Source organism: Acinetobacter sp. XS-4, from assembly GCF_023920705.1.
GTDB lineage: Bacteria > Pseudomonadota > Gammaproteobacteria > Pseudomonadales > Moraxellaceae > Acinetobacter.
In genome coordinates this window covers 3,805,022-3,920,364 of sequence record NZ_CP094657.1, presented here as the reverse complement: position 1 = coordinate 3,920,364, position 115,343 = coordinate 3,805,022, and the positions used below count along the sequence as shown (strand labels likewise).

The window sequence follows — 115,343 nt, the reverse complement described above, 5'->3', positions numbered from 1 at the left end:
CTTTGTTATGCTGAGTGCGAGTAATTGTAAAATCACGTTTTTCGGACTCGCGTGTCAGTAATATAGATAAAGAGTTAAAGTCGTTATGACTCATATAAAATTCTTGTGCTGAAAACGTCCATTGCTCACCCTGATTTAGCTGTTCAACTTGCTTTGAAATCTGATGCAGAATGTCCATCTCTTATCCTCATTAATTATCTTAAAATTGCAGCTTTTCATTCTTATAATCAATTGATCTATAAGAATAATCTATATGTCTATTTTGTGACATATAGGTGTCATTTTTATGACAAGAAAAAGATTTAAAGGTTTACTTTTCTATTTTTTCATCAGAAAAGTTAGAATTTTTCAAAATATAATCTATTTCTTCTTGAGCTGCCGAATGTAGCTTGGCTCGGAAAGCTGTTACAGACTGCTCAATTAAGCTTTCAGCTTCAAGTTCTAAACGAATGCGTAAACTTTCAAGCTCAGATAAGATTTGATCATCGGTAATACTAAGTTTTACGCCAGCAGAGTAATTGACTGTTGGTGTTTCAGGGTTTTTCTGATAACGCGCAGTTTGTTCTGCAACCTCTTGTTCTAAATGACCACGTAATGTGTGTAATGTTTCAGTCTGTTCATTAAACTTGCGAATTTCGTCTGCTTGCAACTCCGCAGCATACGCAGCTTCTGATGCTCGTTTGTCAGCAAGCGCTTTTTCTAAAGCAAGTTGACGGCGAATACGTGCTTGCTCAATAAGCTCTGCTTTAAGATCTGCGTAGGCTTGTTCAATTTTTTGCTGTGATTCTAACTGCGCTTTTTCGTCATTTAAAACCCAAAGCTGAATAGGTGCTTGGGGTTCAAGTAAGTCGCAAATACGTGCCAGATCCTGTTGATAGGCATGACGGACAGCTTCAGGCGCATTTAACCATCTTTTTTTAAAATCTTGCCCGACATTTAATGCCACCATGTTTCTCCTTGATCAACAGTATTTACATTTTAGCGCGTTATAATTTAAAGGTCCGCGGTTCTATACCCAAACGGCGATACATTTTAAATTTTTCTCGACCAATTTGCTTGGCTGTTTCATTATTTTCAACAATTTCTATAATGTGACTAAAATGATCAACTTGTTCAAGTGCATGATTGTTAAAATTAAATACTAACAGGCCTTGTTCAAGCGGTTGTTTAGCCGAAATACATACAGCAGCATCAGTCTGGTCAACGCCATGCGCAATGAAACTGACAGGGTCGAAGTCCCATAATCTTTCATCAAGAATCTGTTGTAGTTGCACATCTGAGCAATACCACCAGATTTTAGGATGCTTCTGTAATATTTTTCGACATAAACGGCAAGCACTATCGACTTGCCGTTCTTCACTGGTTTCAAACAGATAAAAACTAACTTTAGCCATTCGTATTTACACGATTCGCTAAAAATTGCATGAGGAGTGGTACTGGACGACCAGTTGCACCTTTAGCTGCGCCTGAAAGCCATGCTGTTCCTGCTACATCTAAATGAGCCCAACGATATTCACGTGTAAAGCGCTCAAGGAAACATGCTGCCGTAATCGCACCGCCATATGGACCACCGATGTTTGCAATATCTGCAAATGGTGAATCAAGTAATTCTTGATAATCATCAATCACTGGCATACGCCATACACGGTCAAACGATTGCTCGCCAGCTTGTTGGAGTTCGGCTGCCAACGCATCATCTGGTGAGAATAAACCGCTGAGTACTTTGCCTAAAGCGACTACACACGCACCTGTTAAGGTCGCAATATCAACCACTACTGCTGGATTGAAGCGTTTAATATAGGTCAATGTGTCACACAGTACTAAACGGCCTTCAGCATCTGTATTTAAAATTTCAACAGTCTGACCGCTCATGGTGGTCACAATGTCACCTGGACGAGTTGCTTTACCAGAAGGCATATTTTCTGCTGCTGCAATTGCACCAACTACATGAATAGGCAGTTTCGCTTCGCATAGGGCACGGATTGTACCAAGTACAGAGGCTGCACCGCACATATCGAATTTCATTTCATCCATGCCAAGGCCTGGTTTTAAAGAAATACCGCCTGTATCAAAAGTTACGCCTTTACCAACGAGAACAACTGGAGCTTGATCAATCTGTGCTTGATATTCGAGCGTTACAATACGGCCCGGACGTTCAGATCCTTTGCTGACTGCAAGAAAAGCATACATGCCTAAATCAGCCATTTGTTGCTCATTTAAAACAGTTACTTTAAGTAAGTCTGGGAATTCAGCTGCTAAAGCTAGAGCTTGTTCTGCCAAATATTCTGGGAAACAAATATTCCCAGGACGGTTGCCAAGGTCTCGTGCATAAGACTGTCCAGACTGGACTGCATGTACTAAAGCCAGTTGCTTTTCATCTAGGCTAGTTGTTGAACTAATTAAATCAACCTGTTGTAACACAAATTCATTTTTTTTCGATTTAAACTCATCATAACCATAAGCTGCTTGAGTTAAGCTTAAAGCAAATAAATAATGGTGCTCGACAGGTAACGCAGCAATATCAATTGCGATATGCTTAAATTTATTTTGTGTCGATTTGATAATAGTTTGAGCAAGTTTAGCTAATTTAACTGTCTGAAGTTCGGCTGTTTTTCCTAAGCCAAGTAATTGGCTGTGAGGCTGATTTGAAATCTGGCCAAATAAAGGCAGAGTTTCATTGAAGTTGCCTTTAAATTGGGTAGCGTTCAGAACGCTTTCTAGGTTATTGATTTGATATGTGTTGACGTTGCTTTGTAGCTGTTCAGAATCAACTAAAATCCACAAAGATTCATTAGATGTCTGTTCGGGAAAAGTTTTATAAGTTGTAAATTTCATGGCTGCCGTGATTGCCTATAGAAAGTTATGATGAATTAAAACATTGAAACACTTTCAAGCATAGCGTTGCAATGTGCGGTTTTATATTTTTAACATTCGGGTAAACTAGCAGTCGTCCCGATTAGCCTTTTGGAAGTATTACTTTGATTATTCGGCGTTATCTCGTCAAGCAAGTTGTCTCTACCTCATTGGTGGTCATTTCCTTATTGACCCTAATCATGATGGGTGGTCGTCTGATCAAATACTTTGGTGTGGCGGCACAGGGGCGTTTAGATGCCAGTATCTTGTTTAGCATCATTGGATATCGGTTACCTGAATTTCTAACTCTTATTTTACCATTGGGGTTTTTCATTGGTTTAATGTTGGTGTTTGGTCGCTTATATGTTGACCATGAAATGGCAGTCTTGAATGGTAGTGGTGTGAGTCGTCATCAATTGGCGCGACTACTGATTCCAATGACAATTGTTTATATGGTGTGTCAGTCTGTGCTTATGCTCTGGATGACGCCGTGGGGACTACGTGAGTTTGAAAAGTTAACCACCACCCAAGCGGTTCGGACAGGCTTCGATTTGGTTCGCCCAAGAGAATTTATTTCTTCTGGACCTTATACGATTTATGCAGGTTCACTATCTGAAGATCGGAAAAACCTAAAAGACATTTTCTTTTATCAACGCGCGACCAAAGAAGATAAGCCAGATGTCATGATCTTGGCAAAAGAAGCAACTCGTGTAGAAGTTGCAAATGACACAGCCAATGTCGTTGATCTGGTGCAAGGCCGCCGTTATGAAATATTTCCGGGACAACCAAAATATACACAAGCAGAGTTTCAGTCTTATCGTCTACGTTTAGAAAATGACAAAGATGTTAAGTTTGAAAGTGGTGATGTAGAAGCATTATCAACGACTAAACTTTTTGCAAAAACGAATGATCCAGTCATAAGAAGTGAGTTGGGATGGCGTTTGTTTGGACCATTCACCATTCTTATCGCTTTAATGCTTTCTGTGGCATTGTCTGAGGTGAGCCCAAGACAAGGTCGCTATTATCGTCTTATTCCGGCGGTTTTTATTTTTTCCAGTCTGATCGTATTAATGATTGCAATCAAGACTCGTATTAGTAAAGAAGAACTCGATATTTGGGCTTATCCTGCTGTGTTGGTTGTTTATGGCGTTGCAGCTGCCTTATTTTCACGTAAACAGAAGTTGGCACCAAAAATCAAGAAACAGATCAAGCGAGTGAAATTATAATGTTAGCACGTCGAATAGTCGCCAAATATGTGACGAAAACCACTGCGCTTGCAATGTTTGGCACCACAGTTGTTTTGTCGATTTTACAGATATTATTTACGTACCTTGGTGAGTTGGGTGAGCTCAAACCAGACTATAACGCATGGCAAGCTCTCATCTATGTGTTCTGGGGAGCGCCTCGTTATCTATATGAAATTTTGCCTATTTCTGCCTTGATTGGTGCTGTAATTGGTTTAGGGTCACTGGCAACCAGCAGTGAACTTATTGTCATGCGCTCCGCTGGTATTAGCTTATGGCGTATTGTCGGTTGGGTGATGCGCTCATCTTTGTTGCTTATTATTTTGTCTTTTGCTTTAAGTGAATGGGTTATTCCATATACGAATGAAAAAGCGGAAAGTGTTAAAAGTCACCGCTCTGTAGCTGCTTTAGGCGAAGTGAAAGGTTATTGGTCACGTGAAGGGCAGCGATTTATCTATATCGACTATGCTAACTCTCAGGGCAACTTAAAAGATATTCAAGTGGTCGATTTTGACCAGAACTATTACTTGCAGTCATTAATTAATGCACAGCAAGGGCAGTTCGTAAAAGATGGTCAATGGGCTTTGAAGAAAGCAGAACAAATGGATATTTTGGCGGCAGGAAATGCCATCAAAACTGACCATGAAGAACAATCGCTTTCTTTAGCATTACAGCCTAAATATGTGCACATGGTGACGTTAGATCCTGAAGATTTATCGCCAAGCCAGCTGATTAGCTTCATGCGCTATATGGATGAATATAGTCAGGTTCCAAAGACCTATCAATTGGCTTTCTGGCAAAAAGTTGCCTCACCATTTTCATTGATTGCTCTGGTTCTCGTGGCGTGTTCATTTATTTTTGGGCCATTACGCCAACAATCGATGGGTTTCCGTTTGGTAATCGCATTGTTTATTGGTTTGAGTTTCTATTATTTGCAGGATTTCTTGGGTTACGCCAGCTTGGTTTATGCCCCATCTCCAGCGTGGTTTGTGCTTATACCTATCTTATTAATGTTTGGTGCCGGAAGTTATTTGCTTTACCGCGCTCGCTAGTAATAACTGATATTTATGGTTTTCATCAATCGCAGATATTGGTGAAAGTCATAGGAAAAAATAGAGTATTGACCGAAAATTCGGTAAGATATTGTGACGAAATTGTAGACAAAAGAGAAATAGATTATGACGGATGCAACTGCTGGCAAGATTCCTCACGTTCTGGTCATTATGGATGGTGTTGGACACCGTGAAGCGACTGAAGATAATGCCTTTCTTGCAGCAAAAACACCGAATTTGGCGGCAATGACAGCAAAGCATCCAAATAGTCTAATTTCTGGTTCTGGTGAAGATGTTGGCTTACCTGATGGACAAATGGGTAACTCTGAAGTTGGCCATATGAACCTTGGTGCTGGTCGTGTCTTGTATCAAGACTTTACCCGTATTACTAAAGATATTCGTACTGGCGACTTTTTTAAACATGAAGTGTTGATCGACGCTGTTGAAAAAGCTAAAGCTGCTGGTGGTGCTGTTCATATTATGGGATTGCTCTCAGACGGAGGTGTTCATTCCCATGACGACCATATTGTGGCGATGTGTGAGCTTGCATTAAAACGTGGAGCAAAAGTTTATTTACATGCTTTCCTTGATGGTCGTGATACACCTCCACGTAGCGCTCAGTCGTCTTTAGAAAAATTAGATGCATTATTTGCTCAATACCAAGGTCAAGGTCGTATCGCAACCATGATTGGTCGCTACTTTGCAATGGATCGTGACAACCGTTGGGATCGTGTTGAGCAAGCTTATCGCTTGTTAACTGAAGGTGAGGCGCTTCGTACTGCACAAACAGCAGTGGAAGGGCTAGAGTTAGCTTATGCAGCCAATGAAAACGATGAGTTTGTAAAAGCGACTCGAATTGGTGATGTTGCTAAAGTGCAAGATGGCGATAGCGTTGTATTTATGAATTTCCGTGCTGACCGAGCTCGTGAAATTACTCGCGCATTTGTAGAAAAAGACTTTGCAGGCTTCGAGCGTAAAGTTGTACCAAATCTTTCTAAATTTGTGATGCTTACACGTTATCAGGCTAGCATTGATGCACCAGTTGCATACATGCCAGAAGCATTGAAAAATTCATTGGGTGAATATTTATCTTCTCTTGGCAAGACTCAGTTACGTATTGCCGAAACTGAAAAATATGCGCATGTAACGTTCTTCTTTAGTGGTGGACGCGAAGATGAATATCCGGGTGAGAAGCGTATTTTAATTCCATCTCCAAACGTTGCGACATATGATCTTAAGCCTGAAATGAGTGCTTATGAAGTAACTGATGAATTGGTTAAAGCCATTAATTCTGGTGAATACGATTTATTGGTTGTGAACTATGCTAATGGTGATATGGTAGGCCATACAGGTATTTTTGATGCGGCAGTTAAAGCAGTTGAAGCTGTCGACCTTTGCCTAGGACGTGTCTATGAAGCGGTTATGGCAAAGAAAGGCCATATGTTGATTACTGCTGACCATGGTAACGTTGAACAAATGCAAGACTACGAGAGTGGTCAAGTTCATACTCAACATACAACGGAACTTGTACCGTTTATCTATGTTGGCCCAACACAAGCAACAATTGCAGAAGGTGGTGTGCTTGCCGATGTAGCACCAACGATTCTCAATTTAATGCAGATTCCTGTTCCTGCCGAAATGCAAGGACGTAACCTGATTACATTATCTGCATAAACCAAAGGTGATTGGATGCTGCAACACATTAAATATAAAAAACTTATTGTAAGTATGTTGCTGTGTTGCAGCCAATTTGCTTTTGCGGCGCCAGTTGTAAAAGAGAAATTGTCACCTTTGCATTCTGATTCGGAAGAACCGGAACATAGTTATGCAGAGGTGCCGATCGAGTCGATTCAACAGTTTGTTCAAATCTATGGAATCGTTCGAGATAACTATGTCGACGTGAAGTCTGACGACGCCTTATTTCAACAAGCCATTAAAGGGCTAGTGAGTGGGCTAGATCGTTATTCACGTTATTTGTCGGCAGAAGAATATCGTCAATTGATTCAATATACCGAAGGTGACCTTGCATCGGTTGATTTTGCGTTAAGCCCTGAATTGCATCTCCATAAGTGGATGATTCGTGATCTTAAAACGGGTTCAGACTCGTACAAGTTAGGTTTGAGAAATGGTCAGACTATTCTCAAGATTGATAACCAAGATTTAAAAAATTTAAACCAAGATCAGGTGCTCGGGCTACTTTATGGCTCTATTGGAAGTACGCTTCAAGTACAAGCAGAAGAGTTAAGTGGAAACATTAACTTAGTTCGTAATAAAAAAATAGAAACTGATATAGAACCTGTAATGCTACATAATCAGGTTTTAGTACTCAAAATTAGAGTATTCCAGCAAGACACTGCTAATGAAATTAAACGGTTAATTGAAGAAAATAGTTCACCACGTTTAAAAGCCGTTTTAATCGATTTGCGAAATAATCCAGGTGGATTGTTATCAGCAGCAGTCGAGTCAGCAGATTTATTTTTAAATAATGGAATTATTGTTTCAACTAAAAGCCGGTCGGAAGGTAATCAACAATTTCAGGCTTTGCCCGGCAATGAATTTCAAAATATAAAATTAGGTATATTAATTAATCATCGCTCTGCATCGGCCGCTGAAGTATTTACTGCAGCCATGAAAGAACACCAGCGTGCATGGGTCATGGGTGAAAAAAGTTATGGAAAAGGGGTAGTGCAAAAACTATTTCCTTTGCCAAGTGGCGCGGCACTACAAATGACTGTCTCACACTATTACACACCAAACGGTAATATGATTGAAGGGCAAGGTATTCAGCCTAATCAGAGCTATCCTTTGCCCCCAGAAATGAAAGAAGACGTCTATTTAGATCGCGTTGCAGACTTATTTCTAAAGAAAAAGTAATTCTTATACTTCTTCTCCCAATTCTGTATCTAAGCCAAACTTTTTCAGTCGATAGCGTAAAGAACGAAAAGTCATTCCTAGCTTTTTAGCTGCTAAGGTTCGGTTCCAATGAGTCATATCTAGTGCGTTTAGCAGAATATCTTTTTCGATATTTTCTAAGTAGCGTTCTAGGCCTTCCAGTGGTAATTTTGGTCGGGCCTGAGTAATCGCAGTCGATGTGTCATTCACTGGTTGAGTGGTGATTTGAGAGTTAACGCTACTGCCTCTGAGAAGAGGTGCTAGGTGTGTTAAATCAATAAATTCATCATCACTTAAGGTAATAGCTCGTTCAATCATATTTCTTAATTCACGAACATTACCCGGAAAATCTTGCTGTAATAAATAAGTTTCACCAGTTGTAGTTAATTGTTTGCTTGGAATTTCCCATTCCATACAAACCTTTTGAATAAAGTGATTGGCTAATAGCAAAATATCGCCACCGCGTTCACGCAGTGGTGGCAACATGATATCCATCACATGAATACGGAAAAATAAGTCCTGACGGAATTTACCTTGTCGAACTAATAAATCTAAATCTTGGTGGCTGGCGCTAATCACTCGAAAATCAACATCAATTTCCTGATCTGAACCTACTGGACGAATTTTCTTTTCTTGCACTGCCCGAAGCAATTTAACCTGCATACTTAATGGTAATTCGGCAATTTCATCTAAAAATAAACTGCCGCCATGAGCAGACAAAATAAGGCCTTGTTTGTCTTGGGTCGCTCCAGTGAAACTGCCTTTTTTATGCCCGAAAAGTTCACTTTCCATGAGCTCGGTTGGAATCGCGCCACAGTTAATCGCAATAAACGGACCTTCGCTACGGTTACTCAAGCGGTGAATAAGATTAGCAACAACTTCTTTACCTGTACCAGACTCGCCTGTAACAAACACAGGAGCTTGAGAGCGGGCTATCTTTTTAATAGCAATACGTAAGTTTTGTATTGGCGGAGAACGTCCAATTAATAGATCATTTTCCAAAGTGGTTTCACCAAACTCATGCTCTGGTTTTGGCTGATTTAGCGCTTTTTTTAATAACTGATCTAAATGAATTTGGTTAATAGGTTTACTTACAAAGTCAAAAGCTCCCGCCTTTAACGCTGCAATTGCAATATCCATATTGCCGTATGCAGTTAAAACTGCAATTGGTGTGTGTGGGTAAGTTTGAGAAACGTGTTTAACCAATTCTAAACCGCTACCATCGGGTAGGTTTAAATCGGTTAAGCATGCATCATAATGAAACTGAGTAAAGAGTTGTTTGGCCTGTTCAACCCGATAAGCAAGATGTGTCTTAATCCCCATTCGTGCAAGAGTCATTTGCATTAAAAGGCACAAATCTTCTTCATCGTCTACAAGCAAAACTAGTGGTTGCTGTTCTGCCATTTCCCCAAAAACCTAATAAAAAATCAATATATTATTGAGCATTCCATTCGGAAACATGCCCCTTGTTTTTGCTCTACATAAGTGAGCTTTGCATGGTTTGCCTCACAAAAACTATGAGACAAATATAATCCTAAACCAGTTCCATTAATTTCGGTACTAAAAAATGGTTTAAATAATTGAGATATATCACGTTTTGAAACCCCTTCGCCGTAATCGATCACATCAATATAGAGTTTATTTGTTTGTGAGTGAATGTTGATCAGAACATGAGGTGAATCGGGCGCATTATGGCGTAAAGCATTTCTGACAAGGTTAATGAGCACCTGTCTGAGTTGTTTCTCGTCAAATAATAATTTTAAGGATGAATCAGGAATTTTAAGCTGTATAGAATGTCTAGCATCTAATAGATCTTCATCTAATAGTGTCTTTATGAAGTCGTTTAGTCCAATCTGGATTGGATAAGTTCTTTCGCTGCTAGCAAGCCCTAAGGTATCTTGAACAATACTATCGATGCGTTTTGTTTGCTTACCAATCATATGGCGTAAAGTATTTTGCTGTTCTAAATCACTATCTTTAAATAATTCGTTTGCCTGAACAATTGCTGCTAGGGGATTACGGATTTCATGTGCAATACTTGCTGAGAGTTGCCCTAAGGCAGCAAGTTTGAGTTGTTGAGCTTGCTGATTAATGTGTTGCGCATCTTGTAAAATGAGTAGCGTCAATGCCTGTTGCGGTACTACAAGATGTTGGACTTTAATATTAATAGAATAAGCCGATAGCTGAGACTCAAAAATAAATCGATCACCTTCTTGTAAGTTATCAAACTTAAGAATTTCAAATAAATCGGGGTGCCATTTTGCTAAAGGGTATTTTTCACTGGCAAATTGAGGAGGAATCCCTAACAGAGAGCAGGCAGCTGGATTACTTAAAACAATGTCATAGTTTTCATCTAGAACTAGATAGCCTTCTTCAATTTGTTCCAAGATATAGCGGTTGATATTTTGTAGTTGATAGAGTTCTATAGATTGGTGGAAAGTCAGCGCTTCAAGTAATTTAAAACGTTGAACCGCAATTTGTCCGATGCCATGCACCACAAAAAATAAGAAGGCCAATAAGGCACTATTACCAATCGTATTTAGATTATTGTAGTCAAATAAACTACCAACAAAACGTTGGTAAATAATCGCAATGACCGCAAGTAATGTAATGAGTAAAGACATTCTTGCGCTGAGTAAAATTGCCGAGGTAAATATAGCAATCACATACAGCAAACTGAGTTGCAGATTTGGTTCGCCTACAGAAAATGTAAGTAAACTCAAACAGATAACATCAACTACAAAAAATAAAATAAGCTGCTTTGTGGCTTGAGTTGCAACAAACTTAAAACACAAAAGCTGAAGAAGGCTTAATATGGAATAGCCAAGTAGTGTGTAAGAATATAAAGCGGGTTGTTGTAGACTATTGTCGATTTGAGCATCGGTTAAAACCAAAATAATATTGAGGCTAACCGCAATAATAAGACGATATAAACCATACCACGTGCCCAAACGAAAAATCGTATTGGACAACGATGAGTTTAAGGGAAATTGCATATAAGTTTGATTACGGTTTGATCAGACCATAACGGATCGCAAGATGAGTCAGTTTAACGTCACTATCGATGGCGAGTTTTTCAAAAATACGGTAGCGGTAAGTATTGACCGTTTTAACACTTACAAAAAGTTTGTCCGCAATTTCCTGAGCGCTAATACAATTTACAACCATCATTGCAACTTGCATTTCTCGTTCGGATAGAGCGTCAAAAGGTGATTGCTGGGTGTCAGATAGATAGGAACTCGCCAACTGCTCAGCAATATCGGCACTGAAGTATTTACCGCCTTGCATGACTTTGTTGATTGCCCGAACCATTTCTGTAATTGGAGCACCTTTAGTGATATAGCCTTTAGCTCCTGCTTTCAGCAGAAGAGAAGGGTACGGTTCTTCTGATAAACCACTTACAGCAATAACTTTTGTATCTGGTGCGGTTTGTAGTAAACGACGTGTCGTTTCTACGCCCCCGATGCCTGGCATGTTGACATCAAGCAGCACAACTTGAGGATGTTTCTGACGAACAATAGCAATTGCTTCTTCACCCGATTCGGCTTGTCCAATGACCTCTACATCGGCATGATCTTCTAACATACGGCAAATGCCTGTACGTACAAGTTCATGGTCATCCACAACTAAAACTGTAATCAAGAAGACCTCCTTTCTTTCAAAAAACAAGTTTTTTGTTACATAAAGCAAAATTAGCTTGCAATGGAATGACAAAATTAGCAATCCTATTCTTATATAGTGAGCGAATAGTTGTGCACAATTGTGTCGGTAAAAGCGTTATACCTTATCCCTCAAATGTAAGGCATAATTATAGTAAGCGCAAATGTGTATCACCCTGAGTCGAGTATTGTGCCGTGAAAAATTCTAAAAAGTCTTTAATACATGTGCTAAGCATGTCTATTTTGCTTAGTTTGAGTTCAACAAGCTTTGCAGAACTCGTCAATAACCCGTCCTCAGGGAGTAGTGGTACTGCAAGCTTAAATTGGTCTTCAGCTGATGCTAGCCAATTTTTGAATGAGGAAGATGATGAACCAACTCCACAAGGTTCAACGTCTGTAACTACGACATTGCGTGGTGGTAATGCACCGAAAGTTATAGCATCTGCTCCTAATCTTGCACCGATTCGTGATACGAGTGGTTACAATGCTCAGCCGAGCGTAAGTGCTCGAGCTGCGTTAGTGATGGATGCACAAACGGGTGAAGTACTGTTTAGTAAAAATACCAATGCTTCTGTGCCAATTGCGTCTATTACCAAGTTAATGACAGCAGTGGTAACAGCAGATGCTCGTTTAAACATGTCAGAAGAAATTATGCTTGAGCAAATTGATTTTGCTGGGGCAAACGGTAAAAATTCAAGTTCAACACTGCGTGTTGGCGACAAGATGAACCGTGCAGAAGTGTTGTTATTTGCTTTAATGAAGTCTGAAAATCCGGCAGCGGCGGCTTTAGCGCGTACTTATCCAGGTGGTCGTCCTGCATTCGTAGCAGCGATGAACTCTAAAGCACGTGCTTTAGGTATGAATGCAACTCATTATTATGAGTCAACTGGTTTAGATCCACGCAATGTATCTTCTGCGCGTGACTTAGGAATTTTAGCGAGTACAGCTTCTCAATATGGTTTGATTCGTCAATTCTCGACTACACCGACCTATGACTTTAACTTGGGTTATCGTGTTTTGAAATCTAACAATACCAATGCTCTAGTGCGTAATGGTGGTTGGAATATTAACTTGTCTAAAACAGGTTATATCAATGAAGCAGGTCGCTGTGTTGTCATGCATACGACTGTAAACTCGCGTCCAGCAGTGATTGTATTACTTGGCGAGCCAAGTACGCAGGCACGTAATAACGATGCAACTAACCTATTAGGTTGGTTAAGTAATTTACCAAAACGTATTTAATTTAAATATTTTAAAAACGCTTCTATCAAGAAGCGTTTTTTTATGGCTATAAAAAAGACATAAAAAAACGGCTGTGTTGAACAGCCGTTTTTTTGAAAACTCAGATTTTACATATTAGATAAAATTGAATCTTTTACTTGGCTCATTGTTGCGTCAATTGACAACATAACTGCATCAGCACATTGTTTGATTGCAGTGTCAGGATCTTTCAAGCCATTACCAGTTACTGTACATACAATGACAGAACCTTCAGCAATCTTACCTGCTTTAATGTCGCGAATCGCACCGCCAATAGAAGCGGCAGACGCTGGCTCAACAAATACACCTTCATACATAGAAAGTAAGCGTTGAGCTTCTAAAATTTCGCTGTCTTGAAGTTCATCGAACCAGCCTTTAGAGTCGCGTACTACAGCTTTTGCATGGTTCCAGCTTTGTGGATTACCAATACGAATTGCAGTTGCAACTGTTTCTGGGTTCTCAACTGGAGCACCACGTAAGAATGGAGCTGCGCCAGAAGCTTGGTAACCAACCATTGTTGGTAAACCTTCAGGTTTTGGACCAGTGAATTGATCAGTAGCTGCATCATAAATCACTTGTTCAAACTGATCAGCAGGTTGATTTGCTACAGCTTCGGTATAACCCATCCAGTGAGCTGTGATGTTACCCGCGTTACCTACAGGTAAGCAGTGATAATCAGGTGCACGGCCTAAAGCTTCAACGATTTCATAAGCAATAGTTTTTTGACCTTGCAAACGGTAAGGGTTGATTGAGTTTACAATCGTTACAGGAGCTTGATCAGCAACTTCTTTTACAAGACGCATACCATCATCGAAGTTACCACGGATTTGCATAGTGATCGCACCATACATCATCGCTTGTGCCATTTTACCCATTGCAATTTTGCCTTCTGGAATCAAAACAAATGCTTTGATACCTGCACGTGCAGCATAAGCAGCAGCAGCAGCAGAAGTGTTACCAGTAGATGCACAGATAATCGCTTTAGAGCCTTCTTCAACCGCTTTGGTTACAGCCATGGTCATACCACGGTCTTTAAATGAACCAGTTGGGTTTAAGCCCTCATATTTCACATAAATTTCAACATCTTTGCCAATAATACGTGGAATATTCTCAAGTTTAATGAGTGGGGTGTTGCCTTCACCCAAAGAGATAGCACGAGTAGTTGCCGAAACTGGCAAACGGTCACGATAACGATCTACAAGACCAGTATAACGATTGGCATTAGACATGATGGTGTTCCAATTAGAGGTGAAGCGGGAGAGGGAATCTTTCCCTCAACCTGATTAACTATCGAGCGATTCTAAACGAATTCTTACGATTTCGCCACGAATTGCAGGTAAGGCTTGGATTTGTGCAAGAGCCTCATCCATTTTAGATTCAACGATTGGATCGGTCAGAATCACGATTGGAATAAGGTCTTTTAAACGAGATTGTTGCATGATGGCATCAATACTAATTCCAGCGCGGCTTAAGATGGTAGTAACATCTGCAAGTACGCCAGTTTGATCTTCTGCATTTAAGCGGATGTAATAACCTGTGGTCATTTCTTCACGACTTAAAATTGGCACATTGGTTAATGCTTCAAAAGCCAACTGAGGAATTGTTCCTGCACCGTCTTCGGTATAAGAGATGTCACGAACAATATCAATTACATCGGCAACAACAGCAGAAGCTGTTGGACCAGCACCAGCACCAGCGCCGTAATAAAGTGTAGGGCCTACAGCATGTGCTTGAACTAAAACAGCATTTTTAACACCGTTTACATTTGCAATAAGCTGTTCATCTGGAATGAGCGTTGGGTGAACACGTAGTTCAATACCCTTTTCAGCGCGACGTGCAATTCCGAGGTGTTTAATGCGGAAACCAAGTTCTTCGGCATATTTCACATCTTGTGCGGTAATTTTACTAATACCTTCGGTATAAACCTTATCAAACTGAAGAGGAATACCAAAAGCACAAGACGCTAAAATTGTAAGCTTGTGCGCAGCATCAATACCTTCAACATCAAAAGTTGGATCTGCTTCTGCATAACCAAGTTCTTGAGCTTCTTTTAATACATCATCAAATGCACGACCTTTTTCACGCATTTCAGTCAGAATAAAGTTGCCTGTACCGTTGATGATGCCTGCCAACCATTCAATATGGTTTGCAGCAAGGCCTTCGCGGATGACTTTAATAATTGGAATACCGCCAGCAACTGCTGCTTCATAAGCAATTTGTACAGCATTATCTTCGGCTGCTTTAAATAGTTCATTGCCATGTTCAGCAAGTAAAGCTTTATTTGCAGTCACGACTTGTTTGCCGTGTTTGATTGCTTCCATGATAATTTCGTAAGCAGGATGGATACCACCCATGACTTCTACAACCACATCAACATCTGGTTGGCGAACGATATCAAGTAAATCTGCGCTTTGTTTAATCCCTTCCAGCTCGAGATCTGGACGAGGACGACGTGTTCCAACGTGGGTAATTTGAATTTCTCGACCGGTGCGACGTTTAATTTCAGCGGCATTTTCTTGTAGTAGTTTAAGGGCTCCTCCACCTACGGTTCCTAGACCGAGTATTGCCAGGCGAACTGGTTTCACGTCACACTCCATTCATCATTTAATCATTTAGTTGAAGCTAGATCATAGCTAAAAAAAACGCCAGACTCTAGCGCTTTTAGTACCTGTTCAATGAATTAGAGTGCGATGTTTAGAAAAGAAGAGTAGATCAGTCTTTAAACACGGGTAGGTAAAGCATTATTTATTGAAAAAACAAAGCGCTGCAATGAGAGCAGCGCTTTTTATAAGAGATAGATGATTAATCATTCATCAACTTTGAGTGGATTATTTATCCAGACGTTTAATTAATTCATCTGGTGTTAGATATCCACCTAAGTACTCACCATCAACACTATAAATAGCAGGTGTACCATTTACACCCATGTTTAAGCCAAGTTGATATTGTTCTCGAACAGGGTTTTTACATTGAGCAGGTGGAATATTAACCCCTTGTACTGCTTGGCTAAAGGCAGCTTTACGATCTGCGCTACACCATACAGCTTCCATGGTCGGCATAAATTGCTCGCCACGTGGCCAAGCAATATAGCGTACCTCAATACCCTTTTCATTAATTTCAGGTATGTGCTCATGTAGCTTATGGCAATAAGGACAACTTGCATCGGTAAACACATAAATCACGTGTTTAGCCTTACCTTTTGCAGGGTAGACAATAAGATCTTCATTTTTTAACGCAGCAAGATGCTTTTTATTTTCTGAAGCTTGAAGATTATCTCCAATATTATGAAGCTCTTTGCCTCCTAATCGGATTACATCACCCTGAATTAAATATTTTCCATCACTGGTTGTATAAATCGATGTCATCCCTTCGAGATTTACCCAGTACAAATTAGGAACTTCTGTCGGCTTGATATCTAAAATTTTGGCGTTGATATTTGCATTCTTAAATTGTTTCTGCAAAGTTTCGATCAAGCGCTGCTTATCATTACGTTCGATAATGGTTGAAGCTTCCCCTGTAGCAGGTGCAGTCGCTGTGAGCGCATCTTCTTTTTGTGGTTTGTTTTCTTTAGAGCAAGCACTGAACAAAAGGCTAGATGCCAGCGTGCAGGCAAGAAAAATTTGAGAGCGGGTAAAAGACATAGATAACCCTTATTTCATCAGTATTTATAGTCAGAAGCTGCTAAGCATAACAAAAAATCTAATGTGTATTGTTAAAACTTTCTTAACCTTTGTGAACGAAATCAAATGATTGATATGAAATAATGGTCTGGAGCTTTAAGGCTTTATCATCCTCTAGGGTGATGTTTTTCATGTAATTGTTGCATTCGTACTTGTGCAACATGCGTATAGATTTGTGTTGTAGATAAATCGCTATGACCCAGTAACATTTGTACTACACGTAAGTCAGCGCCATGATTGAGCAGATGCGTTGCAAAGGCGTGACGTAAAGTGTGAGGTGAGAGTTCAGCTTGAATATTGGCTTGAAGCGCATAGCGTTTAATAGCATACCAAAAGTTCTGACGACTCATAATTCCGCCATGTTGAGTCAAAAAAAGATAGTCAGTTGAGCTTTTGTAGAGTTGAGGTCGAGCATTACTTAAATAGCGTTCTACCCATTCACAGGCGAATTGTCCTAACGGAACCAAACGTTCTTTATTGCCTTTACCTGTAACACGTAAATAGCCTTGTTTTAAATTAATGAGTTCTAGTCGCAAGTTAAGTAACTCTGAAACGCGTAAACCGCAGGCGTAAAGCACTTCAAACATTGCTCGATCACGTAAGCCAAGTGCTGTATTAATGTCGGGTGCTTGGATTAGCGCTTCTACATCTTCTTCAGATAGATCTTTGGGTAATGCTCGTCCAATTTTTGGAGAGTGATGGGTTGCAACCGGATTGTCACTACGTAACTTTTGTTCACGTAAAAATTTGTAAAACTGACGTAGGGCAGATAAGCAGCGGGCAATCGAGCGCGGACTTTTCCCTGCTTTTGTCAGTTCAATAAGAACATCTGCAATATCATCACTTGTCCACTCTGGAAGAGCAATTTTTTTATGGAGTTCGCTGCATTGAATAAGGTCTGATAAATAAGCATTTCGTGTATGGGGACTTACTGTCTGAGCGACTAAATAGTCGCGAAAACCTTGTAAAAAGCTTAAATATTCAGGAATTTGAACTGGGCTTGGAATACGCGGTTTTTTATTCAACATACACTACATCCTATAAACCTCTGTACTGTAAAAGAAACTTTAAGGTTTGTCGATTAAACTGAATAAGAAGTGAAATCTAACCTTATTTGGTAATTATTCTCATTTATATGTATACTAGAAAAAAAGGTTTAGGATCGGATGCGGTGCGTTTATCAGCTTTAAAAGTGAAGCAAGCGGCGACCATCACCAAAGTGAATCGGATAGAAGTAGAGTCCGATCAGCAAGATTTGGTCGCAATTCGTTTGGAAAGTCTGGGTTTTGTACCAGGCACACGAGTGGAAGTGATTACCAAGGGTATTTTTGGTGGTGATCCGATCTTGATCCAAATTGGCTTTACTCGTTTCGCTTTGCGTAAAGCAGAAGCGGAAAAAATTGAAATTCTAATAGAAGAAGGAGTACCCGCATGAGTGATGCGTTACGTATTGCCCTTGTGGGAAACCCGAACTGTGGTAAAACCTCTCTTTTCAACCATTTAACTGGAACTCGACAAAAAGTTGCAAACTATGCGGGTGTAACTGTTGAGCGTAAAGTAGGTCATTTTCAGTTACCTTCGGGCCGAGCAGTGCGTGTACTCGATTTACCGGGTACATATAGTTTAAATGCAACTAGTCCTGATGAAGTTATTACTCGTGACGTTTGTTTGGGTAAGATTGCAGAAGAAGGGCAGCAAGATGCCTTTTTGTGTGTGGTTGATGCCACTAACTTAAAATTGCATTTAGGGCTGGTGCTGGAAATGATTGGACTAGGTCGTCCGATTTTACTTGTACTGAATATGATGGATGAAGCACGTCGTCGCGGCATCCAAATTAATACTCAAAAGTTATCTCAACGTTTGGGTGTGCCAGTTGTTGAAACAGTTGCTGTTCGTAATGCGGGTATTGAAAATTTACTACATGCCCTTGATCAAGAAAAATACAGTGTGCCACAAACTGAATTGAGTGGCTTAACAGGGACTCATCATCAAAAAATCGATATGATTTTTAAAGATGTTGTTCATTATGTTGAGCAGGGCGATAAGCGTACTGATTTTCTAGATCGAATTTTCTTGCATCCAATTTTAGGTTTACTAAGCCTTGCGCTCATGATGTTTATTGTGTTCCAAGCAGTTTTTGCGTGGGCAGCTCCATTCATGGATGGCATTGAAGGTTTCTTTGGCTGGTTGGGTGAGGTAATAGGAAGTGTGATTACACAGCCACTACTGCATAGCTTGGTTGTTGATGGAATTATTGCTGGTGCAGGTGGCGTAGTTGTGTTCTTGCCACAAATTCTGATCTTATTCTTCTTCATTTTAGTATTAGAAGAATCAGGTTATTTACCGCGTGCAGCATTCTTGCTTGATAAATTAATGTTTCAAGCTGGTTTAAGCGGGCGAGCTTTTATTCCGTTACTTTCAAGCTTTGCCTGTGCAGTACCAGGAATTATGGCTACGCGTAGTATTAGTGACCCTCGTGACCGCTTTACGACCATTATGGTTGCGCCATTAATGACCTGTTCGGCACGTTTGCCAGTATATGCCTTGCTGATTGCTGCATTTATTCCAGAGAAAATGGTCTGGGGTATTTTCAACTTACAAGGTCTGGTGCTATTCGGTCTGTATATGGCTGGTATTGTGAGTGCGCTTTGTGTTTCATTTTTAATGAAATTCTTCCAAAAAGATAAATCTCAACATGCCTTATTGCTAGAGCTACCGAGTTATCGCTTTCCTGATTTAAAAAGTGTGGGAATCGGTTTGCTGGACCGTGCAAAGATCTTCTTGAAACGCGTCGGCGGAATCATTTTTGCGCTCTCTATTTTGCTATGGTTTTTGTGTACTTTCCCACAACCACCAGAAGGGGCGACATTACCTGCCATAGATTATAGTTTTGCCGGTATGCTCGGACACCTTATTCAACCTTTATTTGCTCCAATTGGTTTTAACTGGCAAATCTGTATTGCTTTAATTCCAGCTATGGCTGCGCGTGAAGTTGTGGTTGCAGCATTAGGTACAGTTTATGCCTTGTCTGCAACGAGTGACGATGCAGTAGCTCAAGGTTTGTCGCATTTGATTAGTGCGGATGGTTCGGGCTGGTCTTTGGCCACAGGTTTGTCGCTTTTAGTGTGGTTCATTTATGCTCCACATTGTTTGGCTACATTGGCAACAGTACGCCGTGAAACAGGTTCATGGAAACATGTTTCTGTTATGACTGCCTATCTGTTCGGTTTGGCTTATTTGGCATCGTTTGTTACCTATCAAATTGCTTCCCACTATTGGGGTTAAGGCAAGAAAGGAGGTTGTATATGATTCAATATCTGATTATTGCAGTTTTAGTGATTTGGAGTACTGTAGTTGTTTTTAAAAAGGTATTTCCAAAAACAGCAAATTCAGTCTTTTCTACACTATCTGTATTTTGTGAAAAGCAGGGTTGGATAACCTTGGCAAAATGGCTTAAACCAAAAATGACCTTTGGTTGTGCTGGTGGCTGTGGTTGTTCAAGCGAAGATAAACCTACGAATACAGTTCAAGAAATTAAGCCGATTAAATGGCAATAAATTTAGTATTTCTTGTTTCGTCTAAAAAGCCATCATATTGATGGCTTTTTTACGCACTGACACAAAAAAAGATGAATAAAGTTCAAACTGAAAAAGCATTCAAAACAGCAAAGTGCTAACATTTTTGCCATTCTGTCGATTGATAAATTGTGGGGCAAAAATGTTAATACAACGTGGTGGATTAAAAGTTGTCGCAGGCTTGGGAATATCAGGCGTTTCTGCTGTTAATTTCCTGCATGAACAAGGCTACCAAGTTGCAGTAACAGATTCTCGTCCCACACCGCCTGGTTCTGACCAGATTCCAGCTGGCGTTAAAACCAGTTTCGGTCAACTTGACCAAGAATTATTATTACAAGCAGAAGAAATTATTTTAAGCCCAGGCCTTGCACCGCAATTACCAGAAATTCAGGCAGCTATTGCTCAAGGGATTTCAGTAGTAGGTGACATTCAATTATTACGCCGTGCGACTGAAGTGCCTATTGTGGCTATTACGGGTTCTAATGCGAAAAGTACAGTAACGACTTTAATTGGTTTAATGGCTAAAGATGCAGGTAAAAAAGTTGCTGTGGGTGGAAACCTAGGACGCCCAGCTCTAGACTTGCTAAAAGATCAACCAGAGTTACTTGTACTTGAGCTATCCAGTTTTCAGCTAGAAACTACATCTCATTTAAATGCTGAGGTTGCTGTAGTTCTTAACATGAGTGAAGACCATCTAGATCGTCATGGTGATATGTGGGGTTATCACCAAGCAAAACACCGTATTTTCCAAGGCGTTAAAAAAGTTATATTTAACCGCGATGATGCTTTAAGTCGCCCTCTTGTTCCAGATACAACACCGATGCAAAGCTTTGGTCTAAATGCACCAGACTTAAATCAATATGGTGTTTTAAGAGATGGAGATGGCGCGCTTTGGCTTGCACGTGGTTTGCAGCGTTTAATTAAAAGCTCAGATTTATATATTCAAGGCATGCACAATGTAGCCAATGCTTTAGCTTGTTTAGCATTAGGTGAAGCAATTGGCTTGCCTATGGAATCTATGCTTGAAACGTTAAAACAATTTAAAGGATTAGAGCACCGCTGTGAGTATGTGAGAACTGTACATGATGTGCGTTATTACAATGACTCTAAAGGAACCAACGTTGGTGCTACACTTGCAGCAATTGATGGTTTAGGCGCTGCAATTGAGGTTAAGAAAGGGAAGGTTGCCTTGATTTTAGGTGGGCAGGGTAAAGGTCAAGATTTTGGTCCATTACGTTCTTCTATCGAAAAATATGCCAAAGTTGTGGTATTGATTGGTGAAGATGCTCCAGTTATTGAACAAGCAATTCAGGGCGCAACCAAAACTTTGCATGCAGCAACACTCAAAGAAGCTGTAGAGCTGTGTCAACGTGAAACACAAGCTGAAGATGTGGTGTTGTTATCACCAGCCTGTGCAAGTTTTGATATGTTTAAAAGTTATAATGACCGTGGTCAGCAGTTTGTTGCCTGTGTCAATTCGTTGGTTTAAAGAAAACATGATTAGGAATGTAGTATGGCAGGCTTAGCTCAGACCACAATCCAGAAAATCAATCATTGGTATGAACGGATATTGCCTAAATGGCCAGCGGAAGTGACGCCACGTAATGTCCTGATTTTCTGTGTCGTTGCATTATTGTGTATCGGTTCAGTGATGGTGGCATCTGCTTCGATGCCCTATGCTGAATATATGCATGAAAACCCGTTTCACTATGTGATTCGTCATGGTATTTCGATTGTCGCTGCGGCTGTGGTGGCATATTTGACCTATCGTATATCACTCAATACTTGGTTTAAAAACACTTTCCCGCTGTGGCTGTTGACCATGGTTCTGTTGCTTGCTGCTTTGGTGGTAGGTTCAGAAGTGAACGGTTCTACACGTTGGATTAAGATCGGTGGCTTTACTTTACAGCCAACCGAGGTTGCCAAAGTCATGATGGCAATCTTTACCGCAGACTACGTTGTGCGCCGTGCCAAAGAGGTTCGTACTCACTGGAAAGGCTTATTACGTTTAAGTGGGGTTATGGCAATTACGGTTGGTTTGATTATTGCTGAGCCTGACTTGGGTGCTACGATCGTAATTGTATTGATGATGGTCGGGGTATTCTTTTTAGCTGGTGCACCGCCAACACAGTTCTTAATTATGTTAGGCGCTATTGTAACCGGTATCGTATTTTTGATCTTATTTGAGCCGTATCGTTTCCAGCGTTTGATTTCGTTTACCGACCCATGGGCAGATCCATTAGGCGTGGGGTATCAGTTATCAAATGCATTAATGGCCTTTGGTCGTGGTGAGTGGTTTGGTACAGGCTTAGGGCACAGTGTACAAAAGTTATCTTATTTGCCAGAAGCACATACTGACTTTATGTTGGCGGTGTTAGGCGAAGAATTTGGTTTCTTTGGTATTTCGATTGTCATTGGTTTGTCTTTCTTGATGTTAGCATGCTGTATCAAAATTGGTCATCGTGCATTGAAACATCATTACCTTCGTGCAGGCTATTTAGCTTACGGTATCAGTATTATTTTCTTGCTCCAGATCTTGGTAAACGCGGGCATGAATATGGGTTTGATGCCGACTAAAGGTTTAACTCTGCCATTTATTAGTTATGGTGGTACATCTTTAATGATGTGTGCTGCGATGATTAGCTTGATCTTAAAGATTGATGCTTCAACCCAAGAAGTAAATCCAGAAAGGGAAGAATCAAACTTCTAGTTAGGTATTTAGGCATGAGAAAACCCGATTTGATATCGGGTTTTTTTATTTATAGGTATGTTCCGCTGAGCTCTTGTCCATGTGGAATTAAATCTATATTCCACTGTGCTACAGCCTGCTTTAGCATCATTTTAGGCTGGTCTAAACCAACCTTGGGTTGTCCCAATGCTTGGATGGCTTGTTGCAGCAATTGAGGAGCTTTAGATAAATCGAGTGCTTGAGCAAGGTTTTGCTTAGAGAGCTTTTGCCCTTGATCATTCATGGCGAGAGGGAGGTGTAGATAGCTCAGTTTAGGGTATCCTAAGAGTTTGCTAAGCCAAATCTGACGTTCGGTGTTATCTAATAGGTCTGAGCCTCGAACGACATGGGTGATGCCTTGTAAATAATCATCCACAACGACAGCAAGTTGATAGTTAATAATCCCATCACGACGTTTAAGAACAAAGTCTCCAAGGTCGTGTTGTAGATTAGAGCAATGAAGTCCTTGTAGTCGGTCATCAAAACAGATTTGTTGATCTTGAACTTTTACCCGAATTGCTTGGTCTTTAAAATCAAGATTGAGATTGCGGCATGTGCCCGCATAGATTGCATTTGAACCCAGCATTTTGCGTGTACATTGACAAGCATAGATTAGACCCTCTTTTTTAAGTTGATCTAGTACACTTTCATAAATGTCTAAACGGTTTTTTTGAAAGATGATTTCTGCATCGGGTTCGAACTGGAAGGCTTCCAGTGAGGTGAGGATATGCTCTTCACTGCCCGGATAAATACGAGGGATATCTGTGTCTTCGACACGAACCAGCCATTTGCCTTGGTGAGCTTTAGCATCACAATAACTGGCGACGGCGGTAATGAGTGATCCAAAATGCAAAGGGCCGGTTGGCGAGGGCGCAAACCGACCTGAGTATGAAAAGCTAGGCTTTTCTTGAGTAGCTACAGCGGTCATATTAACCGTTATTTTGCTTCTCTTTAATTTCTGCCAAAGTTTTGCAATCAATACATAGAGTTGCAGTTGGACGTGCTTCTAAACGACGTACACCGATTTCGATACCACATGTTTCACAGAAACCGTAGTCTTCGTTTTTAATTGCTTCCATAGATTGTTCGATTTTACGAATCAACTTACGTTCACGGTCACGTGTACGCAATTCAATTGCAAACTCTTCTTCTTGGGTAGCACGGTCATTCACATCGGGCAATGCAGTTGATTCGTCTTGCATCGTATTCAACGTACGATCAACTTCAGACATTAATTCAGCTTTCCATGCCTGCAGAATTTGTCGGAAATGCTCGAGCTGTCCTTCAGACATGTACTCTTCATTTTTCTTAGGTTGATAAGGTGCAATACCAAATAAACTTGCAGTTGTGCCTATGTCAGAAGTTTTAGGTTTCACTTTACGTGCACGTTTTGCAGAAGCTTTGTCACCTTCCACTACAACTTCTGTATGTTCATCCAAAACTTGGTTGTGGTTGTCATTCGCCATAATAGGGCATTCCTCATCATACACGTATTATCTATACGCAAAAAATATGGTGATATGCAAGTGTTTTTATAGAAAACCATCGATGGATTTTCCCATCGGGTCGTCATCATATAGATTTTTCCTGCAAGATGATAGTCATTCTGCCCCGTAAATATTTTCAAAACGTGTTTAGCCTAGTCATAATTACATATAAGCATATAAAAAGTAGAGCTAATAGCCTGAAATATCAGTATTTATAAGGCCCTGAAAATTTTCAAGACGGAAGACTTTTGTTTCAAAACTACCATCGTTTTTTAGACGAATGTAGCGGTAGCCAGGAGCATTTTGGTCTAGGGCAAACTCATTACTAAACGGTTTGAACTGAACGCTTGTCGAGGGTGTCGAGAAAAATTCGATCCCTTGCCAAGTGTTTAGTGAGTCTTGGTGAACGTGCCCGCAGATTAAAGCTTTTACATTTTTAAATGGAGCTAATGTTGTAAGCAACGCATTAGAATTTTGTAACTTGTGATGATCAATCCATTTAGATTTCATGGCAAAAGGATGATGATGACAGGCCAGCAAAACAGGGTTATCAGAAAACTCTTCGAGTAATGTCTCTAAATTTTGTAGTTGTTCTGGTGACAGGTGTCCATCAATGTGACCTTTTACAGCACTATTTAATAAAATAACGCGCCAGTTTCCTAAACAAATGACCACAGGTTCCTGATGGTTTTCTTTATGCAATGGAAAATGGTCAACGTTATCATGATTACCCAGTGTCTGAAAAAATGGCAGACCTAACGTTTGCATATATTGGATATAACGTTTGTAGGTAATAGGCGTTGGTGCTTGAGCCAGATCTCCAGTATGGATAATGGCATCAGTTTCAGGATGTCTTTTCAGGATCTGTTGAATAATGGCATGAAAACTTTCTTCAGGATTCATCCCCACAAATTCTAAGTGCGGATACTCCAATAAATGGGTATCGGTAATTTGTATAATGACATGGTCTTTTTGTGAAAGTGTTGAGACTTGAAAAGTCACCGTCCTACCTCGTCGGATTTTATTATCGTTGTGATGTGTTGAGATAGCCATTGTAACGCCATAATGACAGGAGCATTTCTCAAACGTCCTTGACTCAATAATGTTGATATTTCGCTGTAATCAAACAAGTGTAAAAGAATATTTTCACCTTCATCAGGCATGCCGAAAACTCCGCCTTTTGTTGGTAAATCTGTTTCAGCAGCATATAAGTGAAATAGTTCTGAACACGCCCCAGCAGATGGATAAAAGCTGAATAGATGTTGTACATGATTAATCGTACATCCTGATTCTTCAAGCGTTTCACGATGAATGCAGCTTTCAGGAGTCTCGTCTCCATCTAATACACCTGCAATTATTTCCAGTTGCCATGGTGAATAGGCATCATTAATTGCGCCAACCCGAAATTGTTCAATCAGCGCAAATTGTTGTCTTTGATCGTTGTAGAGTAGAACGCCAGCCGCTTCAGGACGATGAACAAGTTCACGCTGTAATACATGAGTATATTCAGGCTGATTAAATAGACGATGTCGAAGGCTGACTTTTTCAACTTGAATAAAACCACGGAATAGAGATTCACGTGATGTTACTTCGACATCTTTAGATGTATAACTTGGACGTTCAACAATACTCATGATTCGATCAGGACGAAATCTATTTATTTCATCCTAACCGAGAATCATAGCTAGGCAAGTGTTTTTTTTGAATATTTACACTTTATGATACAGTTTTTGACCTTGTTCCTGATAAACCTCTTTCATGGCTTTGAGGCCTTCTTCAACCTCTGAATTGCTATTAGTGAGGTTGTTGGCATAGTCACGAACATTCTGGGTGATTTTCATCGAGCAGAACTTCGGTCCACACATTGAACAGAAGTGAGCAGATTTATGAGCCTCTTTTGGTAAGGTTTCATCATGCATGCTACGCGCTGTATCTGGGTCTAGACTTAAGTTGAACTGATCATCCCAACGGAATTCAAAACGAGCTTTTGACAAGGCATTATCGCGAACTTGCGCACCCGGATGACCTTTCGCAAGATCAGCAGCATGTGCTGCAAGCTTGTAGGTAATAATTCCGTCTTTAACATCTTTTTTGTTTGGTAGACCCAAATGTTCTTTCGGTGTGACATAACAAAGCATTGCTGTGCCATACCAACCAATCATGGCTGCGCCAATTGCAGATGTAATGTGGTCATAACCCGGAGCGATATCAGTCGTTAAAGGCCCAAGTGTATAGAATGGTGCTTCTTTACACACTTCTAGCTGAAGGTCCATGTTTTCTTTAATCATGTGCATTGGTACGTGACCAGGGCCTTCAATCATGACTTGAACATCATGTTCCCATGCGCGGTGTGTAAGTTCACCTAGAGTTTTAAGTTCGCTGAACTGTGCTTCGTCATTTGCATCTTGAATACAGCCCGGACGTAAGCCATCACCTAAGCTAAATGAAACATCGTAGGCTTTCATGATTTCACAGATTTCATCAAAATGAGTGTATAAGAAGTTTTCTTCATGATGTGCTAGGCACCACTGCGCCATGATTGAACCACCACGCGACACAATACCCGTTAAACGGTTTGCTGTAAGCGGCACATAGCGAAGCAATACACCTGCGTGAATCGTGAAATAGTCAACGCCTTGCTCAGCTTGTTCAATAAGTGTGTCTTTGAAGATTTCCCATGTTAAATCTTCTGCAACACCATCAACTTTTTCAAGTGCTTGATAAATTGGTACTGTCCCGATTGGAACAGGTGAGTTACGAATAATCCATTCACGTGTTTCATGAATGTTTTTACCTGTCGATAAATCCATAATGGTGTCGGCACCCCAACGGGTTGCCCACGTCATTTTTGCAACTTCTTCATCAATTGAAGAGCCAAGCGCTGAGTTACCAATGTTGGCATTAATTTTAACCAAGAAGTTACGACCAATAATCATTGGTTCAAGTTCTGGGTGGTTAATGTTGGCAGGAATGATCGCACGACCTTCAGCAACTTCTTGGCGAACAAATTCAGGTGTAATTTCTTTTAAGTTTTTTGCACCAAAATTTTGCCCAGGATGCTGGCGCATATCAACACCTTCACGCTGGCGCTGATTCTCACGAATTGCAATATATTCCATTTCAGGTGTGATAATACCTTGCTTGGCATAGTGCATTTGAGAGACATTTTTGCCAGCTTTAGCACGGCGTGGGTTTTGAATATGAGCAAAACGAATGTCAGCGGTGCGAATGTCTTTTAAACGTTCTTGACCAAAAGTTGAAGTTAAACCAGAAAGTACGTCAGTATCGTTACGTTCTTCAATCCAGTTCTGGCGAACTGAAGGTAAACCTTTGTCTAAATCAATTTGAACATTTGGATCTGTATAAACACCTGAAGTGTCATAGACCATAACAGGGGGATTATGTTCACCACCTAGACCAGTTGGAGTATCTGTTAAAGAAATTTCTCGCATTGGAACCTGAATATCAGGACGAGAGCCTTCAAGATAAACTTTTTTAGAAGCGGGTAAGATGCGGGTTAAATCTTTTGCATCTTGTTCATGTTGTGCTGAAATTTCAGCTGAAGAGAGATTCGTTAACTGGTTCATTACATGATCCTTATGAATAACATCAACGAATCAAGCACGACCAAAAACGATGGCGGATTTATCTTTACGAGATAAATTTAAGGCTTAAGTTTTCAGATGGCTTGATTCCTACGCAGGTCTTAACCTGATCAGGTTCAACGGTACTCATGTTCAAACTTGTGTTGCGATAACACAAAATTTACACAATCTCAGCGAGTTATTACTCGCGCTCCGTCAAGCGATTTACAGACTAACATGTTTTAGGTTGGGTGGCATTGTCAATTTGTATCTATACAAACAGCATCTATATGGCAGTCACGATAGACTTCAGTGTTCCATGGGGAGTCTAATTTTAATAGCTGCTCAAGTTGTTCATGAGTCATCTGATAATTTGATTTTTTATCGCCATTCTTATCAGTTAAATCTATTTTAAATTGCTTATTACGCTCTTCTACAGGCGTGGCAATAAATTTAAGAAATTGCTCGGCAGGTTTCGTTAAACTCGACTGATTTTGTGTAGACAGAAATTGAATTTGTTGAAGTGCATCTTTATCAAACCATGTGTTCGGTGCATATTCATCTGAAACAGGGGTGTTATCTAGACCAAAGAAAATAAAATAGCGATATTCGTTAAAGAGCAGTTTTGCATCACCAATAAAGTGGCTTTTTGGATATTTTTGAATAAATTTTTCCCAAAATAATGCACGTTCAGTGAGCTCTTTCCAAGAAATAGCCAACGCACCATCGTTATAAAAAATATTTTGATTGTCTTTCGCCATACGAGTTAAGAACTCTTTTTGGTCAGCAGGTAAGGCTTTAGAAAAAACATCAACTAAATAGTTTGGCTGACGTCGATAGGTGAACATGCCTTCGCCTTGATAGAGAAGTTCAATATAGGCTTGGCCTTCATGTTGAAGTAAATATTGATCACGTGAGCTCAGTTGGTCGAAGAGCTTTTTCTGACTTTGAATTACCTTTTTAAGGTTTTGCTGTTTATGTTCTAAAACAGCATAGCCAAAAGCTTCAAACGCTCTACCTGTTTTTTCAGTGTAGTCTTGTTTAATAAAACGTTGATACATGGCTGTTGATGCATCAATTAGCTTAAGCTGTTCATCATTTTTTAACGAAGGAACACAGGTTTTAAGCTTTTCATTAATTTGATTTAAGTCTTCTATTTTACTGTTTTGATTAATCGTGTGCATAGCTACCATAATTTGTAAGCAACTACTGTCTTGTTTTTGAGTGGCCTTTTGCTCTGTTGATTTTTGCTCTTTAGATACAGCCTGATTTTGCTCTGATGTTTTATTACATCCAGCTAAAAGTAGTGCGCTGCACATACTCATCATTAGAACTTTTTTCATGATTATATTTTTATCGAAGTGAACATTGCTCAAATTATAACTCGGAAAAAGATTGCATCATTGTTAGAAATCTTTATTATTAGGTAGATCGGTCTACTTAATAGTAAAGCTATGAATGATAAATCTGCAAGACAGAAAATTCTCGATGCTGCTGCAACTTTGTTTTATAACGATGGCATTACTGCAACAGGAATTAACTCTGTTACGGCTAAAGCAGATGTTGCTAAGATGTCGCTTTATAATAATTTTTCTTCAAAAGGCGAGCTTGTCGATGCCTACATTGCTGCGCGTCATCAAGAATGGCTTGATCTCTACCAAAAGCGTCTAGAAAAAATAAAAACAGCTAAAGACGCTATCTTGGCCGTGTTTGATGCCTATCAAGACCATGCAGAATTTGCCTATGAAAAAGGCTTTCGAGGTTGCGGGTTGTTGAATGCTGCGGCTGAGTTTCCTGCGAATAGTGCAGGGCGAAGTTCGGTAAGACAACATAAAGAAGAAGTCGAGGCTATTGTTGCTGAGCATTTAAAAAAATTGATACCAGACTCACAGCGGATTAACTATGTGGCGACGCAGCTTTCTTTTCTTTTAGAGGGTTCTATGGCAAGAGCAGGGTTAGAAGGTAACAGTCGTCAACTTCTATTAGCAAAGCAAATGGCAGAAGATATTTTAAGTAGAGAATGCCCACATGATTAGCCTCATTAAAAATAGTAGTTATGGGGGCACAATTGCGATTTTAGTTGCTTCCGTTTTGTGGGGAACAACAGGTACAGCGGCCGCATTTGCACCGACACTTGGCCCACTCGCTATTGGTGCCGTAGCGATGGGCGGAGGTGGTCTTTTACAAGCTTTGGTTGCATCAAGAGCGATACGTGAAAACCGACAATTTATAAGGGAAAATCTTTTAATACTGCTTTTGGGTGTGGCGGCTGTTGGTATTTATCCTTTGGCTTTTTATTCTTCAATGCATTATGCAGGTATTACGATTGGCACCGTGGTTTCAATTGGTTCTGCTCCACTGATCGCAGCAATTTTAGAGCGATTTTTTGATCGCAAAGCTTTGTCCGCCATCTGGTTTCTAAGTTTTCTTTGCGGTGTGCTTGGCGTAACAATGTTGTCGATGGGTGAAAGTCATGCGGTTCTAGATAGTGCAAATCAATGGAATAAATACTTCGGTATTTTTCTTGGGCTTGTCGCAGCTACAACTTATTCGCTTTATTCATGGGCTGCAAAAAGATTAATAGATCGGGGTGTTGCCTCTAAAGCTGCAATGGGCATGATTATGGGGGGAGGGGCAGTTATTTTGCTTCCTACTTTGCTGGTTACAGGTGGTGGGTTATTACAAAGCTCAACCAATTTACTTGTTGCTGGTTATATGATGCTGATTCCTATGTTTTTGGGCTATTTACTTTTTGGTTTTGGACTAAAAACAGTAAATGCCAGTAAAGCAACGACCTTAACTTTATTTGAACCTTTAGTTGCTGCGATTTTTGCCATTGTGTTGGTAGGTGAGCATGTTTCATGGTTGGGTTGGATAGGCATGTTTTTGATTTTTATTTGTATTTTAATATTGTCAAAAACCGAGAACGCTTAAAAACTAAAACTTTTAATGGCTTGAGTTTGATTCGAATTTTTCTTAGTCTTAAAGGCAAGTTTTATCGTTGATTTGAACAATGAAAATAAAATTAATGGTCGCTGTTGGCCTTTGGAGCTTTGCATCTTCGAGTTTTGCTCTAGATTTGGTTGAGACTTATGAGCGCGCAAAACAAAATGATCCGACATGGCAAGCCAATCAACAACAATTTGAAGCAGATCAACTTAATTTAGGCTTGGCAACAGGAGCGTTATTACCCACCGTTACACTGTCTGGAAACATTACCCGTAATCGACAAACTGTAAAGCGTTCAAACTTTCCGGGTGTTGACCAGGAAGGTCTTTCAGATGCTTTGGTGAGTAACACGTCAACGACTCGGCAAGCGACCTTAACTGCACGTCAGCCATTATTTCGAATGGACGCTTGGGAAGGTTATAAACAAGTTAAAACTTCAGTTGCCTTAAGTGAAATCACCTTAAGACTGCAAAAACAAGATCATGTTTTAAATGTAGCAGAAGCCTATTTTAATGTGTTGCGTCAGCAGGCTCTGAGTGTTGCATACCTACAAGAAGAAAAGGCTTTGCTTGAGCAGCTGAATATGATGAATGCCAAACTCAAAGAAGGTTTGGTTGCACGGAGTGATGTGAGTGAAGCAAATGCTCAATACCAAAATGCTAGAGCCAATCGTATTTCAACCAATGTTCAATTACTTTTAGCCCAAGAACAGCTTTCTGAATATATAGGTTCTTATCAAGATAAACTTGCTGTATTGCGAAGTGACTTTAGTTTTCAAAAGCCTTATCCAGCAGAACTTAATGATTGGACTTCTTTGGCCCAGCAAAAAAATCTAAAGATCCAGCAAGCCCGTTTACAGCAACAATATAGTGAAGATCAGCGCCGTGTAGAAAAAGCCGCGCTTTATCCTCAAATAGATGCTGTGGCGAGCTATGGTTATACCAAACAGACCCCAGAGACTCTTATTTCCACTGACGGAAAATTTGATCAGGTTGGGGTAGAAATGAACTGGAATTTATTTAATGGCGGGCGTACTCGAACATCAATTAAAAAAGCGACTGTCGAAGCCAGTAAAGCTCAGGCTCAACTTGATGCAGCCATCCGCCGTGCCAATGTCGATGTGAAAAGTGCATTTATGCAGGTCGATACAGACCAAGCCAAACTCGAAGCAAGAAAAGCTGCAATGGATTCATCTTCTTTAGTTTCTCAAGCCTCGAAAGCGAGCTATAACGAAGGCTTAAAAAGTATGGTTGATGTTTTATTGGCGCAGCGTAATGCTTTTTCGGCAAAACAGGATTATCTTAATGCTCAATATGACTATTTATTGAATGTACTTCGTTTAAAAGCTGCGGTAGGTCAGTTAGGTGAAAAAGATCTGGTTGAGCTTAATAGCTGGTTAACTTATCAGTAATAAAAATGCTTTTATCTGAAATTTAATTTTGTCATAAAAACTTAATGATTGCTGTGTTCTAATGCTCAATCATTTTATTCCTGCGCCATCATATTGGAGGCTTCCCTTGAGTCCAAGTAATCCGGTGTTAACCCATCATATTTCTTCTCAATTTAATGAAGATTTGCAAGATGTAAACACAAAGTTTATGACCATGGGTGGCTTGGTCGAACAACAGGTCGCTAATGCAATTCATTCTTTACTTGATACCGACGCTAATTTAGCGATTGATGTTCAATTTAAAGATAATGCAGTCAATCAATATGAACGTGATATTGATGAAGGCTTGACGCTAATTTTGGCGCGTCGTCATCCAGCAGCGATTGACTTGCGTATGGTTATTGCCATGAGCAAAGCCAATACTGACCTTGAGCGTATTGGTGACGAAGCTGCAAAAATTGCCCGTATTGCGCAGAACCTTTGTGAAGAGGGTGGTTCGCCTCGTGGCTACATGGAAACACGTCATATTGGTAATCAGGTTCGTGTCATGATTCATGATGCACTTGATGCTTTTGCACGTTTAGATGCAGACCAAGCTTTGCGTGTGCTTTTAGCTGATGCTGACATTGACCGTGAATATCAGTCAGCAACGCGTACATTAATGACCTATATGATTGAAGATCCACGCCATATTGCACGTGTTATTAATGTTATGTGGGTTCTACGTTCTTTAGAGCGTATTGGGGATCATGCACGTAACATTGCTGAGCAAGTCATTTATATGGCAAAAGGCTTTGATGCTCGTCATACTAAAATTGAAGAAATTGAAGCTAAAGTTCACGAAAAGTAATTTTGAGCTGAAATATTTAAAAGCCTTGTTTAAAACAAGGCTTTTTTATTTTTAAAAATAATAAATAAAAAAATGTCCCGAACTTTGGGGGGAAGTTCAGGACAGAAAATCAAATGCATAAACACGACAGGGATCGTGCTCTTCTTGCTATAAATTGATATTAAGTTCTTGGCTTTTTGATGTCATGTAGAGTCCTGTTCGCTCTATGTAAGGCTTTTTATGCTTGTGTAAGTTTCACGTAAAAAAAGGCAGGTCTATGTATATAGACCTGCCTTTTTAATGATAAATGAGCTAGAACAAACGGATTATTCTGGTTTCCAGCCTTCAGCTTTTTCTACGCTTTCATCATTATTAAAGAACTTCTCACGTTGTTCTTCAAGGAACTTCTTCGCATCTGGTTCAAACACGTTTAAGCGTTTTTCATTAATCAGCGTAGTTTGGTGTTGTAACCATTCTTGCCATGCTTGCTTAGAAACATTTTCAAAAAAATCTTGGCCTTTAGCACCCGGAAAAGGAGCAAAGTCTAGACCTTCCATTTCCTTTTGATATTTGCGGCAAAATACTTGTCGACTCATGATTTATCCTTAAGCGTATAACTGTTCTAAACGTGTATGGGCACGGGCAATCGCAGCTTCAACCTGTTTTGGTGAAGTTCCGCCAATATGATCACGTGCATTTACAGAAGCTTCTAGTGTTAAGGCTTTATCAAATACATCTGCTGTAATTAAGTCAGAGAATTGTTGTAATTGCTCAAGTGTTAACTCAGATAAATCTTTTTCTTCAGCAACACCTAATGCAACAGCTTTACCTACAATTTCATGAGCATCACGGAACGCAACGCCTTTTTTCACTAGGTAGTCAGCAAGATCGGTTGCTGTTGAGAATCCGCGAAGTGCAGCTTCACGCATGATTTCAATATTTGGAACCAATGCAGGAATCATATCTGCGAAAGCCATGAGTGAACCACGAACCGTATCGATTGCATCAAATAAAGGTTCTTTATCTTCTTGGTTATCTTTGTTGTACGCCAATGGTTGACCTTTCATGAGCGTAAGTAAGCTAATTAAGTCACCAAATACACGGCCTGATTTACCACGAATAAGTTCAGGAACATCCGGATTTTTCTTCTGTGGCATGATTGAAGAACCAGTACAGAAGCGGTCGGGAATATTCACAAATTTGAACTGTGCAGAAGCCCAAAGGATTAGCTCTTCAGACATACGTGATAAATGCATCATGATCAGTGCAGCAGCTGCGTTAAACTCAATTGCAAAGTCACGGTCAGATACTGCATCAAGTGAGTTTTCAGATACAGCTTCAAAACCTAACAGTTCCGCTGTGTAAGGGCGGTCAATCGGGTAGGTTGTACCAGCAAGTGCAGCTGAACCAAGCGGCATACGGTTAACGCGCTTACGACAATCTTGAAGACGTTCAGTGTCACGAATTAACATTTCAAACCAAGCCAGTAAGTGGTGGCCGAAAGTCACAGGCTGAGCAGTTTGTAAGTGTGTGAAGCCCGGCATAATTGCATTTACATTTTTGGCAGCCAAGCCTAACAAGCCTTTTTGTAAGCGTTCTAATAATTTTAAAATATCATCAATTTCGTCGCGTAGGTAAAGACGAATATCGGTTGCAACCTGATCGTTACGGCTACGACCTGTATGTAGTTTTTTACCTGTAATGCCAATACGTTGAGTCAAACGTGATTCAATGTTCATGTGAACATCTTCAAGATCGATGCGCCACTCAAAGGTACCAGCCTCAATTTCTGAGCGAATGGTGTTTAAACCTTCAATAATGTCATCGCGTTCTGCTTCTGTGAGTACGCCAACTTTCGCAAGCATGGTAGCATGCGCAATGGAACCCGCGATGTCTTGTTTATAAAAACGCTGGTCAAACTGAACAGAGGCGGTAAATTCGGCTACAAAAGCATCCGTCGCTTCAGAAAAACGACCACCCCACATACCTGAGGTTTGGTCTGGGGTTACTGAATTAGGGGGATTTGAAGATGTGGTCATGGTGGCTCAGTAAAATAAAAAAGAGTATATCACTTGCCGAAGCTCAACAAACAAAGTTGTTTCCTACAGCATACCGAAATCAAAATTCTTCCTATTTTTTTACGAAAAACGGGCGTTGGCAACACTTATTCGAATTAATTATCGCAAGTAATGTTTTGGCACTGGTCTTGGCATTGGCTGAAGCGCAGTCTTGGCAAGCATTAAGCGGTGGACGCCTTTTGCAATACATCGTTTTTATTAATTGGGTTATATTGTCATTTTTTGCCTTGGTTGAACGCTTTCAAGGTTTTTTTAGCAGTTTACGTCAAGAATTTGCCTTGGTTATTGGCTTTGTCATGTTGCAAGGTATTGTTGTTTTAACCACATTCATGAGTAATTTTTTTCAGTTTGGTCTTTTAAATAAACATGCTTCTTTGACACAGAACTGGGGCATTTATTTTACCAATGTACCTTTATATTTAAGCTATGGAATATTGCTCGGGGCTTTCTGTTTACGGTATTTATATGTCAGAGAACAATGGTTACATCAGCAATATGCAGAATTAAATGCCCGTATTCAGGCTATGCAAGCGCGAATTCATCCTCATTTTTTATTTAATAGTTTAAATAATGTAGTCAGTTTAATTGCGATAGATCCAGATAAAGCAGAAAGCATGCTCATTAGTCTGTCACGTTTATTTCGTGCCAGCTTCCAAGAATTGAAATTGGTGAGTCTGCATGAAGAAATTGAGCTGAGTAAACAATATTTAATGATTGAGCAGGTGCGTTTGGGGGAGCGTTTAAAAGTAGATTGGAAAATCGAGCTTTCACCTGTGCAACTGAAACAGGTCACCATTCCTTTATTGACATTACAACCTTTGTTAGAGAATAGTATTTTTCATGGGGTAGAACCAATGATGGGTAAGGCAACCATAGGGGTATTGGTTGAAATATTGCAAAATCAGGTCAGTATAGTCATTACCAACCCATATACAGACGATACAATAAATTCAAGGAAAGGGCATGGAATCGCGCTTGAAAATGTAAAACAGCGCCTGAAAGCATATTATGGGAGTTCCGTAAGATTTCAGGTTTATAAAGGTGAAACCTTATATACCACCATTATGAGCTATCAATATCAAACAAAATAATAAGTTAGTCAGAGTTAACCATAAAAACATGGATCAAGTTAACGGTGACAAGGAGGATGAATGAAGGTGCTGATTTGTGATGACGAACCACTTGCAGTGGAGCGATTATCACGTTTAGTTTCAAAGATGGGACATGAAGTTGTATCAACGGCTCAGCATGGACAAGAAGCCTTGGAACAGGCGCGGCTTCATCAACCGGATGTAATTTTACTTGATATTCAAATGCCAGGTATGAATGGTCTTGTCTGTGCGGAACAGATAAGTCAGCTACATCCTCGACCTGCGATTGTATTCTGTACGGCCTATGATCAACATGCATTGGAAGCATTTAAGTCTCAAGCTCAAGCTTATCTTCTTAAACCAATTGATCCTCAAGAACTTGAACAAGTTTTTAGTCAATTGACTCAGCTTACTCAAGCACAGCTTAATGCCTTGCCACAACATGATTTTTTGCATGATCTAAAAACACAGCGACATCAAATTGCTGCAAAAACCTATCGTGGGGTTGAGCTGATTCCTGTTGAAAATATTTATTATTTTTTAGCCGATCAAAAATATGTCACGGTGCGTCATCAAAATGGCAGTGTATTAATTGATGAAACTTTAAAAGAGCTTGAAACCGAATTTGCAGATCAATTCATTCGTATTCATCGAAATGCATTGGTTGCAGTTGCATATTTAGATGGACTGGAGCTCGTTAGCTCTGGGCAATATCAGGTTCGTTTACGTGGACTAGATGAACGACTTTCAGTGAGCCGTCGACATTTATCTATGCTTAGAGAGCGGATTCACCAGCTCTAAACTTAAAAAGAGTTATCTTGGACGTGCGAGATTTTACTTGCAATTTTAAGGGATCAAGTTAAGTTTAGGGTGTATTGTTTGACCAGCCCATGCTTGAATTTATGAAAACCTTGAAAATTGCTACACGACAAAGCCCACTTGCTCTCTGGCAGGCAGAATATATTCGTGCCCGATTACAGGAGCTTCACCCAGATTTAACGGTGGAGTTGGTTAAATTTGTCACGCAGGGCGATAAAATCTTAGATACTCCTTTAGCAAAAATTGGTGGGAAAGGGCTGTTTGTTAAAGAGTTAGAAGCAGCACTTCTAGATGGGCGTGCAGATTTAGCTGTACATTCAATGAAAGATGTCCCGATGGCTTTGCCAGATGGTTTAACCTTGGCAGTAATTTGTGAACGTGAAGATCCATTAGATGCTTTCGTTTCAAATCAATTTGAAAAATTTGCTGACTTACCTCAAGGTGCAAAAGTTGGTACCTCAAGTTTACGTCGTAAATCTCAAATTTTAAAACAACGTCCTGATTTGCAAATTATTGACTTGCGTGGAAATGTTGGCACACGTTTAGCAAAGCTAGATGATGGTCAATATGATGCTATTATTTTAGCTAGCGCTGGTTTGAAGCGCTTAGGGTTGTCAGAACGTATTCGTCATTGTTTAGCACCAGATATTAGTTTGCCTGCGGTGGGTCAAGGTGCATTGGGCTTGGAATGCCGTGCAGCTGACCAAGATGTATTAGCTTTAATTCAACCATTATTACACGAAGAAACTGATGTTTGTGTACGTGCTGAGCGTGCTTTTAATGCCTATCTTGAAGGTGGTTGTCAGGTTCCAATTGCAGGTTATGCCACACTACAAAATGGACAAATCCATATTGAAGGGCGTGTTGGAAGTCCTGATGGCCAAACGTTACTACGTGCTGAACTGACAGATGAAGCCAGCAATGCTCATCAATTGGGTGAAAACCTTGCTCGAAATTTACTTGACCAAGGCGCGGGCGAGCTATTAAAGGCTCTCTACTAAACCATGTTGTTTATTAATACTCGACCTGATTCTCGTGCAACTGAACTAACAGAAGTTTTGCAAAATAAGGGATTTCAGGTTGAGTCTTTACCTCTTTTAGAACTCGTTGCCAAACCTTTTTCTGAACATTTACTTCAGCTTTACCAACACTTGGTTAAGGCTCAAGTTATTGTTGTCGTTAGTCCAACCGCTGTTGATGTGGGGATGAAGTATTTGGCACAAAGCGGCTTAAAACTAGCTGCCTTAAAACATATTCAGTGGATTGCCGTTGGACAGTCAACGGCCAATTGTCTAAATGAATATGGAATAGAAGCACATATTCCAGATGTTGAAACCTCAGAAGGGATGTTGAATCTACCTATTCTTCATAACATGAAGCAAGCTGGTAGCATCGCTTTTTGGCGAGGAGAGGGTGGACGTCAATTTATGATGGAAACTTTGCAGCAGCAAGGCATTCAGATTTTAAATTTCGTTTTATATCATCGGCAATGCCCAGAAGCCTCATATTCTACATTCAAACATCTGACACAGAATTCAAATTATAATTTAAACAAATGGCTAGTCTTAATTACCAGTGAGGCCAGCTGGAAATATTGGTTAGAGCTTTGTTCAAAAAATAATGTGCAACCTGATTGTGTATATTTGGTTTTAGGACCACGACTTTTTCAAATTGTTAAAGAATATCGCGATCAACAACAGGCTTATTTTCACATTATTCAACTTGAAAATTTATCGCCTTCGGGGATGATTCATCACATTCAGGCATTATAAGGATTTATATGAGAAAACTTGTTTCTATCATCATTTTACTGGGCATGGCTTGGTTGGCTAAGCTCAGTTACGATATGTGGCAAATTTCTCGTACTGTTCCCGAGCTTAAGCAAAGTCTGCTTCAATCAGAACAGCACTATGCCAATCTAAATGATCAATTGGTTGCTTTACAGCGACAACTACAGAATCAACCTGTAAATACAGGCGATAAACTGAGTTCAGTGGCTCATCCAGATGCTCCACCAGCAGGTATTGCTCCTACAGTTTTAATTAAACAAAAGTTAGATTTAATTCAATTTGCAATTGATCAACAACAATTGATTTATGCGGTTGATCAATTAAGTCAGTTACAGCAATCCCTTGCACACTATGAAATTGCACCTGCATTGCAACATAGCTTGAACCAATCGCTTGAGCAGGATAAACAAGCAGTTCAACAATTCAGTTTGGCCCAAAATCAACGTCATCAATTGATTGATGATTTATTACAGACGATTGATAAAAATATTCAGCAAGCCTTAGCTCAGCCTAAACTTGAGATGGATCAATCCGAGTCTGTATCTTGGTGGAAAAGATGGTTCCGTATAGAAAAAGTAGAAACGCCGTCTATTAATTTAATGAATCGAAGCGTGGTGCTCAAAGAAGTGCAATTACGATTATTAATTGCTGAACAGGCACTCAATCAAGGCAAAATGACAGAGTACCAAAACGAGTTGCAATCTGTGATGCAAAAGCTAGATGAAATGCCCGATGCAACGAGTCAGCAGTTAAAAAAACGTATTGCTAAAGTGGCACATTTATCTGTCGTGCCTGTTCCTAAATTATCTACACTTGGTCTAATTGGCTCATAAGGAGGAGATATGAAACACCTCCTGTCGGTTTATTTCGTAATTAGTTTAATACTCTTTGCCGCTTTAGCTTTATTGAGCTACGGCTATGGAATGGGGTATGTCTATATCTACTGGCGACAATTGCAGTTGCAATCAAATGTCTGGGGTTTAACCCTAGCTTTTGTGGTCATGAGTTTTATTGCACAACTTTTATGGCTTTGGATTAAACGTTATTCCTCTCGAGAACAGAGGAAAAGTGAAAACATTTTCCAGTTTAAAAACCTTCACCCCTATGAACAATTAGGTATCGTCTGGTTATTAGAGGCCGCTGAAGACCAACGTGTATTTATTGAACGTGTTTTTACTCAGTCAGCGCTTTTAAAAAATATCATTGATGCCAAGTTTTTAGTTGCAAGTGGGGATTATCCAAAAGCATTAGCTGCTTTAGATCAATCACCGCCTATGGCATTTGAACTGGCAGAGTTAGAGCGAATCGAAATCTTTTTAGCCCAAAATGAAGCTGAACGTGCATTAACTCATCTTGAGTTTTTATATCAGCATCAGTTATCGCCTTGGCTTGAGGAAATTGAAACTGCCTACCAGCAACGATTAACTGCATTATGGGGGCAATTGGCGCTGCAACACCCATGGGTATATTTACGTTCAATGAAGTATGGTTTGCTAGATGCTGAGCACCGTGATTTATGGTTGCAGCAACTTCTTCAGCAGTTTGATGAAGCTTCTATTGACGACCTACATGCCTTGCAACAACGTTATTTAGATTTAGAGTCTGAGATTCAAACTCGACCTTATAGTAGTAAGTTGTTATGGCTCAAGCTATTGGCGCGTATTCCTGATATGAGCATGCAGCATGCAGCCTTAACACTACACTTATTAAAAGAACAGTTCGATCCAGAAGTGTTTTACCTGTGGTTTCAGCAACAACTGCTGAAACAAGTCCCAGACTATGCAGATGTCGAAGAAAAAATTATTGAATTTGAAAATCAATATATGAATTTGCCAGTTTTAACCTTTGCAAAATGGCATGTCTATATGGCAACTGGACGTCAAGTAGAGGCTGAAACATTATTATCATTATATCCAGATAATATTTTAATGAGCTATTTACGTATTAAGTCTACGCTTAAAGAAGATGAAGTGTTAATCAAACAGTTAAACCTAATCTTTGAAAATGATGCGAATTTTTTAAAATTTAAAATATGAGGCAAAAATGAAAGAACTGTCTGTCTACCCGATAATATATGAACAGAAAGTAGCGTGGGGAGATATGGACGCTTTCGGTCATGTCAATAATGTACAATATTATCGATATATTGAAAGCTCACGTATTTTATATATGGAAGCTATAAATATATTAACGCCGCAATTATATACCGTTGTAGCTTCAAGTCAGTGTAAATATTTAAAGCCAGTTTTTTATCCAGATGAATTGAAAGTCGGTGTTCGCGTGGAAGAGCTCCGTAATAGTGCATTCCGTATGGCTTATATATTATGGAGTGAGGCACAACAACAAATCGTGGCTACTGGTGAAGCTGTTATGGTCTGCGTAGATAAATTAACAGAACGAAAATGTGAAATACCTCAGGAAATAAAACAAAAAATTATTGAGCTAGAAAAAACAGTTGGCCATGACTTAATACATTTATCTTAAATAAATATTAATAAAATATATTTCATTTATAATTGGTAATGTAATTAAAAGGTAATTTTTTTAGTTATTCTGATGAACATGGCTTTCAAACTATTGCTTATTGAATAGATTATAAATAATATTGGTCTTGATTTTATCTTTTTAAATTTTGTCTGTATTATTTTGAATTGTCTGTAAGACTGGAGTATTTATTAATGAAACCGGATATCAGTGAATTATCTGTTGAAGAGTTAAAACGCTTACAAGAAGAAGCGGAAGCTTTAATTGCAAGTAAAAAAGATCAAGCAATCGAAGATGCTTATAATCAAATTATCGAGATCGCTGAAAATGTAGGTTTTAGTGTTGAACAACTTCTTGAGTTTGGCGCTCAAAAGCGTAAGAAAACAACACGTAAATCTGTTGAGCCACGTTACCGCAACAAAAACAATTCTGAAGAGACTTGGACTGGCCGTGGTAAACAACCACGCTGGTTAGTTGCTGAAATTGAAAAAGGCGCAAAACTTGAAGATTTCTTAATCTAATCGTATTGCCGATTTAAAAAACCAGGCAGATTTGCCTGGTTTTTTTATGCATGAAAATATCTAAAGCGTGCTGTAAATATTATTTAAGAAATTGAGTGTTTAAATTCATCTTTAAATACATTGTTGAGATCAAATTTGCATTTAGTTCTTTTAGCACTCAGTTTTCATGATTTTGTCATACGTTCAACTTATAGTCTTAATACCGAAGCCAAGCCCGATTGCTTGGTTTTTTTATATGAAGTGAATTGGCGATGTTGAAAAAGTATGCATAATGTCAGACTAGGGAGCTACTCTCAAAATAAGGACGATAATTTGCATGTTGGTAAGGCTGAATGAAGAAAAAGTCTAAGCAATGGAAGTGGTGGTTATTTGCACTCATTGCATTTTTAATTTTTATTATTTTACAGATCCCAGCGACTTGGCTTATTTCTAAATTTTCAAAGAATAATCAAACTCTACACAATGTAAGTGGAAATATCTGGCAAGGCCAAGCAGATTGGCGGCGCGGTACTTTGAGAGGTTCTATTCATTGGAAAACTAGACCTCTAGACCTATTTTTATTAAGGTTCGCTGCTGATGTAGATATCCATAGTGGAAATACCCAGTTATCTGGGGTAATGGCCTATGGTGTTGGTAAAAAAGTACTTGTAAGGGCAATGAATGGTCAAATTGCGCCAGAAACATTAAAACAAATTGTGAACTGGCAATGGCCTGTGAACAGCATCCAGTTAAAAGATATTGATTTTAATTATAAAAAAGAGCAAGGTTTTGCTGCAGTTGATGGTCAATTGCATTGGGGTGGCGGTGCTTTAATTTATAATATGGGTGACCGTCAAGACCGGATGAATATGCCTTCTTTAAATGGGCAATTAACGGATCAAAATGGACAATTACAAGTTGATATACGTGATCAACGCAGTCAAAAAATGGCAAACCTTTTATTAGATGCCAATATGATGCTTGATGTGCAGCTTACGCAAAGATTATTACTGAATATCCCGTCTTATGATGGAAAAGCTGGTTTAGATACATTTGTCATTAGTTCTCGCCAACCTTTAGTACAAGGGGGTAGCTAATGAAAGTATGGATTGAAAAATTACAGCACCTACAATGGCAAAAACTAGATCGGTTAAGTGTAGTTGTATTTGCCGTTTTAGTTTTATGGCTGTGTTGGAAATTGGCTTCATTGTTTTGGTGGGTGATTGCGCCTCCTCAAATGATGCAGTTTGATCGGGTGGAGTTAGGATCACAGCAACCGCAAATTCCTAACATTAGTACTTTTTCACTTTTTAATGAACCTTCAGCCAATGCAGCTCAGGAAAATGTCAACCTAGAATTACAAGGCGTGATGCTGGGTTATCCGAACCGTTTTTCTTCGGCTGTTATTAAGCTTGATAATACTGCTGACCGGTATCGGGTGGGAGAAACAATAGGGTCTACATCTTACCAACTAGCAGAAGTTTATTGGGATCACGTGATATTGCGTCAAGGTAATGGAAGTACGCGTGAACTTCAGTTTAAAGGTTTGCCAAACGGTTTATATCAACCTATGACGCCAGATGCCTCACAACCAGCTGCGACTACGCCTCAGTCATCGGCACCTGTTAATACGACTCAAGAGGCGTTAGGACAGGCTATTCAGCAAATGCAGGGGAATCGAGAGCAGTACCTCAAAGATATGGGGGTAAGCGGGAACTCAGGCGAAGGTTTTGAAGTTACAGAACGTACACCCACTGCGCTTCGAAATAAGTTAGGTTTAAGGCCGGGTGACCGGATTGTTTCTTTAAATGGTCAAACGGTTGGGCAAGGACAAACGGATGTGCAGTTACTTGAACAGGCTCGTCGAGCTGGGCAAGTGAAATTAGAAATAAAACGTGGTGATCAAGTGATGACCATACAACAAAATTTTTAGTGATAACACGTCACCATAAGAGTTAGGAATTATCGCAAGTTATGGCTTTATTGAATCATCAACGTCCACTTTGGGCATTACTTGCAGCTGCCCCATTGATTGCGACAGTGAGTAGCAGCGTTTATGCCCAGACATGGAAGATCAATTTACGTGATGCTGACTTAACTGCATTTATTAATGAAGTTGCAGACATCACGGGGAAAAACTTTGCAGTAGATCCGCGAGTGCGTGGCAATGTCACAGTAATATCGAATAAACCCCTCAATAAAGATGAAGTTTATGATCTTTTTCTTGGGGTCTTAAATGTAAATGGGGTTGTGGCAATTCCTTCTGGGAACACTATCAAACTGGTGCCAGATAGTAATGTTAAAAATTCGGGAATTCCTTACGACTCTAGAAATAGGCAGCGTGGTGATCAAGTCGTCACTCGAGTTATTTGGCTTGAAAATACGAATCCAAATGATTTGATCCCGGCACTTCGCCCTTTAATGCCTCAATTTGCACATATGGCTGCGATAGCAGGCACTAATGCGCTGATTGTTTCGGATCGAGCTGCAAATATCTACCAACTTGAAAATATCATTCGTAACCTCGACGGTACGGGGCAAAATGATATTGAAGCTATTAACTTGCAATCAAGTCAGGCAGAAGAAATCATTACTCAACTTGAGGCGATGAGCGCAACGGGGGCTTCGAAAGATTTTAACGGTGCACGGATTCGTATTATTGCAGACAACCGAACGAATCGTATTTTAGTAAAGGGTGATCCTGAAACACGTAAGCGTATTCGTCACATGATTGAAATGCTGGATGTGCCTTCAGCAGACCGTTTAGGTGGCTTAAAAGTTTTTCGATTGAAATATGCAAGTGCAAAAAATTTATCTGAGATTTTGCAAGGCCTTGTAACAGGGCAAGCTGTTTCTTCTTCAAATAGCAATAATAATTCTTCTAACTCGTCGAATCCGATCAATAATTTAATGAGTAATAACCAGAATTCCAGCTCATCTTCATCTGGTTCAAATGGTAGCTCAATTTCTACGCCATCTATTAATCTAAATGGTAATTCAAATAATAGTAATCAGAACAATATTTCTAGCTTTAGCCAAAATGGTGTAAGCATTATTGCGGATAATGCTCAAAACTCGTTAGTGGTTAAGGCTGATCCACAATTAATGCGTGAAATTGAATCTGCTATTCAGCAGCTCGATGTTCGCCGTCAGCAAGTTTTGATTGAAGCTGCAATTATTGAGGTTTCAGGAGATGACTCTGATCAGCTTGGTATCCAATGGGCATTAGGTGATTTATCTAGTGGGATTGGTTTACTTAGCTTTAGTAATGTGGGGGCGAGTTTATCTTCAATTGCTGCTGGTTATTTGTCGGGTGGTTCTGCTGGAGCGGCGTCCGCTATTGCTGGCGGTACCAATAAAGGTAATGGTGCAACTTTTGCTTTGGGGAATTTTGAGAACTCCCGCAAGGCTTATGGTGCATTAATTCAAGCACTCAAAAGCAACACTAAGTCAAACTTACTGTCGACCCCATCGATTGTGACAATGGACAATGAAGAGGCTTATATCGTTGTCGGTCAGAACGTTCCATTTGTAACAGGGTCAGTCACTACGAATAGTACAGGTATCAATCCCTATACAACTGTTGAACGTAAAGATGTGGGTGTGACATTAAAAGTTGTTCCGCATATCGGTGAAGGCGGTACGGTTCGTCTTGAAGTTGAGCAAGAAGTTTCGAATGTTCAGACTAGTAAAGGGCAAGCAGCCGATTTAATTACCAATAAACGTGCTATTAAAACTGCTGTATTGGCCGAACATGGACAAACAGTTGTTTTAGGTGGTTTAGTGTCTGATGATGTTGAGCTTAGCCGTCAAGGTATTCCGGGGTTAAGTAGTATTCCATATGTAGGCAGATTATTCCGGTCAGACAGTCGAAGTAATACGAAGCGTAATCTTCTTGTTTTTATTCATCCAACAATTGTGGGTGATGCGAATGATGTGCGCCGTTTGTCTCAGCAGCGTTATAACCAGCTTTACAGCTTGCAATTGGCGATGGATAGAAATGGCAACTTTGCCAAACTGCCTGAACAGGTTGATGACGTCTATAATCAAAAAATGACACCACCAGATATTGGCTCTCAGCCCAAAAATTATCAACAGGTTCCTTCAGGTGGTAAAAGCTCGACAGTAATAACACCTGTAGCAGTAGAGCCTGTGGTTCGAAAGCAAACCTTGCAGTTGCCCGAACCTGAAGTTAATCGTACTAAAAATACCGTAACAACAACGACACTGCGTCCAAGCACAGTGCAGTAGTAGCATGTTATGATTGATAAAAATGAATAGGACATACGCATGACTTGGAAATTACAAGCAATTACTGGCGAAATTACTGGCCAAGAAATTAGTGTTGATCGTGATATGTTGGTTGGGCGCCATCAGGATGCTGATGTCTTGTTACAAGCTGCTGAAATTTCACGTCGCCATGCTGCTTTGCTTTTAAAAGATCAATTGCTATGGGTGCAAGACCTTAATTCATCGAATGGCACATTCATAAACGATATTCGTATTGAGCAAGAAAAACAGTTGCATGATGGCGATATTGTTCAATTTGCTAGCTTTAAGTTTTCTGTATTAGCGCCTGCGAAAGAAATATTAGATTTGCCTGAAATTGAAGTAGAACCTGTAAATACGGCATCAACCCAAGATTTAAGTGATCAAGGAATGCCGAGTCTTACAGAGCGTGCTGTGGAAATAGAGGTTAGTCGCGATGGCATGCCGCAAAATATTTCTATTCCAAAACCTGCGCCGATCCCGGAAGGCGTAGATATTAATGTAAAACCGCAACAGGCACCTGTTGCCTTTGAAGAGCCTGTTTCTCGTGTTGCTGAAGAAAAAGAGCAACAGAAGAATGCCTCAGTTGGTTTAATCACTATTATTATTTTAGTAATCTTAGCTTTATTGGCATGGTTGTTCTTTAAATAATCCGTTACTGCTTTTACAATCAAGGCATGCTAAACGCATGCCTTTTTAATTTTGAGAAGAAGAAAATGTCTGTTGCACAACTAAATAAGCGCGATTTAATTTTATTTGATCTAGATGGAACATTGGTTGATTCTGCTGCTGATTTGTATCGGTCTATGAATTTAAGTTTAGAAGCGCTCAATTGGCCTTTGGTAACAGAAGCTCAGATTCGAGAGTGGGTGGGTAAAGGCGCCTCAAAACTCTGTGAAAGTGTTCTTTTGCATATTTTTGGAAAATTAGATGCTGAACAGCATAAAGTTCTCTTACAGAAATTTGTTGACATATATGGTGCAGAGCTTTGTGTAAATACTCAAATTTATCCGGGAGTCACTGAGTTTTTAAAGCATTGTAAGGCTTTGAATATACAGATGGCATGTGTTACCAATAAGCCTGTGCAACTTGCTCAAGGGTTACTTGATGCATTAGACCTTTCTCCTTATTTCCAAGTTGTACTTGGGGGTGATAGTTTGCCAGAGAGAAAGCCACACCCATTGCCTTTGTTGCATTGTATGCAAAGCTTAAACATATCTGCTTCGCAATCATTAATGATTGGTGATTCAAGTAATGATATTGAGGCTGCGCGTCGTGCGGGAATTGATTGTATTGTGGTTAGCTATGGCTATAATCATGGAGAAAATATCTATGATTGCCAACCTCAGCAAGTGGTTGATAGTTTGGCTGAGTTAATTATCTAATGAGTGAAATGGAGATCAGCATGAATAAGCGTATGGTTTTTCGATGGCGTGTCTAAATCGAAACTAGAAAAACACCGTTTTAAATCGAAACCATATTAGAGAAAAATTCATGACTACTTTAGCGCAATTCGAACAACTTAAAGCATCAGGTTACAACACTATTCCAGTTTATCGTCAGCGTTTGGCAGATACGGAAACACCTTTATCTGTTTTTGCTCGTTTTAAGGAGCAAAAACAAGCTTATTTATTTGAGTCGGTTGAAGGTGGTGAAAACTGGGCGCGCTACTCCATGATCGGTTTAGGTGAGTCAACAGTTTTTTCATGTAATGCAGGGATACTGTCTATACAGCATGCTGATGGCTCGATTAAACAAGAAGATTGTCTAGATCCATTTGAATATATTCGTGAATTTCAAAAGCAATTTACAGTTCCACCAGCTGAGCTTTTGCCAGACTTACCAAGTTTTACTGGCGGGCTGGTTGGCTATTTGGGCTATGATGCAGTTCGTTATATTGAGCCGCGCTTAAAGAATGTGCCTGCGGCTGATCCAATTGCTTTACCAGACTTGTGGTTGATGCTCTCAAAGACGGTCATTGTCTTTGATAACTTGAAAGATACCTTGTTTTTAATTGTCCATGCCGATACAGCACAGCCACATGCTTATGAAGATGCGCAGCAAAAGTTAGATCAATTGGAACAATTGTTGGCTACACCAGTTAGCTTGCAAGCTAAGCCGCATACACCGCCTCATTTTGAATCGATTACAGGTAAAGCGAAATTTCTTGAGACCATAGAAAAGGTTAAAGAGTACATCCGTGCGGGCGATGTTATGCAGGTTGTTCCTGGACAACGCATGGTTTCTGACTTTGATGGAGAGGCTTTACAGGTTTACCGTGCTTTACGCCATTTAAATCCTTCGCCTTATTTGTTCTTAGTACAAGGTCAAACAATTACGGATCAAAAACCATTCCATATTGTAGGGTCATCACCTGAAATTCTCTCTCGTCTTGAAAATGGTATTGCGACAGTTCGTCCGCTGGCTGGTACGAGACCACGCGGAAAAACTAAAGAAGAAGATATCGCTTTAGAAAAAGACTTACTTTCTGATGAGAAAGAAATCGCAGAGCATTTAATGTTGATTGACCTTGGTCGAAATGATGTTGGGCGAGTTTCTAAAATTGGTAAGGTCAAAGTGACTGATCAAATGGTCATTGAACGCTATTCGCATGTCATGCACATCGTTTCAAATGTACAAGGTGAAGTGCGTGATGATATCGATGCATTAGACGTATTTAAGGCAACTTTTCCAGCAGGTACTTTATCTGGCGCACCGAAAATTCGTGCAATGGAAATTATTGATGAAGTAGAGCCTGTGAAAAGAGGTGTTTTCGGCGGGGCAGTGGGGTATTTAGGATGGCATGGTGAAATGGATATGTCGATTGCGATCCGTACGTGTGTTATTCGTGATAAAAAAGTGTATGTACAGGCTGGAGCGGGTTTAGTTGCTGACTCAAATCCTGAATCAGAATGGAATGAAACCCAAATAAAAGCTCGCGCAGTGATCAAAGCGGTTGAATTATCATCAAACGGATTGATTTTATGAGTTTTTAGCAGTTTTTTTTAAAAAACTGCTTGCATCGTTTGGAAGTTTTGCTAAACTGCACACCGTTCCGATACGAAACGTACGAAACACTAAGAAGCGCCGGCATAGCTCAGTTGGTAGAGCAACTGACTTGTAATCAGTAGGTCCACAGTTCGAATCCGTGTGCCGGCACCATTTAAAGTGTGAGGTTGTTAAGTGTAGGATAACACTGAAATAAGTGTGATATGGTGAGATTCCCGAGCGGTCAAAGGGGGCGGACTGTAACTCCGCTACGAAAGTTTCGAAGGTTCGAATCCTTCTCTCACCACCATTAACTTCGATTGAAGTGCTAAGTATACCAGCATCGTGCGGGAGTAGCTCAGTTGGTAGAGCGGCAGCCTTCCAAGCTGCATGTCGCGAGTTCGACCCTCGTCTCCCGCTCCATCGAAGGATAATCGCTCTTATAGCTCAGTGGTAGAGCACTCCCTTGGTAAGGGAGAGGTCTCGAGTTCAAATCTCGATAAGAGCTCCAGATACAGTTTAGTAGATTTTCTACAAAGATTTAAAAAGCAGGCTTATTAGTCTGCTTTTCAAGTATTGGGTGTTTGATTTTTTAGGCGATATGTCGATGCTGAGTTTTACTCAGAATTGTGTTCGACGTAAACGAGGACTATAAACATGGCTAAGGCTAAGTTTGAACGTAATAAGCCACACGTAAACGTGGGCACAATTGGTCACGTTGACCATGGTAAAACAACTTTAACTGCTGCGATTGCAACTATTTGTGCAAAAACTTACGGCGGTGAAGCGAAAGATTACTCACAAATCGACTCAGCACCTGAAGAAAAAGCACGTGGTATTACAATTAATACTTCACACGTAGAATACGATTCTCCAATCCGTCACTACGCTCACGTAGACTGCCCGGGCCACGCCGATTATGTTAAAAACATGATTACTGGTGCTGCTCAGATGGACGGCGCGATCCTTGTATGTGCTGCGACTGATGGTCCAATGCCACAAACTCGTGAACACATCCTTCTTTCACGTCAGGTTGGTGTACCTTACATCATCGTATTCTTAAACAAGTGTGACCTTGTTGATGATGAAGAATTACTTGAATTAGTAGAAATGGAAGTTCGTGAACTTCTTTCTACTTATGACTTCCCAGGTGATGACACTCCAGTTATCCGTGGTTCTGCGCTTAAAGCGTTGGAAGGCGATGCTGGTCAATATGGTGAGCCTTCAGTTCTTGCTCTTGTTGAAGCGCTTGACTCTTACATCCCAGAACCAGAACGTGCTATCGACAAAGCATTCTTAATGCCAATCGAAGACGTATTCTCTATTTCTGGTCGTGGTACTGTAGTAACAGGCCGTGTTGAATCTGGTATCGTTAAAGTTGGCGAATCAGTTGAAATCGTTGGTATCCGTGACACAGTAGTAACGACTGTAACTGGCGTAGAAATGTTCCGTAAATTGCTTGACGAAGGTCGTGCAGGCGAGAACTGTGGTGTTCTTCTACGTGGTACTAAGCGTGAAGACGTACAACGTGGTCAAGTACTTGCTAAACCAGGTACAATCAAGCCGCACACTAAATTCGATGCAGAAGTATACGTACTTTCTAAAGAAGAAGGTGGTCGTCATACTCCATTCCTTAACGGCTACCGTCCACAGTTCTACTTCCGTACAACTGACGTAACTGGCGCAATCCAATTACAAGACGGCGTTGAAATGGTTATGCCAGGTGACAACGTTGAAATGTCAGTAGAGTTAATCCACCCAATCGCAATGGACCCAGGTCTACGTTTTGCGATCCGTGAAGGTGGTCGTACTGTAGGTGCTGGTGTTGTTGCGAAAGTAACTGCATAAGCATAATATAGTAGCGGATTACGTCTCAGGTTGAGGGCTTTGGCTCTCAACTTGCATTATAGGTCAGTAGTTCAATTGGTAGAGCGTCGGTCTCCAAAACCGAATGTTGGGGGTTCGAGTCCCTCCTGGCCTGCCATATTTTGAAATAAAAAGCTTGATGCTGGCTTAGTTGTTCATATAATAAGTCGCGAGTTCTACGACGAGTACAAAAATGTCGAATGATAAATCGCGCGACGCATTGAGCGACGCGCCAATTCCTCAAAGAAATAATTCTGCTGAAGTTGTTCGTTCTGGTTCGCCTCTAGATATTGTTCTATGGGTGATTGCGATTGCATTATTGGTTTTAGCTGTTATGGCGAATCAGTATTTACCAGCGCATTGGGCGCCTGCCAATAATATTTGGGTACGCGTTGGGGCAATTTTTGCTTGTATCGTTGTGGCTTTAGGTTTATTATACGCCACCCATCAAGGTAAAGGCTTCGTTCGTTTGCTAAAAGATGCACGAGTCGAATTGCGTCGAGTAACTTGGCCAACAAAACAAGAAACAGTCACCACATCGTGGCAGGTTCTATTGGTTGTAGTTGTTGCATCATTAGTTTTATGGTGCTTTGACTATGGTTTGGGTTGGTTAATTAAGTTGATTATCGGGTAAAAGAGCTATGAAACGTTGGTACATTATTCATGCCTACTCTGGCTATGAAAAACAAGTGTTACGTTCACTTACAGAACGAATCCAGCGTAGCGCTGTTGCTGATAGCTTTGGTGATGTCCTTGTTCCTACCGAAGAAGTGGTAGAAATGAAGGATGGTAAGAAACGTAAATCTGAGCGCAAATTCTTTCCTGGCTATGTGTTAGTTGAAATGGAAATGAATGATGATACTTGGCATATCGTTAAAGAATGTCCAAAGGTTCTAGGTTTTATCGGTGGTACACCTGAAAAACCAGCACCAATCACTCAGCGTGAAGCAGATGCGATTCTTGCGCGTGTACGTAATACTGGTGAAGCACCACGTCCTAAGACGATGTTTGAGCCAGGTGAAGAATTACTTGTTATTGACGGTCCATTCACAGACTTTAAAGGTGTGGTGGAAGAAGTTCAATATGAGAAGTCGCGTTTAACGTTGACGATTAACGTATTTAATCGACCAACTCAGGTTGAACTCGAATTTCGCCAAGTCGAAAAAACGATTTAATCTTAATTGGTTGAAAAGCGCCCGATTTTATCGGGCATTGTTGTTGTAATAGAAGTGTATCGTAAAGATTGGGGAGCCTAGCGGCGTTTGTACCCAGAGGTATTTTAAAATGGCTAAGAAGATTGACGGCTATATCAAGCTGCAAGTTCCAGCTGGTAAAGCAAATCCATCTCCACCAATTGGTCCTGCATTAGGTCAACGTGGTGTAAACATCATGGCATTCTGTAAAGAATTCAATGCTGCTACACAAAAAGTTGAACCAGGTCTTCCAATTCCTGTAGTGATTACTGTGTACAACGACAAGTCGTTCACATTCATCATGAAAACTCCTCCAGCTTCTATTCTTCTTAAGAAAGCTGCTGGTATCCAAAAAGGTTCATCTGTACCAAACAAAACTAAAGTTGGTAAGTTGACTCGTGCTCAGTTAGAAGAAATTGCGACTACTAAAGAACCAGATTTAACTGGTGCTGATTTAGACGCACGTGTACGTACCATTGCTGGTTCTGCGCGTTCTATGGGCTTGGAAGTGGAGCTATAAGACATGGCAAAGTTAACTAAACGTCAAAAAGCCATTGCTGCTGCTGTTGAAGCAAACAAAGTTTACACTTTGGAAGAAGCAGTACAAGTTCTAAACAGCCTACCTGCTGCGAAATTCAAAGAATCTTTGGATGTAGCTGTAAATCTTGGTGTAGACCCGCGTAAATCTGATCAGGTTGTTCGTGGTGCGACTACATTACCTGCTGGTACTGGTAAAACTGTACGTGTAGCGGTATTTGCTCAAGGCGCGCAAGCAGAAGCAGCTAAAGAAGCTGGTGCAGACATCGTAGGTTTTGATGACCTTGCTGAAAGCATCCAAGGCGGAAACCTTGACTTTGATGTTGTAATCGCTGCTCCTGACGCTATGCGTGTTGTTGGTAAGCTCGGTACAATTCTTGGTCCACGTGGTTTAATGCCAAACCCTAAAGTTGGTACTGTAACTCCTGATGTAGCGAATGCTGTTAAAAACGCTAAATCTGGTCAGGCTCGTTACCGTGTAGACAAAGCGGGTATTATCCATGCTGCGATCGGTCAATTAGGCTTTGAAGCTGCTGCTATCCGTCAAAACGTTGAAACCTTAGTTGCTGACTTGAAAAAGTTAAAACCTGCAACTTCTAAAGGTGTATACATCAAAAAGATCACTTTGAGCTCAACTATGGGTCCTGGTCTTACTGTTGATGTAAGCAACGTTTCTAACTAAGTTTAAAACTTAGTCAAGAATTTTAAAGTCCTGATTGAGGGCAGGGTGTAGAGAATCATAGATTTTCTACACCCATTCAAAGTATTGCTTTGTTTCCTCACTCATCAGGCGGACTTTGAATTGATAAATGTAAATTTATCAGCGTCAAAGACCACAGGCGAAGAGACTTCTTTTGAATATCTTCTTAATAGCCCAGCCTGCGTAGACGCGGTGGTGTGATTTATTCCTCCTCCGCGTGCAAGTCAAATCCTTATTGACTTGCGAATTGGGAGTGTACTTTTTTGAGTACATAAATCACCGTTAGGAGGTTTTACAATGGCTCTTCTTATTGAAAGCAAAAAACAGATCGTTGCTGAAGTGGCTCAAACTGCTTCTACAGCGTTCGCTGCCGTTGTTGCTGACTATCAAGGTTTAACCGTTGAGCAATTAACTACTCTTCGTGTTGAAGCTCGTAAACTGGGTGTTGCTACACGCGTTGTGCGTAACACTTTGGCTAAACGTGCTCTTCAAGATACGCAATTTGCAATCTTGAATGACAACCTTGTTGGCCCAACAATCTTAGCATTCTCAACTTCTGAAGACGATATGGGTGCAGCTGCACGCTTGTTTGAAGAATTTGCTAAAACTAACAAAGCATTTGAATTAAAAGCTGCTGCATTTGACGGCAAACTTTATCAAGGTGCTGATGTTAGCGTTATCGCAAATCTTCCAAACCAAGAAAAAGCGCTTACTATGCTCGCATCTGTTCTTCAAGCTCCTATTTCGAAATTGGGTCGCTTACTTACAGCGCTTCAAGAGAAAAACGAGTCAGAAGCTGCTTAAGCTTAAATCTACTTCCACACCATTCAATACCCATTTGGAGTTAATCTCATGGCTTTAACAAACGAAGAAATCCTAAACGCAGTTGCTGAAAAAACTGTTCTTGAACTTGTTGAACTTATTTCTGCTTTTGAAGAAAAATTCAACGTATCTGCTGCTGCTGTAGCTGTAGCTGCTCCTGCTGCAGGCGCTGCTGCTGCTGAAGAACAAACTGAATTCAACGTTGAGTTGACTTCTTTTGGTGCTAACAAAGTAGCTGTAATTAAAGCAGTTCGTGAAGCAACTGGCCTTGGTCTTAAAGAAGCTAAAGACCTAGTTGAAGGTGCTCCACAAGTTCTTAAAGAAGGCATTTCTAAAGAAGAAGGCGAAGAACTTAAGAAGAAACTTGAAGAAGCTGGTGCTACAGTTACACTTAAGTAATTGTAAAAGGAGTCGGTTTTTAAATCGGCTCCATAAAATGGCTGATGGCTCTTGGGTCATCAGCCTTTTTGCGTTACAATAATCGGCTCGATTTTTGTTTGTTCTGTACAATAAGTGTCATATTTCAGAATAATCAAAGTAATTTCAAATGTTTACCAATATTTTTATTTTTAAAAAATATTGTTAAGCGTTTTAATACCACTAAAAATTGCAGCATTTGTAAACAGTGGTGGCCATATCGGCCTGTGTAATTCCTTCTGAGCCCGTTCTGCAGGCGGGCTTGGTTTACTTTCCGAGGACTCCAGATGGCATACTCATATACCGAAAAGAAACGGATCCGTAAGAATTTTGGTAAATTGCCCCAAGTAATGGAAGCACCGTACTTACTTTCGATCCAGGTCGATTCGTATAGAACGTTCTTGCAAGGTGGCAAAACTCCAAAAAACCGCGAAGATATCGGTCTCCAAGCCGCATTTCGTTCAGTTTTCCCTATAGAAAGTTATTCTGGCAATGCTGCTTTAGAATTTGTTGAGTATAGCCTTGGTAAGCCTGAGTTTGATGTGCGTGAATGTATTTTACGTGGTTCGACTTATGCGGCACCAATGCGCGTAAAAATTCGTTTGATTATTAAAGATCGCGAAACTAAATCTATTAAAGACGTACGTGAACAAGAAGTCTACATGGGTGAAATGCCACTCATGACAGACAATGGTACCTTTGTAATCAATGGTACTGAGCGTGTAATCGTATCTCAATTACACCGTTCACCTGGCGTGTTCTTTGATCACGATAAAGGCAAAACACATTCAAGTGGTAAAGTACTTTATTCTGCACGTATCATTCCTTACCGTGGTTCATGGTTAGATTTCGAATTTGATGCAAAAGATTTAGTTTATGTACGTATTGACCGTCGTCGTAAATTATTAGCAACTGTTGTATTGCGTGCATTGGGTTATAACAATGAACAAATCTTGAATTTGTTCTATGAAAAAGTGCCTGTATATCTTGATATGGGTAGCTATCAAATTGACCTCGTTCCAGATCGTCTGCGTGGCGAAATGGCGCAATTTGATATTGCAGATAATGATGGCAAAATCATTGTTGAGCAAGGTAAACGTATTAATGCTCGTCACGTACGTCAAATGGAAGCTTCTGGTTTAGCTAAGCTATCAGTTCCCGATGAGTACTTGTATGAGCGTATCACTGCTGAAGACATTACTTTACGTAATGGTGATGTGATTGCTGCAAATACATTGTTAAGCCATGAAGTTATGGTGAAACTGGCAGAAGGCGGTGTTAAACAATTCAATATCTTGTTTACGAACGATATAGACCGTGGTTCATTTGTTGCTGACTCATTACGTGCTGACACAACATCTGGTCGTGAAGAAGCATTAGTTGAAATCTATAAAGTAATGCGTCCAGGCGAGCCACCAACAAAAGAAGCTGCTGAAAACTTATTTAATAACTTATTCTTCTCTTCTGAGCGTTATGACTTATCTCCAGTAGGTCGTATGAAGTTTAACCGTCGTTTGGGTCGCCCATACGAAGTTGGTACTGACCAGAAGTCACGTGAAGTAGAAGGTATTTTATCGCACGAAGATATCATTGATGTATTACGTACATTAGTTGAAATCCGTAACGGTAAAGGTGAAGTCGATGATATCGATCACTTGGGTAACCGTCGTGTACGTTCTGTTGGTGAAATGACTGAAAACCAATTCCGTGTTGGTTTAGTTCGTGTTGAGCGCGCTGTTAAAGAGCGTTTAAGCCAAGCAGAAACAGATAATTTATCTCCGCAAGATTTAATTAACGCAAAACCAGTTGCAGCTGCAATCAAAGAATTCTTTGGTTCAAGCCAATTGTCTCAGTTTATGGATCAAAACAACCCATTATCTGAGATTACACATAAACGTCGTGTTTCTGCGCTTGGGCCTGGTGGTTTAACGCGTGAACGTGCGGGCTTTGAAGTACGTGACGTACATCAAACTCACTATGGTCGTGTATGTCCAATTGAAACGCCGGAAGGTCCAAACATTGGTTTGATCAACTCGCTTTCTGTTTATGCAAAAGCTAATGATTTTGGTTTCTTGGAAACACCTTACCGTAAAGTGGTAGATGGCCGAGTAACTGATGCTGTTGAATACCTTTCTGCTATTGAAGAAGTGGGTACTGTTATTGCACAGGCCGATTCTGCGATAGATAAAGATGGTAACTTAACAGAAGATATGGTTTCTGTTCGTCATCAAGGTGAATTTGTACGTATCTCACCTGAAAAAGTGACGCATATGGATGTATCTGCACAGCAGGTTGTATCTGTTGCTGCATCACTTATTCCATTCCTTGAACACGATGACGCGAACCGTGCATTGATGGGTTCAAACATGCAACGTCAGGCCGTTCCTACTCTACGTGCGGATAAACCGCTTGTAGGTACAGGTATGGAAGCGAACGTTGCACGTGACTCTGGTGTATGTGTGATCGCTAACCGTGGTGGTGCGATTGAATATGTAGATGCTTCTCGTATCGTTATTCGTGTAAACGAAGATGAAATGATTGCAGGTGAGGCTGGTGTAGATATTTACAACCTCATTAAATATACACGTTCTAACCAAAACACTTGTATCAACCAAAATATCATCGTGAATTTGGGCGACAAAGTTGCTCGCGGTGACATCTTGGCAGACGGTCCGTCAACAGATATGGGTGAGCTTGCGCTTGGTCAAAACATGCGCGTAGCGTTCATGACGTGGAATGGTTACAACTATGAAGACTCGATCTTGTTATCTGAGCGCGTACTTCAAGAAGACCGTTTAACTTCGATTCATATTCAAGAATTGTCATGTGTAGCGCGTGATACTAAGTTGGGTGCGGAAGAAATTACTGCCGATATTCCTAACGTAGGTGAAGCTGCGCTTTCTAAACTTGATGAATCGGGTATCGTTTATATCGGTGCGGAAGTTACTGCTGGTGACATCCTTGTTGGTAAAGTAACGCCTAAAGGTGAAACTCAGTTAACTCCTGAAGAAAAATTGCTTCGTGCAATCTTCGGTGAGAAAGCAGCTGACGTTAAAGACTCATCTTTACGTGTTCCATCTGGTACTAAAGGTACAGTTATCGATGTTCAAGTCTTCACTCGTGATGGCTTAGAGAAAGATGACCGTGCAATGGCAATTGAAAAAGCACAGCTTGACTCTTACCGTAAAGACTTGAAAGAAGAATACAAGATCTTTGAAGAAGCAGCTCGTGAGCGTGTAATTCGTTTGCTTAAAGGCCAAGAGTCTAACGGTGGTGGTTCGACTAAACGTGGTGATAAGCTCGTTGAAGATATGTTGTCTGGCTTAGAGCTTGTTGACTTACTTGAAATCCAACCTACAGACGAAGCAATTGCTGAACGTTTATCTCAAATTCAAGTGTTCTTGAAAGAGAAGAGTGCAGAAATTGATGAGAAGTTTGCAGAGAAGAAACGTAAGCTTTCGACTGGTGATGAGTTAACAACAGGTGTTCTTAAAGTTGTTAAAGTTTACCTAGCAGTTAAACGTCGCATTCAGCCTGGTGATAAAATGGCTGGTCGTCACGGTAACAAAGGTGTTGTATCTAACATTTTACCTGTTGAAGACATGCCACACGATGCTAACGGTGTACCGGTAGATATCGTATTGAACCCATTGGGTGTACCATCTCGTATGAACGTGGGTCAGATTCTTGAGACTCACTTGGGTATGGCGGCTAAAGGGCTTGGCGATAAAATCGAAAAAATGTTGAAAGAACAGCGTACAGTTTTAGAACTACGCGAATTCTTAGACAAGATTTATAACAAAGTTGGTGGCGAGCAAGAAGATCTTGATAGCTTAACTGATGCTGAAGTTTTAGCTCTTTCTGGCAACTTACGTGCTGGTGTGCCTTTAGCTACTCCTGTATTTGATGGTGCTGAAGAAAGCCAAATTAAAGACCTACTTGAATTAGCTGACATTTCACGTACTGGTCAAACAGTATTGTTTGATGGTCGTACGGGTGAACAGTTTGATCGTCCTGTAACTGTAGGTTACATGTACATGCTCAAATTGAACCACTTGGTTGATGACAAAATGCATGCGCGTTCAACTGGTTCTTACTCACTTGTTACACAGCAGCCGCTTGGTGGTAAAGCACAGTTCGGTGGTCAGCGTTTCGGTGAGATGGAGGTTTGGGCACTCGAAGCTTACGGCGCAGCATATACTCTTCAAGAGATGTTAACTGTTAAGTCGGATGACGTTGAAGGTCGTACACGTATCTATAAGAATATTGTAGATGGTAACCATTATATGGATCCAGGTATGCCTGAATCGTTCAACGTATTGACCAAAGAGATCCGTTCTTTAGGTATCAACATTGAACTGAAAAATGGTGACTAAGTCGTAAGACTCACGATTTTTTAGGAAAAAACAATATTTGTGACCCAGTCGGGTAAGCGTTGCTTCCCGACACACGGAGAAAAAAATTGAAAGACTTGCTCGATATCATGCGTAAGAAAACGGACTCAGATGGTCATGCACCAATTGAGTTTGACCGTATCCGTATTGGTCTTGCGTCACCAGAAATGATTAAGTCATGGTCTCATGGTGAAGTTAAAAAACCTGAGACAATTAACTACCGTACTTTTAAACCAGAACGTGATGGTTTGTTCTGTGCCAAAATTTTTGGTCCAGTAAAAGATTACGAATGCTTGTGTGGTAAATACAAGCGTATGAAATACAAAGGCGTCATTTGTGAAAAATGTGGCGTTGAAGTAACTACAGCGAAAGTTCGTCGTGAACGTATGGGTCACATTGAACTCGCTTCTCCAGTTGCTCATATCTGGTTCTTAAAATCGTTACCATCTCGTATCGGTTTATTACTTGATATGACGCTTCGTGATATCGAACGTGTATTGTATTTCGAATCATACGTTGTAACTGACCCAGGCATGACTCCGTTTGAAAAGTATCAACTTTTAACAGACGAAGAATACTTCAATGCACTTGAAGAACACGGTGATGAATTCACTGCGAAAATGGGTGCAGAAGCGATTCAGGACTTGTTAAAAGATATCGATCTTGAAGCGGAAATCGCACGTTTACGTGAAGAAATTCCTCAAACGACTTCTGAAACGAAGTTGAAAAAAGCGTCTAAACGCTTGAAATTGATGGAAGCATTCAACGATTCAAACAACAAGCCAGAATGGATGGTGATGAATGTACTTCCTGTACTTCCACCTGATTTACGTCCATTAGTTCCACTTGAAGGTGGTCGTTTCGCGACTTCTGACTTGAACGATTTATATCGTCGTGTCATTAACCGTAACAACCGTTTGAAGCGTCTTCTTGATCTTGCTGCACCAGACATTATCGTACGTAACGAAAAACGTATGTTACAAGAGTCTGTAGATGCATTGCTTGATAACGGTCGTCGTGGTCGTGCAATTACTGGTTCTAACAAACGTCCGTTAAAATCTTTGGCAGATATGATCAAAGGTAAACAAGGTCGTTTCCGTCAGAACTTACTTGGTAAGCGTGTTGACTATTCTGGTCGTTCGGTAATTACTGTAGGTCCTACTTTACGTCTTCACCAATGTGGTCTTCCGAAGAAAATGGCACTTGAATTATTCAAGCCATTCATTTTCGCTAAACTACAAGCTTCAGGCCAGGCGACAACCATTAAAGCTGCGAAGAAAATGGTTGAGCGTGAGACTCCAGAAGTTTGGGACGTTCTTGCTTCTGTAATTCGTCAACATCCAGTAATGTTGAACCGTGCGCCAACACTTCACCGTTTAGGTCTTCAAGCATTTGAACCTATTCTTATTGAAGGTAAGGCAATCCGTCTTCACCCACTCGTTTGTGCTGCGTTTAACGCCGACTTCGACGGTGACCAAATGGCGGTACACGTTCCATTAACACTTGAAGCACAGTTAGAAGCTCGTGCATTGATGATGTCAACAAACAACATCTTGTCACCAGCGAATGGTGAGCCGATCATCGTTCCTTCTCAGGACGTTGTCTTGGGTCTTTACTACATCACGCGTGATGCAGTAAATGCTAAAGGCGAAGGCATGGTGTTTGCTGATACTCACGAAGTAAACCGTGCACTTGCAACTGGTCAGGTTGCGATTCATGCTCGTGTTAAAGTACGTGTGCATCAAACTGTTATCAATGAAAATGGTGAACGTGAACACGGAACTATTATTGTTGATACGACACCAGGTCGCTGTTTGCTTTGGGAAGTTGTTCCACAAGGTTTAAGCTTTGACATGATCAACCTTGAGATGACTAAAAAGAATATCTCGAAGTTAATCAACTCTTGCTACCGTAAACTTGGTTTGAAAGATACCGTTATCTTTGCTGACCAATTAATGTACTTGGGCTTCCGTCAAGCGACTCGTTCAGGTGTATCTGTAGGTATGGAAGACATGCTCATTCCACCTACTAAGCACACAATTATTGATAAAGCAGAAACAGAAGTTCGTGAAATCGAACAACAGTTCGAACAAGGTTTTGTAACTGCTGGTGAGCGTTATAACAAAGTTGTCGATATCTGGGCGCGTACAAACGACCAAGTTGCTAAAGCGATGATGGACAACTTGTCTTATACACTTGTGAAAAACAAACAAGGTGAAGACGAGAAGCAAAAATCATTCAACAGTATCTATATGATGTCTGACTCTGGTGCCCGTGGTAGTGCGGCACAGATTCGTCAGCTTGCTGGTATGCGTGGTTTGATGGCAAAACCGGATGGTTCGATTATCGAAACACCGATTAAAGCGAACTTCCGTGAAGGTTTAACAGTACTTCAGTACTTTATTTCAACACACGGTGCGCGTAAAGGTTTGGCCGATACAGCATTAAAAACTGCGAACTCTGGTTACTTGACTCGTCGTCTTGTAGACGTAGCGCAAGATTTGGTAATTACCGAACCTGACTGTGGTACAGCTGGTGGCTTGGTAATGACTCCATTCATTCAAGGTGGTGATGTCATTGAGCCATTACGTGACCGCGTATTAGGTCGTGTAACTGCTGAAGACGTACGTCGTGCATCTGATGATGAAGTTGTATTACCTCGTGGTACGTTAATTGACGAAAAAATCGCAGCTCATCTTGAAGAAGCGGGTGTGGATGAAGTCAAAGTACGTTCAGTAATTGCTTGTGAATCTGCTTTTGGTGTATGTGCTAGATGTTATGGTCGTGACCTTGCACGTGGTCACTTGGTTAACCCAGGTGAATCAGTAGGTGTAATGGCAGCACAGTCTATTGGTGAACCAGGTACACAGTTAACAATGCGTACGTTCCACGTTGGTGGTGCTGCGAGCCGAACTTCTGCTGCAAACAGTGTTCAAGTACGTAACAAAGGTACTGTACGTTTCCATAACGTGAAAACTGTACAACATGCAAAAGGTCATTTGGTTTCAGTTTCTCGTTCAGGTGAAATTGGTATTGCTGATGATTTAGGGCGTGAGCGCGAACGCTATAAACTTCCTTACGGTGCAAGCATCTTGTTGAAAGATGGCGAAGCTGTAGAAGCTGGCGGTATCGTAGCGACTTGGGATCCGCATACACATCCATTGGTAACAGAGGTTGCTGGTAAAGCACGTTTCAGCCAAATCGCTGATGGCGTAACTGCAACATCAAAAACTGATGATGCAACTGGTATGACTACTGTTGAAATCTTGCCTGTAACAGCTCGTCCTGCTTCTGGTAAAGATTTACGTCCAGCAATCGTGTTGGATACAACAGATGGCGGCGAACAGTTCTACTTCTTGCCACAAAACACAATCGTAACTGTTCGCGATGGCGAAACGATTGGTGTGGGTGACGTAATTGGTCGTGTACCACAAGAAACATCACGTACTCGTGATATTACCGGTGGTCTTCCGCGTGTAGCTGACTTATTCGAAGCACGTAAACCGAAAGAACATGCAATTCTTGCTGAAGTTTCAGGTGTTGTAAGCTTCGGTAAAGAAACTAAAGGTAAAAACCGTTTAGTAATTACTCCAGATGATGGTTCTGAGATCTACGAAGAGTTGATTCCAAAATGGCGTCAAATCAACGTGTTCGAAGGCGAGCATGTGAACCGTGGTGAAACTGTTTCTGATGGTCCACAAAACCCGCATGACATCTTACGTTTGAAAGGTGAAGTTGCATTAACTAACTACATCGTGAACGAAGTTCAAGACGTATACCGTCTCCAAGGTGTAAAAATCAACGACAAACATATTGAAGTTATCGTACGTCAAATGTTACGTAAAGTTGATATCACCGATGGTGGCGATACAAGCTTCATCAAAGGCGAGCAAGTGGATTACATCCGCATGGTACAAGAGAACCAAGCTGTCTTGGCTCAAAACAAGTTCCCTGCGAAGTTCGAACGTCTATTGATGGGTATCACTAAAGCATCGCTTTCTACTGACTCGTTCATCTCTGCTGCATCGTTCCAGGAAACAACTCGTGTGTTAACTGAAGCGGCTGTAACAGGTAAAGAAGATGACTTACGTGGCTTGAAAGAAAACGTTGTAGTGGGTCGCTTGATTCCAGCTGGTACTGGTCTTGCATACCACCTAGAACGTCGTCGTCAAGAAGCAGAAGCTGCTGAACATGAGCTTCACAATGACTTCAGCGAAGTAGACCAAGCATTCAGCCAAGCATTAAACTCAGAACAATTCTAAGTTTAGACTGGCACTAAAAAAGGCACCTTAGGGTGCCTTTTTTATTTATATTTACTTATAACAATTAAAAGTGGTAATTACATAAAGATATTAAAGAGCCATTATTTTATTACTTAAGCGGGATAAACACTCCACAAAACCATATTAGGCTACATGCTTATGAAGACTGGAGTAAATCTAATGAAAAAAATGATGATGATTGTTAGTGTTGGCCTGATGTCAACAACTTTGTTTGTTGGTTGCCAGAATGCAAGCCCAGAAAGTAAACGTATTGGTTCGGCTGCGATAGGTGGTGGTGCAGGTGGTGCTGTAGGTAAACATGTGGGTGGTAATATTGGTGCCGGTTTAGGGGCGGCACTTGGTGCCGGTGTTGCAGCCAATGCAAAAGGGTCTAGTAATAAAACCGTGCGTAATAGTGCAATTGGTGCCGGTGTTGGTGCAGTGTTAGGTGGTGCCATCATTGGTGGTGACGCTGGTGCTGCTACAGGTGGAGCACTTGGTGGTAGTGCGGGCGCAGCGTATGAAGAGAAAAAAGGGAAGTACTAAAAGTATTCCTAATAATGTTTAAACCTAGAAGTCTTTAAGTTGTTAAGGACTTCTTTTTTTATCATTAAAATATTGCTTGATGATCATAAATAGAAGAGCTTTACAAAATATCAATCGATTAGGACAGATGAATAACACAATCTGATCAAACTCCTCATAAAAGAGGATTATTCTTTTTATTAGAACAGGTATTAGGAGTATGGACATGAAAAAAACAATTGGATTAGTTTCTGCTTTAATGTTGTCTACACTTATGTTTACTGGTTGTCAAAATATGAGTCCATCTGATCAGCGTATTGGCGCAGCAGCAGCAGGTGGTGCGCTCGGTGGTGGCTTAGGTAATCATGTAGGCGGTGGTGTTGGTGCTGGCTTAGGCGCAGCAGTAGGTGCTGGTGTTGGTTCAAATAGCCAAGGCGGTAGTAAACAAACCACGACTAAGAGTGCGATCGGAGCTGGTATCGGTTCTGTGGTAGGTAAAGCAATATTGGGTGGTGACTCTGGTGCTGCAATTGGCGGTGCGATTGGTGGTGGTGCTGGTGCAGCGATTGAAGAAAAAAGATAACACCCTATTGAGTGAATAAAATAAGCGCTTTTTAGCGCTTATTTTCATTGCGGGAAAGGTTTTGCTTTTTTACGTCGGATATAAAGCGTTTTTTTTACTTCAGCAATTCTTACCCCCGATTCATCAAAAATATTTAGATGATAAGTTCTTAAAACAGGCTCGTAGTTTTCGGCAAGCTCACGTATTTGCTCAATCTCAGCTAAATCTACTCGAATGTCTGCATGTACCGTACTTCGACCTGGGGAAAGAAAATTAATTTCAGCAGCTTTATCCCAGACAATATATTTTGATCCGAGATGATGCAGCAGAATCATCATGTAAAATGGATCAACCATTGAATAAAGACTGCCCCCAAAGTGTGTTCCAACCAAGTTTTGGTTTTTCCAGGTCAGAGGCATTTTCACACGTACATGGCAAAGTTCTAAATTCATGATTTCAATATAAATCCCTGCTCCACGATAAGGTGGGTAGTGATTAAATAGGAATTTTGAAATCGTAGGATTGTTCTGAAGTCTTCTTAAAATAGCCATAATAGTCAATTTTTTTTATTGAAACAGTATTCATACTAGATAAGTATCATCTTTTTTATATTGATGGCAATGCTCTATCCGACTAACGACATGATCGATTGAAAAACAAGATAGGAAATGATTATGCAGCCAAAAGTTCATACAGTAACAACAAGTGACCAACAAACGCTTTGTGCTAAAACATGGGGCGACGAAAAAAATACACCGTTGGTTTTAGTACATGGTTATCCTGACAATCAAGAAGTGTGGGAATCAATCATTGAACATTTAATTAATGACTTCTACATTGTCACCTATGATGTACGTGGAGCGGGTTTGTCATCTATACCAAAACGTATACGTGATTACCGTTTAGAGCGTTTATCTCTAGACTTACAAGAAGTAGTAGATGAATTACTACCAAATCGTCAATTTCATATGGCTGCACACGATTGGGGTTCGATTCAATCTTGGGAGTCGGCAACAGAGCCTAAATTTAAAGGGCGTTTATTATCATATACAACTATTTCTGGGCCATGTCTTGACCATGCCGCTTTATTTTTGCGTGATAAATTTAAAACTTCACCAGGTCAAATCTTAAAAATATTAACCAAATCTTGGTATATCGGTGCATTTCATCTTCCACTGCTAGCACCAACTGTATGGTCTCTTTTTAGCCCTGAAAAATGGGGGAAAGTACTGACTCAGCTGGAGAGAAAAAGTAATTTACCTTTAAATAATAATATTAATGCAGATGGTAAATATGGCATTAATTTATATCGGGCAAATTTTATCCCTCGTTTAACTGGCCCTCGTCAACGTTATGCGCAATGCCCAGTTAAAGCCGTTATTTTAAAATATGACACTTTTGTGAGCCCTGAATACATCACTGAGGCTATGCCAAAGTGGGTGGATAATTTTGAATATGTAGAGCTTGAAGCAAATCACTGGGCAATTCTTAGTGAGCCTGCGAAAATTGCAGATCATATTCATGAGTTTATTAAGGCTCAAGCTTCATAATTCAGTGACTGCATAAAACTTTTAATTCGGCGATATTTTCGGCTTCATAAGTTTGAATCTGATAGAATGTCGCCTTTTGTTTTGCTCTGAATTTATTCATGAATGCTGTCGTTATTGCGATTGCAGTGATGTTTTTATTATCACTGGCGCGCGTTTCTGTCGTACTGACTTTAGTGGTTTCTGCCATTGTAGGCGGCCTCGTAGCAGGTTTAAGCCTTTCTCAAACCGTTGATGCTTTTAACGCAGGTCTTGGTGATGGTGCTGAAGTTGCACTTGCCTATGCTGTGTTAGGGGCATTTGCTCTGGCACTTTCAAAATCTGGCTTACCTGATTTACTTGCCCATAAACTTATTGGTTTGTTGGGAATGGAAGCGGGCAAAAGCCGCGAAACTAAAGTGAAATATCTACTGTTAGGTATTTTACTGATTGCTGCTATTTTCTCTCAGAACCTTATTCCAGTTCATATTGCCTTTATTCCTGTGCTCGTTCCGCCATTATTACGGGTAATGAACCATTTAAAGTTAGATCGTCGAGCAGCAGCCTGTGTGCTTACGCTAGGTTTAGTCGGAACTTATATTTTTCTTCCAGTTGGATTTGGTGCAATTTTCCTTGAACAAATTTTGATGGGGAATATCAACAAAGTTGGTGCTGCGTATGGCTTGCATGTAGAGCGTGGCATGATGTCAATTGGCATGGCTATTCCAGTTTTGGGAATGGTTTTAGGTACTTTGGTTGCTGTATTCATTAGCTACCGTAAACCAAGAATTTATGTTGATCGCGCTATTACCCCAACTACAACAATTGATTTAGATAAACCTCTCCGTGCAACTAATCAAGTTAAAACAACTGACTTAAAAGCAGATGCAGAAGAGTTAAAGCATGAGGCAGAGCAAGCGCCAGTGATTGCAAAGAAAACGATCTACATGGCATTGCTTGCAATTGGTCTGACACTCGCTGCACAGCTCTATTCAGGTTCAATGATTTTGGGTGGTTTAGTCGGTTTTGCTGTTCTATCTACTGCCGGAATTTTTAAGTGGCAAGAGGCAGATGATGTCTTTGTACAAGGCATGCGAATGATGGCCTTGGTGGGTTTCATTATGATTTCTGCTGCGGGCTTTGCCTCAGTAATGACCCATACAGGAGATATTAATCAGCTAGTGAAAGGTGTGGTTGATATTATTGGAGACAATCGCGCACTTGCAGCTTTCTTAATGCTTTGTATTGGTTTATTTGTCACGATTGGTATTGGTTCATCTTTCTCAAGTGTACCTGTGTTAGCCGTTATTTATGTGCCTTTATGCGTACAGTTCGGATTTTCACCATTAGCGACGATTGCCCTTATTGGGACAGCAGCAGCATTAGGTGATGCAGGCTCTCCAGCTTCTGATTCAACTTTAGGGCCAACAGCAGGTTTAGGTGTAGATGGGCAACATGACCATATTTGGGATACTGTTGTACCTACATTTATTCATTTTAATATTCCGCTATTAATTTTTGGCTGGATTGCTGCAATGGTTTTATAGGTTTTTATAAAATATTAAATTACTAACCTTCTTAATAATGATCTTTGGATTTAAATTAAGAAGGTTTTTTATTGACTAAATTAAAGATGTATTTAAAATAAATTATATTAAAATACTCAGAATTAAAAAGTATATTAAAATAGTTGGTAATATAAAATAATCTTGATTAATAAGGTTGGAATAAAAACCTATTAAAATGGTTGGTTAATATATATATTTATTTAAAACAGTTATTTAAAAATAAATGATAAATTAATTTTATAATGCGTATTGCATGATTTTAAAATACATGTTTATTATAAATATAAATAAGTTTGGAGATATTAAAGTGTTCAAAAAAGTTTTGGTTGTTGCATTAATGGGGATGTCTTCTTTTACTTTTGCTGGTAACTGGCAAGTTAAGTTTGGTGGAAGTGTAATTGCTCCTTCGGAAGATACGACAACTCCTTTAGGGGTGGTGAAGGCAGATCATGAATATGCATTTACACCATCAGTAGAATACTTTTTTGGTCAATCTCCATTTTCGGCAGAGTTATTATTAGCAGCACCTATTAATCATGACGTATTGTTAGATGGTAAAAATGTAGCGAGTCTTAAACAGTTACCACCAACGATTACTGCTAAATATCATTTTAAAAACTCGACTCGTTTCACACCGTATATTGGTGTTGGTGCTACAGCATTTATTCCTTGGGATGAACAAGGAGTAGCGGTAAAAGTTAAAGAAGATTTTGGTGTAGCAGGACAAGTTGGTTTTAATTTCCAACCTGCTGATGCTAAAAATTGGGGAGTATTTGTAGATGTTCGTTATATGGATATTAGTCCTGAAGTAACAATTGATCCATCAGTTGCTAATTATAAATTTGATCTAGATATTAATCCATTTGTTTACACTTTAGGTTATAGCTATAAATTTTAAGCATAATAATAAATAGAAAAAATATAATAATAAACCTAGACTCAGGCACCTCACATATAATTTATGTGAGGTTTTTTTATGGACTTTATTTGCACTAAAAAAAGCATAAAACAGACAGTTTTATACATATCTTATGCAATTTTTTTTCTAAACTAATTTCTATTCATTACAAAACATGGAAAGAAAATCATGAACAAAAAATTAGCGCTTTGTTTGGCTATCTTTAGTGGTATCGCCTTTACACAGAGTTTGCAAGCTGCAAGTTTCTCGTGTGATGCTGCAAAAACGAAAACGGAAAAAAGTATTTGTAAGAACCGTTCTTTAAATGATGCCGATGTGAAAATGGCGACGACTTATCAAATTGTTCTGCATGCTTTACCAATGGGTGGGCGGGACAGTCAAAAAGATGCTCAGCAGCAATGGCTGAAAAAAAGAAATGCTTGTGTGGCTGGTGTAAGTTGTATTAGCAAAGCTTATCAACAACGCCAACAGCAGCTAGATGCAATATTGCAAGATAGAGTGTTAAGCCACGGCCCATTTTAATTAGAGTAAAAATTTTTAATATTTAGGATTGAAAAATTCTAGAAGTACTCCATTCATAAAGCATTCGAGAACAAACAGACTTCAAAATTTAAGGAGTGATTTATGAGTGAACAAGCATCACAAAATTATAGTTTCCAAGCAGAAGTTGCACAGCTTTTACATTTAGTGACGCATTCTCTCTATTCTAACCCTGAGATTTTCTTACGCGAGCTGATTTCTAATGCATCAGATGCATGTGATAAGTTGCGTTTTGAAGGAATTAATCATCCTGAATATTATGAAAATGATCCAGATTTACATGTACGAGTCATTTTAAATAAAGAAGATAAAACTTTAACGATTTCTGATAACGGTATTGGCTTAAACCAGCAAGAAGCGATTGATAACTTAGGTACGATTGCAAAATCGGGCACTAAAGATTTCATGTCAAAATTGACTGGTGATCAAAAAGCAGATGCTCAGTTGATTGGTCAATTTGGTGTTGGCTTTTACTCAGGTTTTATTGTTGCCGATAAAATTACGGTTGAATCACGCCGTGCAGGTCTAGATGCATCTGAAGGGGTGCGTTGGATTAGTGGTGGTACAGGCGAGTTTGAAGTTCAGCAAATTGATAAGGCTTCACGTGGTACTGACATTATTCTTCACTTACGTGATGATGCACTTGATTATTTAGAATCTCATAAAGTTAAGCAAATCGTTAATAAATACTCTGATCACATTAGCTTGCCAATTGAAATGCAAAAAGAAGTTTGGCAAGAGGAAGAGGCTGCTGAAGGTGAAGAGCCTAAAGGCGGCCAAATGGTGAAAACTGGCGAGTGGGAAGCAATTAACTCAGCCAGTGCTTTATGGACACGTAACAAGAGCGAAGTGACTGAAGAGCAGTACGTTGAGTTCTATAAAAACTTAACACATGACTTTGAAGCACCACTGGCTTGGGCGCATAACCGTGTTGAAGGTAGTACTGAATATACACAGTTACTTTATATTCCAAGTAAAGCACCACATGACATTTTTACTCGTGAAGCAAAAGCAGGTATTAAGCTCTATGTGAAACGTGTCTTTATTATGGATGATGCGGATAACTTAATTCCAAATTATCTACGTTTTGTTCAAGGTGTGGTAGATAGCGCAGATTTACCACTCAATGTAAGCCGTGAGTTGTTGCAAGAAAGCCGTGATGTCAAAACGATTCGTGAAGGTAATGCGCGCCGTATTTTAACTGTACTCGATGGCTTGGCTAAATCGGAAGATGAAAAAGACCAAGAAAAATTCAAGACGTTCTATAGTGAGTTTGGCTCAGTCATTAAAGAAGGCTTGGGCGAAGACTTTGGTAACCGTGAACGTATTTTAAAATTATTACGTTATGCGACTTCAACAAATGATGAAGTAACAACTTCTTTTGCTGACTATAAGGCTCGCATGAAAGAGGGCCAAAAAGCCATCTACTATGTGACTGCTGACAGCTTAGCGGCAGCGAAAAACTCACCGCAGCTTGAGTTGTTCAAGAAAAAAGGCATTGAAGTATTATTAATGGCTGAACGTGTTGACGAATGGGCAATGAATTTTGTTCAAGAGTTTGACGGTACGCCATTAAAGAATGTGTCGAAAGGCGCGGTTGATTTAGGTGACTTGCAAGATGCTGAAGAGAAAAAAGCACTTGAGCAAGCAGCTGAACAGTTCAAACCTGTTGTTGATAAGCTAAGTGACTCATTGAAAGCCAAAACGCAAGAAGTGCGTGTAACGACACGTTTAGTTGATTCTCCTGCATGTTTAGTGACAAGTGAAGGTGAGTTATCACCTCAACTTATTCGTATGCTTAAACAAGCAGGGCAGGCAGTGCCGGAAATCAAACCAATTTTAGAAATTAACCCTGAACATCCATTGGTGAAGAAACTTGAAAGTTCAGAGCACTTTGATGACTTGGCAAATGTGATTTTCGATCAGGCGGTTATTGCTGAAGGTGGTTTACCGGAAGACCCAGCAGCTTATGTAAAACGTATTAATAGCTTATTGCTGAAATAATTCAGTATAAAAAAAGCCTCTGAACCTTCAGGGGCTTTTTTTGTGGATAAAGAAAGAGTTATCCACAATTTGGTGATTTCTGATTAAAAATTAGCTTCTAGATTCATTTGAACGCTGAGTTGATGTTTAGAATCATCATCAATGTGGTTAAAAAAGTTAAGGTCATTTTGCATAAAAAGCCAATTTCGCCACACAGGCTGCCGCCATGAAATATAAGGCCCCCAACTATTTAGTCGAATGTCATTTTTGGTATATACACCACCACTATAGACACCGTAAGTAAGATGATTATCCTTTAAAAATTGATATTGCTGGAAAGTCCAATTTCCCCAACTATAATCTTCATTTTCACTCTTATTCACATTAAATTTATTAGCGAAAAGAGTATTATCTTGCATTTTCTGCGTTAGGTTTAGCGTTGTTTCAGTGTAGTTCCGGCTGGTAGAACCGTAGCGAAATACCTGTTCTGTATCCAAACTAATGTTATGTCTTAAATTCCATTTTTTCTTTGCTAAAAATTGCACATAAACATCGTTTTCTGAGTTTGAACCTAAATCAAGATTATTTTCAAAAGGCATCCACGTTGAAATGGTAGCCCAGCTTGCACTCAGTGGATTAGTTGTCGAAACCTGAGCTGAAGAGTTCTTCTTCTTTTTCTTACCAAAGGCTTTATAAGTAGGTTCAGACTGAGTCACACGTCTCCATAACGTATCATTTCCAAATACAGCCATAAGTTCTTGCATTAAGGCGATATCGGGTAAAGCATTATTTGTCTCTATTTCACAAGGAGAGAGTGAAAGTGATTGTTTTTTTACTTTGGTAAAACTCGTAGAAGAATAAGGATAACGCCGTGACCGTTGGTGCTTGAATGTATTATAAAAAAATTGAGTATGCGGAATTAAAGCCAATACGCTTAAACTATAAATACAAACTAAGGCAGCTGATCTGTATTGAAATGAAAAAGGGGAAAATTGATTCATTTTTAAGGAGAAGGAATCAAAAATAAAAATTAGATCAATATTTTAAAAGGCTAAGCTTAAAATTTTATTTAAAAGTATTTTATTATTCACCACCTTGGATGGGTTCCAAGGTGGTGATTGGCAGCTTAAAAAAGAGCTTCTAAGCGCAAGAATGTGCTGACGAAATGGTTGCGGTCTTCACGGTGGTCATTAAAGTAATTTACATCTCCTTGAACAAAGAACCATTCACGTAAAACTGGTTGGCGCCATGAAACAAATGGTCCCCAACTATTTAAACGCAAGTCATTGTCGTTGTAATAACCACCTGTATAAATACCATAGTTAAAACGGTTATTTGCAAAGAAACTATGTTCACGGAAAACCCTGTTTTCCCAACTTAGATCATCATCTTGATCATCGGCATAAGTTAAGCTGAACTGATTTGATAAAATTGGTTGATTTGGTCTGGCATGAGTAAGTTCAAGATTGGTACGTAAGTAATTTTCACTGTCTATGCCGTAACGATAAATTTGCTCAGCATAAAATTTAAAATCATTACGGAGTTGCCAATTTCTAGATGCTTTTAAACGAACATAAATATCGTCCCCAGAACGGATACCTAAGTCAGCATCTGTTTCAAAAGGCAATTTTTTCGAGAAATCTGACCAACGTAAAGCAATAGAACTGTTGTCATCTCGCGTTTGTTTACCATTTAGCTTCTTATTGGAGTCTTGATTTGGGTTCTGGTTAATATTGGCCGGACTGTTATTAAATTCGTTATCGAGTGAGTCATCACCAAATACCACGCTTAGGCGTTTTTCTAGTGTTGGTAATTTAATCCTGCCTCGTATTCTGGGTTTAATTTCAAAATTATCGTATTCATTCCAATAGTTATCGACCATCACGCGAATGGTTGCTGTAGCTGGTTTCTGTGGATCGACTTCTCCAAACCAGTTATCAATTTTTTCAGAAGTACGATCGGCCCAATTACGAATGTTCTTTTGTTTACGGTCAACCCAGGTTTGATCTTCTGTTTGTTCGGTAGGTGGAACAATAGGTTGACTAGACTGCTCAGGGAAAATGGTTGGGGTCGCATCTACCCAACGTGGAATCTGATCTAACAGATTTTCATCTGTTGTAACTTCGGTTTGAACTCCAGATGACAAACCTTCTACTTGTTGGTTTTGAGAGGAAGAGGTCGTTTCTGCATGAGCAATGCATACTGAACCGAATCCAAGAGTTAAAAGTGCAAAAAGCTGCCGATAAGGCATTACGTGAAATGTTTTCATATCTATCTTTATGTTTTGTTGTTGTTTCCACTTTTGTTGATTTTTCTAATAAAATCAAGAGGACGACACAAAAGTTAAGTAAATTTAACTTTTTTTACATATTTGAAATAAATTAAAAAGTTTAAGCTAGTAGCGATTATTTTTAACCAAAAAAAATCCCCCAATTAAGGGGGATGATAGATCAAGGAAACTTCAAATTCCGATCATTAAACACATAAAAAACAGAACATTACAGCGCGAATATTCTAAGAAGCAATCATAAACTGATTTTAAACAATTAGATAGTTCTTTTTTTAGAACGCTCTATTGCTAAAATGGTGATAAAACATACGATTTCATCACATTTTCAATTGTGTTGATTTATTTCTGTGGAATATCACATGATTCATCATTACAAACAGCAGCATCATCTTGCTCAACAGCTTCAGCATTTGCTTTCAGTTGTGCTTGCTCTAAGACTTTTAAAAAGACGTCACGTGGTTGAGCACCTGCGAGCGCAATTCTTTGATCAAATACAAAAAATGGTACGCCCGTAACATTTAACTGCTCTTTAGCAATCTTTTCGTCATGACGAACAAAGTCAGATAGTTCATTTGTATCTAATACAAATTCAACTTCCGCATTATCAAGGCCAATACGAGAAGCAATTTCTTCTACAACTTCACGTTCACCAATTGCCAGACCTTCGGTCATATAAGCATGGAAAAAAGCTTCTTTTGCTTGATTGCCTAAGCCTTTGCTTTGCGCAAGGTGAATAATACGGTGAGCATTAAAGCTATTACCAGAATTCGCCTTTTGCCATTGGAAATCAATACCTTCAGAGGCAGCCATGGCAGCAATATTGCGCTCCATTTCTTCCATCTCTTCATAGGTACGGCCATATTTTTTAGCCAAACGTTCTGTATTTGATGTGTCATGTTTTGCTGGCGCATCAGGATCTAATTCAAAACTATGCCAGTGAATTTCAAGCTCAATACCTGCTTCAGCAGCTACATGTTCAAGGCGTTTTTTGCCGATATAACAGAAAGGGCAAACTACATCAGACCAGACATCAACACGCATGGGAGAATCTCATAAATTTTAATTACCCATCATAATAGGGATGATGTCCAAGGATTTAAAGCTTTGAATAGAGAATAGAGTGTTGCGTATTGTGAAATAAATGGCATATAAAGAAGATATAAGCTCTATTTCATAACTATAAAGAGCAAAACTATAAGAAGGGAAATAGGAGGTGTGTATGCGCCGAGTTTTGATTGCAATTACAAGTCTGGTTGTTATCACGATTATTATTTTTTTCAGCTATCAGCATATTAAACAGCAACAGGCCAAAGACAGTAGCCAAATGTTTGATGTGGTCATGACTGAAAAAATGAACCAGCTTTATGAACAAGCACAGGATTGGTCTAAACCCGTCGAGCTTAATATTCACGATAAACGGTTGGCAGGACACTATAAGCAAATTTCAGAATTTCTTTTAAGTTATTGGATTCAAAATATAAATGCACGAAATGCATACTTAAGAGAACTCAAAGCAGCCAAATGGGATACTTTTTTAAATGTTGATCGTTTAGATATTGATAAAAAACAAAAGTTTGTAGAAACCGAAAAGATGTTAGCTGATGTCCGTATGGCTTCAGATAAATATCAAACTGAATATGAAAAAATTCATAAAACTTTCTTAGCAAAGGTTCAAGAATTGTCAGTCAATGCAGAGATGAGACAACTCCTTGAAATGAAATTGGGGACTCAACAGAAAGCTGATCAAGATCATGCAATTTTTATGATTGAGCTACAAATTTTAGATAAAGCAGAAGAAATGTTTAAGCTTCTAAAAAACTACCCATGGCAGAAGAAAGATCAGATGATTCTTTTTCATGAAAATGCTCAGGTCAAAAAGTTTAATAGGCTTTACCAAGATGTTCTAAAACTGAATGCAAAAATTGAAAAAATTAAGAAAAGGAATGTTGCGGTTTTAGAGGAATTATAGTGTTATTGAAGCTTATGTTTGATCATTAAATCAGCTGCTAAATAATCGCTGATAGGTGAATAATACAAATATTTAAATTTAATCCAGGATAATAAAAGTCAAAAAAATGAATTTATGGCAGCTTTTTATTAAAGTTCGACCTTTTGTTGCCCCATATAAGCTATTGGTCATCGTTACCCTGATCCTTACTTTAATTGGGGCATTAACCGCTCAAGTGAATGCATTGACGTTGCAATATACTGTTGATCAGATTAATCGTTTGGTTGAGGCAGGACAAGGGCTAAGTGAAGGCTGGCACATTTTAGTGACGATCAGTGTAATTCTATTATCTAAGGAAATTATAAATACGCTGATTCAATTTGGGCAAAAGCTATTTGGCGAACGTTTAAGAATCATGGTGTCACAAGATGTCGCGCAATCAATTATTGAAAAATTTCTAACATATCGTCTTTCTTTTTTTACTCAGGATGATAACCAAGCAGGGAAGCTGCAAACCCGTATTGATCGTGGTATTGGTTCGATTACACGGTTAATTCAAATATTTTTTATCGACATTCTTCCATTATTTAGTAGCGCAATTCTCGCATTGGGTTTGATGTTCTATGCCAACTTTTGGATTGGGCTTGTTGCCCTTTGTATTGTCCCAATTTACTTTTGGCTGACCTTCAAGCAAGCTCAAAAATTAGGGGGCGTAAGAAGAAGTCTGCGTGATGGACGTGAACGTAAAAGTCAGGGAATTCTGAGTATCATTAATTCGATTACAGTGATTAAATCTTTTAACCGTGAGCAAGTTGAAGCTGAAAAACAACTCATTTTACAAAAGCAGCTCACTGATAATCAGATGCACACTCGGCAAATTAGTTTTATTTTCGATGGGGTTAAGACCTTTACTGAACAAATTGGTATTGTTTTTATTATTATTCTTACCGCTTATTTTGTTCTAGCTGGAGATATGAGCATTGGGATGATCATGTTTCATATTCTACTCTTTAATAATGTTTCTGCTCCGATTCGTTCATTGCACCGTATTTATGATGAGATCAATGATGCCATGATTTATGCGGAAAGTTTCTTTCAGATTCTTGAAGCGGACGATGAAATAGAAAAGTCTGGTCAACAAAAACCATTCCAACTTCGTGGACAGTTTGAATTAAACCAGGTCGATTTCTTCTATCCAAATGGTCATCATGCACTTAAGAATATCAATATGGTCATTCAGCCCAATAAGATTACAGCATTAGTCGGATTATCGGGTGCAGGAAAATCAACATTGATTAGTCTGTTAGATAAGTTTTATCTACCACAATCTGGGCAAATTATGATGGATGGAATTGAGCTAAAAGACATGGATACACAATATCTACGAGATCATATCGGCTTGGTATTGCAAAAAAATCATATCTTTCAGGGCACTATACAAGACAATATTTGTTATGGAAAAATGGATGCCACAGAAGAAGAAATTATCCAAGCAGCAAAAAAAGCTTCGATTCATGAGCAAATTTTGAAGTTGCCTAAGGGCTATCAATCTGATGCATTGCTATTGTCGGGTGGACAACAGCAACGTATCGCAATCGCACGAATGTTTCTGAAAGATCCACCAATTATCTTTTTGGACGAACCAACTGCGAGTTTAGATGCGATCGCTACTGAACAGATTAAGCATAGTTTGGATGAAATTAAGCAAGGGAGAACAGTCATTATTATTTCCCATAGCCTTTCTCAAATTATTGATGCCGATTACACCTATGTTATGCAGGACGGTGCGATTGTTGAGCATGGCGAACATCATCAACTTTATCAGCAGCAAGGTGTGTATAAAGATATTTTTGATGCGATGGCGAAAAGTTTAAACATTGATAAGATTGCCAAGACTTTTGATAATGAAGGTGAAGAAGAAACACATAGTTAATTTTTTAGTAATTTTTAAATAAAATCTAAAAGGTGTTGAAATAGGTTGAATATGAATCCTCAAAAACCTCATTTTTCAAAAGGACGTATGTTCGTTGTGTAACGTCAGGTGACATGATTTGAAGATTCAATAATCTAATAAACAGATATATCTATGATTGGATGCAAATTTTAACGATATGATATTTACCGTTTATCTGAGCATTACTGAATCAAATTCGACTTTGTTGTAGCCTATTTATAGATACTTTTAATTTAGTCATCATCTATTAATTTGAATAGGGTGAGTGATTTTTGGAGCAAGTTATGAACTTTCTAAAACAATCAGCTTTCATTGCTGCATTTGCTTTTATGGGTTTACCGACTGTTCAAGCTGAAGAGGTTGCTACTTTACCAACAATTCGTGTAATGGCTGAGTCTGAGCTACGTGAAGAGGTGGGATTTGTACCCTTCCAAGAAGATAAAAAAGTGCGTCAAGCTCTGCAACATCATGAGTATAAAACTCATTATGATATACAAAATGCTTTAGTCCCTGAAGGTATGACTACAGTAGATTATCAGCCAGTTATGGCACAACCTGATTTGTCTCAACTTTCTCCCTTCTTACAACAATACATTTTAGCGGTAGCGGGTGGAATACAGTCTTCTGATCCAACCAACGGTATTTTTGAAATGTTAAGACCTTTGAACATCAACCGAAGTAATGTCGACGCTTATCGTGAGGGTACGATGAAAGTAAATATTAATGACCTCATAAATTTACAGCAGCAAATTCAAGATGGTTTAAAAGGCCGATAAAATAAAAAATCCTTGTATTTTGTGGAAAAAATTAAAATAGGTTTTATTGATCTTATAATTATTTGAAATTACAGATTATTTTATTTACCATTATAGACGGTTATATTATTAATTATTAGACGACATAATTTGTCGCTCATGGTTGTTTTCATAAGTTTTATTAATGCATTTGGGATACTATGGATAAGTTAGACAGTAGTTATAATATCTTTGATATCTCTCATGTAGAGTCTGATCTTCTAGAGCAATTAGGTACAAAAAGTAAATTCTGGTATTTATCTGGAGATGAAGAGTTTCTTTTTAAAAGTGTACAATCTAATACAGGGGAGCGATTAGGTGATGATTGGGCTGAAAAAATCTCTTGTGAATTAGCCGCTTTATTAGATCTACCACATGCACATTATGAATTGGCTATACACAAAGGAGTACGTGGTGTCATAACCAAGAATTTTATTTCTGAGCGAGGAGAGCAATTAATGCTTGGTAATGAACTTCTTGAAGGTCTTGTATCCTCTGCTGAAGAAGGTAATCCTAATATACAATTTATTGAAGATGTATATAAAACTATGCGAAATACTATCCTCAATAAGCCAATTGGATTTAGTAGTCTAGCTAATATTAAAACTGCTAGTGATTTTTTTGTTGGTTATTTGATGTTTGATGCCTTAATTGCAAATCAGGATAGGCATAATGAAAATTGGGGAATGATCATTACTGTTAAAGGTGTTAAACATCTTGCACCAAGCTATGATCACGGAGCGAGCCTAGCAAGAAATGTTAATGATGAAGAAAAAAGAACACGAATGACATCAACTGATAAGGGTCAGCAAATACAGACTTTTGTTCTAAAAGCAAAATCATGGTTTTTAGAAAAGGAAATAGCTGGTAAAAAGAAAAGGCTGAAACTACTAGAAGCTTTTCGGCGTTATGCTTTAATGGAAAGAGTCGCTGCAAAGGCTTGGTTAGAGATACTGAATAAGGTTAAAAATGATGATGTAAGATTAATTATAGATCGGGTTCCTGAGACTCTTATGTCTTCTACCTCAAAAGATTTTACATATGAATTAATTTTATGTAATAAAGCTAATCTATTAGCAATAAACCGTGATTTGTAAGTGAGGAATTGTCAGCATGAAAAGTGTTTTTGTTATGTGGCAAGATTCTACAGGTACACGAATGTGGCATCCTGTTGCTAAATTAACTCAACAAAATTCTTGTAGATATGTTCTGAGCTACACAAAAGGTGCTCAGCACGAAAAGTTTTCGTTTTTTCCGAATATGCAGGAGATTTCTAAAAGCTATACTTCTGATAGATTATTTAGTTTTTTTAGAAATAGATTAATTCCTGAGAGCCGCCCTGAGCATGACAATATGTTTGAGTGGTCTGATTTATCTAGTGATTCTAAAGATTATTTAGAGTTACTTGCAATTTCAGGAGGAGAGAAGAAAACTGATCATTTTCGAATTGTTAATTTACCTAGAAATGAAGATGGTTTTTATAGGATTAAATTTTTTATTAGTAGTATCAATTATCTGAACGAGATTGAAAAAACTAGTATTACGTATTTGAAACCTGACGATAGGCTCAAATATCAATTTGATGAAAATAATTTAGTTGATTTAGATGCAACAATTTTATTAAAAGAAGATGATATTCGAGTTGGTTATTTGCCACATTATTTATGTAAAGACTTAAAAAATTTACTCAACTATTTGAATAAAGATGATATTCAAATTAATGTTTTGAAAGTGAACCTAGATGCTCCATCACAATTTAAAGTTTTGTGTGAATTGAAAGCACCATGGCCTGAAAGCTTTAATGCATTTAATGATGAAGAGTTTTCTATTTATGAGTAAAAAAATCCCCGCATTGAGCGGGGATTTTTTTATCTTGGTGTTAATTAAACACGTTCGATAATCGTTGCAATACCTTGACCAAGGCCGATACACATGGTCGCAAGACCAATTTGAGTATCTTGTTGTTCCATTACGTTCAACAACGTAGTGGTGATACGCGCACCAGAACAGCCTAGTGGGTGACCCAATGCAATCGCACCGCCATTTAAGTTAATGATGTCTTGCTTGTCATAAACGCCTAAGCCTTTCATTACTGATAAGCCTTGAGCAGCAAATGCTTCGTTTAACTCGATAGTTTGAATATCAGCCATCGTTAAACCAGCACGTTTAAGCGCTTTTTGAGTTGCTGGAACTGGACCATAACCCATGATTGCAGCATCGCAACCTGCAACAGCCATAGAACGAATCACAGCACGTGGTTTTAAACCTAATGCTTGCGCGCGCTCAGCAGACATAAGTAACATTGCAGAAGCACCGTCAGACAAAGCTGAAGATGTAGCAGCAGTTACCGTACCGCCTTTTGGATCGAATACAGGACGTAATGCTTTGAACGATTCAAGGTTTGCATCTGGGCGAATGACTTCATCGATATCACAAAGGATTTTAAAGCCATTTGCATCGTGACCTTCAACACCAACGATTTCGTTTTTAAAACGACCTTCTTGAGTTGCAGCCCAAGCACGGCGGTGAGATTCAACACCAAATGCGTCTTGCTCTTCACGGCTAATGCCGTTCATGCGACCTAACATTTCAGCAGTTAAGCCCATCATGTTAGATGCTTTTGCATAGTGTTTAGATGCTTCTGGGTTTAGGTCGATGCCGTGCATCATACCTACGTGGCCCATGTGCTCTACACCACCAATAATGAAGATATCACCTTGGTTGGTTGCAATCTGTGCAGCAGCAGTATGAAGTGCTTGCATAGATGAACCACAAAGACGGTTTACAGTTTGACCTGCTACAGTTTTTGGTAAGTCAGCCAATAAGCCGATGTTACGACCAATGTTCATACCTTGTTCTAAAGTCTGGTTTACACAGCCCCAGATCAGGTCTTCAACTTCATTGGTGTCAAATTGGTTACGAGCAACGAGTGCACGAACTAACTCAGCAGATAAGCTGTCAGCACGTACATTGCGGAACATACCGTTTTTGGTTTTACCCATTGCAGAACGTACGCCATCAACGATGACAACGTCACGTGGATTTAAAGTAGCCATTCACGTTGCTCCTTAACCGTAGAATTTTTTGTTGTTAGCAGCCATGTCACGCAACATTTGTGGCGCTTCATAAGCCTTACCTAAGTGTGCATATTTGTCGCAAAGCGCAACATATTCAGCAACACCTGTCTGGTCGATATAACGACATGGACCACCACGGAATGGAGGGAAACCTACACCCATAATCATTGCCATGTCTGCTTCAGCAGCAGTTGCAACGATGTTGTCTTCTAAGCAACGAACTGTTTCGTTACAGAAAGCAAGCATCATGCGGTCAATGATTTCTTGGTTATCAAACTCGCGTTTTTCACCCGTTACGAAAGGAGCAATGATTTCATACGCTGTTGGATCAACAGTTTTTGCTTTTTTGCCTTTCTTATCGAGTTCGTATTTGTAGAAACCAACGTCATTCTTTTGACCAAGACGTTTAGCTTCGTACATTGCTTGGATTGAACCTTTGTAGTCTGGCTTCATGCGGTCTGGGAAACCTTCAGCCATGACTTCTGCACCATGAACACCAGTGTCGATACCAACAACGTCGATGAGGTAAGCAGGACCCATTGGCCAGCCAAACTTAGACATTACATTGTCAACTTGCTGGAAGTCTGCGCCGTCTTTTACAAGAAGGTCAAATGCACCAAAGTAAGGGAACAATACACGGTTAACCAAGAACCCTGGGCAGTCATTTACAACGATTGGTGTTTTACCCATTTTTTGAGCAAGAACAACAGTAGTTGCAATCGCTTCTTCAGAAGTCTTTTCACCACGAATGACTTCTACAAGCGGCATCATGTGAACTGGATTGAAGAAGTGCATACCTACAAAGTTTTCAGGACGCTGTAATGCTTTCGCTAAACGCGTAATTGAAATTGTAGACGTGTTAGACGCAATAATCGTGTTTTCACGAACATGCTTTTCAGTGTCTGCAAGAACGATTTCTTTAACTTTTGGATTTTCTGTAACCGCTTCGATCACGATGTCGACTTCTTTAAACTCATCGTAGCTTAAAGTAGGACGGATACGTGCAAGGGTTTCACCCATTTGTGCAGGTTTCATTTTCTTACGTTCAACTTGTTTAGTTAACAAGCTGTTCGCTTCTGACATACCTAGTGCAAGTTGTGGGTTACCAATATCTTTCATGATGATTGGTGTGCCTTTGCTTGCCGCTTGGTAAGCAATACCACCACCCATAATACCAGCGCCAAGTACAGCTGCTTGGTTTACAGGGTGAGCACCTTTTTCATGTTTTTTAGCAGTTTTCTTAACAACTTGGTCATTGAGGAATAAACCAATCAATGCACCAGCTTGTGGAGTAATCGCAGCTTTAGCAAAACCTTCAGCTTCAGCTTTTAATGCTTCGTCACGCGCAAGGCTTGCACCTGCTTGTAATGAATCAAGTAATAATTTTGGAGCAGGGTACTGAGCGGGATTTGCTTTAGCAAGTACAGCACCTTTTGCTGTGTTGAACGCCATCATTTGTTCAAGTGGGTTCAATTTTACAGCATCAAGTTTTTCTTGACGTTTTGCCTTCCAGTTCAAACGACCAGAAATTGCTTGCTTCACTAAATCAGTTGCAGCTTCAAGTAATTTATCAGCAGCTACAACCGCATCTACAGCACCATCTTTTAGTGCAGCAGCTGGTTTTTTAGGAGCAGCCATTGCCATCCATTCAACCGCGTTGTCGATACCGATAACACGGCTTAAACGTACGCTACCGCCAAAACCTGGGTAAATACCAAGTTTAATTTCCGGTAAGCCCACTTGTGCAGCTTCTGACATCACACGATAGTCACACACTAAACACATTTCAAAGCCGCCGCCTAACGCCATACCGTTAATAGCAACAACTTTTGGAACTTCTAAATCTTCAAAGCTATTGAAGATTTCGTGAACAGGCATAAGCCAGTCAACAATCGCTTTTTCGCCTTGAGCGAAGTTTTCACCAAACTCAGTGATGTCTGCCCCAACAATAAAGGTTGATTTGCCAGAGGTAACAACTAAGCCTTTAATATCATTATTTGCTTTTACCGCAGCAATAGCAGCTTGGAAATCTTCAATTGTTGCACGGTTAAATTTATTGACCGACTCACCTTGTAAGTCAAAGCGGAATTCTGCAATTCCGTCCGAAAGCATTTGGACGGTAATGGCATTGCCAGCGTGGATCATGCCTGATCTCCTTGGTTTTGGAGGACTTCTAAATTGATGTTATGAAGCGTGTGCACAGCTTAGGTACACATTTATGCTTCGCTAATCTTACGATAACTATATCTAAAAAAAACCTGACAAGTTGTATCAAGCCGTGACGCAAGGGTCATCAATTTTTTTTAAACAACTTTCTTGAACTATATATATGAAATATACATTTTTATTTAAAAACTGATTTCTAGCAGGAATCTAATAATGAAGTCAGAAAAACTAGCAGATAGTTGATTACTTTAATTTTTGAACTGGTAATAAAAAATAAGGTTCTTTGTGAATTATTAGACAGAAAGTATTGTCTATTTTTTTATCTTTGGATAAACTTTATGTTATAAAAATGTTCAATAAAGTATGTATTATGTTAAAAAATAAATTTATGATTTTAGCCATCCTTCCTTTTATGTTGAGTGCATGTGGAGGTGGTGGTTCTAGTGATAATAATTCAGCGAATAACACAACAGTAGAATCGAATGATTCAATTAAAAATGGATCAAGATATTATCAGGTAGATTATCAAGTACTTGGAGAAAATAATGATCGTTTATCAATTGCCTATTATGAGATTAATAATAAACGTATTTATGGGGTAGACAGTAATCAGCCTATAAATCAATATATTGTGACGCAAAATCATTTATACACCCCTCAAGATAGGTTCACTTCAATAATTGATGTAAAGTCAATGGATGAGTGGACTTTGAATGTTATAGATAATATTAAAACTGATTGGAAGTTTGAAAGAGTTAACCTAGCGGGAAAAAATATTTTTGACACAGTGTTACCAGGTTTTAGGCAATATGGATTTGATACAAATAATCCATATTTTACAGCTAGGAAGTTTTTAAGTTCATACGGTCAAGAATCTTTTCCTACAGGAAGTACTTGTTATCGTTTGTCTTCTATCAAAAATAATCAAGAGTTTCTCAATTTTAGTACAAATAACCCTCTAAATTACTCTTTTGAGCTCATACATGAAGACAATCTTGCAACTGCGCAGGGTTTTCAAACAGTTGCTCCTGAACTAGCAATACTAAATAAACAAGGCCAGTTTATGGGAATAGATTGGACTACTTTATATAGTACGAAAACTGGAGCAGAGTTAGATGGGTTTTCAGTGATTCAATATAATGGACAAGTTTTTGATAACGTTACTTATAATGGTGTTCAGGAGCAGACCCGTAAAGCACAGATACAATTTCTTAAAGATATAATATCTTCGAATTTATTGTCTCAAAATCCTGAGGCATTAAGAGAAATTAAATTTGATCTAGAAAATTTAGATAAAGGTTGTTTCTTGTACAATCAAACTGCTGCCGACAAACTTGAAAGTCTTAAGTTAATTAATTGGAATCAATAGGTTATTTCTTTGTTTAGAAAGTTGCTAATTTTTTAGTAAATTAGCAACTACTATTGAATATTTTAGTGAAAGATATCATCACTAACAGTAATGAAAGTAAAATCAGTATAATAAGTGTAGACCATGTGTTGAAGCCTTTATTACACAACACTATTTTTAATTTTATTACTAAACTCGAGCAAAGATACATGATTAAGTGGATCATATTAGCGATTTTTGTGATATCAGCATTGTATATCCAGCATCGCGGCAAAGTGCGTCACTCGTTTTATCGTCAGTTTTTTGACCATTCAACCTTGCTCGCACCGATTAACTTTTTAATGTACATCTTTTCAAAGGTGCCGAATCAACCTTATATCGACACACAGCATTTTAAAGATTTAAAAGTGTTAGATGAAAATTGGGAAATGATTCGTGATGAAGCGAAGGCATTATATGACCAAGGTGGGATCAAAGCTTCAAGTACATATAACGACTTAGGTTTTAACTCATTCTTTAAAACCGGTTGGAAGCGTTTTTACCTCAAATGGTACGAATCGAGTCATCCGTCTGCTGCTGAGCTTTGTCCGAAAACCACAGCACTTCTTAAAACATTGCCGACAATTAAAGCAGCAATGTTTACCGAGCTTGCACCTGACAGCCGTTTGGTCAGACACCGTGACCCATATGCAGGTTCGCTGCGTTATCACTTGGGTTTAATTACCCCAAATGATGATCGTTGTTTTATTGATGTTGATGGTGAAAGATACTCTTGGCGAGATGGTCAAAGTGTCGTGTTTGATGAAACCTATATTCACTATGCTGAAAATAAGACTGATCAAAACCGTATTATTTTCTTTGCAGACGTTGAACGCCCAATGAAAGTAAAATGGATGGAACGTTTCAATCATTGGTTTGGTCGTAAAGTCATGACAGCGGCAAGTTCACCGAATGAAACAGGTGACCAAACAGGTGGTTTAAATAAAGCTTTTGGTTATGTTTACCAAATTCGCATTAAAGCCAAAGCACTAAAAGCTAAAAACCGTAAGTTGTATTACTTCTTAAAATGGTTGTTAATGCTTGGAATTTTCTTCCTGATTTTTGTTCGACCATATATATTTTAATTAAAGCGCCCGAAAGGGCGTTTTTTGTTTTAAGCTAAAATAGCCTGTTATAAGGAATAGATTATTCATAAAATCATTAGTCAATAAGTTTACCATTTTTGAAGACCTGAATAAGACTTCCTTGCCAACCATAGATGACAACACGATCTATCTCTGATTCAATCATTAAATATCCTTTTTCTATATCGCCTTCAATAATAATCTCTACTTCAGAATTTGATTCAATATTATATTCTTCTGCCCAAGGTTCGAGTATTAATTTGATTTTCTCGTTTTTCGAGTTTTTATAAATAAGCTTTTGTTTTAATCTCATAAATATATTTCTCTCGTTATAATTCCTTATATATCATTGTGATCTGTCTCTTTCTTTTATTTTGGTAAGGAATTCATCCTGTAGATCTCCATTTAAAATTACTGTCTTCTCATTTTCTGTATATGTCAGCGTAAAGTCACCAGGGATCTGATTTAAAGTCACAGGACCATCAATAATACCTAGAATTATACTTGTAGTATCAATAGTCGTCTGTTTAATGATTTTAAATAAGGTTTCCTTATCTTTTTGAGATAAAGATTGATAAAAAGTGAGAGCATCAAACCAGTAGGGATCTTCTTTAATTTTACTATCGATTAAAGTAGATAAGTAAATCTGTTTATAGGTATCGATATATTCGTCTGAAATAGTATTTATAAGTTCTTTAACAAATTCTTTAGTATTCATAGAAATTAACCTTTATCAAATTTTGTGATTCATTTCACAGTGCTGGCAATTTGTTACAACTATTAAAAACCAAAGAGCAATTTTGATTCTACAATGGCGCGGTTTTTTCGAAGACTGGTTAGCGGAAGTAGGTTTTAAAATGGCTCATGCTCATCACGCAGTTCATGCACATGTTCATCATATCGAAGAGAGAAAAGAAGAAAGCTCTCAAGATGATTTAAAAATGAAAGTGATGTTAAGACAAGCAGCTTCGTCGACTGAAAAACATAAAAAAACTGATGTAAAAAGTCATCAATCTGAAGATCAAAATATTAATTTGCATAAGTTCTCAAGTAAGCTTGAAAGTATATCTGCCAACCATAGTAAAGAGAAATGTGCTAAAAATATTCGCATTGCTTTACAAGCAGCAGGCGCCGATGTGTCTAAGCATCCGGTAGCAGCTTCAGACTGGGGGCATACGCTTGAGAAGAATGGTTATAAGAAAATTAAACCTGCTTTTAATCGTCCTCAAGAAGGCGATATTTATATTATTGAGCGAACAAGTGGCCACACATATGGTCATATTGCGGGATATACAGGGAATGGTTGGTTCTCAGATTTTCGCCAAAAAACCTATGCGGTCTATAAAGAAAAAGACGTTAAATATAGCTACTATCGTCTCGATTCTTAAGCGAGTACGACATGGTCTGACGGGCCATATCTAAATCTGTTTCCAAATTTGACTTCTGGCACAGTAAAGCACTTGAAAACTAGGGTTGAAAACATCACATTAGGTATTCAGTATTAAGCCATGTTTGCCGATAGTGAATCAAAACGCTCGTCCCCATATTGAAAAAATTTTAGCCCACATGACCCAACTTCCAGGCGTTTATAAAATGCTAGGGAAAGAGGGCGAATTGTTATATGTCGGTAAAGCGAAAAACCTAAAGAATCGGGTATCGAGTTATTTTGTTAAAACCATTGAGCATCCTAAAACTCAGGCCTTAGTTGCCAGAATTTATGATATTGAAACTTTAGTCACTCGTTCAGAAACTGAAGCATTACTTCTCGAGCAAAATTTAATTAAACAACATCGTCCGCCTTATAACATCATGCTGCGGGACGATAAGTCATATGTCTATATTTTTGTATCGGCAGATAAGCCGTATCCTCGGCTTGCTAGTGGTCGCGGCAAAGGGAAGCATCAAATTGGTAAGTTCTTTGGACCTTATCCAAGTGCCTATAGTGCCCGTGATACTTTACTCGTTCTACAAAAGCTTTTTAATGTACGTCAGTGTGAAAATAGCTATTTTGCACAGCGCAAGCGCCCGTGTTTGCAATATCAGATCAAGCGTTGTTCTGCACCTTGTGTAGGGCTGATTTCACCCGAAGATTATAAAGAAGACATTAATAATAGTATTCGCTTTTTGCAAGGTGATACGAAGGAGCTCAATCAAGAGCTTATTGCCAAAATGGAACAAGCGGCGGCTGAACTTGAATTTGAAAAAGCTGTTTTTTACCGTGACCGATTGTCTTTACTTCGTGAAGTCCAAGCTCAACAAGCTGTTTTTAAAGTCAAGGGTGAAGCAGATATTCTGGCGATTGCTTATCAGGCTGGCGTGACATGCGTGCAGATTATGTATGTACGCAATGGGCGAATGCTAGGTGGAAAAAGTTATTTCCCTGACATGCTAGGTGATGACCTTGGGCAAATGCTCAGTGACTTTATGGCTAACTTTTACTTTCAGGTCGCAGATGAAGTACCCAATGAACTCATTGTGAACATTGCATTGCCTGACCATAAAGAATTAGAAGAAGGGTTGGCACAGCAGTTTGGTAAAAAAGTTCAGATTAAGAGTAATGTTCGAGAAACTCGTGCCGAGTGGCTAGAGCTAGCCGAAATGAATGTCCAACATGCGATTAAGGGACAGTTGAGTAACCATTTAGAACTTAATGAACGTTTCCATCAGTTAGAGCAAGTAATTGGTAGACCCGTCGATCGTATCGAATGTTTTGATATTAGTCACACCATGGGCGAAGCTCCAATTGCGTCGTGCGTGGTGTTTGACCAAGGTGGTGCTCGTAAGCGTGACTATCGACAATTTGCCATTCAAGATATTACTGGTGGCGATGATTATGCTGCCATGCGCCAAGCCTTAACACGACGTTATAAAAAAGCCATATTGCCTGATTTGTTATTGATTGATGGTGGTAAAGGTCAGCTTCATATGGCGATGGATGTCATGCAAGAGCTTGGACTTGACGCTTTTATGGTGGGTGTATCAAAAGGTGAAGGGCGTAAACCGGGTCTTGAAACACTCCATTTTACAGATGGCACGAAAATCCAGTTACCAGAAGACCATAAAGCATTGCACTTGATTCAACAGGTGCGTGATGAAGCCCATCGCTTTGCAATTACTAAACACCGAGCTAAACGTGATAAACGCCGTAGTACATCGGTTTTAGAAGCAATTCCGGGACTGGGACCAAAGCGCCGTCGAGATTTATTAACTCATTTTGGTGGGATTCAAGGTGTTTTAAAAGCATCTGAAAAAGAGCTTACGCTTGTGCCCGGTTTTGGTGAAATGATGGCCAGAACCATTTATAAAATTCTGCATGAGTAAGCATCGTTTAAAAGGTGGAGTGACAAAATAACTCGCCAATTACTAGATGATTGACCATTCACATTCCAATCAAAATGAGGAAAGATCATCCTTAATACTACTTTCGTTTTAGGGAAAGGAATGTCTTTGCTGCAATTGTTTGAAGAAATAAAACAAAAGGAATGGATTGAAATACCCGAAGGGTGGTTGCAAGGACGGACAGTGTTTGGCGGTCTTGTTGCGGGATTACTGATGCAAAAAGCCTGCTGCAATATTCAAGATCCCAACAAAAGATTATTAAGTTGTAGTATCACTTTTGTTGGGCCTGTACAGCAGGGACCAGCTCGATTGACTATTGAAATTTTAAGGGAAGGGAAGTCAGTCACTACACTTGAAACCCGTTTATGGCAAGATGGTGCGGTACAAACCATTTTGGTTGCAAGCTTTGGTGTGCCTCGCACTTCGAATATTGAAGTACTTCAAGAACCGATGGTTCCAGTTTATCTGCCTCCAGAAGATTTACAACCTCTTCCTTTTGCCAGACAAATGCCAGAATGCTATCAACATTTTGATGTATGCTGGGCAGAAGGTCATCATCCTGTTACAGGAAGTCGGTATCCTGACTTTGGAGGATGGTCAAGGTTTTCTCCAGAGAAGCATGAAAATCGTCAAATGACATTGCCAGATTTAATTGTTTTGATGGATATTTGGCCACCTGGTGTATTGCCCATGTTTAAACAAGTTGCTCCCGCAAGTTCTTTAACTTGGCACATTACCTATGTCCATCCGTTTCGACATCAATTGTGTGACTGGTTTAAATATAAAGTGGTGACTGAATATGCCGGTGAAGGTTATTCCACAGAATATGCCCATCTTTGGGACCAAAATGATCATTTAATTGCAATTTTACGGCAAACTGTTACGGTATTTACCTAAGCAGTCCACTTCCTCGATTCACATATTTCGTATAAAGTGGCTGTTACAGATAGATACAATATTGAAGAATGTATTTTTGTCTGTTACAAGATGCATGAAGACTAAATTGGCGGTGTTTATGACCACAGGGCGAATCCTGAATATCCCAAATATCCTAACGTTGGCGCGTATAGCGCTTATCCCTGTATTTTTGGTGATTGTGTATTGGCCGCCTGCAATGGGGATTGGTGAGCAAGCAGGAAATATGAGTCGTCATATTATCTTGACGGGTATTTTTGTGTTGGCTGCTATTACCGATTGGTTTGATGGCTATTTGGCACGAACTTTAAACCAGACTTCAGCATTTGGCCGTTTTTTAGATCCAGTTGCAGATAAGCTCATGGTGGCTGCAGCACTGATTGTTTTAGTGCAGTGGAATCCAACCATTTCAATGGCTTTTGCGGCAATTGTCATTATTTCACGTGAAATTACAGTTTCTGCTTTACGTGAGTGGATGGCAGAACTTGGTGCAAGAACGAGTGTGGCTGTATCGACAGTAGGCAAATATAAAACAGCTTTTCAAATGATTGCTATTAGTGTGTTTTTACTCAATTGGCAGCCTTTAGAAATGTTGGCTTACGCGTTGTTATATACAGCGGTCATTTTGACTTTATGGTCAATGTTTATTTACCTAAAAGCAGCTTGGCCTTATTTAAAGCAACCTTAAGCTCAGATTGAATGATTAAGCCTTTCTATAATGAAAGGCTTTTTTATTTTCGAAAGTGCAAGAATCGGGTCGTCATCGGGCTTTAGCTACTTTAATGTAAGATATGAGTACTAAGGAGGTGACACATGCAAATGCTTTCTTCTCGGCAATTTGCTGTAATTGCCAATGTAATTGAATATTTATATGAACATCTAGACCAGCAACCCAGTCTGGACGATGTTGCGAGCCATATGAATTTAAGTTCAGGTTATATCCAACGTCAGTTTCAGGAATGGGTGGGTATTAGCCCGAAAAAATTTGTCCAATATATGAGTTTGCAGCAGGCTAAATATTATCTGCTACAAAAGCGAAGTTTATTAGAAACTGCTTTAAACACAGGTTTGTCGGGTACTGGTCGTTTACATGATCTGTTTATTCAGCTTGAAGGGATGACACCTGGTGAATATAAACAGCAAGGCGAAGGAGTCACACTTAATTATTCGGTTGAGAGAAGCCCTTTTGGTGAGTTGTTGGTGGTAAGTAGTGAAAAGGGTATATGTTCTATACGATTTATCGAAACTCACGAAAATATTGAAGACTTAATTAAGCAGTATTTTCCAAAAGCTCAATTGAAAAATCGGTCGCCGATTTGGCATCAACAAGTTGCAGAGTGGTTTGAACACGACTTTTCAGAACATTTACAGCAGAAACTTCCTCTTAATTTGGCTGGAACCCCATTCCAACTGCAAGTTTGGGAAGCCTTACTGACCATCCCTGAAGGTCAATTGCGGACTTATCAAGATATTGCAGAGCAAATTGGCAAACCTAAAGCAGTTCGAGCTGTTGCAACAGCAATTGGACAGAATCCGATTGCATATTTGATTCCTTGCCATCGAGTGATTCGCGCAACCGGAATGGTCGGAGAATATCATTGGCAAAAGGGGCGTAAATTGGCATTGTTAGCTTGGGAGATGTCAAAGCAACACGGAGAGACCGTATGACCTTGGATTTATTTTCTCCAGAGCCTTGTGAGAATTTATTACCCTACGATGGTGAAGTTCAGGACTATGGTTGTATTTTAAGCCCTGAAGAAGCTGAACAGTATTTTCACTATCTTTACCAACATCTCGCGTGGAAGCATGACGAAGCTAAGTTATATGGCAAGCATTTTATAACAGCCCGAAAAGTTGCATGGTATGGAGATGACTATTATCAATATAAATATTCGGGTGTCGCACGTGATTCTTTGCCTTGGGATCAAGCGCTTGCCAAACTAAAACAACAGGTAGAGCAAATACTTTCAGAAAAATTTAATTCTTGCTTGGCAAATCTTTATGAAGATGGAACTCAAGGAATGGCTTGGCATAGTGATTCGGATGTTTCCTTAGCAAAAACTACAACAATTGCATCTTTAAGCTTTGGAGCTACCCGTAAATTTTCTTTTAGGCATATTCAAAGTAAAGAGAAAGTTGAATTGTGGCTACAGCCAGGCCAACTCATCGTGATGCGTGGCGAGACTCAACAACATTGGCAACATCGTTTAAATCGCTCAACAAAGATTTTACAGCCGCGTATTAATCTTACTTTTCGGCAATTTCAGTTTTTATAAAAATTAGGCAAGAAAAAAGCCCATGATGGCAACATGAGCTTATTCCTCTGAGGGGGATGCTTCTATTGATGAGCTGCTGATGAAAAGAATCACCAATAGGAGCTAAAATCATAATATGAGAATATTGTGTGATATTCAATGTGTTAAAATGTAAGAAAAGGTTAAATTATCACAAAGTGGGGTTTTAGATTTCACCTTTTTCAGATAACTCCATAAAGCGTTGTTCAATAAGTGCTGCATTTTCTTGCAAAATTTCGATGAGCTTTTCAACATTTAAAAAATCAAAACGATTTTTAGAGGCGACTAAAGTTAAAGCTAAAGGCACTTCTTTGTTCGAAAAACGAACTGGAACGGCAAGGCCAGAAACATTCGGATCAATTTCACCTTGTGAAAAATAGAACCCTTGTTTTTTAATTTTTCGCATACGCTGAATAAAGCTTGGTTCATCTTCAGCAAAACCAGATTGCTTTAATTCTTGCTGATAACGGTGATAGTAGTCTTGCATCCGTTGTTTACTTAAATGTGAAACCATTGTTTTTGGAGATGATCCAACGTAAATCGGTCTTGGGCAGCCTCGACCGTACGAAAGTAATTCGGTGTCTTTGAATATTTCATGATGAATGTCGATGCAATAGTCATCATTTAAATAAGTGAGCAAGCAGCACAGTTCAGTACGCTCGACAATATTCCGCATAAACGGTGTACTGATTTGAACCAAAGGGTCTGTTGTGCGAGATATATAGTCAAGAACTGCAATTTTTGAGCCTAAGGTATAATCGCCAGAGGTTCCATTAATGCGTTTTAATAGATCGGTAGACACCAGTTCTTTGAGATAACGGTAGCTGGTTGGTTTAGACAAGCCAAGTTCTTCGCAAATAATATCGACATTAATTATTGGACGCGAAACTGAAAATAGGTCCAATACGGTTAAAATTTTGCCAAAACTTGAAATTGCCATAGTGTCTTGTTCGTATCCTTTAACAATGAATCATCTTTGAGTTTTTATAACAGAAAAAAAGAAAATTTGTCTCAATTCTAAAATAAATGCCTGATTTGAGTATTTTACTCTGACAAAGAGAAAACTTCTCTTGGCTAATACATCATATACGATAATCAAAAAATATATCAAATTATCAAATAGAGATATTTTAGTTGACTAAATTGCTTTATTTTGAAAAAATTGACAAACAAAATATCTAATTGAGAAATTGGTCGATTCTAGGCGAATTTCTTGATACCTCTTCTTTCCAAAGTTTGGCCGTTTAAATAACGCTCAAATTGAAATCATCTGGGCCAATCAGGCAGGATGTGGAAAAAATCATTGTATTGAAGGATGCTCCTCATCTCATTTGCTTTTAGGCAAATGTCAAAGTTTTGTTGTCTCTAGAAAGACAATTTAATAGTGAAGGGCATGCTCATCAGTTCAAATCTGTATTTGAGATGAGTTCATGTTATTAAAGCAAATACTGGCGTTTCGCCCGAGTAAGCTTGATCTGATCTTTGCCTTAAAAACATTTATTGCCGGAATGCTGGCGTTATTTGTTTCATTTGAATTAGATCTGATTAACCCGATGTGGTCGATTGGTACAGTCCTGATTATTGCCAACCCTTATTCAGGAATGGTGTCTTCTAAGTGTGTCTACCGTGTTATAGGCACGATGGGTGGGGCAGTGGTTGCCTTAACGCTAACGCCACATCTCATTAATACACCTTGGTTGTTTACCGTGGTGTTGTCATTGTGGGTGGGTTTTGCGCTTTATGTGTCTTTACTTGACCGGACTCCACGCAGTTATGCTTTTATGCTGGCAGGTTACTCGACAGCCATGATCGTCTTCAATTCGATTACCTATATTGATCAATACAATATTTTTGATATTGCTTTAGCTCGGGTCATTGAGATTTCGATTGGGGTAATTTCAAGCGCTGTGGTTTCTGCCACTATTCTTCCAATGCACATTGGTTCTGCCATTAAACAGCGCGTCATCAAAACGCTTAAAGATACAGAAAATCTATTTGCTAATTTATTAACGGCGGACCCTCAGCAGAATAATACTCAGCTTTTAGCGACCATTACTCGTGACACCACAGATATTCATGCTTTGGCAGTACATTTGAGTTATGAGAAGGGTGAGCTGCATGGCATGACTAAACCCTTGCAGGAAATGCTGCATCAAATCTCAATGGTAGTTGCTAATCTGGTCGCTTTATCTGAGCGTATTAAACAGCTTCAAGAACTTCGGTTTATCGAAACGCATTCAGAAAAACTACAACAGCTCTCAGCGCATGTTGTACATTTTCTGGAGCAAAAAGATTTAATTATTGATGAAAATATTTTGCAGTTACCAGATGAGTTTGAAAGTGATTTCTTGAGTTTGATGGAATCGGCTTCGACACATCAGCAAGTTTTGGTCGCAGCTATGAAAATGGATGTACGTCATTTCATTAGCAATGTTTTAGCGGTTAAAGTCTTGTGGCAACGAATTCAGCAAGGGAATAAAGAAATCCCTGACAACATTACGCCAATGACCACCAAATATCCAAGTTTACACCGTGACCATGGTGTGGCTATCCGAGGTGGTATTAGTGCAGTCCTTATTACATTTATTGTGACTGGGGTATGGATTATTTCGGGTTGGAAAGCTGGATTTATGATGGCGCAAATGGGCGCAGTAACAGCCTGTATTCTAACAGCCTTAGATAACCCCGTTCCGGTTTTGCGTATTTTTATCTGGGGTAGTATTGCTTCAGCAGTTTTAGTTTTCGTTTATGCATTTGGTATTTTCCCTCATGTCACTACATTCTGGGAACTTGGACTGGTTTTATTACCTATGTTCCTGTTTGCTGTGTCTATGATGGCCAACCAAATGCTTATGCCAGTAGGCATGGTTTTGGGTATTAATACCATGATGGGCCTAAATCTACATAATGCTTATAGCATGGACGCGGTATCTTATCTTGATGGTTCTTTTGCCATGATCTTAGGTGTCTTGGTGTCTTTGGTTGTCATCGACGTTGTTCGTGCGATGTCTCCAGACACCAGTGCCAGCCGTATTCTGGCTTTGCATTATCGTGCAATGAGACAGGCAATCTATTTGCCTTATGGCCTTGATTTTAAAGTTCATCTACGCAGCATGCTGGACCGAATCGGAATTCTTAATAGTAAAGTAGTGCAATCTAATGAGATTAAAACCTCAATTCATCAAGCATTGATTGAGTCGAGTAGTATTGTCGATTTAAGTAGATTACAAGAACTGGCAAATCAGTCTCCTCAGAATTCGGAACTGGCTCATCACATCGGAAATTTGCAACAAAATCTAGATGAACTGTTCAGAGCTAAAGAAAATGATGTAGATAATACGGTGGCTTTGGTTGAGCAAATCCATCGCGCTTTATTTGAATTAAAACAGCTTGCTTCAAATATTGAAGATATGACGATGCGACAAAGATTACTCATTTCACTTAACAATATTGCTTATAGCATGTGTCATGTTTCATCAGATCAAATGAATGAAAACAGCACATTGAGAGGAGCCACAGCAAATGGGTGAGTTTAACGTTTATGGTATTTACGTGCCTTCTTTGCTCGTTCAAGCCCTCTTGGCATATATATGTTTTCGTGGGTTAAGTCTTTTGACCAACAAGTGGATTGCACAAGGCTGGATTGCATTACCTAGTATTTTCAATTTGTGCTTTTACCTTTTATTGCTTTTGGTCATACACCAAATTTTTGTTGGGGTGGGTGCATAGAGATGATTGCGAAATTAAAGATTGAGTTAGGTGAGTGAAATGAATCAGGTGGATTTGAAAAAGGTCATCCGTCCAGTAATTTTGATTGTCGCATTGATGGTTGCTGTCTATACCATTGTGCATTTGTGGAACTACTATAATGCGGCGCCGTGGACACGCGATGGCCGAGTGCGTGGTGACGTTATTCAAGTATCTTCGGATGTCGCTGGCCTTGTTACAGAAGTATTGGTTCAAGATAACCAGAGTGTGAAAAAAGGTCAGATACTCTTTAAAATTGACGTTTCTCGCCGTGCTTTAGACGTTGAGCAGGCAAAATCGGATTTAGCAAAAGCAAATGCAGCCTTTGCTCAAGCGCAGGCGGGTTTGGCACAAGCAAAAGCGAACTTGATTAAATCGGCCAGTAATATCAAATTGGCCGAGAAAAATGCTGGTCGTTATTCGAACTTAATGGATGGAGCTATCTCTAAACAAGAACAAGACCAAGTATTTGCAACACGTGATCAATCCCATGCAGAGCATGAGCAATTGCAAGCAGCAATTCAGCAGGCTGAAGCAACGGTTAAACAACAACAGGCTCTCATTGAGGTTGCAACAAGCAATGTACATTTGGCCGAGCTTAATATGCACCGTGCCGCAGTCATTGCTCCCGCTGATGGTACTTTATCTAACTTTGATATGCGTCCAGGTAACTATGTTCAAGTCGGACAGGCTGTTGCAGCATTGCTTGATCGTAAACAGCTCTATGTAGTGGGTTACTTTGAAGAGACCAAGTTAAATCGTATTCATGTAGGCGATCAGGCTACTGTGCAATTAATGGGTGATAACCAGAAAATTAAAGGTCATGTACAAGGTATTGCATCGGGTATTGAAGATCGGGAGCGTTCAAGCAGCTCTAAGCTTCTTGCTAATGTAAATCCAACTTTTAGTTGGGTTCGTTTAGCACAGCGTGTACCTGTGAAGATTGTGTTAGATGAAACACCGAAGAATGAACTTGCTTTTGTCTCTGGACGAACTGCGACTGTGCATATCGTTGAAAAATAAAATCGAAATGATTTAATTAAAAAAGCATGTAGTTTTAATTATATGCTTTTTTGTTTTATGGTGTTAATCCAACTGGATTTCGATACCAACTCTGAATGAGTAGTGCAGCAGCAAAACTATCTGCCGAGAGCTTTTTTGCTCGACCTTGTTCTTGGTAAAAACCTAGCTCTTCTCGTGCTTCACGTGTAGTTAAACGCTCATCTACCATTAACGTTTCTATGTTGGTTTGATGACGTAAACGTCTCGCAAATTTGCGGGCACGTGTAGAGAGCTCAGACTCGCTATCATCCATATTTAACGGCAGCCCAACCAAAAATAAATCGGGTTGCCATTCTTTCACAATTTTTAAGAGCTGATCCCAGTTTGGAATACCATCTTTCATGACAAATAGAGGGAGAGGATTGGCACTTTCAATTGAAGACTGGCCAATCGCCATTCCCATTTTTTGAGTACCAAAGTCAAAAGCCATAATCGATTTTGATTGTGTCTCGGTCATTAAGCGTGTCCGATTTCAGATGCAAGCCACGCACGATCTACACCAATTTTTTTATAAGCTGCATCCCAACGATCGTCATAAGGCAGGTTAAAAATTAGATCCATATCAGCGTCACAAATGAGCCAGTCACCGCGTGTAATTTCGTCTTCTAACTGATTTTTGCTCCAGCTCGCATAGCCGAGAGCGATCTGATATCGACCTACACCTTCATTATGAGCAATCGCATCAAGAATATCTTTACTGGTGGTAATACAAACATTTTCACCTACAGCAATAGATGAATGCCATGTTGGTTGTCCAGTATGAAGAACAAATCCAGCTTCGGGACGTAAAGGGCCACCTTGTAAAACCGCATGTGGATTTACATTGTCTGCTTCAATGTCGAGGTCATGGAGTAATTCTTTAATTTGAATACCAGAAGGACGATTAATAATAATGCCTTGAGCACCTTCTTCATCATGACGGGCAAGATAAATTACAGTGTTTGCGAAAAAGTCATCTGCCATTTCTGGCGGGGCAATCAGACAACGGTGAGTCAGATATTGTTTGGTCACCTAAGCGGTTCTCCCTCAAAAAATGTCACTAGAGGGCCTCTCGACCCTTTTATCTATATAGGTTCTTTTTATCAACATACAAGAGTTAATCGGATTTCGCCAATCTTTTTCTCTCATTTTCTTTATTAATTTGAAGAAGCCTGAAATTTAAGTTGACGTAATTGTTTTGCGTGCTGCAAGGTTGTTTCATTAATTTCAACACCGCCTGACATGCGAGCTAACTCAGAAATGATTTGATTTTCATCAAGTTCTACAATTGTACTGCTGGCTGGGTCAGTTTGTTGTTTTTTCACTAATAAATGCTGATCAGACTGTGCAGCAACTTGTGCTTGGTGAGTAATACATAAGAGTTGGACATGTTGTGCCAGGTCAGCAAGTAAACGGCCTACAACTTCTGCGGTGCCGCCACTAATCCCGACATCAATTTCATCAAACACCAGAACTTCGGATTCAGTTTTTTCAGCATTCATGACTTGCATGACGAGTGCAATACGAGAAAGCTCACCACCTGAGGCCACTCGTGCCAATGGTTGTGGAGGGATACCTTTGTTGGCAGTAAATAAAAGTTGAATAAAGCTTAAACCTTCTGCACCCGGTTGTTCTAATGGTTCAAACTTAAATTCGAAGTGTGCCTCTGGTAACGCTAAAGGTTTCACTTGTTCAGTTAATTGTTTAGCAAGCGGAGAGGCAGCTTCACGACGAATATTGTCTAAATGCTGAGCTTTTTCTAAAAACTCCTCATGTGATTTTTCAACTTGCTCTGCCAGTGTTTCTGGGTCTTCAAGTTGATGCAATTGCTCAAGCTCACGTTGCCAACCTTCATATTCTTCTTTAAGTGTTTCCGGTTGAGTTCGGTATTTGCGTGCCAGACGATGAAAAACCTCAAGTTTAGAATTGAGTTCTTCCATTCGCTCGGGATCAAAACTTTGACGATCAATAAATTGACGCAAGTTTGCCGTTGCATCATCGATTTCACTTTGAGCATTCAGTAAAGAATTATAAATCTCGGAAAGTTGTTCGCTGCGTCCCGCGTGAGACTCTAATCTGCGAATAATCGAAGATATTTCTTGAGTAATATTCTGCTCAGCTTCATCTAAAACATTTAAGCTAAAGCTACAGTCTTGCATGATATGTTCATGATGACTAAGTCGATCAAATTCTTGTTCAATTTCTTTATAGTCGGTCTGAATGACCTCTTCGAGTTCTTCAATTTGATGCTCTAAAGTACCAATTCGTTGTAGGCGAGTTGCTTGTGCATCTAGGGCTGCTTGGTGCAAACGAATAGTGCGTTGCCATGAGCTATAGGCTTCACGTACATCATTCGCTTCAACATAAAAATTGTTATATCGGTCTAGCCAATGCTTTGGATAAGGTGGTTCAAGAAGCTGCTGCTGGCTGTGCTGACTATACAATTGAACAAGCAAACGCCCTAATTCTTTGAGTTCAGATAGACTGCTCGGTCGGCCATTCACCCATGCTTTACTACGTCCGGTTGCAAAAATAACACGACGTAAATGAATTTCCCCAGAATCATCATCTAGTTCGTGGTCTTGGAGCCATTTTGCTTCAGGACTATTATTTTGATAGGTAAAAACAGCGGTAATATCTGCTTTGTCCGAACCATAACGGACATAATTTGTATCTGTACGATCCCCTAGACAAGCAGAAAGTGCATCCAGTAATAATGATTTTCCGGCACCTGTTTCGCCTGTTAGAACATTAAATCCCTGTTCTATATCAATAGCTAAATGATCAGCTAATGCAAAATTAATTAAAGTTAAATGTGTGAGCATAAACGCATCCAACGCGCCAAATTATGGGTTAAAGATAGAGAAGTTTTGAATTTGCTACAAGTGATCTATTATTCTAACTGAAATTATAGAACAGCAAGATTGCGGATATTTACAATGAAAAAAACATTAAGCTTACCGAAAGCACCCATAGGGATGGTCAATCGTCATAAAAAAAGCAATCCTGCGGAAATGAATAAAATTTTAAGTCAACATTTTAATGCATTTAAACAAGCGGCAGCGCAAGGCAATTATGCCAAAGCTTATCAACATGTTAAACAAGCTGTTAGTTTAGTTCCTAAGCATTCAGGAGCTTTATCAGACTTGGCTTATACCGAACTACGCCTAGGTCGTTATACCGATGCCTATCAACACTATTTACAAGCGATTCAGGTAAGTGGAACTAACGTAAATACGAACTTATATGACGGGCTCACAGAAGTTTGCCATCATTTAAATAAAAAAGAAGAAACAATCAAATTTGGACGCTTGGCAATTACAACAAAAAAAGAACTTGTTAAGAGTGAACCTGTTTTACCGATTCCAAATCATGCACCCCCTGAGTTTAGTTTAAATCCTCAAGAAAATATTATTGCTTTCTCTTTGTTTGGAGCCAACCCGCGTTATTGTGAAACCTCTATTTTAAATACTCAGCTAGCTAAACAGATTTATCCAGAATGGACGTGTCGATTTTATGTCGATGATACTGTACCAGTACTTGTACAAAAGCGCTTAAAAGAGAAGGGCGCGCAAGTGGTACAGGTGACGGACTCTCAAAAGCAGTTATCAGGGTTGTTCTGGCGTTTTTTTGTGATGGATGATCCAACAGTTAAGCGTTTTTTGATACGTGATGCCGACTCTATTGTGTCGTACCGTGAAAAGGTGGCTGTAGATGCATGGCTCAAGAGTGATAAATGGTTTCATTTAATGCGAGATAATTATTCTCATACTGAGTTAATTTTGGCTGGAATGTGGGGTGGAAGTATAGGGATTTTTCATAATATTGAAGCACATATCAGAGATTATGTTGCCACCGGACGTTATCTGGATAATCGGGTGATGGATCAGCATTATTTACGCTACTGTATTTGGCCGACTTTAAAACAGAGTGTGCTTATACACGATAGCCAGCAATTCGATTCAGATGCTAGCGATTTTCCAGCTTATGATCTGGCGTTAATGCAAAACGACAGTGAAAATTTTCATGTAGGAATGAATGACGGTTTACCTATAGTGACCACAGCAGTCGCCCATCCAACAGCACAAAGAGTGAGTTGGGTACTTCTAGATGAAAACCAGGTCGAAGTTTGCAGATACGATGCAATTGTGTCGAGTAGTCGAAATATTGAGATTAACTTACCTCATGCTTTTGCCAAAAAAATTCAGGCACAGCAGTGGAAATTACAAGTCTATCCGTATGAAAACTGATTGATTAGTTATTTAGGCACAATTAAACTACATTCATCATAATTTATATAAATATGGCATTATCTGGAGAATGTGCATGAGTACAAACCAATTTGATCATGTAACGGTCATCAAAAAATCAAACGTTTATTTTGGTGGAGCATGTATCAGCCATACCGTGCAATTTGAAGATGGAACGAAAAAAACACTAGGTGTTATTTTGCCGACTGAGCAACCTTTAACTTTTGAAACGCATGTTCCTGAGCGTATGGAAATTATTTCAGGTGAATGTCGCGTAACAATTGCAGATAGCAATGAAAGTGAGTTGTTCCGTGCGGGCCAATCATTTTACGTGCCAGGCAACAGTCTTTTTAAAATCGAAACTGATGAAGTACTCGATTATGTGTGCCATTTAGAAGGCTAAGAAATTCCTGCCCAAATCGGGTACACTATGCCCAAAGAAATCCTGTGAAGTTGGCTTTGCAGGATTTTTATTTTTTTGCTCAAACGTTGTTAGAGGTCATGCATGGCAAAACAGGAATATTATTATGGCGTTCATTCAGTGGAGTCATTGCTAGAACTTGAGCCAGAGCGTGTGCTAACCCTGTTTACTTTAAAAGGTCGGGATGATCAGCGTTTGCAAAAGATTTTGCAATTGGCAGAGCCTTTTGGAATCAGTGTACAAAAAGCAAGCCGCGATAGTCTTGAAAAACTTGCAGGTTTACCATTTCATCAAGGCGTGGTAGCCGCAGTGCGCCCACATCCTGTCTTGAATGAGCAAGATCTTGATCAAATCTTAAGTGAAACTCCAGATGCCTTGTTGTTGGCATTAGATCAGGTGACAGACCCACATAATCTAGGGGCTTGTATCCGTACTGCCGCTGCGATGGGTGTCCAAGCAGTTATTGTTCCTCGTGATCGTGCGGCAAGTTTAACGCCAACTGCTCGTAAAGTTGCAGCGGGTGGAGCCGAGAAAGTTAAATTCATTCAAGTCACAAATTTAGCTCGTACATTAGCTCATCTCAAAGAAACAACGCATGTGCGCGTGATTGGTACCATGCTTGATGAAAGCGCATTACCACTGCAAAAATGCGATTTTTCTGGTCCAGTTGTGATTGTGATGGGAGCCGAAGATACTGGTTTGCGTCCTATTACACAGGCGCAGTGTGATCATAAAGTTTATATTCCGATGTCAGGAAATCTGCAAAGCCTAAATGTCAGTGTAGCGACGGGTATGGCACTTTATGAAGCTTGCCGCCAGCGTTCTGAGGTATAATTTAGCTGCCTTTCTAGTTTTTAAGTCATCTTGATATGTCTCCCCGTAAGCAAGGTTATTTCTTTGTATTGGTGACCATGTGCATTTGGGGCGGGTTTACGCTTTTTGCCCGTTTAAATGCACAGTGGCACATCAGTGCTTGGGATATTGCTGCACTACGCTTCGCTATAGCTTTCCTAATTTTAATGCCTATTTTAATCTATAAAAAAGATCTCGCTTTTTTATGGAGTAAGCATGCGGTTATTTTAGCTTTGATTGGCGGAGTCATTTATTGTCTTACCGTCTATACCGCTTTTCTCTATGCTCCAGCTGCGCACGCTGCAATTTTCTTAAATGGCTGTATTCCAATTTGTACTGCATTTGCAGCATACATTTTATTTAGGCAGCCATTTGATAAACATACATGGGCTAGTCTCGCAATCATGATCGCGGCTTTGGCCCTTATGAGCGCTTTGATGCTGCAAGGTAATGCCTCTGCTTTTGGAATAGGTGATTTACTCCTTTTTATTAGTGCAATTTGGTGGGGTATTTTCACTGTGTTACTTAAACAGTGGAAATTGTCTGCATGGCACTCAATGGCAAGTGTTGCGATTTGGTCTGCGATTATTTATTTGCCGATCTATCTTTTATTTTTGCCTAAACACTTCATGGAAGTTAGTCCTGTTCATTTAGCGATACAAGGCATTTTTCATGGCGTATTTGTCGTTATTATTGCCACTTTGACTTATGTAGCTGCGATTCAGCGTTTAGGTGCTTTTAAGACTGGAAGTATTGTGACTTTGGCGCCGTTTATTGCTGCAATATTGGCTGTACCTTTACTTGGTGAGTCATTAAGCCCATCGATTATTGTGGGCCTGATTGGTATGGGAGTAGGTGCCTTACAACCTTGGCGGTGGTTTCGACCAGATAGCTTGGCACAAAAAATTAAACAGCAAAATAAACCAAATTAATTTGTGCGCTTCAAATAACTTTGATGTAACGGCTCTAATTGTTGATGTAAATGTTCGAGTAATCCATCATTAAACACAATGTCATTGGCAAGTTGGCGTTTACGCTCGCGTGGCATTTGCGCTGCAATAATTTTCTGAATTTGTTCTTGGTTTTGCCCATCGCGCTGGCTGGCACGCTGAATTTGAGTTTGTTCACTCGCATCAACTAATAATGTGTGATTAACCAGTTGATGCTGGTTGGTTTCAAAAAGTAATGGGGAAACCAAAATCACGTAGGCACTACGCGGATTTTGTAATTGTTGAATAATAGATTGACGAATGGCTGGATGCGTAATTTGCTCAAGTGTTTGTCTTGCTTCAGGGTTTTGAAAAATATGCTCGCGTAGGGCACGGCGGTCTAAACTTCCGTCTGCTTGAAGTACCCAGTCTCCAAAAGTTTTTTGGATTTTTTGAAGGGCAGGTTGGCCTTTTTCGACCACTTCGCGAGCAACAATATCGGCATCGACGACTTGTATTCCTTGGGACTCAAACCATTGTGTTGCAGCAGATTTTCCGCTACCAATTCCACCTGTGACTCCCAGAATAAAAGCCATCTTAACCTCCCAAATAGATTTTCATAATCTGGTCACCCCATAAAAAGGCAACCCAACCCGCAATGGCAATGTAGGGCCCAAAGGCAAAGGGCTGATTATCATTGCGTAATTTTAATAAAATGATGCCAATAATTGCACCTAGTAAAGATGACAATAACACAATTAATGGCAGCATCAATGGCCCCATCCACGCGCCTAATGCGGCAAGCAATTTAAAGTCGCCGTAGCCCATGCCTTCTTTGCCTGTAATCACTTTAAATAAGTAATACACAATCCAAAGACATAAAAAACCAATGAGATAACCCCAAATGGCTGAAGTGGGTGAGGTGTAAATATTAAAGGTGTTAATGCCTAAACCAAGCGCAGCTAAAGGTAGGGTAAAACGGTCGGGTAGCAGCTGAGTATCAAAGTCTATAAAGGTGAGGGCAATCAGGACCCAGGTCAGGACTAGCCCCAACAGCATTTGTATGGTTGGGCCAAATACCATGACCACAATCAGTGAACATACCATTGTTAATAGTTCAATCGCTGGATAACGAATGCTAATAGGATGCTGGCAATGACCACATTTACCTTTTAAAACCAACCAACTGATAACAGGAATATTTTGATACCAACGGATGGGTTGATGGCACTCTGGGCATGATGAAGCAGGCTTACTTAATGTCAGTTTTTCATGATCAATAATGGGTTGCTCAGGATCGAGTAGCATTTGACATTCTTGCTGCCAATCTTGTTCCATCATTTTGGGGGTGCGATAAATCACCACATTAAGAAAGCTACCAATACACAGGCTCAATAATGCAACTGCAATATAAAGTGCAGTTAAGTTTTGAATAAAATAAGCAATGATTTCTTGCATTATACAACTGAACCCATTTGGAAAATTGGAAGATACATAGCAATCACCAGACCGCCTACAAGTACCCCTAAAATTGCCATAATTAAAGGTTCCATCATTGAAGTTAAGCCATCAACGGCATTATCAACTTCATTTTCATAGTACGTTGCAACTTTATCGAGCATACTGTCTAGTGCACCAGATTCTTCACCAATTGCGACCATTTGTATAGCCATAGATGGAAAACGATTTGAAACGCGCATCGCAAATTGGAGTTGTTGACCGGTAGCAACATCTTCACGAATTTTCATTACAGCTTGTTCGTAAATGACATTGTTGGTTGCACCAGCAGTTGATTCAAGTGCATCAATGAGTGGGACACCTGCTGCAAAAGTGGTTGCTAAAGTACGGCTATAGCGGGCAATAATCGCCTTATAAACCAGATCACCAAAGATAGGTAGTTTCAGGGCAAGTTTGTCTAAACCATCACGGAATTTTTTACTACGCTTTTTAGCTTCTAGAAATGCGGCAATGATTGCACCGATCACAATAATCAGAATGAACCAGTATTCCTGCATCCATTTCGACATATTTACGACCATTTGCGTAAAGGCAGGCAAATCTGCACCAAATGAAGAAAATAGGTCTTGGAAGACGGGAACTACTTTAACCATCAAAATAATAGTAACAACCACAGCAACCACAATAACCGTTGCTGGATATTTCATAGCTTTCTTAATTTTCTGCTTAAGCAATTCACTTTTTTCCTTGTAAATTGCCACGCGGTCCAGCATGGTTTCAAGCGCACCAGACTGTTCGCCAGACTCTACAAGAGAGCAAAACAGTTTGTCGAAGTGCTGAGGATACTTTCTTAAAGCTGAGGCAAAAGTACTACCACCTTCAACTTCACCTTTAATGCCGAGTACCACTTCGCGCATAGCTGGGTTTTCTAAACCTTCAGCTACAATTTCAAAGCCTTGTACCAGTGGAACACCAGCTTTCATCATGGTTGCAAGTTGTCGGGTGAAGATCGTAATATCGAGCGTCGATACCTTTTTCTTGAATATACCTTCAAGAATATTTTTACGCTTTTCCCGAATATTACGGACAGTTACACCTTGTTTGCGTAGGGTGACTTTGGCTAAAGCCATATTTTTAGCCGGAAGCTCTCCCTTAATTTTTACGCCTTTACGGTCAACCCCTTCATAAGCAAAAGTCGGCATCAATTGTGCCTTCTTGACAGTCATGACATTATCCTTATTTTAAATTGTCTTTTATTCACTGGTCACGCGGTTGACTTCTTGTAAAGAAGTAACACCTTGCATAACTTTCTTTAAACCTGAGCGACGTAGATTACTAAACCCCAATTTTTCAGAAGCAGCAGCGATTTCTAAAGCATTGCCATCTTCCATAATAATCTTGGAAATCTCAGGTGTGACTTTCATTACTTCATAAATACCAACTCGACCTTTGTAACCCTCACGACATTCTGGACAACCGACTGGTTGAAAAACTTGAAAATCGGGATTAGCTAGATCTTGTTCGGTAAAACCCATTTCTAATAGGCTTTGTTTAGGGACATCAGTAGGCACTTTACATTGTGGACATAACCGACGTGCCAAACGCTGAGCAATAACCAGATTGACCGATGTCGCAATATTGAAAGACGGAACCCCCATATTGCGTAGACGAGTCAGTGTTTCAGGGGCACTGTTGGTATGTAGTGTAGACATCACCATATGACCTGTCTGAGCAGCTTTAATCGCGATTTCAGCTGTTTCTAAATCACGAATCTCACCGACCATAATAATGTCAGGGTCCTGACGTAAAAATGACTTAAGTGCAGCTGAAAAAGTCAGACCTACCTTAGGGTTCACGTTAACCTGATTAATGCCTTCAAGGTTAATTTCGACTGGATCTTCGGCAGTAGAAATATTGGAACTTTCAGTATTTAAAATATTGAGGCCCGTATATAAAGATACTGTTTTACCAGAACCTGTTGGGCCAGTAATTAAAAGCATACCTTGAGGCTTATCTAATGCTTCCATGAAAAGCGCTTTTTGCTCTTCTTCATATCCTAAAGCATCAATTCCCAGCATGGCACTCGATGGATCGAGAATACGTAGAACTAGCTTCTCACCAAATAAGGTCGGAAGAGAGTTCACACGAAAATCAATTGCTTTAGATTTCGATAGCTTGAGTTTGATACGACCATCTTGAGGAACACGCTTTTCGGAAATGTCCATTTGAGACATTACTTTCAAGCGTGAAGCCAAACGATTCGCCAGTTGCAGAGGTGGATTTGCAATTTGACGCAAAACGCCATCCACCCGATAGCGGACCCGATAGGATTTTTCATAGGGTTCGAAATGTAAATCAGAAGCTCCCATACGAATCGCATCTATTAATAACTTGTTAACATATTTAACAATAGGTGCTTCATCGCCTTGTGGAGTATCCTCATCCTCTTCTGGAGCGGTTGAGGTATCAAGATCTACATCAAGATCAAATTCTTCATCGCTAAACTCGAAACTACTTTCTTCAGTAAATTGCTGCGTCAGAATTTTCTCAAGTTTATGGTGCTCGACAATAACGGGTTCAACCATAAGCTTGCTGTTGAAGCGAATAGCATCAATAGCTTCTATATTGCTGGGGTTACTGGTTGCAACATATAAAATCTGTCCTCTTTGTACGAGAGGCAAGACCCGATGTTTTAAAATCAGTTTCTGATCGACCAAATCTTTAGGAATCTGGCTGGTATCGTAAACATCCAGATCAAAATATGGTTCAGCAAATTCAATAGAAATTGTTTCAGCTAATAAAGAAGGGGAGAGATGAACCTCTTCAATCAGGTACGCAACTGTATCCTGTTTAGCTCTTTTTGCTGCATCTAATGCTGCTTGCATGGTCGCTGCCGACACATGTTTTTCTTCGACTAATCGTCGAAAAAACCCCGAAAATTTTGGAGATGTATGTATGACTGACATCTGCCTACCTGTGCTCATATGTTTATAATTGGTATATAAAAAATTATACTTTTGTTATCTAAAATTACTACCTGAGAAAATGATGCTCTTGTCTTGATCCGATTATCAAAGCTTGAACCAGTCGAAGTTTTTATTCATTAATTTTTAAAAGGCAGAGCTGTTAACTCAATAAAGTTTTATTACTGTTTTCAAATAGTAGAAAAGATATGAGCAATCCTGTTAAAGAAAAGTATCTGAAATTTGTAGAAATGCGTGTAGAATGTGCTGCATTTTTGATGAAAGGTGAGCCGTATGTCGGGTTCGACGATTACGCCTTGGGTAGTTGGCAACTGGAAAATGAACCCAATGCGTGCCAATGCCAAACAACTTATAGAAGAATTTAAACAACTATTGCAACAAAACGAAATTGCAGATGAAAGCTGCCATGTCGGAGTTGCTCCAGTTTCTATTGCACTTGCAATGGTACAAACACAATTGCAAGATGCTGCAAAAACAGTATATACAGTTGCACAAGATGTATCGCGTGTAGCAGGTACAGGCGCCTATACGGGTGAAGTCAGTGCAGAATTATTAAAAGATAGCCAAATTAATTTTGTATTGGTGGGTCACTCTGAACGCCGTGATTTACTAGGCGATAACGTTGAAATTTTGAAGGCTAAACTCCAAAACTCTTTAAATGCAGGCTTAACTGTCATTTATTGTGTGGGGGAAAGTCTCGAACAGCGTGAGCAAGATTTAGCAGAGCAGGTTGTATTGCAACAAATCTGTGATATAGCTCCTATCGTGACCGCAGAGCAATGGCAAAAGCAAATTGTAATTGCTTATGAGCCAATCTGGGCAATTGGTACAGGTAAAACTGCTTCACCACAAGATGCACAGGCAATGCATGCTAAAATCCGTGAAGGTTTAAGTCAGATTACCTCTGCGGGTCCAGACATTGCGATTTTATATGGCGGTAGTGTAAAAGCTGAAAATGCAGTCGAGTTGGCAGCATGTCCAGATATTAATGGCGCGTTGGTCGGAGGTGCTTCATTAAATGCAGCATCTTTTTATCAAATCGTACAAGCCTTTGCACAAAGTAAATAACGAGGATAGGGTATGCACTCTTTTGTACTGATCGTACATATTATTTTAGCGGTACTGATGATTGGCTTGATTCTAGTGCAACACGGTAAAGGTGCGGATGCTGGTGCCTCTTTTGGTGGCGGTGGAGCAGCAACTGTATTTGGTGCATCGGGTTCAGCTAATTTCCTTACTCGCCTTACTGCTGTTTTAACAGCTTTGTTTTTTGTGACTAGTTTAACCTTAGCTGTTTTTGCGAAAAAGCAAACTACAGAGGCTTATAGTTTGAAAACTGTACAAACTACTGCGCCAACACCAGCTACATTGCCTGAAACTTCACCAACTGCACCAAAAACGAGTCAATAATTCGAAATAGGGCTTTCCTTTTGTGGTTGGAAGCACTAGAATGCGTCCCACAAGCTGCGGTGGTGGTGGAATTGGTAGACACGCTACCTTGAGGTGGTAGTGCCTTCGGGCGTGGGGGTTCAAGTCCCCCCTTCCGCACCAGCTTTTAACCAGAAAGTTGAGTGCAAGTGGTTTGTTTTTGTTGCGGGATGGAGCAGTCTGGTAGCTCGTCGGGCTCATAACCCGAAGGTCGTTGGTTCAAATCCAGCTCCCGCTACCAATTTGATTAAGGTGCAACTTAATCAGACAGTATCTAGAAAGTTTACATTGACTTTATTTGATACTTGTATATAATTTTTGCACGTTGATGCGGGATGGAGCAGTCTGGTAGCTCGTCGGGCTCATAACCCGAAGGTCGTTGGTTCAAATCCAGCTCCCGCTACCAAGTTTCTTAAAAGAGGCTCACAGACAAGTGGGCCTTTTTGCACAGTGGATTATTGTTTTCTGTGCTACATAGGGGCGATTAACGCCCTTTTTTATTGGTTATCGTATCGCTATCGTGTAGTTTCGACATCAATTGGTCAAATAGTCATGCTTCACTATAGTAGGTCTGTGTCGGTTAAAACAACCGATTGAATCGCACGAGAATGACGAGAGTAAATGAAATTATCAAATAAATCCCAAGCATTGCATGACTTAATTGTTCCTGCAGTACAAGCATGTGGTGTCGACCTTTGGGGAATCGAGTTCATCCCACAAGGCAAACGTTCATTATTACGTATTTATATCGACAAAGCGGTAAGTGAAGATGCTGAGCCTGTGCTTAATGAAGATGGCGAAGTAGAACAAGGCCGTGGTATTGGTGTACAAGATTGTGTGCGTGTAACGCAACAAGTTGGCGCAATGCTGGATGTTCATGATCCAATTTCAGGTGAGTATTCATTAGAAGTTTCTTCACCGGGCTGGGATCGTCCGTTTTTTCAACTAGAACAGTTACAAGGCTACATTGGACAACAAATTGCTTTGCGTTTGATTGCAGCAGTAGAAAACCGTCGTAAATTTCAAGCAAAACTTATCTCAGTAGACCTTGAAAATGAAGAAATTCAGGTTGAAGTTGATGGGAAGCACGTGCTTGAGATCGACAGCAACAATATCGATAAAGCAAACTTGATCTATCAAGATTAAATTTATTAAATTTTATAAGAAATCGGTAGGTGACTTATGGGCCGCGAAATTCTTACCGTTGTTGAAACGGTTAGTAATGAAAAAGGTGTTAGTCGTGAAGCGATCTTCGAGGCTTTAGAACAAGCTCTAGTTGCTGCAACGAAGAAAAGATTTTACGAAGGTACGCATGCTGAAGAAGCTCAGCTTCGTGTAGAAATTGATCGTAAAACTGGTGATTACAGTACGTTCCGTCAATGGACTGTCGTGGCAGATGAAGATCATGAAATGCCAGCTTGCCAAGATGCGATTTCTGATCTTGACCCATCTAAATGGTCAATTGGTGATGTACGTGAACTCGAAGTAGAATCTATTGAGTTTGGTCGTATCGCTGCACAAATTGCAAAACAAGTTATCGTACAAAAAATTCGTGAAGCTGAGCGTGCTTTAATTGCTGATGCATACGAGTCTAAAGTTGGTGAGTTAATTTACGGTGAAGTGAAAAAACAAACTAAAGATGGCTTTATTATCGATTTAGGCGACAACGCTGAAGCTTATCTTGCGCGCGAAGAAATGATTCCTAAAGAAATTCTTCGTCCGAAACAACGTATGAACGCTATTTTATACAATGTGAACCGTGAAGGTCGTGGTGCTCAGTTGTTGTTATCACGCGCTAAGCCGGAAATGCTAATTGCTTTAATGAAAAAAGAAATTCCTGAGATTTCTGAAGAAATTATTGAAATTAAAGCAGCGGCACGTCAACCAGGCGTTCGTGCTAAAATTGCAGTTAAAACAAATGATCATCGTATTGACCCTGTGGGTGCATGTATTGGTATGCGTGGTACGCGTATTCAAGCAGTACAACAAGAGTTAAACGGTGAACGTATTGATGTAGTGGTCTGGTCTGATGATCCAGCTCAGTACATTGCAAGTGCATTAGAACCAGCTGATGTTTCAGGCATCGTGCTTGATGAAGATGCAAGAAGTGCCGATATTATTTTTGCAACCAGCGATCAATTGGCTCGTGCGATTGGCTCACAAGGTCAAAATGTTCGCTTGGCTTCTGATTTAACTGGCTACAAACTCGACATGATGCTTGAAGAAGAGTATCGTGCTCGTCAGCAAAATGAAGCTCAGCAATATCTTGACATGTTTGTATCACGTCTCGATATTGAAGAAGATTTAGCAATGGCATTGGTAGAAATGGGCTTTACCTCTTTAGAAGAGATTGCTTATGTTCCAGCTGAAACTTTTGACGAAATTGAGCTTGATGCTGAATTGGTTGAGTTATTGCAAAGTCGTGCAAAAGAAGCAGCACTTACTGATGCTTTGAAACAGCAAGAAAATATTCAAGAACCGAGCGCAGACCTTCTAACAATGGAAGGCATGACTTCTGAGATCGCTTACTCGCTTGCCGCTCGCGGTATTATTACTGTCGATGATTTGGCAGATCAGGCTACTGACGATATCTCTGATATTGAAGGACTTGATCATGAAAAAGCAGGTCAATTGATCATGAAAGCTCGCGAATCATGGTTTAACTAGGAGATGAAATATGACGGACAAGTCGATTAAAGAGTTAGCTCTCAGTGTAGAACGTCCTGTTGAGAAGCTCCTAGAACAGGCTCGTGAAGCAGGTTTGCCTCAACGTACAGCAGACGATATTATTACCACTGAACAACAGGATACTTTAGTCAATCATTTGAAAAAAGTGCATGGTCAGGAAAGTGGTAACACAGGAAAAATTGCGTTGAAACGTAAAACAACCAGTACCGCTAAAGTTGCAAGTACTTCAGGTAAAGCAAAAACAATTAACGTAGAAGTACGTAAAAAGCAGGTTTTTGCTAAACCAAACCCTGAACAAATTGCAGCTGAAGCTAAAGCACGTGCAGAAGCTGAAGCTAAAACACGTGTAGAACAACAAACGCGTGACACTGCACAGCAAAACGCGCGTCTTCAAACAGAGCAAAAAGCAAAAGCAACTTTAGATGCTATGCGTGCTGCTCATCAACAAGATAGCGCTGCGCAGACAGCTCCTAAAGCTGCTGTAGTAGTGAAAAGACGTGGTGGTGGTACAGTAAAACCTGCACCAAAACCAGCAGAAACATTAGAGCAAAAGAAAGCACGTGAAGCACAAACAGCTCAGTTAAAAGCGACTGAAGAAGCTGCGCGTCGTAAAGCGGCTGAAGAAGCTCAGCAACGTACACTTGAACAGATGCGCAAAATGGCGTCTAAGTATTCAAGTGACGAAGCTACTACGACAATTCGTGTGATTGATGATTCTCCACTTGCTTCTGGTTTAGTTGGCCAAGCTTATGAAGATTCATTTAAGCAAGAAGACCGTGAAATTAAACGCGGTGGCGCAACCACTAACCCTCGTGCGGGTAAAAAAGGTGGTCGTCGTGGTCAAGAAGAGCAAAGCTTTGTTAACCATAACAAACGTGGTTTAAAATCAAGCCAAGCTAATAAGCATGGATTTGAAAAACCAGTTAAAAAGCAAGTTTATGATGTAGAAATCGGTTCAAGCATTGTTGTTGCCGATCTTGCTCAAAAAATGGCGATTAAAGTACGTGAAGTTATCAAAACACTTATGAAAATGGGTGAATTGGTTAATCAGGAACAAGCTATTGATCAAGATACAGCAGCACTTGTTGTTGAAGAAATGGGCCATAACCCTGTTTTAGTTTCTGATACTCAAGCGGAAGATAACTTGCTTGAAGCGGCTGAAGAAGCACGTGGTGAGCAAACGACTCGTCCGCCAGTTGTTACCATTATGGGTCACGTTGACCATGGTAAAACATCGTTGCTTGACCGTATCCGTCGTTCGAAAGTGGCGGCAGGCGAAGCAGGTGGTATTACCCAGCATATTGGTGCATATCACGTTGAAACAGACAAAGGAATCATTACATTCCTTGATACACCGGGACATGCTGCATTTACTTCAATGCGTGCACGTGGTGCTAAAGCAACGGATATCGTTGTATTGGTTGTTGCAGCAGATGACGGTGTAATGCCACAAACTGCAGAAGCAATTGACCATGCGCGTGCAGCAGGTACTCCAATTATTGTTGCAATCAACAAAATGGATAAAGAATCTGCTGATCCAGACCGTGTGTTAAATGAATTAACAACGAAACAAATCGTTCCAGAAGAATGGGGTGGTGATGTTCCGATTGCTAAGGTTTCTGCACACAGTGGACAAGGTATTGATGAACTCCTTGATTTAATTCTTATTCAATCAGAATTGATGGAATTAAAAGCATCTGCTGAAGGTGCTGCACAAGGTGTTGTTATTGAAGCACGTGTTGATAAAGGCCGTGGTGCAGTAACTTCTATTCTTGTTCAAAACGGTACATTAAACATTGGTGACCTCGTTCTTGCAGGTTCATCATATGGTCGTGTCCGTGCAATGTCTGATGAAAATGGTAAGCCGATTAAATCAGCAGGACCATCTATTCCAGTAGAAATTCTGGGTCTTCCAGATGCTCCAATGGCAGGTGATGAAGTTCTTGTTGTAAATGACGAGAAGAAAGCGCGTGAAGTTGCTGATGCTCGTGCTGACCGTGAACGTCAAAAACGTATTGATCGTCAAAGCGCAATGCGTCTTGAAAATATCATGTCGTCAATGGGCAAAAAAGATGTTCCTACAGTGAACGTTGTTTTAAGAACAGACGTACGTGGTACTTTAGAAGCATTGAATGCAGCTTTACATGAATTATCTACTGATGAAGTAAAAGTTCGTGTAATTAGTTCGGGTGTTGGCGCGATTACTGAGTCTGATGTGATTCTTGCTGAATCTTCAGAAGCTGTATTGTTAGGCTTTAACGTTCGTGCTGATACGACTGCTCGTCAGAGAAGTGACCAAGACGGTATCGATATTCGTTACTACAGCATCATCTATGAATTAATTGATGATGTGAAAGATGCTATGAGCGGTAAACTTGCTCCTGAACATCGTGAAACTATCTTGGGTGTTGCTGAAGTACGTGAAGTATTCCACTCAAGTAAGTTTGGTGCAGCAGCAGGCTGTATGGTACTTGAAGGTGTATTGCATCGTAATAAACCGATTCGCGTATTACGTGATGACGTGGTTGTGTTCCAAGGTGAGCTTGAATCTCTTCGTCGCTATAAAGAAGTGGTTGAAGAAGTTCGTGCCGGTATGGAATGTGGTCTTGCGGTGAAAGGTTATAAAGACATCAAAGTGAAAGATAAAATTGAAGTCTATGATGTTCAATTGATTAAACGGAGTCTTTAATGGCGGGTAGCCAACGCTTAAAGCGCATGGCGGATTCAGTTCAACGCGAGTTGTCTGAGCTGATTCGTCAAGAGCTTAAAGATCCTCGCTTAGGTGGTCTGGTGACCATCTCTGCGGTGAAAGTCAGTGCAGACATGGGTTATGCTGAAGTTTATGTCACCGTAATGGGACGTGAGCTTGGCGATGAGCAAAGTGAAGCAGCAAATAAAGAAACTTTAGATGTATTAAATAAAGCTTCTGGTTTCTTGCGTCATGAATTGAGCCGTCGTATCAAGACACGTATTACGCCAAGATTGCGTTTTCATTATGATAAGACGAATGCTTATGGTAACTATATGTTTGGTTTGATCGAAAAAGCGGTAAATGATTTACCGAAACGCGATTCAGACGAAGAACAGTAATATTAAAAATAAAAAAGCCACCTTCGGGTGGCTTTTTTATTGTTGGGCTTTTTCCTAATCTTTAGGAGGATCCATAGGCGGTTTATTTTGCGAGAAACGCTGGCCAATTTTATAACGGTCCCATGGCAAGGGGCGTTCAATTGACTCAGGAACTTCTCCACTCAGTGAGCGCAAACGTAAATGTAGCGCAG

General features: G+C 39.7%; 106 protein-coding genes, 8 tRNA genes, 1 pseudogene and 1 riboswitch (2 of these 116 running past the window's edge). Of the genes and pseudogenes, 79 read left to right on the top strand and 36 right to left on the bottom strand.

Going from position 1 to position 115,343, the window contains the following annotated elements; all coding sequences use genetic code 11:
- The 4 genes from MMY79_RS18205 to MMY79_RS18190 form a co-directional block, all read right to left on the bottom strand.
- Positions 1–178: the 5' portion of a hypothetical protein gene (locus tag MMY79_RS18205; RefSeq protein WP_252610756.1), read on the bottom strand. It extends 41 nt beyond the left edge of the window; 178 of the gene's 219 nt are visible here — the first part of the coding sequence; it begins with the start codon at positions 176–178; its stop codon lies off the left edge, out of view.
- Between the two features lie 132 nt (positions 179–310).
- The gene (locus MMY79_RS18200; protein WP_252610754.1) at positions 311–949 is read right to left on the bottom strand and encodes a hypothetical protein; all 639 of its coding nucleotides are present in this window, start codon (positions 947–949) and stop codon (positions 311–313) included.
- Between the two features lie 37 nt (positions 950–986).
- Complete coding sequence (locus tag MMY79_RS18195) at positions 987–1,394, bottom strand: DNA polymerase III subunit chi (protein ID WP_199968497.1); 408 nt, start codon at positions 1,392–1,394, stop codon at positions 987–989.
- A complete protein-coding gene (locus tag MMY79_RS18190; protein WP_252610752.1) occupies positions 1,387–2,835 on the bottom strand; it encodes a leucyl aminopeptidase in 1,449 nt (482 codons plus the stop codon). The genes MMY79_RS18195 and MMY79_RS18190 overlap by 8 nt, the downstream gene beginning before the upstream one ends.
- A 143-nt stretch (positions 2,836–2,978) precedes the next feature.
- On the opposite strand from MMY79_RS18190, the gene lptF reads away from it, so the two are divergent.
- The 4 genes from lptF to MMY79_RS18170 all read left to right on the top strand — a co-directional run bounded on the left by lptF (position 2,979) and on the right by MMY79_RS18170 (position 8,023).
- Positions 2,979–4,079, top strand: a complete 1,101-nt coding sequence (gene lptF, locus MMY79_RS18185) for an LPS export ABC transporter permease LptF (RefSeq protein ID WP_252610750.1) — start codon at positions 2,979–2,981, stop codon at positions 4,077–4,079.
- A complete protein-coding gene (lptG, locus tag MMY79_RS18180; protein WP_252610748.1) occupies positions 4,079–5,149 on the top strand; it encodes an LPS export ABC transporter permease LptG in 1,071 nt (356 codons plus the stop codon). The genes lptF and lptG overlap by 1 nt, the downstream gene beginning before the upstream one ends.
- A gap of 126 nt (positions 5,150–5,275) precedes the next feature.
- Entirely contained in the window at positions 5,276–6,823 is a 1,548-nt protein-coding gene (gpmI, locus tag MMY79_RS18175; protein ID WP_252610746.1) for a 2,3-bisphosphoglycerate-independent phosphoglycerate mutase, read from the top strand.
- 15 nt (positions 6,824–6,838) lie between these two features.
- Positions 6,839–8,023, top strand: coding sequence for a S41 family peptidase (locus MMY79_RS18170; protein ID WP_016139519.1), 1,185 nt, complete (start codon positions 6,839–6,841; stop codon positions 8,021–8,023).
- A 3-nt stretch (positions 8,024–8,026) separates the two neighbouring features.
- On the opposite strand, the gene MMY79_RS18165 is transcribed toward MMY79_RS18170, so the two are convergent.
- Genes MMY79_RS18165 through MMY79_RS18155 form a run of 3 tightly spaced genes read right to left on the bottom strand, consistent with a single transcriptional unit; the run spans position 8,027 to position 11,683 of the window.
- Entirely contained in the window at positions 8,027–9,445 is a 1,419-nt protein-coding gene (locus MMY79_RS18165) for a sigma-54 dependent transcriptional regulator (protein WP_252610744.1), read from the bottom strand.
- Between the two features lie 23 nt (positions 9,446–9,468).
- Entirely contained in the window at positions 9,469–11,037 is a 1,569-nt protein-coding gene (locus MMY79_RS18160; protein WP_252610742.1) for a PAS domain-containing sensor histidine kinase, read from the bottom strand.
- Between the two features lie 10 nt (positions 11,038–11,047).
- A complete protein-coding gene (locus MMY79_RS18155) occupies positions 11,048–11,683 on the bottom strand; it encodes a response regulator (protein ID WP_003654436.1) in 636 nt (211 codons plus the stop codon).
- Positions 11,684–11,895: 212 nt separating this feature from the next.
- On the opposite strand from MMY79_RS18155, the gene pbpG reads away from it, so the two are divergent.
- Complete coding sequence (gene pbpG, locus MMY79_RS18150; RefSeq protein WP_252610740.1) at positions 11,896–12,942, top strand: D-alanyl-D-alanine endopeptidase PBP7/8; 1,047 nt, start codon at positions 11,896–11,898, stop codon at positions 12,940–12,942.
- A gap of 107 nt (positions 12,943–13,049) precedes the next feature.
- Here pbpG and thrC read toward each other — a convergent pair whose 3' ends face one another.
- The 4 genes from thrC to xerD all read right to left on the bottom strand — a co-directional run bounded on the left by thrC (position 13,050) and on the right by xerD (position 17,668).
- Positions 13,050–14,189 (bottom strand): threonine synthase, encoded by a 1,140-nt coding sequence (thrC, locus tag MMY79_RS18145; protein WP_003654438.1) that lies wholly within the window; start codon positions 14,187–14,189, stop codon positions 13,050–13,052.
- Positions 14,190–14,243: 54 nt separating this feature from the next.
- Positions 14,244–15,545, bottom strand: a complete 1,302-nt coding sequence (locus MMY79_RS18140) for a homoserine dehydrogenase (protein ID WP_004795155.1) — start codon at positions 15,543–15,545, stop codon at positions 14,244–14,246.
- Positions 15,546–15,788: 243 nt separating this feature from the next.
- Entirely contained in the window at positions 15,789–16,601 is an 813-nt protein-coding gene (locus MMY79_RS18135; RefSeq protein WP_144735575.1) for a DsbC family protein, read from the bottom strand.
- A gap of 146 nt (positions 16,602–16,747) precedes the next feature.
- A complete protein-coding gene (gene xerD / locus MMY79_RS18130; RefSeq protein WP_252610737.1) occupies positions 16,748–17,668 on the bottom strand; it encodes a site-specific tyrosine recombinase XerD in 921 nt (306 codons plus the stop codon).
- Between the two features lie 143 nt (positions 17,669–17,811).
- Between xerD and MMY79_RS18125 the strand changes: the two genes are divergently transcribed.
- From MMY79_RS18125 to ftsW, 5 genes are all read left to right on the top strand, one after another.
- On the top strand, positions 17,812–18,075 hold the full coding sequence (locus MMY79_RS18125) for a FeoA family protein (protein ID WP_252610736.1): 264 nt from the start codon (positions 17,812–17,814) through the stop codon (positions 18,073–18,075).
- Positions 18,072–19,925 (top strand): ferrous iron transporter B, encoded by a 1,854-nt coding sequence (locus MMY79_RS18120; protein WP_252610734.1) that lies wholly within the window; start codon positions 18,072–18,074, stop codon positions 19,923–19,925. The genes MMY79_RS18125 and MMY79_RS18120 overlap by 4 nt, the downstream gene beginning before the upstream one ends.
- Before the next feature lie 20 nt (positions 19,926–19,945).
- On the top strand, positions 19,946–20,197 hold the full coding sequence (locus MMY79_RS18115) for a DUF6587 family protein (protein ID WP_252610732.1): 252 nt from the start codon (positions 19,946–19,948) through the stop codon (positions 20,195–20,197).
- Between the two features lie 160 nt (positions 20,198–20,357).
- Complete coding sequence (gene murD / locus MMY79_RS18110) at positions 20,358–21,704, top strand: UDP-N-acetylmuramoyl-L-alanine--D-glutamate ligase (protein ID WP_252610730.1); 1,347 nt, start codon at positions 20,358–20,360, stop codon at positions 21,702–21,704.
- Between the two features lie 24 nt (positions 21,705–21,728).
- Positions 21,729–22,925: a putative lipid II flippase FtsW gene (ftsW, locus tag MMY79_RS18105; RefSeq protein ID WP_004795141.1), complete on the top strand. Its 1,197-nt coding sequence runs from the start codon at positions 21,729–21,731 to the stop codon at positions 22,923–22,925.
- Between the two features lie 49 nt (positions 22,926–22,974).
- On the opposite strand, the gene gluQRS is transcribed toward ftsW, so the two are convergent.
- The 6 genes from gluQRS to MMY79_RS18075 all read right to left on the bottom strand — a co-directional run bounded on the left by gluQRS (position 22,975) and on the right by MMY79_RS18075 (position 29,357).
- Entirely contained in the window at positions 22,975–23,871 is an 897-nt protein-coding gene (gene gluQRS, locus MMY79_RS18100) for a tRNA glutamyl-Q(34) synthetase GluQRS (protein WP_252610728.1), read from the bottom strand.
- Position 23,872: 1 nt separating this feature from the next.
- Positions 23,873–24,409, bottom strand: a complete 537-nt coding sequence (gene dksA / locus MMY79_RS18095) for an RNA polymerase-binding protein DksA (protein WP_252610726.1) — start codon at positions 24,407–24,409, stop codon at positions 23,873–23,875.
- A gap of 210 nt (positions 24,410–24,619) precedes the next feature.
- Positions 24,620–25,432 (bottom strand): 3',5'-cyclic-AMP phosphodiesterase, encoded by an 813-nt coding sequence (gene cpdA / locus MMY79_RS18090; RefSeq protein ID WP_252610724.1) that lies wholly within the window; start codon positions 25,430–25,432, stop codon positions 24,620–24,622.
- On the bottom strand, positions 25,429–26,064 hold the full coding sequence (locus MMY79_RS18085) for an NUDIX domain-containing protein (RefSeq protein WP_252610722.1): 636 nt from the start codon (positions 26,062–26,064) through the stop codon (positions 25,429–25,431). The genes cpdA and MMY79_RS18085 overlap by 4 nt, the downstream gene beginning before the upstream one ends.
- A gap of 75 nt (positions 26,065–26,139) precedes the next feature.
- Positions 26,140–28,017: a phosphomethylpyrimidine synthase ThiC gene (gene thiC, locus MMY79_RS18080; protein ID WP_252610720.1), complete on the bottom strand. Its 1,878-nt coding sequence runs from the start codon at positions 28,015–28,017 to the stop codon at positions 26,140–26,142.
- Positions 28,018–28,105: 88 nt separating this feature from the next.
- Positions 28,106–28,240, bottom strand: a riboswitch (TPP riboswitch).
- Between the two features lie 34 nt (positions 28,241–28,274).
- Positions 28,275–29,357 (bottom strand): hypothetical protein, encoded by a 1,083-nt coding sequence (locus tag MMY79_RS18075; RefSeq protein WP_252610718.1) that lies wholly within the window; start codon positions 29,355–29,357, stop codon positions 28,275–28,277.
- 111 nt (positions 29,358–29,468) lie between these two features.
- Here MMY79_RS18075 and MMY79_RS18070 point away from each other — a divergent pair, with 111 nt between their 5' ends.
- From MMY79_RS18070 to phoU, 4 genes are all read left to right on the top strand, one after another.
- Positions 29,469–30,050, top strand: a complete 582-nt coding sequence (locus MMY79_RS18070) for a TetR/AcrR family transcriptional regulator (RefSeq protein WP_252610716.1) — start codon at positions 29,469–29,471, stop codon at positions 30,048–30,050.
- The gene (locus tag MMY79_RS18065) at positions 30,043–30,948 is read left to right on the top strand and encodes an EamA family transporter (RefSeq protein WP_252610714.1); all 906 of its coding nucleotides are present in this window, start codon (positions 30,043–30,045) and stop codon (positions 30,946–30,948) included. The genes MMY79_RS18070 and MMY79_RS18065 overlap by 8 nt, the downstream gene beginning before the upstream one ends.
- A gap of 94 nt (positions 30,949–31,042) precedes the next feature.
- Complete coding sequence (locus MMY79_RS18055; RefSeq protein WP_252610710.1) at positions 31,043–32,374, top strand: TolC family outer membrane protein; 1,332 nt, start codon at positions 31,043–31,045, stop codon at positions 32,372–32,374.
- Between the two features lie 106 nt (positions 32,375–32,480).
- Positions 32,481–33,203, top strand: coding sequence for a phosphate signaling complex protein PhoU (gene phoU, locus MMY79_RS18050; protein WP_013199117.1), 723 nt, complete (start codon positions 32,481–32,483; stop codon positions 33,201–33,203).
- 305 nt (positions 33,204–33,508) lie between these two features.
- Here the strand turns inward: phoU and MMY79_RS18045 are convergent, their stop codons facing one another.
- Complete coding sequence (locus MMY79_RS18045; protein ID WP_004699209.1) at positions 33,509–33,778, bottom strand: oxidative damage protection protein; 270 nt, start codon at positions 33,776–33,778, stop codon at positions 33,509–33,511.
- Positions 33,779–33,787: 9 nt separating this feature from the next.
- The gene (argH, locus tag MMY79_RS18040; protein WP_252610708.1) at positions 33,788–35,221 is read right to left on the bottom strand and encodes an argininosuccinate lyase; all 1,434 of its coding nucleotides are present in this window, start codon (positions 35,219–35,221) and stop codon (positions 33,788–33,790) included.
- Between argH and MMY79_RS18035 the strand changes: the two genes are divergently transcribed.
- The 30 genes from MMY79_RS18035 to MMY79_RS17890 all read left to right on the top strand — a co-directional run bounded on the left by MMY79_RS18035 (position 35,212) and on the right by MMY79_RS17890 (position 64,500).
- Positions 35,212–36,351 (top strand): histidine kinase, encoded by a 1,140-nt coding sequence (locus tag MMY79_RS18035; protein WP_252610706.1) that lies wholly within the window; start codon positions 35,212–35,214, stop codon positions 36,349–36,351. The genes argH and MMY79_RS18035 overlap by 10 nt on opposite strands.
- A 60-nt stretch (positions 36,352–36,411) precedes the next feature.
- A complete protein-coding gene (locus MMY79_RS18030; RefSeq protein WP_252610704.1) occupies positions 36,412–37,152 on the top strand; it encodes a LytTR family DNA-binding domain-containing protein in 741 nt (246 codons plus the stop codon).
- A 101-nt stretch (positions 37,153–37,253) separates the two neighbouring features.
- Positions 37,254–38,171 carry a hydroxymethylbilane synthase gene (gene hemC, locus MMY79_RS18025; protein ID WP_252610701.1) on the top strand — a complete coding sequence of 306 codons (918 nt, stop codon included), beginning with the start codon at positions 37,254–37,256 and terminating at the stop codon, positions 38,169–38,171.
- Between the two features lie 3 nt (positions 38,172–38,174).
- Positions 38,175–38,942, top strand: a complete 768-nt coding sequence (locus MMY79_RS18020; protein ID WP_252610699.1) for a uroporphyrinogen-III synthase — start codon at positions 38,175–38,177, stop codon at positions 38,940–38,942.
- Between the two features lie 8 nt (positions 38,943–38,950).
- Positions 38,951–39,793 (top strand): hypothetical protein, encoded by an 843-nt coding sequence (locus MMY79_RS18015; protein WP_252610698.1) that lies wholly within the window; start codon positions 38,951–38,953, stop codon positions 39,791–39,793.
- Positions 39,794–39,802: 9 nt separating this feature from the next.
- Complete coding sequence (locus MMY79_RS18010; protein ID WP_252610696.1) at positions 39,803–40,996, top strand: heme biosynthesis protein HemY; 1,194 nt, start codon at positions 39,803–39,805, stop codon at positions 40,994–40,996.
- A gap of 7 nt (positions 40,997–41,003) precedes the next feature.
- Positions 41,004–41,444, top strand: a complete 441-nt coding sequence (locus tag MMY79_RS18005; RefSeq protein WP_252610694.1) for a thioesterase family protein — start codon at positions 41,004–41,006, stop codon at positions 41,442–41,444.
- A 194-nt stretch (positions 41,445–41,638) separates the two neighbouring features.
- Entirely contained in the window at positions 41,639–41,965 is a 327-nt protein-coding gene (locus tag MMY79_RS18000; RefSeq protein ID WP_002053185.1) for an H-NS histone family protein, read from the top strand.
- 332 nt (positions 41,966–42,297) lie between these two features.
- Positions 42,298–43,041, top strand: a complete 744-nt coding sequence (gspN, locus tag MMY79_RS17995) for a type II secretion system protein N (RefSeq protein WP_252610692.1) — start codon at positions 42,298–42,300, stop codon at positions 43,039–43,041.
- Complete coding sequence (locus MMY79_RS17990; protein WP_252610690.1) at positions 43,041–43,877, top strand: type II secretion system protein N; 837 nt, start codon at positions 43,041–43,043, stop codon at positions 43,875–43,877. Before gspN ends, MMY79_RS17990 begins: the two co-directional genes overlap by 1 nt.
- A 41-nt stretch (positions 43,878–43,918) precedes the next feature.
- Positions 43,919–46,195, top strand: coding sequence for a type II secretion system secretin GspD (gspD, locus tag MMY79_RS17985; protein WP_252610688.1), 2,277 nt, complete (start codon positions 43,919–43,921; stop codon positions 46,193–46,195).
- A gap of 39 nt (positions 46,196–46,234) precedes the next feature.
- Positions 46,235–46,864, top strand: a complete 630-nt coding sequence (locus MMY79_RS17980; protein ID WP_252610686.1) for an FHA domain-containing protein — start codon at positions 46,235–46,237, stop codon at positions 46,862–46,864.
- Between the two features lie 65 nt (positions 46,865–46,929).
- Positions 46,930–47,598 (top strand): phosphoglycolate phosphatase, encoded by a 669-nt coding sequence (locus MMY79_RS17975; RefSeq protein WP_252610684.1) that lies wholly within the window; start codon positions 46,930–46,932, stop codon positions 47,596–47,598.
- 109 nt (positions 47,599–47,707) lie between these two features.
- Positions 47,708–49,201 carry an anthranilate synthase component I gene (gene trpE / locus MMY79_RS17970; RefSeq protein WP_252610682.1) on the top strand — a complete coding sequence of 498 codons (1,494 nt, stop codon included), beginning with the start codon at positions 47,708–47,710 and terminating at the stop codon, positions 49,199–49,201.
- A 98-nt stretch (positions 49,202–49,299) separates the two neighbouring features.
- Positions 49,300–49,375 (top strand) — tRNA-Thr (locus tag MMY79_RS17965).
- Between the two features lie 52 nt (positions 49,376–49,427).
- Positions 49,428–49,511, top strand: a tRNA-Tyr gene (locus tag MMY79_RS17960).
- A gap of 37 nt (positions 49,512–49,548) precedes the next feature.
- Positions 49,549–49,624, top strand: a tRNA-Gly gene (locus MMY79_RS17955).
- 13 nt (positions 49,625–49,637) lie between these two features.
- A tRNA-Thr gene (locus MMY79_RS17950) sits at positions 49,638–49,712 on the top strand.
- Between the two features lie 146 nt (positions 49,713–49,858).
- Positions 49,859–51,049 carry an elongation factor Tu gene (gene tuf / locus MMY79_RS17945; protein ID WP_042894405.1) on the top strand — a complete coding sequence of 397 codons (1,191 nt, stop codon included), beginning with the start codon at positions 49,859–49,861 and terminating at the stop codon, positions 51,047–51,049.
- A gap of 60 nt (positions 51,050–51,109) precedes the next feature.
- Positions 51,110–51,185, top strand: a tRNA-Trp gene (locus tag MMY79_RS17940).
- Positions 51,186–51,260: 75 nt separating this feature from the next.
- On the top strand, positions 51,261–51,701 hold the full coding sequence (secE, locus tag MMY79_RS17935; protein WP_004640737.1) for a preprotein translocase subunit SecE: 441 nt from the start codon (positions 51,261–51,263) through the stop codon (positions 51,699–51,701).
- 7 nt (positions 51,702–51,708) lie between these two features.
- Positions 51,709–52,242, top strand: coding sequence for a transcription termination/antitermination protein NusG (gene nusG / locus MMY79_RS17930; protein ID WP_003654499.1), 534 nt, complete (start codon positions 51,709–51,711; stop codon positions 52,240–52,242).
- Between the two features lie 109 nt (positions 52,243–52,351).
- Positions 52,352–52,780, top strand: a complete 429-nt coding sequence (rplK, locus tag MMY79_RS17925; protein WP_001074682.1) for a 50S ribosomal protein L11 — start codon at positions 52,352–52,354, stop codon at positions 52,778–52,780.
- A 3-nt stretch (positions 52,781–52,783) separates the two neighbouring features.
- A complete protein-coding gene (rplA, locus tag MMY79_RS17920) occupies positions 52,784–53,479 on the top strand; it encodes a 50S ribosomal protein L1 (protein WP_004795104.1) in 696 nt (231 codons plus the stop codon).
- 315 nt (positions 53,480–53,794) lie between these two features.
- A complete protein-coding gene (gene rplJ / locus MMY79_RS17915; protein WP_004699170.1) occupies positions 53,795–54,301 on the top strand; it encodes a 50S ribosomal protein L10 in 507 nt (168 codons plus the stop codon).
- 48 nt (positions 54,302–54,349) lie between these two features.
- The gene (gene rplL / locus MMY79_RS17910; protein ID WP_009393209.1) at positions 54,350–54,718 is read left to right on the top strand and encodes a 50S ribosomal protein L7/L12; all 369 of its coding nucleotides are present in this window, start codon (positions 54,350–54,352) and stop codon (positions 54,716–54,718) included.
- Between the two features lie 305 nt (positions 54,719–55,023).
- Positions 55,024–59,112, top strand: a complete 4,089-nt coding sequence (gene rpoB / locus MMY79_RS17905) for a DNA-directed RNA polymerase subunit beta (protein ID WP_252610680.1) — start codon at positions 55,024–55,026, stop codon at positions 59,110–59,112.
- Between the two features lie 86 nt (positions 59,113–59,198).
- Entirely contained in the window at positions 59,199–63,392 is a 4,194-nt protein-coding gene (rpoC, locus tag MMY79_RS17900) for a DNA-directed RNA polymerase subunit beta' (protein ID WP_252610679.1), read from the top strand.
- Between the two features lie 180 nt (positions 63,393–63,572).
- Entirely contained in the window at positions 63,573–63,938 is a 366-nt protein-coding gene (locus tag MMY79_RS17895; protein ID WP_016139476.1) for a hypothetical protein, read from the top strand.
- Between the two features lie 205 nt (positions 63,939–64,143).
- Entirely contained in the window at positions 64,144–64,500 is a 357-nt protein-coding gene (locus MMY79_RS17890; protein ID WP_013199104.1) for a hypothetical protein, read from the top strand.
- A gap of 44 nt (positions 64,501–64,544) precedes the next feature.
- On the opposite strand, the gene MMY79_RS17885 is transcribed toward MMY79_RS17890, so the two are convergent.
- Positions 64,545–65,030 (bottom strand): DUF4442 domain-containing protein, encoded by a 486-nt coding sequence (locus MMY79_RS17885; RefSeq protein ID WP_107880608.1) that lies wholly within the window; start codon positions 65,028–65,030, stop codon positions 64,545–64,547.
- A gap of 117 nt (positions 65,031–65,147) precedes the next feature.
- Between MMY79_RS17885 and MMY79_RS17880 the strand changes: the two genes are divergently transcribed.
- The 5 genes from MMY79_RS17880 (at position 65,148) to htpG (ending at position 71,036) form a co-directional block, all read left to right on the top strand.
- The gene (locus MMY79_RS17880; protein ID WP_252610678.1) at positions 65,148–66,029 is read left to right on the top strand and encodes an alpha/beta fold hydrolase; all 882 of its coding nucleotides are present in this window, start codon (positions 65,148–65,150) and stop codon (positions 66,027–66,029) included.
- 98 nt (positions 66,030–66,127) lie between these two features.
- Positions 66,128–67,552: a Na+/H+ antiporter NhaC family protein gene (locus tag MMY79_RS17875; protein WP_252610677.1), complete on the top strand. Its 1,425-nt coding sequence runs from the start codon at positions 66,128–66,130 to the stop codon at positions 67,550–67,552.
- A gap of 328 nt (positions 67,553–67,880) precedes the next feature.
- Positions 67,881–68,471 (top strand): OmpW family outer membrane protein, encoded by a 591-nt coding sequence (locus tag MMY79_RS17870; protein ID WP_252610676.1) that lies wholly within the window; start codon positions 67,881–67,883, stop codon positions 68,469–68,471.
- Positions 68,472–68,660: 189 nt separating this feature from the next.
- Complete coding sequence (locus tag MMY79_RS17865; RefSeq protein ID WP_252610675.1) at positions 68,661–69,014, top strand: lysozyme inhibitor LprI family protein; 354 nt, start codon at positions 68,661–68,663, stop codon at positions 69,012–69,014.
- 102 nt (positions 69,015–69,116) lie between these two features.
- Entirely contained in the window at positions 69,117–71,036 is a 1,920-nt protein-coding gene (gene htpG, locus MMY79_RS17860; protein ID WP_252610674.1) for a molecular chaperone HtpG, read from the top strand.
- Between the two features lie 83 nt (positions 71,037–71,119).
- On the opposite strand, the gene MMY79_RS17855 is transcribed toward htpG, so the two are convergent.
- The 3 genes from MMY79_RS17855 to MMY79_RS17845 form a co-directional block, all read right to left on the bottom strand.
- A complete protein-coding gene (locus tag MMY79_RS17855; protein ID WP_252610672.1) occupies positions 71,120–72,016 on the bottom strand; it encodes a selenocysteine synthase in 897 nt (298 codons plus the stop codon).
- Between the two features lie 125 nt (positions 72,017–72,141).
- Positions 72,142–73,284, bottom strand: a complete 1,143-nt coding sequence (locus MMY79_RS17850) for a hypothetical protein (RefSeq protein ID WP_252610670.1) — start codon at positions 73,282–73,284, stop codon at positions 72,142–72,144.
- A 360-nt stretch (positions 73,285–73,644) separates the two neighbouring features.
- Positions 73,645–74,346, bottom strand: coding sequence for a DsbA family oxidoreductase (locus MMY79_RS17845; protein WP_004795074.1), 702 nt, complete (start codon positions 74,344–74,346; stop codon positions 73,645–73,647).
- 178 nt (positions 74,347–74,524) lie between these two features.
- Between MMY79_RS17845 and MMY79_RS17840 the strand changes: the two genes are divergently transcribed.
- The 5 genes from MMY79_RS17840 (at position 74,525) to MMY79_RS17820 (ending at position 79,840) form a co-directional block, all read left to right on the top strand.
- Positions 74,525–75,274 (top strand): hypothetical protein, encoded by a 750-nt coding sequence (locus MMY79_RS17840; protein WP_252610668.1) that lies wholly within the window; start codon positions 74,525–74,527, stop codon positions 75,272–75,274.
- 106 nt (positions 75,275–75,380) lie between these two features.
- Positions 75,381–77,186 carry an ABC transporter ATP-binding protein gene (locus tag MMY79_RS17835; protein WP_252610666.1) on the top strand — a complete coding sequence of 602 codons (1,806 nt, stop codon included), beginning with the start codon at positions 75,381–75,383 and terminating at the stop codon, positions 77,184–77,186.
- Between the two features lie 305 nt (positions 77,187–77,491).
- Entirely contained in the window at positions 77,492–77,983 is a 492-nt protein-coding gene (locus MMY79_RS17830) for a hypothetical protein (RefSeq protein ID WP_252610664.1), read from the top strand.
- A 179-nt stretch (positions 77,984–78,162) separates the two neighbouring features.
- Positions 78,163–79,098 carry a hypothetical protein gene (locus MMY79_RS17825; protein ID WP_252610662.1) on the top strand — a complete coding sequence of 312 codons (936 nt, stop codon included), beginning with the start codon at positions 78,163–78,165 and terminating at the stop codon, positions 79,096–79,098.
- 16 nt (positions 79,099–79,114) lie between these two features.
- Positions 79,115–79,840: a HipA N-terminal domain-containing protein gene (locus tag MMY79_RS17820; RefSeq protein WP_252610660.1), complete on the top strand. Its 726-nt coding sequence runs from the start codon at positions 79,115–79,117 to the stop codon at positions 79,838–79,840.
- Between the two features lie 44 nt (positions 79,841–79,884).
- Here MMY79_RS17820 and fadA read toward each other — a convergent pair whose 3' ends face one another.
- A complete protein-coding gene (gene fadA / locus MMY79_RS17815) occupies positions 79,885–81,057 on the bottom strand; it encodes an acetyl-CoA C-acyltransferase FadA (protein ID WP_004640802.1) in 1,173 nt (390 codons plus the stop codon).
- A gap of 12 nt (positions 81,058–81,069) precedes the next feature.
- Positions 81,070–83,223: a fatty acid oxidation complex subunit alpha FadB gene (gene fadB / locus MMY79_RS17810; protein ID WP_252610658.1), complete on the bottom strand. Its 2,154-nt coding sequence runs from the start codon at positions 83,221–83,223 to the stop codon at positions 81,070–81,072.
- Positions 83,224–83,614: 391 nt separating this feature from the next.
- On the opposite strand from fadB, the gene MMY79_RS17805 reads away from it, so the two are divergent.
- Positions 83,615–84,613 (top strand): hypothetical protein, encoded by a 999-nt coding sequence (locus tag MMY79_RS17805; RefSeq protein WP_252610656.1) that lies wholly within the window; start codon positions 83,615–83,617, stop codon positions 84,611–84,613.
- A gap of 188 nt (positions 84,614–84,801) precedes the next feature.
- Positions 84,802–85,716: a lipid A hydroxylase LpxO gene (gene lpxO / locus MMY79_RS17800; RefSeq protein ID WP_004795061.1), complete on the top strand. Its 915-nt coding sequence runs from the start codon at positions 84,802–84,804 to the stop codon at positions 85,714–85,716.
- A gap of 76 nt (positions 85,717–85,792) precedes the next feature.
- Here the strand turns inward: lpxO and MMY79_RS17795 are convergent, their stop codons facing one another.
- Positions 85,793–86,029: a hypothetical protein gene (locus tag MMY79_RS17795; RefSeq protein ID WP_252610655.1), complete on the bottom strand. Its 237-nt coding sequence runs from the start codon at positions 86,027–86,029 to the stop codon at positions 85,793–85,795.
- A gap of 33 nt (positions 86,030–86,062) precedes the next feature.
- Entirely contained in the window at positions 86,063–86,434 is a 372-nt protein-coding gene (locus MMY79_RS17790; protein WP_252610653.1) for a transposase, read from the bottom strand.
- Positions 86,435–86,573: 139 nt separating this feature from the next.
- Between MMY79_RS17790 and MMY79_RS17785 the strand changes: the two genes are divergently transcribed.
- From MMY79_RS17785 to MMY79_RS17755, 6 genes are all read left to right on the top strand, one after another.
- Positions 86,574–87,104 (top strand): peptidoglycan hydrolase, encoded by a 531-nt coding sequence (locus MMY79_RS17785; RefSeq protein ID WP_034590871.1) that lies wholly within the window; start codon positions 86,574–86,576, stop codon positions 87,102–87,104.
- A 133-nt stretch (positions 87,105–87,237) separates the two neighbouring features.
- Positions 87,238–89,037, top strand: coding sequence for an excinuclease ABC subunit UvrC (uvrC, locus tag MMY79_RS17780; RefSeq protein WP_252610651.1), 1,800 nt, complete (start codon positions 87,238–87,240; stop codon positions 89,035–89,037).
- Positions 89,038–89,157: 120 nt separating this feature from the next.
- Positions 89,158–89,952, top strand: coding sequence for a thioesterase family protein (locus MMY79_RS17775; RefSeq protein WP_252610649.1), 795 nt, complete (start codon positions 89,158–89,160; stop codon positions 89,950–89,952).
- Positions 89,953–90,070: 118 nt separating this feature from the next.
- The gene (gene pgsA / locus MMY79_RS17770; RefSeq protein WP_016139453.1) at positions 90,071–90,658 is read left to right on the top strand and encodes a CDP-diacylglycerol--glycerol-3-phosphate 3-phosphatidyltransferase; all 588 of its coding nucleotides are present in this window, start codon (positions 90,071–90,073) and stop codon (positions 90,656–90,658) included.
- 125 nt (positions 90,659–90,783) lie between these two features.
- Complete coding sequence (locus tag MMY79_RS17760; RefSeq protein WP_354669034.1) at positions 90,784–91,638, top strand: methylated-DNA--[protein]-cysteine S-methyltransferase; 855 nt, start codon at positions 90,784–90,786, stop codon at positions 91,636–91,638.
- Positions 91,635–92,246 (top strand): alpha-ketoglutarate-dependent dioxygenase AlkB, encoded by a 612-nt coding sequence (locus tag MMY79_RS17755; protein WP_252610647.1) that lies wholly within the window; start codon positions 91,635–91,637, stop codon positions 92,244–92,246. The genes MMY79_RS17760 and MMY79_RS17755 overlap by 4 nt, the downstream gene beginning before the upstream one ends.
- Positions 92,247–92,430: 184 nt before the next feature.
- On the opposite strand, the gene MMY79_RS17750 is transcribed toward MMY79_RS17755, so the two are convergent.
- Positions 92,431–93,204, bottom strand: coding sequence for an IclR family transcriptional regulator C-terminal domain-containing protein (locus MMY79_RS17750; protein WP_252610645.1), 774 nt, complete (start codon positions 93,202–93,204; stop codon positions 92,431–92,433).
- 368 nt (positions 93,205–93,572) lie between these two features.
- Here MMY79_RS17750 and MMY79_RS17745 point away from each other — a divergent pair.
- From MMY79_RS17745 to MMY79_RS17730, 4 genes and pseudogenes are all read left to right on the top strand, one after another.
- Positions 93,573–93,704, top strand: a pseudogene (locus MMY79_RS17745) (hypothetical protein).
- The gene (locus MMY79_RS17740) at positions 93,695–95,794 is read left to right on the top strand and encodes an FUSC family protein (RefSeq protein ID WP_252610644.1); all 2,100 of its coding nucleotides are present in this window, start codon (positions 93,695–93,697) and stop codon (positions 95,792–95,794) included. The pseudogene MMY79_RS17745 and the gene MMY79_RS17740 overlap by 10 nt, the downstream one beginning before the upstream one ends.
- Positions 95,787–95,993: a DUF1656 domain-containing protein gene (locus MMY79_RS17735; protein WP_252610642.1), complete on the top strand. Its 207-nt coding sequence runs from the start codon at positions 95,787–95,789 to the stop codon at positions 95,991–95,993. Before MMY79_RS17740 ends, MMY79_RS17735 begins: the two co-directional genes overlap by 8 nt.
- Before the next feature lie 39 nt (positions 95,994–96,032).
- Positions 96,033–97,034 (top strand): HlyD family secretion protein, encoded by a 1,002-nt coding sequence (locus MMY79_RS17730; protein WP_252610640.1) that lies wholly within the window; start codon positions 96,033–96,035, stop codon positions 97,032–97,034.
- A 55-nt stretch (positions 97,035–97,089) separates the two neighbouring features.
- On the opposite strand, the gene ruvX is transcribed toward MMY79_RS17730, so the two are convergent.
- The 3 genes from ruvX to recN form a co-directional block, all read right to left on the bottom strand.
- Entirely contained in the window at positions 97,090–97,530 is a 441-nt protein-coding gene (ruvX, locus tag MMY79_RS17725) for a Holliday junction resolvase RuvX (RefSeq protein ID WP_002115066.1), read from the bottom strand.
- The gene (locus tag MMY79_RS17720) at positions 97,530–98,084 is read right to left on the bottom strand and encodes a YqgE/AlgH family protein (protein WP_016139447.1); all 555 of its coding nucleotides are present in this window, start codon (positions 98,082–98,084) and stop codon (positions 97,530–97,532) included. The genes ruvX and MMY79_RS17720 overlap by 1 nt, the downstream gene beginning before the upstream one ends.
- 125 nt (positions 98,085–98,209) lie before the next feature.
- The gene (recN, locus tag MMY79_RS17715; protein ID WP_252610638.1) at positions 98,210–99,877 is read right to left on the bottom strand and encodes a DNA repair protein RecN; all 1,668 of its coding nucleotides are present in this window, start codon (positions 99,875–99,877) and stop codon (positions 98,210–98,212) included.
- 114 nt (positions 99,878–99,991) lie between these two features.
- Here recN and MMY79_RS17710 point away from each other — a divergent pair, with 114 nt between their 5' ends.
- The 4 genes from MMY79_RS17710 to MMY79_RS17695 all read left to right on the top strand — a co-directional run bounded on the left by MMY79_RS17710 (position 99,992) and on the right by MMY79_RS17695 (position 103,507).
- Positions 99,992–101,302, top strand: a complete 1,311-nt coding sequence (locus MMY79_RS17710; RefSeq protein ID WP_252610636.1) for a tetratricopeptide repeat protein — start codon at positions 99,992–99,994, stop codon at positions 101,300–101,302.
- A gap of 76 nt (positions 101,303–101,378) precedes the next feature.
- Positions 101,379–101,705, top strand: a complete 327-nt coding sequence (locus MMY79_RS17705) for a pyrimidine/purine nucleoside phosphorylase (RefSeq protein WP_252610634.1) — start codon at positions 101,379–101,381, stop codon at positions 101,703–101,705.
- A gap of 102 nt (positions 101,706–101,807) precedes the next feature.
- On the top strand, positions 101,808–102,557 hold the full coding sequence (gene rlmB / locus MMY79_RS17700; RefSeq protein ID WP_005037200.1) for a 23S rRNA (guanosine(2251)-2'-O)-methyltransferase RlmB: 750 nt from the start codon (positions 101,808–101,810) through the stop codon (positions 102,555–102,557).
- 35 nt (positions 102,558–102,592) lie between these two features.
- The gene (locus MMY79_RS17695) at positions 102,593–103,507 is read left to right on the top strand and encodes a DMT family transporter (RefSeq protein WP_252610632.1); all 915 of its coding nucleotides are present in this window, start codon (positions 102,593–102,595) and stop codon (positions 103,505–103,507) included.
- On the opposite strand, the gene coaE is transcribed toward MMY79_RS17695, so the two are convergent.
- The 4 genes from coaE to pilB are packed head-to-tail and all read right to left on the bottom strand — an operon-like array spanning position 103,504 to position 107,928.
- Positions 103,504–104,100, bottom strand: coding sequence for a dephospho-CoA kinase (gene coaE, locus MMY79_RS17690; protein WP_252610630.1), 597 nt, complete (start codon positions 104,098–104,100; stop codon positions 103,504–103,506). The two genes, MMY79_RS17695 and coaE, sit on opposite strands and share 4 nt — an antisense overlap.
- A 1-nt stretch (position 104,101) precedes the next feature.
- Entirely contained in the window at positions 104,102–104,962 is an 861-nt protein-coding gene (locus MMY79_RS19430) for an A24 family peptidase (RefSeq protein WP_289781518.1), read from the bottom strand.
- Entirely contained in the window at positions 104,962–106,188 is a 1,227-nt protein-coding gene (locus tag MMY79_RS17675; RefSeq protein WP_252610628.1) for a type II secretion system F family protein, read from the bottom strand. Before MMY79_RS17675 ends, MMY79_RS19430 begins: the two co-directional genes overlap by 1 nt.
- 27 nt (positions 106,189–106,215) lie before the next feature.
- Positions 106,216–107,928 carry a type IV-A pilus assembly ATPase PilB gene (gene pilB / locus MMY79_RS17670; protein ID WP_252610626.1) on the bottom strand — a complete coding sequence of 571 codons (1,713 nt, stop codon included), beginning with the start codon at positions 107,926–107,928 and terminating at the stop codon, positions 106,216–106,218.
- A gap of 291 nt (positions 107,929–108,219) precedes the next feature.
- Here pilB and tpiA point away from each other — a divergent pair, with 291 nt between their 5' ends.
- The 9 genes from tpiA (at position 108,220) to MMY79_RS17625 (ending at position 115,152) form a co-directional block, all read left to right on the top strand.
- Positions 108,220–109,014, top strand: coding sequence for a triose-phosphate isomerase (tpiA, locus tag MMY79_RS17665; protein WP_252610624.1), 795 nt, complete (start codon positions 108,220–108,222; stop codon positions 109,012–109,014).
- 12 nt (positions 109,015–109,026) lie between these two features.
- Complete coding sequence (gene secG / locus MMY79_RS17660) at positions 109,027–109,356, top strand: preprotein translocase subunit SecG (protein ID WP_252610622.1); 330 nt, start codon at positions 109,027–109,029, stop codon at positions 109,354–109,356.
- 56 nt (positions 109,357–109,412) lie between these two features.
- Positions 109,413–109,497: transfer RNA gene (locus MMY79_RS17655), tRNA-Leu, on the top strand.
- A gap of 41 nt (positions 109,498–109,538) precedes the next feature.
- Positions 109,539–109,615: transfer RNA gene (locus tag MMY79_RS17650), tRNA-Met, on the top strand.
- A gap of 88 nt (positions 109,616–109,703) precedes the next feature.
- Positions 109,704–109,780 (top strand) — tRNA-Met (locus MMY79_RS17645).
- A 215-nt stretch (positions 109,781–109,995) separates the two neighbouring features.
- On the top strand, positions 109,996–110,520 hold the full coding sequence (rimP, locus tag MMY79_RS17640) for a ribosome maturation factor RimP (protein ID WP_252610620.1): 525 nt from the start codon (positions 109,996–109,998) through the stop codon (positions 110,518–110,520).
- Between the two features lie 36 nt (positions 110,521–110,556).
- Positions 110,557–112,041, top strand: a complete 1,485-nt coding sequence (nusA, locus tag MMY79_RS17635; protein ID WP_252610618.1) for a transcription termination factor NusA — start codon at positions 110,557–110,559, stop codon at positions 112,039–112,041.
- Between the two features lie 10 nt (positions 112,042–112,051).
- The gene (gene infB, locus MMY79_RS17630; RefSeq protein ID WP_252610616.1) at positions 112,052–114,751 is read left to right on the top strand and encodes a translation initiation factor IF-2; all 2,700 of its coding nucleotides are present in this window, start codon (positions 112,052–112,054) and stop codon (positions 114,749–114,751) included.
- Positions 114,751–115,152: a ribosome-binding factor A gene (locus MMY79_RS17625; RefSeq protein ID WP_005301838.1), complete on the top strand. Its 402-nt coding sequence runs from the start codon at positions 114,751–114,753 to the stop codon at positions 115,150–115,152. Before infB ends, MMY79_RS17625 begins: the two co-directional genes overlap by 1 nt.
- 54 nt (positions 115,153–115,206) lie before the next feature.
- On the opposite strand, the gene MMY79_RS17620 is transcribed toward MMY79_RS17625, so the two are convergent.
- A protein-coding gene (locus MMY79_RS17620) for a Na+/H+ antiporter subunit G (RefSeq protein WP_005301841.1) crosses the window boundary here: on the bottom strand, positions 115,207–115,343 show its end. Its footprint extends 268 nt past the window's final position; only the last 137 of its 405 coding nucleotides appear in the window; its start codon lies off the right edge, out of view; the stop codon is at positions 115,207–115,209.

Bases quoted from the DNA above. Each gene is read 5' to 3' on its own strand.
- MMY79_RS18200 (WP_252610754.1), bottom strand. From the start codon at position 949: ATGGTGGCATTAAATGTCGGGCAAGATTTTAAAAAAAGATGGTTAAAT.
- MMY79_RS18195 (WP_199968497.1), bottom strand. From the start codon at position 1,394: ATGGCTAAAGTTAGTTTTTATCTGTTTGAAACCAGTGAAGAACGGCAA.
- MMY79_RS18190 (WP_252610752.1), bottom strand. From the start codon at position 2,835: ATGAAATTTACAACTTATAAAACTTTTCCCGAACAGACATCTAATGAA.
- lptG (WP_252610748.1), top strand. From the start codon at position 4,079: ATGTTAGCACGTCGAATAGTCGCCAAATATGTGACGAAAACCACTGCG.
- gpmI (WP_252610746.1), top strand. From the start codon at position 5,276: ATGACGGATGCAACTGCTGGCAAGATTCCTCACGTTCTGGTCATTATG.
- MMY79_RS18170 (WP_016139519.1), top strand. From the start codon at position 6,839: ATGCTGCAACACATTAAATATAAAAAACTTATTGTAAGTATGTTGCTG.
- MMY79_RS18165 (WP_252610744.1), bottom strand. From the start codon at position 9,445: ATGGCAGAACAGCAACCACTAGTTTTGCTTGTAGACGATGAAGAAGAT.
- MMY79_RS18160 (WP_252610742.1), bottom strand. From the start codon at position 11,037: ATGCAATTTCCCTTAAACTCATCGTTGTCCAATACGATTTTTCGTTTG.
- thrC (WP_003654438.1), bottom strand. From the start codon at position 14,189: ATGTCTAATGCCAATCGTTATACTGGTCTTGTAGATCGTTATCGTGAC.
- MMY79_RS18135 (WP_144735575.1), bottom strand. From the start codon at position 16,601: ATGTCTTTTACCCGCTCTCAAATTTTTCTTGCCTGCACGCTGGCATCT.
- xerD (WP_252610737.1), bottom strand. From the start codon at position 17,668: ATGTTGAATAAAAAACCGCGTATTCCAAGCCCAGTTCAAATTCCTGAA.
- MMY79_RS18120 (WP_252610734.1), top strand. From the start codon at position 18,072: ATGAGTGATGCGTTACGTATTGCCCTTGTGGGAAACCCGAACTGTGGT.
- MMY79_RS18115 (WP_252610732.1), top strand. From the start codon at position 19,946: ATGATTCAATATCTGATTATTGCAGTTTTAGTGATTTGGAGTACTGTA.
- murD (WP_252610730.1), top strand. From the start codon at position 20,358: ATGTTAATACAACGTGGTGGATTAAAAGTTGTCGCAGGCTTGGGAATA.
- ftsW (WP_004795141.1), top strand. From the start codon at position 21,729: ATGGCAGGCTTAGCTCAGACCACAATCCAGAAAATCAATCATTGGTAT.
- gluQRS (WP_252610728.1), bottom strand. From the start codon at position 23,871: ATGACCGCTGTAGCTACTCAAGAAAAGCCTAGCTTTTCATACTCAGGT.
- dksA (WP_252610726.1), bottom strand. From the start codon at position 24,409: ATGGCGAATGACAACCACAACCAAGTTTTGGATGAACATACAGAAGTT.
- MMY79_RS18085 (WP_252610722.1), bottom strand. From the start codon at position 26,064: ATGAGTATTGTTGAACGTCCAAGTTATACATCTAAAGATGTCGAAGTA.
- thiC (WP_252610720.1), bottom strand. From the start codon at position 28,017: ATGAACCAGTTAACGAATCTCTCTTCAGCTGAAATTTCAGCACAACAT.
- MMY79_RS18075 (WP_252610718.1), bottom strand. From the start codon at position 29,357: ATGAAAAAAGTTCTAATGATGAGTATGTGCAGCGCACTACTTTTAGCT.
- MMY79_RS18070 (WP_252610716.1), top strand. From the start codon at position 29,469: ATGAATGATAAATCTGCAAGACAGAAAATTCTCGATGCTGCTGCAACT.
- MMY79_RS18065 (WP_252610714.1), top strand. From the start codon at position 30,043: ATGATTAGCCTCATTAAAAATAGTAGTTATGGGGGCACAATTGCGATT.
- MMY79_RS18055 (WP_252610710.1), top strand. From the start codon at position 31,043: ATGGTCGCTGTTGGCCTTTGGAGCTTTGCATCTTCGAGTTTTGCTCTA.
- MMY79_RS18045 (WP_004699209.1), bottom strand. From the start codon at position 33,778: ATGAGTCGACAAGTATTTTGCCGCAAATATCAAAAGGAAATGGAAGGT.
- MMY79_RS18035 (WP_252610706.1), top strand. From the start codon at position 35,212: ATGTGGTCATGGTGGCTCAGTAAAATAAAAAAGAGTATATCACTTGCC.
- argH (WP_252610708.1), bottom strand. From the start codon at position 35,221: ATGACCACATCTTCAAATCCCCCTAATTCAGTAACCCCAGACCAAACC.
- MMY79_RS18030 (WP_252610704.1), top strand. From the start codon at position 36,412: ATGAAGGTGCTGATTTGTGATGACGAACCACTTGCAGTGGAGCGATTA.
- hemC (WP_252610701.1), top strand. From the start codon at position 37,254: ATGAAAACCTTGAAAATTGCTACACGACAAAGCCCACTTGCTCTCTGG.
- MMY79_RS18020 (WP_252610699.1), top strand. From the start codon at position 38,175: ATGTTGTTTATTAATACTCGACCTGATTCTCGTGCAACTGAACTAACA.
- MMY79_RS18015 (WP_252610698.1), top strand. From the start codon at position 38,951: ATGAGAAAACTTGTTTCTATCATCATTTTACTGGGCATGGCTTGGTTG.
- MMY79_RS18010 (WP_252610696.1), top strand. From the start codon at position 39,803: ATGAAACACCTCCTGTCGGTTTATTTCGTAATTAGTTTAATACTCTTT.
- MMY79_RS18005 (WP_252610694.1), top strand. From the start codon at position 41,004: ATGAAAGAACTGTCTGTCTACCCGATAATATATGAACAGAAAGTAGCG.
- MMY79_RS18000 (WP_002053185.1), top strand. From the start codon at position 41,639: ATGAAACCGGATATCAGTGAATTATCTGTTGAAGAGTTAAAACGCTTA.
- gspN (WP_252610692.1), top strand. From the start codon at position 42,298: ATGAAGAAAAAGTCTAAGCAATGGAAGTGGTGGTTATTTGCACTCATT.
- MMY79_RS17990 (WP_252610690.1), top strand. From the start codon at position 43,041: ATGAAAGTATGGATTGAAAAATTACAGCACCTACAATGGCAAAAACTA.
- gspD (WP_252610688.1), top strand. From the start codon at position 43,919: ATGGCTTTATTGAATCATCAACGTCCACTTTGGGCATTACTTGCAGCT.
- MMY79_RS17980 (WP_252610686.1), top strand. From the start codon at position 46,235: ATGACTTGGAAATTACAAGCAATTACTGGCGAAATTACTGGCCAAGAA.
- MMY79_RS17975 (WP_252610684.1), top strand. From the start codon at position 46,930: ATGTCTGTTGCACAACTAAATAAGCGCGATTTAATTTTATTTGATCTA.
- trpE (WP_252610682.1), top strand. From the start codon at position 47,708: ATGACTACTTTAGCGCAATTCGAACAACTTAAAGCATCAGGTTACAAC.
- tuf (WP_042894405.1), top strand. From the start codon at position 49,859: ATGGCTAAGGCTAAGTTTGAACGTAATAAGCCACACGTAAACGTGGGC.
- secE (WP_004640737.1), top strand. From the start codon at position 51,261: ATGTCGAATGATAAATCGCGCGACGCATTGAGCGACGCGCCAATTCCT.
- nusG (WP_003654499.1), top strand. From the start codon at position 51,709: ATGAAACGTTGGTACATTATTCATGCCTACTCTGGCTATGAAAAACAA.
- rplK (WP_001074682.1), top strand. From the start codon at position 52,352: ATGGCTAAGAAGATTGACGGCTATATCAAGCTGCAAGTTCCAGCTGGT.
- rplA (WP_004795104.1), top strand. From the start codon at position 52,784: ATGGCAAAGTTAACTAAACGTCAAAAAGCCATTGCTGCTGCTGTTGAA.
- rplJ (WP_004699170.1), top strand. From the start codon at position 53,795: ATGGCTCTTCTTATTGAAAGCAAAAAACAGATCGTTGCTGAAGTGGCT.
- rplL (WP_009393209.1), top strand. From the start codon at position 54,350: ATGGCTTTAACAAACGAAGAAATCCTAAACGCAGTTGCTGAAAAAACT.
- rpoB (WP_252610680.1), top strand. From the start codon at position 55,024: ATGGCATACTCATATACCGAAAAGAAACGGATCCGTAAGAATTTTGGT.
- MMY79_RS17895 (WP_016139476.1), top strand. From the start codon at position 63,573: ATGAAAAAAATGATGATGATTGTTAGTGTTGGCCTGATGTCAACAACT.
- MMY79_RS17890 (WP_013199104.1), top strand. From the start codon at position 64,144: ATGAAAAAAACAATTGGATTAGTTTCTGCTTTAATGTTGTCTACACTT.
- MMY79_RS17885 (WP_107880608.1), bottom strand. From the start codon at position 65,030: ATGGCTATTTTAAGAAGACTTCAGAACAATCCTACGATTTCAAAATTC.
- MMY79_RS17880 (WP_252610678.1), top strand. From the start codon at position 65,148: ATGATTATGCAGCCAAAAGTTCATACAGTAACAACAAGTGACCAACAA.
- MMY79_RS17875 (WP_252610677.1), top strand. From the start codon at position 66,128: ATGAATGCTGTCGTTATTGCGATTGCAGTGATGTTTTTATTATCACTG.
- MMY79_RS17865 (WP_252610675.1), top strand. From the start codon at position 68,661: ATGAACAAAAAATTAGCGCTTTGTTTGGCTATCTTTAGTGGTATCGCC.
- htpG (WP_252610674.1), top strand. From the start codon at position 69,117: ATGAGTGAACAAGCATCACAAAATTATAGTTTCCAAGCAGAAGTTGCA.
- MMY79_RS17855 (WP_252610672.1), bottom strand. From the start codon at position 72,016: ATGAATCAATTTTCCCCTTTTTCATTTCAATACAGATCAGCTGCCTTA.
- MMY79_RS17850 (WP_252610670.1), bottom strand. From the start codon at position 73,284: ATGAAAACATTTCACGTAATGCCTTATCGGCAGCTTTTTGCACTTTTA.
- MMY79_RS17845 (WP_004795074.1), bottom strand. From the start codon at position 74,346: ATGCGTGTTGATGTCTGGTCTGATGTAGTTTGCCCTTTCTGTTATATC.
- MMY79_RS17840 (WP_252610668.1), top strand. From the start codon at position 74,525: ATGCGCCGAGTTTTGATTGCAATTACAAGTCTGGTTGTTATCACGATT.
- MMY79_RS17835 (WP_252610666.1), top strand. From the start codon at position 75,381: ATGAATTTATGGCAGCTTTTTATTAAAGTTCGACCTTTTGTTGCCCCA.
- MMY79_RS17830 (WP_252610664.1), top strand. From the start codon at position 77,492: ATGAACTTTCTAAAACAATCAGCTTTCATTGCTGCATTTGCTTTTATG.
- MMY79_RS17825 (WP_252610662.1), top strand. From the start codon at position 78,163: ATGGATAAGTTAGACAGTAGTTATAATATCTTTGATATCTCTCATGTA.
- MMY79_RS17820 (WP_252610660.1), top strand. From the start codon at position 79,115: ATGAAAAGTGTTTTTGTTATGTGGCAAGATTCTACAGGTACACGAATG.
- fadA (WP_004640802.1), bottom strand. From the start codon at position 81,057: ATGGCTACTTTAAATCCACGTGACGTTGTCATCGTTGATGGCGTACGT.
- fadB (WP_252610658.1), bottom strand. From the start codon at position 83,223: ATGATCCACGCTGGCAATGCCATTACCGTCCAAATGCTTTCGGACGGA.
- MMY79_RS17805 (WP_252610656.1), top strand. From the start codon at position 83,615: ATGTTAAAAAATAAATTTATGATTTTAGCCATCCTTCCTTTTATGTTG.
- lpxO (WP_004795061.1), top strand. From the start codon at position 84,802: ATGATTAAGTGGATCATATTAGCGATTTTTGTGATATCAGCATTGTAT.
- MMY79_RS17795 (WP_252610655.1), bottom strand. From the start codon at position 86,029: ATGAGATTAAAACAAAAGCTTATTTATAAAAACTCGAAAAACGAGAAA.
- MMY79_RS17790 (WP_252610653.1), bottom strand. From the start codon at position 86,434: ATGAATACTAAAGAATTTGTTAAAGAACTTATAAATACTATTTCAGAC.
- MMY79_RS17785 (WP_034590871.1), top strand. From the start codon at position 86,574: ATGGCTCATGCTCATCACGCAGTTCATGCACATGTTCATCATATCGAA.
- MMY79_RS17775 (WP_252610649.1), top strand. From the start codon at position 89,158: ATGTCTTTGCTGCAATTGTTTGAAGAAATAAAACAAAAGGAATGGATT.
- pgsA (WP_016139453.1), top strand. From the start codon at position 90,071: ATGACCACAGGGCGAATCCTGAATATCCCAAATATCCTAACGTTGGCG.
- MMY79_RS17760 (WP_354669034.1), top strand. From the start codon at position 90,784: ATGCAAATGCTTTCTTCTCGGCAATTTGCTGTAATTGCCAATGTAATT.
- MMY79_RS17755 (WP_252610647.1), top strand. From the start codon at position 91,635: ATGACCTTGGATTTATTTTCTCCAGAGCCTTGTGAGAATTTATTACCC.
- MMY79_RS17750 (WP_252610645.1), bottom strand. From the start codon at position 93,204: ATGGCAATTTCAAGTTTTGGCAAAATTTTAACCGTATTGGACCTATTT.
- MMY79_RS17740 (WP_252610644.1), top strand. From the start codon at position 93,695: ATGTTATTAAAGCAAATACTGGCGTTTCGCCCGAGTAAGCTTGATCTG.
- MMY79_RS17735 (WP_252610642.1), top strand. From the start codon at position 95,787: ATGGGTGAGTTTAACGTTTATGGTATTTACGTGCCTTCTTTGCTCGTT.
- MMY79_RS17730 (WP_252610640.1), top strand. From the start codon at position 96,033: ATGAATCAGGTGGATTTGAAAAAGGTCATCCGTCCAGTAATTTTGATT.
- ruvX (WP_002115066.1), bottom strand. From the start codon at position 97,530: ATGACCGAGACACAATCAAAATCGATTATGGCTTTTGACTTTGGTACT.
- recN (WP_252610638.1), bottom strand. From the start codon at position 99,877: ATGCTCACACATTTAACTTTAATTAATTTTGCATTAGCTGATCATTTA.
- MMY79_RS17710 (WP_252610636.1), top strand. From the start codon at position 99,992: ATGAAAAAAACATTAAGCTTACCGAAAGCACCCATAGGGATGGTCAAT.
- MMY79_RS17705 (WP_252610634.1), top strand. From the start codon at position 101,379: ATGAGTACAAACCAATTTGATCATGTAACGGTCATCAAAAAATCAAAC.
- rlmB (WP_005037200.1), top strand. From the start codon at position 101,808: ATGGCAAAACAGGAATATTATTATGGCGTTCATTCAGTGGAGTCATTG.
- MMY79_RS17695 (WP_252610632.1), top strand. From the start codon at position 102,593: ATGTCTCCCCGTAAGCAAGGTTATTTCTTTGTATTGGTGACCATGTGC.
- coaE (WP_252610630.1), bottom strand. From the start codon at position 104,100: ATGGCTTTTATTCTGGGAGTCACAGGTGGAATTGGTAGCGGAAAATCT.
- MMY79_RS19430 (WP_289781518.1), bottom strand. From the start codon at position 104,962: ATGCAAGAAATCATTGCTTATTTTATTCAAAACTTAACTGCACTTTAT.
- MMY79_RS17675 (WP_252610628.1), bottom strand. From the start codon at position 106,188: ATGACTGTCAAGAAGGCACAATTGATGCCGACTTTTGCTTATGAAGGG.
- pilB (WP_252610626.1), bottom strand. From the start codon at position 107,928: ATGTCAGTCATACATACATCTCCAAAATTTTCGGGGTTTTTTCGACGA.
- tpiA (WP_252610624.1), top strand. From the start codon at position 108,220: ATGTCGGGTTCGACGATTACGCCTTGGGTAGTTGGCAACTGGAAAATG.
- secG (WP_252610622.1), top strand. From the start codon at position 109,027: ATGCACTCTTTTGTACTGATCGTACATATTATTTTAGCGGTACTGATG.
- rimP (WP_252610620.1), top strand. From the start codon at position 109,996: ATGAAATTATCAAATAAATCCCAAGCATTGCATGACTTAATTGTTCCT.
- nusA (WP_252610618.1), top strand. From the start codon at position 110,557: ATGGGCCGCGAAATTCTTACCGTTGTTGAAACGGTTAGTAATGAAAAA.
- infB (WP_252610616.1), top strand. From the start codon at position 112,052: ATGACGGACAAGTCGATTAAAGAGTTAGCTCTCAGTGTAGAACGTCCT.
- MMY79_RS17625 (WP_005301838.1), top strand. From the start codon at position 114,751: ATGGCGGGTAGCCAACGCTTAAAGCGCATGGCGGATTCAGTTCAACGC.